This window comes from Butyricimonas sp. RTP31003st1_G1_RTP31003_210430 (assembly GCF_040920905.1).
Lineage (GTDB): Bacteria > Bacteroidota > Bacteroidia > Bacteroidales > Marinifilaceae > Butyricimonas > Butyricimonas paravirosa.
The window spans coordinates 1-115,343 of record NZ_JBCOSQ010000003.1 but is presented as its reverse complement, the minus strand read 5'-3'; the positions used below and the strand labels follow the sequence as shown (position 1 = coordinate 115,343).

91 protein-coding genes, 1 tRNA gene and 1 pseudogene (1 of these 93 running past the window's edge) are annotated in these 115,343 nt (G+C 45.1%); 56 read left to right on the top strand and 37 right to left on the bottom strand.

What is annotated here, in order from left to right; all coding sequences use genetic code 11:
- Positions 1-419 carry the start of a SusC/RagA family TonB-linked outer membrane protein gene (locus tag AB5542_RS01860; RefSeq protein ID WP_279039492.1) on the bottom strand. 3,178 nt of this gene lie to the left of the window's left edge, so 419 of the gene's 3,597 nt are visible here — the first part of the coding sequence; the start codon lies at positions 417-419; its stop codon lies beyond the left edge, outside the window.
- An 82-nt stretch (positions 420-501) separates the two neighbouring features.
- Positions 502-1,728 (bottom strand): FecR family protein, encoded by a 1,227-nt coding sequence (locus AB5542_RS01855; protein ID WP_087422650.1) that lies wholly within the window; start codon positions 1,726-1,728, stop codon positions 502-504.
- 351 nt (positions 1,729-2,079) lie between these two features.
- On the opposite strand from AB5542_RS01855, the gene AB5542_RS01850 reads away from it, so the two are divergent.
- The 4 genes from AB5542_RS01850 (at position 2,080) to AB5542_RS01835 (ending at position 7,183) form a co-directional block, all read left to right on the top strand.
- The gene (locus tag AB5542_RS01850; RefSeq protein WP_118305159.1) at positions 2,080-2,577 is read left to right on the top strand and encodes an RNA polymerase sigma factor; all 498 of its coding nucleotides are present in this window, start codon (positions 2,080-2,082) and stop codon (positions 2,575-2,577) included.
- A 163-nt stretch (positions 2,578-2,740) separates the two neighbouring features.
- Positions 2,741-3,574, top strand: coding sequence for a helix-turn-helix domain-containing protein (locus tag AB5542_RS01845; protein WP_279039490.1), 834 nt, complete (start codon positions 2,741-2,743; stop codon positions 3,572-3,574).
- Positions 3,575-3,589: 15 nt separating this feature from the next.
- Positions 3,590-6,295, top strand: coding sequence for a hybrid sensor histidine kinase/response regulator (locus AB5542_RS01840; protein WP_279039488.1), 2,706 nt, complete (start codon positions 3,590-3,592; stop codon positions 6,293-6,295).
- 474 nt (positions 6,296-6,769) lie between these two features.
- Positions 6,770-7,183, top strand: a complete 414-nt coding sequence (locus AB5542_RS01835; protein WP_279039487.1) for a hypothetical protein — start codon at positions 6,770-6,772, stop codon at positions 7,181-7,183.
- A 78-nt stretch (positions 7,184-7,261) separates the two neighbouring features.
- Here AB5542_RS01835 and AB5542_RS01830 read toward each other — a convergent pair.
- Positions 7,262-7,336: transfer RNA gene (locus AB5542_RS01830), tRNA-Val, on the bottom strand.
- Between the two features lie 569 nt (positions 7,337-7,905).
- Between AB5542_RS01830 and AB5542_RS01825 the strand changes: the two genes are divergently transcribed.
- The 18 genes from AB5542_RS01825 to AB5542_RS01740 all read left to right on the top strand — a co-directional run bounded on the left by AB5542_RS01825 (position 7,906) and on the right by AB5542_RS01740 (position 35,720).
- On the top strand, positions 7,906-8,577 hold the full coding sequence (locus AB5542_RS01825; protein WP_279039486.1) for a hypothetical protein: 672 nt from the start codon (positions 7,906-7,908) through the stop codon (positions 8,575-8,577).
- A gap of 690 nt (positions 8,578-9,267) precedes the next feature.
- Positions 9,268-12,597: a SusC/RagA family TonB-linked outer membrane protein gene (locus tag AB5542_RS01820; protein WP_279039485.1), complete on the top strand. Its 3,330-nt coding sequence runs from the start codon at positions 9,268-9,270 to the stop codon at positions 12,595-12,597.
- An 11-nt stretch (positions 12,598-12,608) separates the two neighbouring features.
- Complete coding sequence (locus AB5542_RS01815) at positions 12,609-14,111, top strand: RagB/SusD family nutrient uptake outer membrane protein (protein WP_279039483.1); 1,503 nt, start codon at positions 12,609-12,611, stop codon at positions 14,109-14,111.
- 20 nt (positions 14,112-14,131) lie between these two features.
- Positions 14,132-14,944: a DUF4843 domain-containing protein gene (locus AB5542_RS01810; protein ID WP_279039482.1), complete on the top strand. Its 813-nt coding sequence runs from the start codon at positions 14,132-14,134 to the stop codon at positions 14,942-14,944.
- 21 nt (positions 14,945-14,965) lie between these two features.
- Entirely contained in the window at positions 14,966-16,489 is a 1,524-nt protein-coding gene (locus tag AB5542_RS01805; protein ID WP_118305383.1) for a PKD-like family lipoprotein, read from the top strand.
- Positions 16,490-17,488: 999 nt separating this feature from the next.
- The gene (locus tag AB5542_RS01800; RefSeq protein WP_118305393.1) at positions 17,489-18,058 is read left to right on the top strand and encodes an RNA polymerase sigma factor; all 570 of its coding nucleotides are present in this window, start codon (positions 17,489-17,491) and stop codon (positions 18,056-18,058) included.
- A gap of 70 nt (positions 18,059-18,128) precedes the next feature.
- Positions 18,129-19,256: a FecR family protein gene (locus AB5542_RS01795; protein ID WP_279039479.1), complete on the top strand. Its 1,128-nt coding sequence runs from the start codon at positions 18,129-18,131 to the stop codon at positions 19,254-19,256.
- A gap of 149 nt (positions 19,257-19,405) precedes the next feature.
- Complete coding sequence (locus AB5542_RS01790) at positions 19,406-22,810, top strand: SusC/RagA family TonB-linked outer membrane protein (protein ID WP_279039477.1); 3,405 nt, start codon at positions 19,406-19,408, stop codon at positions 22,808-22,810.
- 22 nt (positions 22,811-22,832) lie between these two features.
- Entirely contained in the window at positions 22,833-24,410 is a 1,578-nt protein-coding gene (locus AB5542_RS01785; RefSeq protein WP_340279502.1) for a RagB/SusD family nutrient uptake outer membrane protein, read from the top strand.
- 44 nt (positions 24,411-24,454) lie between these two features.
- Entirely contained in the window at positions 24,455-25,120 is a 666-nt protein-coding gene (locus AB5542_RS01780) for a DUF4843 domain-containing protein (RefSeq protein ID WP_270544278.1), read from the top strand.
- A 24-nt stretch (positions 25,121-25,144) separates the two neighbouring features.
- A complete protein-coding gene (locus tag AB5542_RS01775; RefSeq protein ID WP_279039476.1) occupies positions 25,145-26,821 on the top strand; it encodes a PKD-like family lipoprotein in 1,677 nt (558 codons plus the stop codon).
- Between the two features lie 3 nt (positions 26,822-26,824).
- Positions 26,825-27,946: a TlpA family protein disulfide reductase gene (locus tag AB5542_RS01770; protein WP_270544274.1), complete on the top strand. Its 1,122-nt coding sequence runs from the start codon at positions 26,825-26,827 to the stop codon at positions 27,944-27,946.
- A gap of 36 nt (positions 27,947-27,982) precedes the next feature.
- Complete coding sequence (locus tag AB5542_RS01765; protein WP_279039474.1) at positions 27,983-29,839, top strand: FG-GAP-like repeat-containing protein; 1,857 nt, start codon at positions 27,983-27,985, stop codon at positions 29,837-29,839.
- An 11-nt stretch (positions 29,840-29,850) separates the two neighbouring features.
- Complete coding sequence (locus AB5542_RS01760) at positions 29,851-31,650, top strand: FG-GAP-like repeat-containing protein (protein WP_270544271.1); 1,800 nt, start codon at positions 29,851-29,853, stop codon at positions 31,648-31,650.
- Positions 31,651-31,677: 27 nt separating this feature from the next.
- The gene (locus AB5542_RS01755; protein ID WP_279039471.1) at positions 31,678-32,730 is read left to right on the top strand and encodes a TlpA disulfide reductase family protein; all 1,053 of its coding nucleotides are present in this window, start codon (positions 31,678-31,680) and stop codon (positions 32,728-32,730) included.
- A 12-nt stretch (positions 32,731-32,742) separates the two neighbouring features.
- Entirely contained in the window at positions 32,743-33,828 is a 1,086-nt protein-coding gene (locus AB5542_RS01750) for a TlpA family protein disulfide reductase (protein ID WP_279039469.1), read from the top strand.
- Positions 33,829-33,836: 8 nt separating this feature from the next.
- Complete coding sequence (locus tag AB5542_RS01745; RefSeq protein ID WP_279039468.1) at positions 33,837-34,616, top strand: TlpA family protein disulfide reductase; 780 nt, start codon at positions 33,837-33,839, stop codon at positions 34,614-34,616.
- 15 nt (positions 34,617-34,631) lie between these two features.
- A complete protein-coding gene (locus AB5542_RS01740; RefSeq protein WP_195666869.1) occupies positions 34,632-35,720 on the top strand; it encodes a TlpA disulfide reductase family protein in 1,089 nt (362 codons plus the stop codon).
- 292 nt (positions 35,721-36,012) lie between these two features.
- Here AB5542_RS01740 and AB5542_RS01735 read toward each other — a convergent pair whose 3' ends face one another.
- The 3 genes from AB5542_RS01735 to AB5542_RS01725 form a co-directional block, all read right to left on the bottom strand.
- Positions 36,013-36,423, bottom strand: coding sequence for an acyl-CoA thioesterase (locus AB5542_RS01735; protein WP_195666870.1), 411 nt, complete (start codon positions 36,421-36,423; stop codon positions 36,013-36,015).
- Positions 36,424-36,449: 26 nt separating this feature from the next.
- Positions 36,450-37,718 carry an ATP-binding protein gene (locus AB5542_RS01730; protein WP_195666871.1) on the bottom strand — a complete coding sequence of 423 codons (1,269 nt, stop codon included), beginning with the start codon at positions 37,716-37,718 and terminating at the stop codon, positions 36,450-36,452.
- A 164-nt stretch (positions 37,719-37,882) separates the two neighbouring features.
- Positions 37,883-38,545 (bottom strand): lactate utilization protein, encoded by a 663-nt coding sequence (locus AB5542_RS01725; RefSeq protein ID WP_368242968.1) that lies wholly within the window; start codon positions 38,543-38,545, stop codon positions 37,883-37,885.
- Positions 38,546-38,751: 206 nt separating this feature from the next.
- Here AB5542_RS01725 and AB5542_RS01720 point away from each other — a divergent pair, with 206 nt between their 5' ends.
- From AB5542_RS01720 to AB5542_RS01700, 5 genes and pseudogenes are all read left to right on the top strand, one after another.
- Positions 38,752-39,810 (top strand): hypothetical protein, encoded by a 1,059-nt coding sequence (locus tag AB5542_RS01720; protein ID WP_270544262.1) that lies wholly within the window; start codon positions 38,752-38,754, stop codon positions 39,808-39,810.
- Positions 39,811-39,950: 140 nt separating this feature from the next.
- Positions 39,951-40,963 (top strand): annotated as a pseudogene (locus AB5542_RS01715) (virulence RhuM family protein).
- A gap of 82 nt (positions 40,964-41,045) precedes the next feature.
- Entirely contained in the window at positions 41,046-42,179 is a 1,134-nt protein-coding gene (locus AB5542_RS01710; RefSeq protein ID WP_279039465.1) for an OprO/OprP family phosphate-selective porin, read from the top strand.
- Positions 42,180-42,289: 110 nt separating this feature from the next.
- Complete coding sequence (locus AB5542_RS01705) at positions 42,290-44,404, top strand: type IA DNA topoisomerase (protein ID WP_279039463.1); 2,115 nt, start codon at positions 42,290-42,292, stop codon at positions 44,402-44,404.
- A 102-nt stretch (positions 44,405-44,506) separates the two neighbouring features.
- Positions 44,507-45,010, top strand: a complete 504-nt coding sequence (locus tag AB5542_RS01700; RefSeq protein WP_087422635.1) for a TlpA family protein disulfide reductase — start codon at positions 44,507-44,509, stop codon at positions 45,008-45,010.
- A 185-nt stretch (positions 45,011-45,195) separates the two neighbouring features.
- Here AB5542_RS01700 and AB5542_RS01695 read toward each other — a convergent pair whose 3' ends face one another.
- Positions 45,196-45,564 carry a YccF domain-containing protein gene (locus AB5542_RS01695; protein WP_087422634.1) on the bottom strand — a complete coding sequence of 123 codons (369 nt, stop codon included), beginning with the start codon at positions 45,562-45,564 and terminating at the stop codon, positions 45,196-45,198.
- 133 nt (positions 45,565-45,697) lie between these two features.
- Between AB5542_RS01695 and AB5542_RS01690 the strand changes: the two genes are divergently transcribed.
- The 3 genes from AB5542_RS01690 to AB5542_RS01680 all read left to right on the top strand — a co-directional run bounded on the left by AB5542_RS01690 (position 45,698) and on the right by AB5542_RS01680 (position 49,282).
- A complete protein-coding gene (locus AB5542_RS01690; RefSeq protein WP_229128374.1) occupies positions 45,698-46,057 on the top strand; it encodes a thioredoxin family protein in 360 nt (119 codons plus the stop codon).
- Positions 46,058-46,190: 133 nt separating this feature from the next.
- Entirely contained in the window at positions 46,191-47,846 is a 1,656-nt protein-coding gene (locus AB5542_RS01685; protein ID WP_087422632.1) for a SulP family inorganic anion transporter, read from the top strand.
- Between the two features lie 20 nt (positions 47,847-47,866).
- Complete coding sequence (locus AB5542_RS01680) at positions 47,867-49,282, top strand: amidophosphoribosyltransferase (protein ID WP_087422631.1); 1,416 nt, start codon at positions 47,867-47,869, stop codon at positions 49,280-49,282.
- A gap of 130 nt (positions 49,283-49,412) precedes the next feature.
- On the opposite strand, the gene cydB is transcribed toward AB5542_RS01680, so the two are convergent.
- Genes cydB through AB5542_RS01665 form a run of 3 tightly spaced genes read right to left on the bottom strand, consistent with a single transcriptional unit; the run spans position 49,413 to position 52,325 of the window.
- Positions 49,413-50,531 (bottom strand): cytochrome d ubiquinol oxidase subunit II, encoded by a 1,119-nt coding sequence (cydB, locus tag AB5542_RS01675; protein ID WP_118305420.1) that lies wholly within the window; start codon positions 50,529-50,531, stop codon positions 49,413-49,415.
- A 29-nt stretch (positions 50,532-50,560) separates the two neighbouring features.
- Entirely contained in the window at positions 50,561-52,111 is a 1,551-nt protein-coding gene (locus tag AB5542_RS01670; protein ID WP_279039458.1) for a cytochrome ubiquinol oxidase subunit I, read from the bottom strand.
- A 4-nt stretch (positions 52,112-52,115) separates the two neighbouring features.
- On the bottom strand, positions 52,116-52,325 hold the full coding sequence (locus AB5542_RS01665; protein ID WP_027201765.1) for a DUF4492 domain-containing protein: 210 nt from the start codon (positions 52,323-52,325) through the stop codon (positions 52,116-52,118).
- 206 nt (positions 52,326-52,531) lie between these two features.
- Between AB5542_RS01665 and AB5542_RS01660 the strand changes: the two genes are divergently transcribed.
- Entirely contained in the window at positions 52,532-53,653 is a 1,122-nt protein-coding gene (locus tag AB5542_RS01660; RefSeq protein WP_087422628.1) for an AI-2E family transporter, read from the top strand.
- A 41-nt stretch (positions 53,654-53,694) separates the two neighbouring features.
- Here AB5542_RS01660 and ahpF read toward each other — a convergent pair whose 3' ends face one another.
- Both ahpF and ahpC read right to left on the bottom strand, forming a co-directional pair.
- Positions 53,695-55,245, bottom strand: coding sequence for an alkyl hydroperoxide reductase subunit F (ahpF, locus tag AB5542_RS01655; RefSeq protein WP_279039456.1), 1,551 nt, complete (start codon positions 55,243-55,245; stop codon positions 53,695-53,697).
- Between the two features lie 86 nt (positions 55,246-55,331).
- Positions 55,332-55,898: an alkyl hydroperoxide reductase subunit C gene (gene ahpC / locus AB5542_RS01650; RefSeq protein ID WP_087422626.1), complete on the bottom strand. Its 567-nt coding sequence runs from the start codon at positions 55,896-55,898 to the stop codon at positions 55,332-55,334.
- Positions 55,899-56,360: 462 nt separating this feature from the next.
- Here ahpC and AB5542_RS01645 point away from each other — a divergent pair, with 462 nt between their 5' ends.
- On the top strand, positions 56,361-56,822 hold the full coding sequence (locus tag AB5542_RS01645) for a GNAT family N-acetyltransferase (RefSeq protein ID WP_195425928.1): 462 nt from the start codon (positions 56,361-56,363) through the stop codon (positions 56,820-56,822).
- Between the two features lie 43 nt (positions 56,823-56,865).
- Here AB5542_RS01645 and mobV read toward each other — a convergent pair whose 3' ends face one another.
- The 4 genes from mobV to lon form a co-directional block, all read right to left on the bottom strand.
- Complete coding sequence (gene mobV / locus AB5542_RS01640) at positions 56,866-58,233, bottom strand: MobV family relaxase (protein ID WP_288215282.1); 1,368 nt, start codon at positions 58,231-58,233, stop codon at positions 56,866-56,868.
- Positions 58,234-58,790: 557 nt separating this feature from the next.
- The gene (locus tag AB5542_RS01635; RefSeq protein WP_340279510.1) at positions 58,791-59,183 is read right to left on the bottom strand and encodes a hypothetical protein; all 393 of its coding nucleotides are present in this window, start codon (positions 59,181-59,183) and stop codon (positions 58,791-58,793) included.
- Between the two features lie 21 nt (positions 59,184-59,204).
- On the bottom strand, positions 59,205-60,437 hold the full coding sequence (locus tag AB5542_RS01630; RefSeq protein ID WP_340279511.1) for a site-specific integrase: 1,233 nt from the start codon (positions 60,435-60,437) through the stop codon (positions 59,205-59,207).
- A gap of 365 nt (positions 60,438-60,802) precedes the next feature.
- Positions 60,803-63,217, bottom strand: a complete 2,415-nt coding sequence (gene lon / locus AB5542_RS01625) for an endopeptidase La (protein WP_279040486.1) — start codon at positions 63,215-63,217, stop codon at positions 60,803-60,805.
- A 210-nt stretch (positions 63,218-63,427) separates the two neighbouring features.
- On the opposite strand from lon, the gene AB5542_RS01620 reads away from it, so the two are divergent.
- The gene (locus AB5542_RS01620) at positions 63,428-64,603 is read left to right on the top strand and encodes a GlmU family protein (RefSeq protein WP_279040484.1); all 1,176 of its coding nucleotides are present in this window, start codon (positions 63,428-63,430) and stop codon (positions 64,601-64,603) included.
- A 135-nt stretch (positions 64,604-64,738) separates the two neighbouring features.
- Here AB5542_RS01620 and AB5542_RS01615 read toward each other — a convergent pair whose 3' ends face one another.
- On the bottom strand, positions 64,739-65,002 hold the full coding sequence (locus AB5542_RS01615; protein WP_027201758.1) for a type B 50S ribosomal protein L31: 264 nt from the start codon (positions 65,000-65,002) through the stop codon (positions 64,739-64,741).
- Positions 65,003-65,231: 229 nt separating this feature from the next.
- Positions 65,232-65,987, bottom strand: a complete 756-nt coding sequence (locus AB5542_RS01610; RefSeq protein ID WP_279040482.1) for a Fic family protein — start codon at positions 65,985-65,987, stop codon at positions 65,232-65,234.
- 137 nt (positions 65,988-66,124) lie between these two features.
- Here AB5542_RS01610 and pgeF point away from each other — a divergent pair, with 137 nt between their 5' ends.
- The 4 genes from pgeF to AB5542_RS01590 are packed head-to-tail and all read left to right on the top strand — an operon-like array spanning position 66,125 to position 68,544.
- Positions 66,125-66,940, top strand: coding sequence for a peptidoglycan editing factor PgeF (pgeF, locus tag AB5542_RS01605; RefSeq protein WP_279040480.1), 816 nt, complete (start codon positions 66,125-66,127; stop codon positions 66,938-66,940).
- Positions 66,941-66,945: 5 nt separating this feature from the next.
- Positions 66,946-67,302 carry a CidA/LrgA family protein gene (locus AB5542_RS01600; RefSeq protein WP_087422618.1) on the top strand — a complete coding sequence of 119 codons (357 nt, stop codon included), beginning with the start codon at positions 66,946-66,948 and terminating at the stop codon, positions 67,300-67,302.
- 11 nt (positions 67,303-67,313) lie between these two features.
- Positions 67,314-68,012 (top strand): LrgB family protein, encoded by a 699-nt coding sequence (locus tag AB5542_RS01595; RefSeq protein ID WP_087422617.1) that lies wholly within the window; start codon positions 67,314-67,316, stop codon positions 68,010-68,012.
- 1 nt (position 68,013) lies between these two features.
- A complete protein-coding gene (locus tag AB5542_RS01590) occupies positions 68,014-68,544 on the top strand; it encodes a 3'-5' exonuclease (RefSeq protein WP_279040479.1) in 531 nt (176 codons plus the stop codon).
- Positions 68,545-68,552: 8 nt separating this feature from the next.
- On the opposite strand, the gene AB5542_RS01585 is transcribed toward AB5542_RS01590, so the two are convergent.
- From AB5542_RS01585 to sppA, 3 genes are read right to left on the bottom strand one after another with little or no spacing between them, the layout of a single operon-like run.
- The gene (locus tag AB5542_RS01585) at positions 68,553-69,365 is read right to left on the bottom strand and encodes a purine-nucleoside phosphorylase (protein WP_279040478.1); all 813 of its coding nucleotides are present in this window, start codon (positions 69,363-69,365) and stop codon (positions 68,553-68,555) included.
- Positions 69,340-70,392: a tetraacyldisaccharide 4'-kinase gene (lpxK, locus tag AB5542_RS01580; RefSeq protein WP_279040492.1), complete on the bottom strand. Its 1,053-nt coding sequence runs from the start codon at positions 70,390-70,392 to the stop codon at positions 69,340-69,342. Before lpxK ends, AB5542_RS01585 begins: the two co-directional genes overlap by 26 nt.
- 8 nt (positions 70,393-70,400) lie before the next feature.
- Positions 70,401-72,194 carry a signal peptide peptidase SppA gene (sppA, locus tag AB5542_RS01575; RefSeq protein WP_279040476.1) on the bottom strand — a complete coding sequence of 598 codons (1,794 nt, stop codon included), beginning with the start codon at positions 72,192-72,194 and terminating at the stop codon, positions 70,401-70,403.
- A 291-nt stretch (positions 72,195-72,485) separates the two neighbouring features.
- Between sppA and murA the strand changes: the two genes are divergently transcribed.
- Complete coding sequence (murA, locus tag AB5542_RS01570; RefSeq protein ID WP_027201748.1) at positions 72,486-73,793, top strand: UDP-N-acetylglucosamine 1-carboxyvinyltransferase; 1,308 nt, start codon at positions 72,486-72,488, stop codon at positions 73,791-73,793.
- 228 nt (positions 73,794-74,021) lie between these two features.
- Here the strand turns inward: murA and folK are convergent, their stop codons facing one another.
- The 5 genes from folK to AB5542_RS01545 all read right to left on the bottom strand — a co-directional run bounded on the left by folK (position 74,022) and on the right by AB5542_RS01545 (position 80,675).
- Positions 74,022-74,498, bottom strand: coding sequence for a 2-amino-4-hydroxy-6-hydroxymethyldihydropteridine diphosphokinase (gene folK / locus AB5542_RS01565; protein ID WP_279040474.1), 477 nt, complete (start codon positions 74,496-74,498; stop codon positions 74,022-74,024).
- Between the two features lie 82 nt (positions 74,499-74,580).
- Positions 74,581-75,210 (bottom strand): DUF4290 domain-containing protein, encoded by a 630-nt coding sequence (locus AB5542_RS01560; RefSeq protein ID WP_087422611.1) that lies wholly within the window; start codon positions 75,208-75,210, stop codon positions 74,581-74,583.
- A 143-nt stretch (positions 75,211-75,353) separates the two neighbouring features.
- Positions 75,354-77,624, bottom strand: a complete 2,271-nt coding sequence (locus AB5542_RS01555; RefSeq protein ID WP_279040473.1) for an ATP-dependent helicase — start codon at positions 77,622-77,624, stop codon at positions 75,354-75,356.
- A 63-nt stretch (positions 77,625-77,687) separates the two neighbouring features.
- Entirely contained in the window at positions 77,688-78,413 is a 726-nt protein-coding gene (locus AB5542_RS01550; protein ID WP_279040472.1) for a 16S rRNA (uracil(1498)-N(3))-methyltransferase, read from the bottom strand.
- Between the two features lie 105 nt (positions 78,414-78,518).
- Positions 78,519-80,675, bottom strand: coding sequence for an elongation factor G (locus AB5542_RS01545; protein WP_279040471.1), 2,157 nt, complete (start codon positions 80,673-80,675; stop codon positions 78,519-78,521).
- Between the two features lie 217 nt (positions 80,676-80,892).
- Between AB5542_RS01545 and AB5542_RS01540 the strand changes: the two genes are divergently transcribed.
- Positions 80,893-81,582, top strand: a complete 690-nt coding sequence (locus AB5542_RS01540) for a zinc metallopeptidase (protein ID WP_087422001.1) — start codon at positions 80,893-80,895, stop codon at positions 81,580-81,582.
- A 476-nt stretch (positions 81,583-82,058) separates the two neighbouring features.
- Positions 82,059-83,018 carry an Rpn family recombination-promoting nuclease/putative transposase gene (locus tag AB5542_RS01535; RefSeq protein WP_279040490.1) on the top strand — a complete coding sequence of 320 codons (960 nt, stop codon included), beginning with the start codon at positions 82,059-82,061 and terminating at the stop codon, positions 83,016-83,018.
- Positions 83,019-83,134: 116 nt separating this feature from the next.
- Here AB5542_RS01535 and metK read toward each other — a convergent pair whose 3' ends face one another.
- On the bottom strand, positions 83,135-84,421 hold the full coding sequence (gene metK / locus AB5542_RS01530; RefSeq protein ID WP_087422000.1) for a methionine adenosyltransferase: 1,287 nt from the start codon (positions 84,419-84,421) through the stop codon (positions 83,135-83,137).
- Between the two features lie 308 nt (positions 84,422-84,729).
- On the opposite strand from metK, the gene AB5542_RS01525 reads away from it, so the two are divergent.
- Positions 84,730-85,635: a cation diffusion facilitator family transporter gene (locus AB5542_RS01525; protein WP_279040470.1), complete on the top strand. Its 906-nt coding sequence runs from the start codon at positions 84,730-84,732 to the stop codon at positions 85,633-85,635.
- Here AB5542_RS01525 and AB5542_RS01520 read toward each other — a convergent pair.
- Positions 85,614-86,561, bottom strand: coding sequence for an NUDIX domain-containing protein (locus AB5542_RS01520; protein WP_279040469.1), 948 nt, complete (start codon positions 86,559-86,561; stop codon positions 85,614-85,616). The two genes, AB5542_RS01525 and AB5542_RS01520, sit on opposite strands and share 22 nt — an antisense overlap.
- Positions 86,562-86,764: 203 nt before the next feature.
- Between AB5542_RS01520 and AB5542_RS01515 the strand changes: the two genes are divergently transcribed.
- Together AB5542_RS01515 and nagB are read left to right on the top strand one after the other, a co-directional pair.
- Positions 86,765-87,949: an ROK family transcriptional regulator gene (locus AB5542_RS01515; RefSeq protein ID WP_279040468.1), complete on the top strand. Its 1,185-nt coding sequence runs from the start codon at positions 86,765-86,767 to the stop codon at positions 87,947-87,949.
- A gap of 28 nt (positions 87,950-87,977) precedes the next feature.
- Positions 87,978-89,900, top strand: coding sequence for a glucosamine-6-phosphate deaminase (gene nagB / locus AB5542_RS01510; protein WP_410518822.1), 1,923 nt, complete (start codon positions 87,978-87,980; stop codon positions 89,898-89,900).
- 91 nt (positions 89,901-89,991) lie between these two features.
- Here nagB and AB5542_RS01505 read toward each other — a convergent pair whose 3' ends face one another.
- From AB5542_RS01505 to AB5542_RS01480, 6 genes are all read right to left on the bottom strand, one after another.
- Entirely contained in the window at positions 89,992-91,332 is a 1,341-nt protein-coding gene (locus AB5542_RS01505; protein WP_279040466.1) for a permease, read from the bottom strand.
- Positions 91,333-91,345: 13 nt separating this feature from the next.
- Positions 91,346-91,579, bottom strand: a complete 234-nt coding sequence (locus AB5542_RS01500) for a thioredoxin family protein (protein WP_027202052.1) — start codon at positions 91,577-91,579, stop codon at positions 91,346-91,348.
- A gap of 52 nt (positions 91,580-91,631) precedes the next feature.
- Positions 91,632-92,339: an aromatic aminobenezylarsenical efflux permease ArsG family transporter gene (locus tag AB5542_RS01495; protein ID WP_279040465.1), complete on the bottom strand. Its 708-nt coding sequence runs from the start codon at positions 92,337-92,339 to the stop codon at positions 91,632-91,634.
- 6 nt (positions 92,340-92,345) lie between these two features.
- Entirely contained in the window at positions 92,346-92,777 is a 432-nt protein-coding gene (locus tag AB5542_RS01490) for a nitrophenyl compound nitroreductase subunit ArsF family protein (RefSeq protein WP_279040464.1), read from the bottom strand.
- A 93-nt stretch (positions 92,778-92,870) separates the two neighbouring features.
- The gene (locus tag AB5542_RS01485) at positions 92,871-93,194 is read right to left on the bottom strand and encodes an ArsR/SmtB family transcription factor (RefSeq protein ID WP_279040463.1); all 324 of its coding nucleotides are present in this window, start codon (positions 93,192-93,194) and stop codon (positions 92,871-92,873) included.
- Between the two features lie 99 nt (positions 93,195-93,293).
- Positions 93,294-94,931: an ABC-F family ATP-binding cassette domain-containing protein gene (locus AB5542_RS01480; RefSeq protein WP_279040462.1), complete on the bottom strand. Its 1,638-nt coding sequence runs from the start codon at positions 94,929-94,931 to the stop codon at positions 93,294-93,296.
- 375 nt (positions 94,932-95,306) lie between these two features.
- On the opposite strand from AB5542_RS01480, the gene AB5542_RS01475 reads away from it, so the two are divergent.
- The 6 genes from AB5542_RS01475 (at position 95,307) to AB5542_RS01450 (ending at position 101,668) form a co-directional block, all read left to right on the top strand.
- Positions 95,307-96,215 (top strand): PLP-dependent cysteine synthase family protein, encoded by a 909-nt coding sequence (locus AB5542_RS01475; protein ID WP_279040488.1) that lies wholly within the window; start codon positions 95,307-95,309, stop codon positions 96,213-96,215.
- A gap of 141 nt (positions 96,216-96,356) precedes the next feature.
- Positions 96,357-97,832, top strand: a complete 1,476-nt coding sequence (gnd, locus tag AB5542_RS01470) for a decarboxylating NADP(+)-dependent phosphogluconate dehydrogenase (protein WP_279040461.1) — start codon at positions 96,357-96,359, stop codon at positions 97,830-97,832.
- A 2-nt stretch (positions 97,833-97,834) separates the two neighbouring features.
- A complete protein-coding gene (zwf, locus tag AB5542_RS01465) occupies positions 97,835-99,337 on the top strand; it encodes a glucose-6-phosphate dehydrogenase (protein WP_279040460.1) in 1,503 nt (500 codons plus the stop codon).
- Complete coding sequence (locus AB5542_RS01460) at positions 99,334-100,170, top strand: patatin family protein (RefSeq protein WP_410518821.1); 837 nt, start codon at positions 99,334-99,336, stop codon at positions 100,168-100,170. Before zwf ends, AB5542_RS01460 begins: the two co-directional genes overlap by 4 nt.
- 10 nt (positions 100,171-100,180) lie before the next feature.
- Positions 100,181-100,588 (top strand): DUF2721 domain-containing protein, encoded by a 408-nt coding sequence (locus tag AB5542_RS01455; RefSeq protein ID WP_279040456.1) that lies wholly within the window; start codon positions 100,181-100,183, stop codon positions 100,586-100,588.
- Between the two features lie 306 nt (positions 100,589-100,894).
- The gene (locus tag AB5542_RS01450) at positions 100,895-101,668 is read left to right on the top strand and encodes a Cof-type HAD-IIB family hydrolase (RefSeq protein ID WP_279040454.1); all 774 of its coding nucleotides are present in this window, start codon (positions 100,895-100,897) and stop codon (positions 101,666-101,668) included.
- Between the two features lie 109 nt (positions 101,669-101,777).
- Here AB5542_RS01450 and AB5542_RS01445 read toward each other — a convergent pair whose 3' ends face one another.
- From AB5542_RS01445 to AB5542_RS01435, 3 genes are all read right to left on the bottom strand, one after another.
- Complete coding sequence (locus AB5542_RS01445; RefSeq protein WP_279040451.1) at positions 101,778-103,550, bottom strand: 1-deoxy-D-xylulose-5-phosphate synthase; 1,773 nt, start codon at positions 103,548-103,550, stop codon at positions 101,778-101,780.
- 12 nt (positions 103,551-103,562) lie between these two features.
- Complete coding sequence (locus tag AB5542_RS01440) at positions 103,563-104,102, bottom strand: flavodoxin family protein (RefSeq protein WP_279040450.1); 540 nt, start codon at positions 104,100-104,102, stop codon at positions 103,563-103,565.
- A 166-nt stretch (positions 104,103-104,268) separates the two neighbouring features.
- Positions 104,269-104,649, bottom strand: coding sequence for an MmcQ/YjbR family DNA-binding protein (locus AB5542_RS01435; RefSeq protein ID WP_279040448.1), 381 nt, complete (start codon positions 104,647-104,649; stop codon positions 104,269-104,271).
- 225 nt (positions 104,650-104,874) lie between these two features.
- Here AB5542_RS01435 and AB5542_RS01430 point away from each other — a divergent pair, with 225 nt between their 5' ends.
- The 7 genes from AB5542_RS01430 to AB5542_RS01400 form a co-directional block, all read left to right on the top strand.
- On the top strand, positions 104,875-105,438 hold the full coding sequence (locus tag AB5542_RS01430; protein ID WP_279040447.1) for an RNA polymerase sigma-70 factor: 564 nt from the start codon (positions 104,875-104,877) through the stop codon (positions 105,436-105,438).
- Between the two features lie 84 nt (positions 105,439-105,522).
- A complete protein-coding gene (locus AB5542_RS01425) occupies positions 105,523-106,683 on the top strand; it encodes a FecR family protein (RefSeq protein ID WP_279040446.1) in 1,161 nt (386 codons plus the stop codon).
- 163 nt (positions 106,684-106,846) lie between these two features.
- Positions 106,847-110,131, top strand: a complete 3,285-nt coding sequence (locus tag AB5542_RS01420) for a SusC/RagA family TonB-linked outer membrane protein (protein ID WP_279040445.1) — start codon at positions 106,847-106,849, stop codon at positions 110,129-110,131.
- Between the two features lie 12 nt (positions 110,132-110,143).
- Entirely contained in the window at positions 110,144-111,634 is a 1,491-nt protein-coding gene (locus tag AB5542_RS01415; protein WP_270544174.1) for a RagB/SusD family nutrient uptake outer membrane protein, read from the top strand.
- 13 nt (positions 111,635-111,647) lie between these two features.
- Positions 111,648-112,484 carry a DUF4843 domain-containing protein gene (locus tag AB5542_RS01410; protein WP_270544175.1) on the top strand — a complete coding sequence of 279 codons (837 nt, stop codon included), beginning with the start codon at positions 111,648-111,650 and terminating at the stop codon, positions 112,482-112,484.
- A 20-nt stretch (positions 112,485-112,504) separates the two neighbouring features.
- Positions 112,505-114,118: a PKD-like family lipoprotein gene (locus AB5542_RS01405; protein WP_279040442.1), complete on the top strand. Its 1,614-nt coding sequence runs from the start codon at positions 112,505-112,507 to the stop codon at positions 114,116-114,118.
- Positions 114,119-114,975: 857 nt separating this feature from the next.
- On the top strand, positions 114,976-115,343 hold a 368-nt coding region (locus AB5542_RS01400), incomplete at its 3' end, for a transposase (RefSeq protein WP_368242966.1).

The window sequence follows — 115,343 nt, the reverse complement described above, 5'->3', positions numbered from 1 at the left end:
CCAGGAAGTGGCATTTTACCATCTGTCACGAGTCCTGTAATTTTCAAAGTTTTTACCCCCTCAACCGTGATAATAATCTTACCGTTTCTTTCCACGCATCCTAGGGACGTTCCTTTCAAACATTCTTTCACGACCTCTAGCACGGGTTTGTTTTTCATGTCCAGAGTGATTCGGGTCCTCTCCTTCATAATCTCTTCGGAGCGGAACATGACTAAGTTATCACACAAACGATTCACTTCATGTAGTGCCTGCAAAACAGACACATCTGTTACTTTAAGAGAGATTCGTTTCGTCTTTTCCTGTCCGTAAACTTCCATATTCATGAAAGACAACATCCCTACGATACAAACGGTAAAGGATAGTCGCTTAAAACAATAGGAAAAGCCTACAAAACGTTTCTGGTTTCGCATTTTTTTCATAGATTTGTAAATAATTTAATTAAACGATTCACTTGCTTTTTAGCAAGTTGCTTTCCCGAAGCTGCCCCAAACAGCTTCGGTTTTATTTTTTCGTTATATACACGTTCTTACCCACGACGTTAAATATCGGTCCTCCTGCCAATGTCAAATTCTCCAACACGGTCTCCAACTTCTCGTCTTTATTGATCAAACCGTTAAACGTATATTTTTCCATTTGCGTGTCTTTGCAAATGAAATTCACCCCGTACCAGCGGGACAAAGTCCTTAAAACCACCTCTATATCCTCTTCTGTGAAAATGAATTTACCGTCTTTCCAGGCGGCAATATTAGCGACATTTACCGGCTGTACCGAAATGGCCTTACTTCCCTCATGCCACATGGCTTGCATTCCCGGTTCAAGCACAACTCTCGAAGTGGGTACATTTCCATTATCCAGCACTTCCACCGCGACACTTCCCTTAACCAAAGTTGTGAAAACATTTTGCTCGTCTCGGTAAGCTTTCACGTTAAAGGAAGTTCCTAATACTCGTGTCCTCAAACCATTTGCGTCGACAATAAAAGGCTTGTTAACATCTCGTTGCACCTCGAAATAAGCTTCTCCCTGTAATTTCACGACCCGTTCGTTTCCCACGAAACTAACCGGAAATTCCAGTTCCGAGTCTGCATTTAACCATACCCGTGTACCGTCACTTAATGTCAGAAAATAATCACCACCGACGTAAGTAACCACTCGGTTGAAAGTTTCCTCCACGGTTTCATCGTTTAAGAGAGAATCCCGTTTTACTTCATACAAAAGTTTACCATTTTCTCCCCGGATAATCGCTCTCTTTTGTTCCACCACTTCCGGGAGATCATGAACCAAATCAATCTGAGCCCCGTCTGCCAGTATTAACATTGCCCGGGTATTTGTTTCCGGCTTTGCAGCAACGATTATATTTTCTTCTCCCGAGGTTCTTCGGATTTCTTTGTCCGGTTTATTATTCAGTACAAACAACACGGCTCCCACCAGACATGCGGCGGATATACTCCCACTCACCAACCTCAAGAATCTTCTTGTTTGTTGTTTTCTCACCAAACGCCGGATGATACCATCTCGTACAAGTACAAAATTAACCGATTCATTGATTTGATCCTCTTCTTTCAGTCTTTTAGCAATACTCTGCCCGCGTACGATTCGTTTGTATAATTGACGATTATTCTCGCTTTCTTCCAACCAATCAGCTAGAGTGGCTCGTTCTTGAAACGTTACATTCCTTAATCTAATCTTGACGATAATCTCGGCCAACTGTCTTGCTTTTGAATAATCCATGATAATTTTTTTGTTCGTTTATATAAATGACGTCGTGACATGAAAACGGGATGAATAGAATTCCATTTTTATTTTCAAAAAAGAATAGTAGTAGGTTCAAATAATTGATTGATAGGTGATTATTTTGTGATGTTAACAAAGAGATCGGTACGTTTGATGATGGTGATTGTATTTACGTCTTACATTAGTCCTCCACGGCCAGAAAGTTGAATAGATGCGGAGCCATATTGAATAATATATTCTGGAAGAGAGAGAGTTCCATGTTTGTTCGGGGACTGGATATTTGTTACTAGTAAATTTTTTTTAAGGAAATTAATACTATATTTGTAAGTGGAACTCACTTGATAGTGCATGGAAGATTATTCAGCTTTAGAGAAATTTATTCGAAATCATTACGCATCTTTATGTGCGGTGGCAAGGCGTTTTGTTGATAATGACACCGCCCAGGACATCACACAAAATGTACTTTTCAAGTTTTGGGAAAAGCGGGAGAAATACATGAATCTTGATTCTATCGATGATTTCCTTTTCATCATGATCAGAAATGAGGCAATAAGTCATCTTCGTCAAGTGAAACACGAGAAAGAACGCTATGCTAAACTTCCCCAAGATGAAAGCGAGGATCCTGAAATACTAAACATTTTAATTGAAGAGGAATCCAACCAAATACTGGTCAATGGTATTAATCAACTTCCCCCTCAGGCAGCCCTCATTATGCGTCTCGTTCTCTCCGGGTATGATAATAAAGAGATAGCATTATTAATTGATGTTTCAATCAATACGGTCAAGACATTGAAATACGGAGCCATCCGAAAATTACGGGAATATTTTAATAACCACAAATTTTGACGAGCGATTTTGTTGAAGGAATTGCAAAGCACGAATCTTTGGGGGGGAATTGTCGTTTTTGATACTCAAACTTATGGATTGCGTTCATTTTTTATGGGAAAATCCGGAATGAAATAGGAATAATGTACTTTTGTATCGGATAAAGGCTCTAAATAGCAAATAAGTGGAGAATTTTCAGATACATACGGATATTTCATTACTTCCCGCAAATGAACATGAGGCCTACCTTAAAGAAGGTTTTAACGGAATTTGTACGGGAGGCAGTGCCGTTATACAACTTTTTTCAGTTCGCTATCGGATTTCTGAAGGCGAGTTAATCACCATTTTACCACAACAATTGGTTTCTATTAGTGAAATCAGTGATGATTTTTCCATGACCTTTTTTAAGGTAGACAAAGTGATGTTCTTGGATATTATGAGTGGTCTTGGAAAATTGACTCCTGCTTTTTTCTTTTATATGCGGAAGAATTTTTATACCCGTCTCGGAGACAATGATATCAAAAGGTTTCTAGGGTATTGTCGGGCGCTCGATTTTCGTGGAAACAATGACGATCCTGTTTTCCGGAACGAGACCATTCTTCATTTATTGCGGATTTATTATTGGGATCATTACGTGGCCTTCCAAAAAAGAACTTCTTCGGAAAACTATCCCCTTCTCAATTCCCATAAAGAGAGAATTGCTTTCAAATTCGCCATGCTCGTCTCGGAATATTGTGGCACGCACCGGGATGTAGCTTTTTATGCGGATCAATTGTGTATCTCTTCTATATATTTGACACAGGTCATTCAAGAAGTGAATGGTCAGAGGGCACGTGAGATGATTGCAGATTACGTGGTTGTCGAAATTAAATCCTTGTTGCGGAATGCTGACTTGGATATAAAAGATATCGTCCGGCAAATCGGATTTGCCACACAATCTTCTTTAAGTCGCTTTTTCCGGAGGCAGACGGGTATGTCTCCCTCGGAATACCGGCGAACGGTTCACGTTATACGATAAAAACAAAATGTTATCATGAAGGAAACGAAAGAGAATACCTGTGATGCAGGTAAAATATCATTTGAGAAGGATATGTCTACATTGCTAAGCAAACAGATTTTCTTTTCGGAAGGGGTGTTTGCACGTCTTCCAATGGGTGTCGAAATTTATGATTCCCAGGGAATTTTGCGTGGATTGAATAAACGAGCCGAGCAAATTTATGGTGTCGAGCCGGGCACAGTAATAGGTACGGTGAATCTTTTTGACAGTCCGTATGTCGATGAACAACTGGAAATGAAAATAAAAACTGGAGAAGAGATTGTACTGGAATTTGAATACGATTTTGACCGAATGAACCGAGAATACTTTCAGACTCGGAATAAAAAATCGATCATTTATGAAGTGAAAATAGTTCCCATTTGCAATAAAGAAGGAGTAATTGCGGGACATATGTTGTTGACTAATGACGTGACTTCTACCAAAGAGGCAGAATACCGTACTGAAGAGGCCAAGAAAAACCTTGAGATGGCGATGGAGGCTGCAAGTATGTCTTCATGGGTGTACGATATCCATAAGCAAGTGTTCTCCCCTTTGTTTGGGGAACCTATTGTTCGGGAGGGGATGACCTTAAATGAATTACAGGAAATGTTGCATCCTAATGACAGGATACCGTTGATGAAACTCTTTTCCCGGTTGGTTAACCGGGAAATTCAACAGGGGCAAATTACAGTTCGTATGTCTGATGGGGAAGACCTTCGTCATTACGAAAGCCGGATGCGGCTTTCCACGGAACACCGGGGTAAACTACAGATTGTTGGGACTCAATTGGATATAACTGAAAAATTCAGGATGGCGAAACAGGCACAGGATCTGCAAGCTAAACGCGAACTAGCCATGAAAGTCAATGATATCGTTCATTGGGATTTCGATGTGAAGGCACGAAAATTCGAATCCTATAACGATCCCGTCAACGACTATGTTGCCGGTCGACCGGTGTCCATAAATGAGTACTTGGAAGTCATACATCCGGAGGATCGGTCTTTGGTCAATGATGCACTGCAAACGATGCTTTCGGGTGAGAGAAGTAATATTAATTTTACCTGTCGTATGCAGACAAAATACGATGAAATATGGCAATATTGTAATATCACTGGAGTGCCTTTTGAAGAAGAGGAATGCGGTAAAATCTCCCGTTTCACGGGTTTCAGACAGAACATCTCTAAACTTCATCAGTTGAATGAAGAACTTAAAGAACGGAATTACAAGATGGAGCTGACGTTTAAAACGGTAGGGATGTCCTATTGGGATTTTGACGTGAAGACAGGACAATATAGAGCATTTAATGATTCTGTTAATGATTTTCGTTCCGAAAAAAACATTTCTCCGGAGGATTATTTGAATGCGGCACATCCCGATGATACGGAACGGATACGTGAGAATATCGAAACAATGTTGCGAGGTGAAGCCAGGGAGTTTACCTTAGAATATCGTTCTCGGACGAAATGGGATCAGGAATGGCAGTCTCTGATAGTGACCGGGCTACCATCCGAGTGGGACAAAAGGGGAAATATCGTCCGTTATACAGGTATCGCTTTCAACAACACGAAATGGGAAAAGATGGCTCGGGAACTGAAAGAGATGAAAGAGAGGGCAGAACTTTCAGATCGGCTCAAATCTGCTTTTCTAGCCAATATGAGCCACGAGATACGTACGCCACTGAATGCGATTGTTGGATTTTCCGAGCTATTAATCGATAGCGATGATCCGGACGAAAGGGCAGAGTGTGGGCGTATGATTGAGTCAAACAATGAATTGTTGTTACGGCTTATTAATGATATTCTAGACTTATCGAAGATTGAGTCGGGTATACTAGAAAGCAAGCGGGTAAAATTCAGTATCACGCAGTTATGTGATGAACTCTATAGGATGATGTTGCAAAAAATACCGAATATGGATGTTAAATTATTGCAAGACAAATTATTGCAAGATTACTGGGTTTTTCTGGATCGAGATCGCCTTAAGCAGGTGTGGATGAATTTCTTGACTAATGCGATGAAATGTACTCGTTCCGGGTATATCCGGATGGGATTCTCTGTTGAAAACGGGGGATTCCGTTTTTATGTTGAAGATACAGGATGCGGCATACCGAAAAAGTTGCATAGTCAGGTTTTCGGACGTTTCCAGAAGCTCAACGAATTTACACAAGGGACCGGCTTGGGACTTGCGATTTCCAAAGCCATCATCGAGGCCGCAGGAGGTGAAATCGGGTTTACATCTGAACCGGGTGTCGGTTCGACCTTTTGGGGATGGGTTCCGTGTGAGATATCCGTGTCCGGAGGTAGCAGTACTCTGGATTTGTCTTCTCTGCCACCGTGTGATAAGTCCGGTGAATTTGAAACTAGAAGAAAAAAGATCTTGGTGGCCGAAGACAATGATAGTAATTATGCATTGTTACTTCATATGCTTAAGGATTATGATCTTATGCGAGCGGAGAATGGTGTGGAGGCTGTTGATGCGGTTCGTAACGGAAATTTCGACTTCGTGTTGATGGATTTGAAAATGCCGATTATGGGCGGTTTGGAAGCTACCCGGAAAATTCGGGAATTCGATACCGAAATCCCGATTATTGCGCTTACGGCCAATGCTTTCGATTCAGACCGAGTGAGTGCCATGGAAGCCGGATGTAACGCATTCTTGACAAAACCCGTGAAGAAGAAACAGTTGCTCGAACTCTTCTTTTGAATAAAATGTTTATGAGATAATTATGGTTGCCAATTTATGACAGCTTTTTGCAAAGAGTATACTTACGAGCATAGGTGGGATATAGAGGTAGGAGTGGGCGGAAGAAAAATCCTCTGATCACTTCTAGAGAGCCTCTTCATTGAAGGATAACGGGGTTATTTTCGTGGCAAATGTTTTGTGTAAAGATAAATCCGTTCGTGATGCCTATTTCGAGGGAACTACAACGGGTATTAAGTTCTACGATGCACAAGCCACAAGAAACGCATCACTAGCACAAGAGTCTTAAAATTACAAACAAAATATCAAGAAAATACCAATCTCATGAACAAACAACAGAATATGCCTAAAACCTCTAAAATGAGGCAATAAGATTAAACTTTACAAGTAGAATAACAAAAACTGAGGGATGATCCTTCAGTCTTTGTTATTCTACTTAAAAGCATTATCTTAGTCTTTAGAAATAAAATTATTCCTATGAAAAATGATAATGGAAATATACCCAAGACAGAAAAAGAACTTGAAGAATGGATGAAAGCAAATTGCGCGAACTTCAATTCTTATTCTATTAACGGAAACGTTATCTATGAAGGATTCGGGATTGAAATAATCGGGGAAACTTTTATCTGGTATTATACTGAAAGAGGACAAAAGGACATAATAAAAACCTTCACATCAGAACAAGATATTATTGAATACGCCTATATACAAATACAATCTGACAAATGGGCTTGGACGCACTGTATCGGTTTTACTAGCGACAAAGCTAAATCGGAGGAATTATGTAGCATTCTTACAGAAATGGATATAGAACATTTTCAAGATGAAATACCTTATTACGGTATAAATCATCCCGTTTACAGGGTGTTTGTTTTGGGATGTGACAGATAGTGTCTCAAAAAGTGTGTATTTTCATGGAGTGGAAAAAGTAACCTCAAACAAAAAAAGAGTCTCATTATGAGACTCTTGTGGGCGCTGAGGGATTCGAACCCCCGACCCTCTGGGTGTAAACCAGATGCTCTGAACCAGCTGAGCTAAGCGCCCGTGTTGCTTGATTGCGGATGCAAATGTAGTGCATTTTTTGAATTCTGCAAAAAATGTATGCCGAATTTTTCAAGAAAAATATAAAATATGGGCGTGTTTTGAGAAAGGTTCTGTTTCTTGGAGTGGATTTGTGTAAAATAAAATCTTCGAAATTATAGCTACAAAGGATTGAAGTGTTTGATTCTGTGAAATAATATCATATATTTGTAGAGATAGAAAGATAAGATGCGGAAGAGTTTGTATGGAAATATAGTGAGTCAGCTCTAATCTTTATCTGAAAATTGCTAAGACATCAGATGCTCGGTAACTAGTGTGGATTGTTATTTATTTGTGTAGAGGTGTTTGGCAATGGCTTTAGGTAAGATAGACATAGACAATCTTCACTTTTTATTGTATAATTTTTGCTTGGAGGATTGGGCAAAATATGAAATAACAATAATTATGGATGAGCCACCATACTGATGTGTAAAGAGAAAAGGAGTGTATTCCGAGCCTAGAAAACGCAGAATACTCACTTCTCCTGTTAATCAATTTTACAAGTTAATCAACAATCAAAGTTTTCAAAAAATATGAGTAAATATCTAGTTATAATATTATTCTTGGTATGTAGTTGCATGGATAAGAATAAAAATAGTCATTCGGATAAAGTTGGTGAAGGTGTGAATCTTCCTCTGACCGAAGACGTGAATCAAATCTTGGATGCGTTAGTAGAGAGATACTCGACAGTTTCTCGTTCGATGTTGCAATATGAACCGGATAAGACGTTAGTGGAACTTAAAAAGTGTAGTGTGGAGGTATGTCCTTATTATGAATTTGATGTTCAGAAGTTTTATGCCGCTCCATCTCCTGCACAAATCTTGGAATGTTTATCACTACCTCAAGATAAAGCGTGTCTATTGGGAAAACGGACGGATGGAACAACTTTTTTACTGATAACAATAAAAGAAGGTGGCGTGTGGAAAATGGAATCCATGATTGAGGATTGGGAGAAAGTGGTTTCTTGGCTTCCGGGGAAATTATTGAACGCGGATACGAAAGATTATAAAATGTTTACGCTTTATGCCATGACTTATTTCCTTTTTTATCGAGACGGGGAACTTATTTATTGTGATTTAACGGGAAAGGAATATACGCCGGATAAAGCTTGCGAAGAGTTGGTGAATGAAGTAAATCGAATGAATTTGTATCAAGAGAAGGTCAAGGAAATGAAATCGAAAACGGATACGGACTTGAAATTGTGAATATTCCAGAGAATTTGGAGTTTCAAGGGAAATTGGATGAGATCCAGGTAGTTGTCTCGGTTGAATAAAAAATAGGTGTAAATATAGCTACGAAGGAATAAAGTGTTTGATTTTATGAAATAATATCATATATTTGCAGGAGTTGAAAAATAAAGTGCGGAAGAGTCTGCATTAAAATATTGTGAATTTGTTCTAATTGCTATCTAGAAATCGCCAATTTAAGGAGCAAGATTAGGCAGTAAATTCACGCTGGCTAGCGTGGATTGTTGTCTATTTGCTCCGAGGCGTTTGGCGATGCCCTAGATAGGATAGAATGTACGATCCTCGCTTTTTTTATTGTATAATTTTTGCTTGGGGGATCGGGCAAAATTGAAATAGCGATAATCTATGGATGAGCCGCCACATTAGTTCGATGAAAAAAAGGAGTGTATCCCGAGCCTAGAAAACACAGAATACTCACTCCTCCTGTTAATCAATTTTACAAATTAATCAACGATCAAAGTTATGAAAAAAACTTATGAGTGGAAAGTTTTACGCCTAAATTGTCGTTCGAGAGGCGGACTGCAAACAAGATTCAAAAGAATATACGTGGATGTAACACGATGAAAACCGGGTGTTGCGCTAACAACTCCCGGTTCGGACTAGATGTTGGAAGCATCTAGTAAATGTTTAATTTTAAAATACAAATTTATGAAAAAAAGCAAGAAGTATTTTGTTTTTGGGGACCATTGTACCCGTGGAAAAACAAAATTGCAATGGAGGCACGTTTGCCTGATGTGCGTGGTTTTGCTGATGTTGCCCTTTGTTGGTCGAGCCCAGCAACAAAAAGTGACTGTTCGGGTGAGTAAAGCGGGGGTACAGGAAGTTTTCCGACAGATTAAAGAACAGGCGGGTTTGAATTTTGTTTACGACAAGGCGCAGGTGGCCACCTTGCCGCCCGTGACGCTGACCATGCAAAGGGTGACGGTGGATGCTGTTTTGAAACGTGTATTTCAGGGGAGTCCATTCGAGTACATTTACGAGAATTCAACTGTCGTGATAAAAAAACGGGCTACCGTTCCTCAGAAACCGGGCGAAGTGGTTATCCGGGGAGTCGTGTCGGATCAAGACGGGAACACGATTCCGGGGGTGTCTGTCGTGTTGAAGGGAACCACGTTGGGTACGGCGTCGGATGCGGACGGGAAGTTCGCGCTTGCCTTACCCTCGCTGGATGGCGTGGTGCTGACATTCACGTGTATCGGGATGAAGACACGGGAAATAGCCGTGAAGGATGCGAGGACGTTGAACGTTACCTTGGAGGAGGATTCCGAGACGATTCAAGAAGTGGTGGTGACCGGAATCTATTCCCGTAATAAAGAAAGTTTCACGGGATCATTCGCTACCTACTCGACGGAAGACTTGAAAATGATCGGGAGCCAGAACGTTATCCAGAGTTTGAAAAGTTTGGATCCTTCCATGCTGGTACTGGAGAGTAAACAATGGGGATCGGATCCGAACCGGATGCCGGACATTGAAATCCGGGGAAAGACGAGTGTGGTTGGTTTAAAGACGGAATTTGATAATGACCCGAATCAGCCATTGTTTATTTTGGACGGTATCGAAACGACGCTGGAGACGATTGTTAATTTGAACATGGACCGGGTGGCTAGCGTGACGATTTTGAAAGATGCTGCCTCCACGGCTATTTACGGGTCAAAAGCGGCCAACGGCGTGATTGTCGTTGAGACGGTTCAACCGGAAGCGGGGAAATTACGTCTTTCTTATAATGGTAATTACGGGATTCAATTTGCGGATCTTTCTGCCTATAATTTGATGAATGCTTCCGAGAAGTTGGAGTTTGAACGCCTAACCGGGCTTTACGGGGATTTGGAGAGTAACACGAATATAAGTAATATTGAAAAATATAATCGGCGGCTAGCCGAGGTGAAGCGGGGTGTTGATACTTATTGGATGAACGAACCGCTCCGTACCGTATTTAATCATAGTCACAACGTTTATATTGACGGGGGTGACGATGCCATGCGTTACGGGTTGGGATTCGGTTACAATAATTCCAATGGCGTGATGCAAGGGTCTGATCGGAATGTCATCAGTGCCAACATTGATTTGACTTATCGTCGGGAAAAGTTGTTGTTTGCCAATAAGTTTAGCATGGATGTTACTCATACGGAGCGGGAACCCGTGGCTTTTTCCGAATTTTCGAAAGCGAACCCGTATTATCGGAAGAGACTGGAAAACGGATATATTCCCATGTGGTTGGAGGATACCGGGACGGAACAAAACAAAGGATCATTAAAGAATCCGTTATACGCGTGGGGAATAAAAAATACGAATATCGGGAATTCGATCGCCTTGCGTGATAATTTCTCGATCGAGTGGAGGATGTATTCTTTTTTGAGGGCGACGGCGAGAGTCGGGCTTACCAAGAACGTGAGCCGGGATGAGCAATTCAAATCCCCCAAACATCCTGATTATCTGGAAACGGATAAGTTGAAACAGGGTTCATTCTCGGCTTCAACTTCGGAGGCATTCTCTTATAACGGGGATTTGAATATTGCTTTCGGTAAGTTGTTCGTGGAAAAACATCAAGTGAACGTGGTGGGAGGATGGTCTTTTAGCGAGAATAAAAATAAGCGGGATGGTTATAGTGTTGTCGGTTTTAACGATGATCTGCATATGAATCCGGCTTTTTCCACGGGTTTTACAGATGGACAGAAGCCTAATTACTCTTTGGAGCGTAGCCGTTCGACCAGCTTTTTTATGAATGTCAACTATTCTTTTATGAATCGCTACCTGATGGATTTCAACGTGCGTTCGGACGGTACGTCTAAATTCGGGGCGAATAAACGTTTCTCGACAACTTGGTCCGTGGGATTGGCTTGGAATCTTCATAACGAGGAGTTTATGAAGTCGTTGGGGCTTTTCACGAATTTCAAGATCAGGGCATCCGTGGGTAACCCCGGAAATCAGAATTTTGACGCTTATCAGGCGATGAAAATTTACAAGTATAACGTGGAACTGCAAAATATGTTCGGTTCAAGTGCGATTATAGACCAGTTTGGTAACAAGGATCTGGATTGGCAACGTACGTTGGATAAGAATATCGGGGTGGATATATCCATGTTGCGGAATCGAATCCGGGTGACGCTGGATTATTATTACAAGGATACCGATCCTCTTCTGATCAGTGTGCCGATGCCTCCGTCTGTGGGCGTGGGTTCCATTAATGCGAATGCCGGGCGGCAGCTTTCTTGGGGATGGAACGGGAGTTTTTTCGGGACGGTGATCCAGAAACAGAATATGAGTTGGACGTTGAACGTGAATTTTAGAACGTCCAAGTCCGAGTATCGGGATATTGGTGATAAATTGAACGAATTTAATGAATTGGGAAGCGCGCAGAGCTTGGTTCGTTACTATGAAGGAGCCAGTCCCGATGATATGTGGGCTGTACCCTCGTTGGGAATTGATCCGGCCACCGGGGCGGAAATGTTTAGAAAAAGAGATGGTTCCCAGACCTTTATCTATTCGACGGCCGACGAGGTGGTTGTGGGGTGTTCCCGTCCGGACGTGGAGGGAGTTATCGGTTCTTCCTTCTACTACAAAGGTTTTTCCGCTTCGGTAAATTTCCGGTATCGTTTGGGGGGAGAGGTGATGGCCTCGGCCCTGTACTCGAAAGTGGAGAATATATCGGAAGAGCAAATTTATTATAATCAGGATAAGCGGGCGTTACATGATCGTTGGAAGCAACCGGGAGATAAGGCAAAGTTCAAGTCGATAAAAGATACTTCTCCGACACCGATGTCTTCCCGTTTCGTGCGGACGGAAAACACGTTCTCCGGTGAATCCATTTCCATGGGATACGAATCTTCTGCCGCGTGGATAAAGAAAATCGGGGCGGAAGGAGTTACTTTCAGGGCATATATGAATGATATTTTCCGGCTGTCTTCTTTCAAGGAAGAACGGGGAACGGATTATCCTTTTGCCCGCACTGTTTCATTTTCATTGAGTTTACGATTCTAAAAGACGAAATTATGAAATTTGCGAGTAAATTATTGAACAAGTTGAAATGCCTCACGATGATCGTGTTGGTCTCCACCGTGGTGTCTTGTGACAGTTGGTTGGATTTGGGATCGGAAGACCGGATTATGGAAAACACGCTTTTCTCTTCTCAAGCCGGGTTTATGACCGCTCTGAACGGGGTGTATATTGAATTGCTGAGTTCCAACTTGTATGGAGGTACGTTGTCTTACAAGACGTTTGATATTCTTGCGCAATACTATGATTGTGATAAAGATGAACAAACGTGGCAAAAGTTATCTACTTTTGACCAAACGGCTAAAAAAGGACAGGTGGCCGGGTTATGGTCGAAGGCTTACACGTTGCTTGTCAACGTGAACACGATTATAGAGGCGTGTGACGGGAGAAAGGATGTGCTGAATAATGAATATTATCATGTCCTCAAAGGGGAAGCTTTGGCGTTGCGGGGATTGTTGCATTTTGAAATTTTCAGGGTGTTTGGACCGATTTATTCTGTTGATCCGGAAATGGAGTGTATGCCTTATTCGGAATCTTCTGATTTGAAAGTAAGATCTTTACTGAAAGCATCGGAAGTGGCAAAGTTGATTATGGATGATTTCAGGGCGGCAGAGGAGTTGCTGAAGGATTATGATCCGGTGATTGAAAAAGGAGCGCTTTGGGGAGATGAAGGTCCGGGGTTACCCAATGATATGGTGTATCGCTCCCTGCGTTTGAATTATTATGCGGTAAAGGCCTATATCGCCCGGTTGGCATTGTACACGGGGGATAAGGAAACCGCGTTGGCCTATGCCCGGCAAGTGATCAAGGAAACGCAGGAGGATAATGACTGGTTTCCTTTTGTCACCCGTGCGGCGGCCACGACTCTCTCGAAATGGGACCGGGTGTATAAAACGGAAATCTTGTTCGGGGTGTATAATTTAAAACGGTCGGACGTGTACGAATCTACTTTTGCTAACAAGTTGGGAGAGAAGGTGATTCTACGTCCGACAGATGCTAATATCGAGAATATGTACGAGGAGGACACGAGGATGAATGATTGGCGTTACACGGAACAATGGATGACCTTGAAAGATCCGGACGGGAATGAAAAGAAACATTTCGTGAAGTATATGGCCGTGGATGATACGGAAGGGCCTGAGGATAATAAAGTTAGTCAGGGATACACGTATCTCATGCCTGTCATGCGGATTTCCGAGATGTATCTGATCGTGGCGGAATGTTCCAACGACGAGACGGAAGCGTTTGACCACCTGAATCGATTACGGGCGGCACGGGGTGTTGCCAAGGCAAACCAAGCACTCGGGTTGATGAATCTGGTAGAGGCGGAATTTCGGAGGGAGTTTATTGGAGAGGGACAATTGTTCTGGTTTTACAAACGACAGAATAGGACGCAAATACCTTCAAGTAAAGATCTGAATAACATGATCACGATGGAAAAGAGTTTTTATTTGTTTGATTTGCCTCAAGACGAGAAAGATAAACGAGGTGTGGAATAACGAATTAAACGGATGAGATTATGAAACGAAGATATATAGCAATATTGATCATTGGGCTGGCAACGTGGTTGTGCGCTTGCGAGACAGAGATGATGGGATACGAGGGGGAGAGCGGTATTTATTTTATGATGCAGAAACCTCCGGCCTCCGGGTATGGTGACCCGGAACAGTATGAATACGTGGATACCACGTTGATCCCTTTCGCAATGTTCACGGCCAAGGATACCGTGTTACCGATCCGGGTGAGGATTACCGGGGACGTGGTTGATCACGACCGTTATTTCATGATTCGGGTGGTAGATACTCTCACGACGGCAAAGGCGGGGGAAGATTACGAGCCGTTTGAGAGTAGCCAGGTGGTAAAAGCCGGGGAGAGACAGGCGGAAGTCCCTTGTCGGATCGTGTGGACGGAAAAATTAATGCAAAATCCTGACACGGTGATTTACTTGACCGTGCGGCTGGAGGAGAGCGCGGATTTTAAATTGCCGTTGAAAAGGTGGATTCCTTTCGGAAGCATATATGGTTCAACGGATAAAGTAATTAACCCGCTCGTTCACGTGATCGGGATAAATGATCAAGTGGTTGTGCCCAAGCAATGGACCGCGAATTATTGGGGTGCTTTTTCTCCCACGAAATTTAAACTGGTATGCGTGGTACTTGGTTTAACGATGCAGGATTTTGAAGATTACAAGACCATGAACCAGAACAGGTCGAAAGCGTTGGCCCAGAATTTTGATCGCTATCTGAAAGAGGAAAAAGCGGCAGGACGTACGGTGATGGATAAAGATGCCGCGGGTAACGAGTTCGAGATGACGATGGGGCCTCTGATATGATTTATTTTTAAATGAAATGTTATGAGAATGATGTATAAGATTTTTCTGATCGAATTATTGGGAATTTTCTTGTTTGAAAGTTGCTATGATGACAAGGGAAATTATTCCTATCGCGCAATTAACGAGATTACCGTGAAACATGACTTTTTTGGAGACACGATGTTACGTATGTATTCTTTCGTGGATACGTTGCGAGTCTTTCCTGAAATTTCAACGACAGTTAACCATGATCCCGATAATTACGAGTATGAATGGGTGGCCGTGGGTGGCGATCCGACTATTGGGGGACAATATACGCTGGGAAAAGAGAAGGATTTGGTTTATCCGATTACTTTGCCTTCCCAGAGCTATGTTGTTCATTTTAAAATTCAGGATAAGTCCACGGGATTAACCACGATTTCAAGTTTAAGTTTGCAATTGTCAACCTTGTTTTCGCGGGGATGGCTTGTGTTGGGGGAAGGAGATGACGGGCGAACCCAGCTTGATATGGTATCAACGGGAGGAGAGGACACGACTTTGTTGAAGAATATTTTACAAGAGGTTGATTTGCAGGAATGGGGTAAGCCGACTTGCATTTTTGTTCCTCCCTATCGTCCTGCCGCTGCATTGAATTATATTCATGTCGGAACGGATAAGGGTACTTACAGGCTTAGTACTTCAACCCTGTTGCCTATCGAGGGGGCCCATTTGAAATGGTCTTTTTATGATGTATCGGCTGCCGGAGAGTGCGTGATGACCGAGGCTGTACAGATTATGGGATATTATCGGGCTGCCCTTGTGGATGGTAATTTGTATTATACGGAGTTATCCGGACAACAGGCTTGTTTCTTTGGATCCCCAAGTAATCATTACAAGGGTGATTATGATCTCTTCCCGGTGGGGGATAAAATCGGGTATAGCGTGAAAGAACGGGGATATGCTACTGTGTTGTATAATAAGCGGGATGGGCGTTTCGTGTATCAACAAAGTGGTTATGGAACTCCTCTTGGCTACTGTGCGGATATGTCTGATCGGGTGGGGGATCCTTTCTCTTGGAAACCGGAATACGAGTATGTGACAACACTGAATTGTCATAAAGGTTCGGGTTCGACTTACACGATATTAAGGGATGGAGGTGATTTTTATCTGTATAGTTACCGGATTTCCTATAGTTTCGGTATAATAAAACAGTTAATGGTAAAAATGGATAACGTGATCGACTTGGATAAGGCGGAGTTTTTCGGGGCAAGTAATATGTTGTCCGTGATTTACTATACCGTGGGGAATAAATTGTATGGTTACGATTTCGCGAGGAAGAAGTGTGAACTGTTGAAAACGTTTGATGGTTACGAGATTACCTTGTTTTTATCGGATATCTTGGTAGAGACTTCGAGTGATTATTTTTATATAGCTCTTTATGACCCGTCGAAACCGGCATCAACGGGTGGTGAGATCAGGAAATATGCGATCGTTGATGACGTGGATGATATTGTGATCAAGGAGGAGAAAGGCTCGAAGTGGGAGGGGCTGTGCAAGGTGAAGAGTATTGCGTATAAAACCAGATAATGGAACGTGTGGGTGTTTAGTAGGCGGATTCTGCTGAAACAGGTGTTGTGTCCCCTTCTTTTTCGGGAGGGGACCTTTTTATTTGTGACAATGACTTGAAACGGCTACCGTTCTGCCCGGGTAATGTAACCGTATTTTCTAGGTAATAATCTCCCATACTGTTTGCAAACCTCTTGCCCGGGCCTTGTTTGTCTATTGAGAAAGGGCGATGAAAGGGCGATGAAAGGGTAGTGAAAGGGTAGTGAAAGGAACGGAGGAGATTATTACCTTAGTTAAAGGGTGTGATAACTAGGGCTGATGTGTGTGAATGGATTTTGTGATTTTTGGGTATCAGGGAGAACCAAAAGAGAAGTAAGGGAAATGGGAAGGTAATAATCCCACTCTTTCGATGATTCCTCGAAACTTATTCAGAGCTGCTGCATGGCGTGTTGTGTGAGCCACGAGTAAGCTCTGAATAAGCTCTGGGGAAGGGGGATTATTTGGGTTAGATTACTTCTTTATTTGGGTTTATTCTCTACTTCATTGAGAATATCGCTCTGGGTATGATATCCTTCCCCTCTATTTACGCTATCTTTTGTGATTACAGCATAATAAGTTACGTGTCTTTTAATTCATACGATTCTATAAGTCGGATATATGCAGGGGGCAGTTATTACCATGTTTATCGAAGGTGAATGCTCTATGAATGCTTCGTGGTCTAAATGAACTATAAATAAAATGATCAACAAGTTAGAATCGGGGATAGGGTTTAGATAAGGAAATGCCAGCCTTCTCCTAGGGTTATGATACCTCTCGGACGTTTCAAGTCGCTGACAAAAACGTTATCCCGTCGCCATGTGGCGACGGGTATGGCGGGGGAGAAACGGGAGGGGAGCGATCGAGAGGTAGGTAAACCCTAGTATAACAATAGGATTGGGATAGAAATACTTGCCTCTAGTTGATTTTTGTTTTTTAATCCTTATTTTTGCGAGAAATATATGTGATTTTATCCATCTGACTATGGCTGTTGATTATGATATGAATTCGTCTGTGCTTATCGATGATTTTAATCGACGGGATAATCATGCTTTTGAATATATTTTTCTGCATCTATATGATGCTTTGTATCGATTCAGTTCAAAATTGTACGTGGGTACGGAAGTGGTTCCCGATGATGTCGTGCAGGATGTTTTTATGAACGTTTTAAAGTCTCGTATTTCTTTTGAATCGCTGGAGCATTTGAAGGCCTATCTTTATTTGAGTGTGAAAAATTCGTACAGACGTTATTGGTCTCATCAGCGACACGTGGAGAATTATGTGCAGCATATCAAGCACTTGAGCGAGGAAGAGATGGAGTCGGAGGTTGTGACCTCTGAGGTTATCGCCTATCTGAGTCAGGCTGTTGAGGTCTTGCCGGAAGAATATGCTGCGGTATTGCGGATGTACATAGAGGGTTATTCGCCCGCGGAGATTTCGGAACGGTTGGGAATAGCCCTTAGTACGGTCTATAAGCGCAAGGATAAGGCGGTGGAGGATTTGAAAAAAAGGCTTTCTTCAAATATGCTGGATTTGTTTTTGTCTTTTTTATAGAATTTTTACACGTTCTCGGTAGAAAATCGGGTTGTTCAAGTATATATAGTACAGAAACAATCGGAAAGATATGAAGAATACGAGTACTGAAGAACGGGAATTACATACCGCACAAAATATAATAAATGCAGGGACGGGCCAGTCGGCAGACGTGGAGCAAATGTGTGAATGGTTCGAAAAACATCCGAAAGCGAGGAATCTATTAACGGATGCCGAACTGTTGGCAGGAGAGATTGCAGCGATAGATCCGGAACGGAAGGAGCGTAATCTTGTCCGCCTCAGAACTCGGGTACGTGGTTACAAGCGGGTGAGGATGGTTCGATGGACGACGATTTCCGTGGCGACATCTGCCGCGATGGTTTTGTTGTGTTTCGGAATTTTTAAATATGCAGGCGTGGTTCAGCCTGAATCGGAATTGCTGGTAGCAAGCGTACCTGTTGTGAAAGATAGTGTGCCGACGTTGATATTTGCCTCCGGAGAGAAGATGGACATGACGGAATATGCGGTGAATAAAAAAGTGATTGATGTGGTTCACGTGGCAGCACGGGCAACGGATGAGACTTCTTCCGTTCTTAACGTGTATAAGGTGCCGAGAATGTTCACGAGCCGTTTGGCTTTACCGGATAGCACGATCGTGTACTTGAATTCGGATTCGGAATTGTCGTTTCCTTCCCGGTTCTCGGATTCCGTTCGGGCGGTGTCCGTTCGGGGAGAGGCTTATTTTGAGGTCCGGCATGGTGAGGTCCCGTTTGTTGTTCGGGCGAATGATGCAGAAATAAAGGTGTACGGGACAAAATTTAACGTCAGGGCTTACACGGAAAAACGGGTTGCGGCAGTATTGGTGGAAGGAAGTATCGGGGTTGAATACCGGGGGTGTAACGTGATGATGCGTCCTAACGAGTTGTGCCGAGTGGATAATATAAATGGAGACATAAGTACCGAACGGGTAGATGTGAGTAAGTATATCGCGTGGACGGAAGGTATGTTTATGTTTGAACGTGACTGTCTGCAAGACATCGTGTCGGAGCTTTCCCGCTGGTACGGGATCGAGATTGTCGTGGAGGGCCAAACGTTACAGAACAGTACAATTACGGCATTTTTTGAGAGAAGTGTCTCGATTGATGAAATTATGACAACTATCGAGCAAACTATAAATGTAAAAATCACTAAAGAAGAAGGGAGGTACGTGATCCGGTAGAGAGGCTGTAAATAAAAGGGGGATCTTCGTTTTGTAGCAATCCGAAATCCCCGCTGGTTCAAAATTTATCCATCATTACACGAGGTCAGAGGTGTGTTATGAGGGAGTAATTCAATAAAAATACTAGACACAAATTTATGGGAAATTTTATGAAAAAACTAACACGGACGCATAAATCTTTGTTTTTGCGTATGCTGTCGATACTATTGACGTGTATCGCGGTGATTTCAGTAAGCCCGTCAGGGGCTTTCGGTCAGGCGGTGGAGAAGAGAATCACGATCGATTTAAAAAACACTTCCGTCCGGCAAATTATTTACGAGTTGCGTAAGCAAAGCGGTATGAATTTCATGTTCGAGGATTCTCAGATTGATAAGATGGCGCCTAGGACATTGCAGTTGAAAAACGTTTCTATTGAAAAGGCGTTGGACGAGTTGCTGAAGGACACGGAGTACACGTACAAGATCACGGGAAATAGTGTGGCGATTGTGCGTAAGGTGGAGAACAAGCAAGTGGCGGGACATACCGTGTCGGGTGTGGTTACGGACAAGAATGGTGATCCTCTGGTTGGGGTAACTATTGTTATCAAAGGGACTTACCGGGGAACGACGACGAATATAGATGGGAAATATTCTTTGGCGGGAATCCCGGCTGATGCCACGTTGATTTTTACTTTTATCGGGATGGATAGCCGGGAAGTCGCAATTGAGGGACGCACGGTGGTTGATGTACAGATGAAGGAGACAGCCACGGAGATTGAGGGGGTGGTGGTTACGGGTATGTTCACCCGCCGGGCGGAGAGCTTCACCGGGTCGTCCACGACGTTCAAGCAGGAGGAGTTAAAAGCGGTGGGCAACCAAAACCTGCTGAAAAGTCTTAGTGTATTGGATCCTTCTTTTCAGATTGCCGAAAACCTGGAAATGGGTTCCAACCCGAACTCCCTGCCCAACATTCAATTGCGCGGAGAGACCTCGTTCAACGTTCAGGGGGATTACGAAGGAAACGCCAATCAGCCGCTGTTCATTCTTGACGGATTCGAAACGACGCTGGAAAAGGTGTTCGATCTCGACATGAACCGCGTGGAGAGCATCACCTTGCTGAAAGATGCGGCCGCCAAAGCCATCTACGGTTCCAAAGCCGGTAACGGCGTCGTGGTTATCCAGACCATCCGGCCAAAAAGCGGAGAGGTGCGCATTACCTATAACGGCGACGTGAATATTCAGGCTCCCGACCTGAAGGACTACAACCTGATGAATGCGCAGGAGAAATTCGACTGGGAAATCGCCCATCACAAATATGACAACTGGCAGGCGATGAACAGTGTGCAAGGGGCGGACAATCTTTACAAATCGGTGTACGACGCCATTGCCAGCGGGGTGGATACCTATTGGCTTGCCAAGCCCTTGCGGGTTGGCGTGGGACAGAAACATTCGCTCTCGTTAGAAGGCGGCGACGAACGCATTCGTTACATCCTCAGTGCTTCGTACAACGACGTGAAGGGCGTCATGAAAGGCTCGGACCGCAGCACCTTCAACATCAACAACACGCTTTCCTATACTTACAAGAACATAATATTCCGGAACCAAATGGACTATTCGCGCAACGTTGCCAACGAATCGCCCTACGGGTTGTTCAGCGAATACATCGGATTGGAGCCCTATTTCGCTCCGTACGACAGCGACGGCAAGTTGAAAAAACTGTTGGGGCAGGAGTGTGCCAACGACTATTATCCGGTGTATAACCCTCTGTACAACGCTTCGCTCAACACCAAAAACCGGTCGGCATACACCGCTTTTACGGAGAATTTCGAAATGGACTGGCACATCAACGGACAGTTCCGCCTGACGGCACAATTTTCGTACAGTCGTACCGAAGAGAGCAGCGACGTGTTCTATCCTTCTGGGCATACGATGTTTATCGACTACGATGCCAACGGGATCGGCGACCGGAAAGGGCGCTATACCAAAACAGACGGTTACTCCAACAAGCTTTCCGCCCAGGCGGGGTTGAACTACAACCAGTCTTTCGGCAGGCACTTCCTTTTTTTCAATGGCACGTGGAACCTGCAAACCGTCGAAAGCGGTTCGACCACTACGGTAGCGGAAGGTTTCGGTAACGACAGCATGGACGACATTTCCATGGCAACCTCTTATTTCCACGACAGCCGTCCCGGTGGAAGTGACAGCAAGACACGGGAAATTGGTATTATCGGTGCATTCAACTACTCGTTTGACGACCGCTACCTATTCGACGCCTCTTTCCGCGCTTCGGGTTCTTCCGTCTACGGTTCGGACAACCACTGGGGAAATTTCTGGTCGCTTGGTGCCGGCTGGAACATCCACAAAGAGCATTTTATCCCCAAAAACTGGAAAATATCAATGTTGAAACTGCGCTATTCGTTGGGATACACCGGTACCCAGAATTTCAATCCCTATCAGGCACGCGCCAAATACCAATACGGCAACCAGTACTACGACGGTCGTTTGGGTACCACGATTTTAGGTATCCCGAACACCAAGCTGAAATGGCAGAAAATCTACGACAACAACTTCGGAATCGACATTGCCTGGAACAACGTTATCAGCGCACGTGCGGAATACTACATCCAGAACACAGATAACATGCTGACGGACATCACGCTGCCCGCCTCTACGGGTTTCAACACCTATAAGGAGAATATGGGTAAAATCGAAAACAAGGGGTACGAAATCTCCCTGAGCATCACCCCTTGGCGCAACAACAAAGACCGGGCTTGGTTGACCCTGACGGCTTCCGCTTACCACAATAAGAATACCATCAAGAAAATCTACGACATCTTCAAGAAGAGCAACGACGATGCCGACGACAAACTGAATGCCGGCAAGCCGAATTCAGGCAATTTGACCGCCGAAGAGATTGCCGCCTGGAAGACCCAGACCACCCGGCCGGCGACGAAATACTACGAAGGCTGTTCCATGACCGCTATCTGGGGCGTTCGTTCTCTGGGTATCGACCCGATGAGCGGGAAGGAAATGTTCCTAGACAAAGACGGCAACCTGACCTATACCTGGAGTTCCGACGACCAGGTAGTCATCGGCGACAGCAATCCCAAATTGCGTGGTACGGTGGGACTGAGTGCCGGTTGGAAAGGCTTCACGCTGAGCATGACAGCTTCCTACAAATTAGGCGGCGACCTCTACAACTCCACCTTGATTGAACGCGTGGAGAACGTCACCGGTTTCGGCAACCTCGACAAGCGCGTGGCGCAAACCTGGACGAAGCCCGGCGACCATGCTCCTTACAAACTGATCGAGATGCGGCAGAATCCGAACGATTCAGGCGAGACAACGCGGCCGACTTCCCGTTTCGTACAGAAAAACAATGAACTGTACTTCTCCTCGGTGAACTTCGGTTATGATTTCTACCGGATGAAGTTCGTGAAGAAAATCGGCCTGGAACGGTTGAAACTCACCTTCTACGCCGACGAAATTGCCCGTCTCTCCACAGTGAAAATCGAACGCGGGACAAGCTACCCGTTTGCCCGGACTTTTTCCCTCTCGCTGAATGCTACATTCTGATGAACGATTAAATAAAAGAATTATGAACAAATATATGATAAAACTGATATTGGCGGTGTTGGGCGGCAGCCTGTTCTGTTGTTCGTGCAACGACTGGCTGGACGTGGAGCCGAACACCGAAATGGACCGCAACGACCTCTTCAAGGACGAGGCGGGATTTGCCGATGCCATGAGCGGCGTGTATGGCAACATGACCGACAATAACCTGTACGGCAAAAACTTGACCTGGTACATGCTCGAACTGATGGGTGGGGGAGCCACGTACACTTTTGGAAATAACGGTAACTTTGCAGGATATTATTTTCACAAAAATAGTTCGTATTACATGGAATCGCTGAAATTGAGCGACGTGGATCCCATTTGGAACAAAATCTACAACACCATAGCCAACCTCAACTCGCTGCTGGCGTGCATCGACGACAAGCAGAACGTGTTCGGCGGTGACGACTACGCCGTCTTCAAGGGGGAGGCATTGGGGTTGCGGGCGTTCCTGCACTTCGACCTCCTGCGCCTTTTTGGCGAAGCGGGTGCGGTGAACCCCGACCACGAGTGCATCCCGTACGTCGGCAAACTGACTTCCGAAGTACACCCACTCCTGACGGTGAAACAGTGCAGCGAATGCATCCTCGCCGACCTGAAAGAAGCCAGGAAATTGCTGGAAGCCGACCCGATGTACACCGATGCGACTCCCTCTTCTTTCGTATGTAGTGCGGTAACAGGCAACAGTTCCTACCGTACCCGGTACGGCATCCGGGACTGGCATAATCGGCGCTTCCATTTCAACTATTATGCGGCGGTAGCCACCATGGCGCGCGTCTATCTCTGGATGGGCAATAAAGAGGAGGCCTTGGCTTGTGCCAAAGAGGTTATTGCCGTGCAGGAAACCGTTTTCCCTTGGGTCAACTCCACATTGGTGCAAAGTGCGAACATTGAAAATACCGATAAATATGGATGCAAAGACCCGACGTTTTGCACCGAACAGATTTTTGCCCTGAACATCACCGACCTGCACGACCGCATGGACGGCTACATGCTCGAGGGAGAATATGCTTTTCAGGGTCAATATGGCAATCTTCTCGCCATCAATACCGCCGATGCTTTCGAGCCGGCTACTCAGGCGTTGGATCCCCGCTATGCCTACCTGAAAAAAGCATATTCCATGTACGGAAATGAATTTATGCTTTCCACTAAATATTACAAACGCGAAAGCGAATCGCCTTGGGCTGCCGACCGTCTGCCGCTGATGCGCGTGTCGGAAATGTATTACATCGCCGCCGAGTGCGAGTCCGACTGGCAGGAGGGTGTCAAGCATTTGGAAACCGTACGCAGCCACCGCGGACTTTCTTCCGCTCCGTTGAGGTGCGGCAGCAAGGACGACCTGCAAAACGAAATCGAAAAGGAATACCGCAAGGAGTTCATAGCAGAGGGCCAGTTGTTCTACTACTTCAAACGGCTGAACAAGTCCGTCACGATCAAAAGCCCGATGAGCGGCTCGAAGACCATCGAACCGAATTGCTTCACCTTAGACCGTCCGGATGATGAAAACACCTACGGCGGACGCAACAAAGACAATGAACAAACTAAAAAAGACAAGAAATGAAAAATTGGATTTATACGGCAATGCTCTGCCTGACAACAGTAGCATTGGGCGCTTGCTCCGAAGAAGAAGCCGAACTTTGGACGGAGAAAGGATTTGTTTGGTTTTCGGCTGAAAATACTGATTTCTCTTTCAAACAGTTGCCCGACGTTGGTTACGGACAGACGGCCTTGGCGGCCCTCCCCTTCACTGTAGCCACCACGATGGAAAATTGCGACCGGACAGTCAACGTGGAAGTGATCCGCCAACCGAAAGACAGCCGCACCAAATACGAGATTCAAACCCCGGTGGTGCTTCGTGCTAATCGCACATCGGATACCCTGTGGGTGCGCATTACCAATAGCGAACACCTGGAAACCACGCCCGACACGGTGGGTTTTCGCTTTGTTGCCTCGGAGGATTTCAATCCGGGCTTGAAAGACAATGTCGCTACCAACCTTTGTTTGTACAACGGTTATGTACGTCCGGATTGGTGGGATGAAGACGGTTGGAGCAAAATGGGTTATTTCACCCAACTCAAAATGGAGGTGTTTGTCAAAGTGACCGGAGGAACGGAAGATCCGAGGGGAGAGGAAGGATCATGGAACGGCATTGCCGTCACCTACCTGCTGGTTCAACTTAACGATTACATCGAGGCCAACGACATCCGTTATCCGGCCGATGACCAGAACGCCCCGAATCAACGTCCCGTTTTTGACAGGGTAAAGTATTAAAATTCAATCATTAAAAGAATTGTTATGATAAAAAGAAAATATATACTGACAGCCGTTGCCGCCTGCTTGATGCTGGCGGGGTGCTATGACGACCGGAACGGCCACGACTACGATACGGTCATGCCCGATGTGGAAATGACCATTCCCGAAACGGCATATAGTGCGGGCATCGGTTCAGTCATCTCCATTACGCCGGACGTGAAGACCTCCATTCCCGAAACGGACCTGCAATACAAGTGGGAAGTGAGGGGGGAGATGTTCAATGAACATGGAAGGGAAGCCTTTCTGCCTTTGGTGTCCGCTGAAGAGCAAGGCAAGGAACTGAGATACACCTGCCACCTCGACACCAACATCACTGCGCTCAACAAAAGCTACACCTGCCGTCTCCATGCCAAACAATTGAGCACCGGCCGCAACTTCTATTCCACGAACACCTTCACCATCACCATCGCCGGCATCACGGGCCTGCTGGTGCTGCACGGTGATGACGCCTCGAGCGATATCGGCATTTTGGAAGCGGAAGAGTTTACCCCCTCCGCCAACTCCCTGCCGGCTTCTCCCTCCGCCGTCACCGACATGTATTCGAAAACCAACGGTGGACGCAAATTGCAGGGAAAAGGCGAAACCGTCGTGCAGAGCATTTCGAGCAATCTGTATAATGACGAAACTAAAAAACGTTGCCGCATTTATGCCAAAACGGTGCGGGAAGTCGCTCTGCTCAACAAGGACGATTTCTCTTACTACGGCGACTGGAACAGCCTGTTTTACCTCAGCGGAGACCGACAAGAACACAAAGGACAGCCGGAAGGTTATATCATCGCGGAGCAGGACGTGTTTGCCTTCGACGGAGGCATCGTCTTTTGGATGCAACAATCCAACCAATATCCTTTCCTTTTCCCGACCCTCGGTGAAAATGACGCGTGTGCGGACGGCAATTGCTTTACCTATGCACCCCAATTTGAAGAGGTGGCAACGAGCGGCATCCAAAAGTTGATGTATGCCACCACCGTGAACGGACAGACTCGAAAAGGCTTTCTCGGGATCACCCAGACTTATAGTTTCAATCCTAAGTACGTGAAATTATTGGATACCAAAGCAGACAACGTTAAATTCAATCCCGGCGATATGAAAGCCGATTTGGTCGTGATGCGCACCGATAACAGGGAGCATGTTAGGGCTGTACTGAAAGGCGAGGCCGATCATCCTACCGCTGCCGGACAATTCTTTGCCGTTGATCTGTGGCCCAATGCTCCCGCTAAAGGAGAGAGCGCTTATGTTGATGTACCGCAATACTTTTACGCCCTAGAAAACACTTTGACCGGCTTTAGCGACGCTATCGCCTTTGAATTCGGAGAATCGAAAAACATGTGCTATTATGCCACCCGGGATGCCGTTTACCATTACGGCCTCGACGGCAGCGAGGTCTCCCCGTTCGGTCAATTGGGCAAGACGGACGGGGCGGTGCTGGACTTCGGCAGCGAGATCACCCTGATGAAACTGCTTGCCTCGCCGAACGTCACAACACGCAACGATAAACCGGTCTTGCTCGTTGCCACCTGGGCTTCCGGCAAATCTGCTCTTTGGGCTTTGCACTTAGACATCATGACAGGCAAAGTGTTAAAAGCGGTGAAATACGACGAAACCAATGTAGACGGCTGGGCGTTCGGACGCATTGCCGATGTTAACATCAAAGGATTATAGGGTATGAAAAAATTTTCTTCATTTTTTTTCTTCATGATAGCAGCATGGACGGTTTCTTCCGTCCATGCCCAAAACTACGAAGCACTGAACCACTACATGGCGAAATACGGGCAAGGCTGGAGTACCAGCTACAACGAACAAACTGGAAATGGCGAGTGGACAAAAGAGGAACAGGTGGGCCATATTTTGCCGGAATTCCGGTTGAACAAACAACTCAACAGTCGGTCGTTGCGGGGTAGATTCGTTGTGCTGAACTTTTGGGCGACGTGGTGTGGCGGTTGCCGTCTTTTGTCGTGTGATATCGATTCGCTGATGAAACTCCGTCCCACAGCCTGGGAAGGAGTGCAGGTCATTGGGGTCGATGCGCACGAAACCTTAGTCGACAAAGGCTATAAAGCGGAAGAATGGTGGAAGAGTAAAGGCATTGGCTTCCCGACTGTGGGAGGTAAACTCGCCGACGCTTGCGCTGATGTCTCTCACGGACACCATCCGACGGTGCTGGTGGTTGACGGGCACGGCATTGTCCGCGGCAGGTGGGACGGCTGGAATCCGACCACTGCGCTGAACATCGAGCTGGCGCTTTGGGCGCTGAAAACCGTCCCCGAACAGAACATCCGTGCCGATCGGCCGACCGTCGAGACGTTGATGCAACAAAAGGAATATCGCAAAGCACTCTATCTGATGGAGATGATTCCCGACGCACCGGACAACTCTGCTCTCCGCTACGAGTGCATGTTGCGGAGCGGTGAAGAACGGTACGCCGCAGAATATTTCGAAACCTTGCGGGCAAAATATGCCGATCGGCAAGACGACTGGCGTCCCGCCAAAGCATACGTCGAAATCATGCAACCCATTGCGGAATGCGTGTATGCAAGCGGCACGACGAACTTGGACATCCTGAAAAACGGGATTGACGCATTCCGTACGCTGTCGTCTGCGGGCCTGGGCCACGTTGCGCTATACGAGAAAGCGGCCGAACTGCGGATGAAATACGCCGAAGCTTATAAAAAAACGGCCGTCAGCATGTTGAAAACCGCGTTGCAATACGTCGACCGCATCGAAAACGAACAGCAAAAAGCAGCCGAAACGGCGCGTCTGAAAAAACTGATTGAACAATATCGATAACACATGAAATCCATACGAACATTAATTCTAAGCTCCATGCTGGCGGCGTGGGGCACGCTCTCGGCATCCGCCCAAACGGATCGGTTGCCAGACATTCGGTTACCTTTCCCACCGGACAGCACACAATTGGAGGTGCGGACGACAAACCTCCCGGACATCAAGGAACTGCACTACCCGACAATCGATGGCGCCCCCGTTTTGAAACAGCCGGTGCGTATCGATGGTTCTCGACGTGAAATCCGTACGGAGGAACACGGCCTGGCCTACCCGACGCTCTTCGACTGGAACCGAGACGGCAAGCCCGACCTTCTGGTGGGCGAATTCCTCACGGGACAGTCGCGTATCAAAGTATACCTGAACACCGGCTCCGCCAAGAAACCCAAATTCACGGGCGAATGGTTTTACGCCACAGACGTCAACGGCGATGTCATCTCCAACTACCAATGGTGTTGCATCGGCATCCACCCGCAAATCGTTGACGTCAATGGCGACGGATACCCGGACATTTTTTCGGGCCAATACTACCCTGGTGTTGTCACTTGGTGGAAAGGCGGGGAAAAGGGTTTCGAGCCGGGACGGCAGATTCCGCAATTGGGCTATCAGGACGGCAAGGAATTTACGGTTGGCAGCGATGAACCGGAATGGTCGCCCGACTCTTGGTACTACTGGAACTATTCGTCGGCACGCTTGGCAGACTTCAACGGCGACGGGCTACCCGACCTCTTCGTGGGCGGCTGCGGCGGCTATCGCGTGGCGCTGAACATCGGCACAAAAGGCGAACCGCGTTTTGGACGCCGGGAGTTTCTCTTCCACGTGGATGGTACTATCCTCCACACCCGCCGTAAAGCGGGCATGCACATCGCCAACGGCTTGGACTTCCACATCACGGACGCTTGCTCGCAGACGGCGCATTGCTATCTGAACCCCGTCGACTGGGACGGAGACGGCGTATTGGACATCATTGCCACCGACGAGTACACCCGGCCCGGCGAGTATGGCGTTTACTTCTTTCGCGGTGTACGTACCGACGATGGCCTCCGTTTCGAACAGGCGCGGCCGCTTTTCCTGGCTACGGACGGGACGAAGGCCTTACCGGGTTGTACGCCCCATATCCAGGTGGTGGACTGGAATGGCGACGGTGTGCAGGACATCCTCATGGGGCTCTCCATCCCCACGATTAACGGTTTTGAAGGAGCTACCGATATCTACTGGCAATGGATTCATGACCTGGGCTTACAGTCTCCGGGCAAGGACGCCGGCGAGGCTCTCCAGTACTACGGCACTACCGAAGAGTTTCACGCCAAATTGAAAGAACAGGAGTTTTTGAAACGGTACCTCATCGGCAAATTAGACGACTGGAAATATGCCACCCTGCGTCACCGTGGCTTCGTTTTTCTCTTCGAAGGGCAAGCGAACAAACAAAGGGCCGTGGCCATCCCGATGAAGGCGGAACCCTGCGAGTTTGAATACGACAAGCCCGCTGCCAAAGAAATGAAATTGCCGAAAATCGAGCGGAAACCGGTATCATGCCATGCCTATATTCGCCATGATGACGGACAATGGAACGTGTGTATAAAAATGAATACCACTGGAAACTACCACCTCTATACCGACAATCGGATGAACGAAGACAAAGAGCCGGTCATTGTTGAAATCACACTGCCCGAAGGCATCCGGAAAGAAGGCGAGCTGAAACGTCCGCCGATTGTCCTGTACGGTGCCAACGAGGTGTACGACGGAAAACAACTGACTTTCATCCAAAAGCTTGAGGTCGAGCCCGGTCTGACCGGCACCTGCGAGGTGAAAGTGAAAGTGAGCTGGCAAACCTGCAGCGACGAGACCTGCCTGCCACCGGAGACATACGAAGAGACTTGCGAAATCGAACTACCCTAAAAACCGATACCATGATTAAACTGAAAACAAGAATATTGACCCTCATTTTTTTGTCAGGAGGCATGGCTTTCGGACAAAAGACCAATTCTGCGGAAGACCCCATCCGCACCGTCGGGATGCCCGTTATGAAAGAGATTGTCAACACACCGATTCCCGGTGCGCCGCTGCTTTCGAAACCGCAACTGATTACAGGGACGAAACAGGATATACGCACCGAAAAACACGGACTGGTCTATCCCGCCCTATTCGACTGGAACCGTGACGGTAAACCCGATCTACTGTTAGGCGATTTCGCCACCGGAGAAACCGGCTCGTTCGTGAAAGTCTACCTTAACGAGGGCAGCGCCAAACGTCCCCGCTTTTCCGGGAAATATTTCTGGGCGACGGACACGCAAGGCGACACCGTTTCCAATTACCAGTGGTGCTGTATCGGGCTCCATCCGCGGATATTCGACCTCGATGGCGACGGATGGCCCGACATGCTCTCTGGACAGTATAACCCCGGTAAAATCTCTTGGTGGAGAGGCTCTGCAGAGGGCTTTCTGCCACGGCAATTCGTACCGCAAGAGGGCGAACCCGAAGGGAGGGGCTCCGCTGTGGATCCGGACAATCCGAATTGCGAACAGTATTGGGTATACACCACCGTACAGTTTGCCGATTTCAATGAAGACGGGCTACCCGACCTTTTCGTGGGCGGCTGCGGCGGCCTGCGTGTGGCCCTAAATACTGGCACACGCCAACACCCCCGCTTCGGGCTGCGCGAACACCTTCGCTACACGGACGGTTCCAACCTCTCCGTTGACGAGGACAATGCCCAACGGGGACGTTTCAAGACCTACATCACCCCGACAGACTGGAACGGCGACGGCGTGACGGATCTGCTCGTAACCCACGAATACAACAGTAAAGGTGATTCGCCCGTGCTGTTTTATGAGGGTGTGAACACCGATAAGGGACTGCGTTTCCGCAAACCGAAACCCCTCTTCACTGCTGCCGACGGCGGTAAAGTATTTCCCGGCTGCCAGCCTATGATATGCGTGGCGGACTATAACGGCGACGGCGTGAACGACCTGCTGGTGGGTATGTCGATACCGACAGTCAACGGCTACGAGGTGGACGACTCCATCGCCTGGGGATGGATACAAGACTTCGCTATCAACATGCCGGGCAAAGACGCCGGCGAGGTTACCGAAATCAAAGGTATCGAAGGCATGAAGCAAGTGCTGGAGCAACCTGGGATGCGGAGTTATTACCTGGGACGATTGAAAGAATACAAATACCTCACGCTCCGCCACCGCGGTTACGTCTACGTGATGTACGGCAAAAAGAATCCGGTCAGGGCCGCTGTTTCGGTAATGGAAAAGGCAAGCGACCCAGTCTCGGTGACCCGATCGTTCGAAGGTAGCCGGGCAGATAATGCCGTCACCTACCGGCTGGAACATCCCGACACCATCCATACAGGAGGCATGTACAGCATGAACGTGATTCTCTCCTTCAAGAAAGGATGGCACGGTTATACGGACAGTAAAGCCAACGAGGCCCTCGGCATGGTCCCGACCAAAGTGGATATCCGCTTCCCCGAAGATATTCAGGCAACCAACCTGGAACTTCCCGCTAAAACCTATACGGGTGCGACGCTCTATACGGGCGAAAACAAGTTCAGCCGAAGTTTCATGTTTTTTGAACCCGGGCGGACGGAAATTCCGGTAGAGATCGTCATCAGCTATCAGGTGTGCGACGACCAGATGTGCCTGCCTCCCGAGGAGCACGTCATCAAGGTCAATATCCCCGTTACTTTCAAAAAACGATAATCATCTTTATAACACCATAAAACCAATATGAAAAGAACAATATTCATCCTATTCCTTGCCCTGACGGCCATGAACCTGAGGGCACAAACAAACATGTCGCTGAGCGGCGAAGGCGTCACACTGAAAGAAGGCGAAAAACTCTACCTCTATGCCGGCGAACGCACGCCGAGCGATTCGGCTTTCGTGAAAGGCGGCAAATTCCGCTTTGCCCTGAAAGGCATAAAACCCCGCGAATGCAGCCTTATGCGGGCGGATGATCCACAATATGCCAATATGCTGCTCTACCTGGACAATTGCCCCTCCTACGTGAAAATCGGTGCAGGCACTTATAAAAGTTTCAATAACACCTTTATGGAAGCTGAAGTGGCGGGCAACCCCACTCACCTCGAGGTTCAGGAGGTGAACGACATGATTTTCAAAAACACCGACAATAGCAAAAATCCCATGGATTCGCCCGAATTTATTGCCAAGCTGAAAGAGGCCTGCGGGCGTGCGGATATGGCGGCGGCATACGTGCTCTCCAAATATGCCTCCGTCGCTTCCCATGCCGGTATCATTTCCGAGGTGAAAGCCTGCTACGATCGTATGCCCGAAGCGGTGAAAGCTTCCATCCCCGGCAAAGACCTGGGTGAACAGATACAGAAATACCTGAACGTTTCCGTGGGCTACGAGGCGAAGGACTTCACCCTCAGTATGCCAGAAGGTAAGGTGGTCAGCCTGAAAGAATACGTCAAAGGCAAAAAAATCGTACTTCTTGACTTCTGGGCATCGTGGTGCGCCCCCTGCCGGAAGGAAGGCGAGAATGTGAAAGCCATCTACGCCGACTTCAAGGACAAGGGGTTCGACGTGTTGGGCATCTCTCTAGACACCGATAAGGCCAAATGGCAGAAAGCCATCGAGGAGGAAGGCTACGAATGGGTGCAGGTCAGCGATCTGCTGGGCTTCAAATCGCCGATATACAAACAGTATGACATCAACGGCATTCCCGCTCTTTTCCTGCTGGATGGTAATGGCAAAATCATCGCCACCGGTCTGCGGGGCGACGACATGCGGAAGAAAGTGGCGGAATACTGCAAATGAAACGATAGACTGATGAAAAGATTATTATTACTTGTCCTCATCGGGTGGTTCGGAGGGACCGAATTGTATGCCCAGGACTACGAACGTCTCTATAAATTTCTTGACCAATACGGTTCCAACTGGAACCATGGCTACCGTAAAGAAGCAGCTGATGGTCGGTCGGAATTGGTGAACCAACTGGGTACGCCCGCACCTCGCTATACCTTTAGCAAAGAGCTGAACAGCAAAACGATGAAAGGCAAATTTGTCATCATGAATTTCTGGTCCACCTGGTGCGGCGGCTGCCGAGCCTTGTGCATGGCTCTGGATTCTCTGATGGTGAAACACAGCAACGACTATCGGGACGTGCAAATCATTGGCGTGAACTACAAAGAGACCCTGGCAGACAAAGGCTATAAAGCCAAAGAATGGTGGAAACAGAAAGCTTTCGGCTATCCCACCACCGATGACAACAAAGGCGTGGACGAATTCAGCACCACCGTGCAGGCCGGTCACCCCACGATGATGCTTATCGACGATAAAGGCATCATCCGTGGACGCTGGGATGCTTGGTCGCCCGGCACGGCAGACAATGCCGCGTTGGCGGTGTGGGTGTTGAAAATCGTACCGGAACAGGGGTTGACCCTCGACTTCGGCATGGCACGTCGCTGTATGGAGGAAAAGCAATACCTGCGGGCCCTCTACGTGCTCTGCGGGTTGGACGAAACGGCGGAAATCCGCCTGATGAAACTGGAGGCGCTGCTGCATATCTCTTCCTATCAAGGCGGAACTTTACTCGCCCAAATGGTGGAGGAAGCCAAAGAATCGAAAGATTATGACACCTTGCTGGAGATCGCCGAAATCGTGGAACGCAATGAAGAGCTTTATTCCGCCTACTGCAAAATCGGCCTGGATGCCGCAACCGTCTATAACAATTACAGCCGGAAAGGAAACGACGAAACACTCCTGCTCGGTTGCAAATTGAAGTATCGTTACGGCAAACAGATGCAGGAGGAAGTCCTTCGCACGTGCGACCAAAATATTCGCATCCATGAAATGAACGGGAAAGAGGAGGATAAAGTGGAATTTTGGAAAAAAGCAAAGGCAAATTTACAATAAAAACGGATATGAAAAAATTGATATTCATGATACTATTGGGCTGTTCCGTGGGCCTCTCTGCGCAGAACGTGGCGGACAAAGCACGGCAGGATAAAGCGGTACAGTCACTTGAAGCCCGTTATGCCGCAAGCACTCCGAGTGCCTTGCGCAATGACAAGACATTCGTGGCCGATATGCGGGCGGTCATCGCCCGGGCAGACGCTAGTGCACTCTACGTGGTGGACAAATACGCCACGTTCGCTTACGTGGTGGGATTGAAAGACTGCATCGAAAAGGCGTTGGCAGCCATGTCCGCTGCCTTGAAAAAAACGGAGGAAGGTCTTCGGGTGCAAAGTCTCTGTTATAGCATACGCGAAATGAACGTCGGCGACCGGGTACCCGATTTTACTCTCCCCACGCCTAACGGCAAGGAGGTGAACTTCTATAGTTTCCTGAAAGGCAAAAAATGCGTCATCCTCGACTTTTGGGCATCGTGGTGCGTCTGGTGCCGTAAGGAAAGCCCCAACGTCCGGAAAGTGTTCGATACCTACAAGGCGAAAGGCGTGGACGTCATCAGCGTATCGTTCGACACCAACCGTGACCAATGGGTGAAAGCCATCGCCGAGGATGATACTCCCTGGACGCAGGTGTCCGATTTGAAAAGCACCGACGAAGGGTACCTGTATAAATGGTACGGCCTGCAAGGCATCCCCGCCATCTTCCTCATTGACGCACAAGGGCGTATCATCGCAAAAGGTATGCGTGGCGCTGCCATCGAAGAGAACGTGAAGAAATTCCTCAACAAATAACAAAGGCATTCAGATATGAAGAAAAAATTACTTATTGCCTGCGGGGCGGCCTGTCTGCTCACCTCCTGCGCAACGACACCCGAAAAACAATTTACCCTCACCGGCGACGTGGAAGGTCTGGGCAATACCCGCATCTACATCGAGCACGGCAGGACGGCAGACAGCGTAGAAACCATCAACGGGCATTTCGAATACTGGGGCGGTACTCTTGACGAGCCGAATTACATCAAGGTCAGGAGTGCCGACAATCAATGGGGTTGCATGTTCTGGGCGGAAAACTCCCCCATCCGCATCTCCTGCGATCAAAACGGGAAAGGAGAAGTTACCGGCTCCCAGACCGAAGATGAATACCAGACCTACCGGGCACACATGGCTTCGGTGTGGATGGAACAGCAAGCCGTGTTGAAAAAATCCACGGAAGCAGATATAAATGGCAAAACAGAAGAAGCCGAACGACTGGAGCAAGAACTCGAACAATTGAAGTGGAAGGCTGATACCGTGTTCATGGCATTTGCTCGGAAATACCCCCGGAGCCACGTGAGCTTCAACCACGTGTATAACAAACGAATCATGGACAAATACCGCTTCGACCGTCTCAACGGTTTGCTGGCATGCCTGGACACCACCGCTTTCCGGGGCTCATACTGGAAAAACTTCAAGGAAGTATATGCCAAAGACCAACGCATGCAGCCGGACCAGCCGTTCCCGTCGTTCTCCTTCCCGGACATATTCGACACCCCTGTATCACTTGATGACTATAAAGGAAAATACCTGATCCTGACCATCGGCAGTTGCGGACTGGCAGACTACAGGAGCTACCTTCCCACAAAGAAGGAATTGTACGGGAAGTACCGTGAGAAAGGCTTGGAAATCGTAGACATCCTGCTCGAAAAAAACAAGGACTACATGCTGAAAACCATCGCCAACAACGGCATCGAATGGAACCTGATTTCCGACTACAAATATTGGAGCAGCCCCATCGTCCGCGATTGGGCCATCGACCACATCTGCCAGCATTTCCTGATTGATCGGCAAGGGACCATCATCGCCCGCGACTTCTCGCCGGAGGAATTGCAAAGCCAGGTAAACCAATTGTTTGAATAAAAAGTCCTTTTGTATATAATAGTGAAAGCGAAACGTACAATTTTCACTGTTTTTTCACCCCATCAAAGCAAAGGCATTTAATTACTGTTCAAGCGGTAATTAAATGCCTTTTGACCATCTGCAAAAGCGCAGAAAAAGAGGTGTGGTTGAAAGGTATTCAAGAGGAAGGGTATAAATGGGTGCGGGCGAGTGATTTGCTGGGGTTCAAATCTCCCGTGTGTAAGGCGTACGATGTTAACGGTATTCCTACATTGTTTTTGCTGGACGGAGAGGGGAATTCGTGTTCTTATTTTTATTTCTTTTCAACTTTGTTGATGAAGATGGTTTCGAATAGTTCTCCACGGGTAAGTTTACCGTTTTGCAGGCAAATGGCCTCGATTCTTCCTTTGGCGCATAGAATGTTTTCGGGGAGCTTGTAGATGTCCTCGAAGAACACTAGCTTGATGCCTTCTCTCTGGTAAGCGACTTGGACGACAAAGCGGTCGCTGCCGCGAAGGGAGTGTTTGTAGGAAATGTCGATGCGGGAGACCATCACGTCGATGCCTTGGTCGTGCAGGGCGGAAAAGCTGGTTCCGGTGGTTTCCAGGAATTCGTGACGGGCGTGTTCCATGTAGTGTTGATAGTTGGAATTATTGACCACACCTTGCAGGTCACATTCGTAGTCCCGTACTTTCATCTCTATTTCAAATGCGTAATCTTTCATGGTAATAGATTTATACGTTTTTCAGGTTATTTTTCTAGCGCCCATTCCCAGAGTGGCATGACACGAATATCATCTACTTGTTCTTTCTGATTATAAGTGATGAGAGTCTTTGTTCTTACTGGTATTTGTGGCACGGAAAATCCCCTAAATTCACGTGTCTTATTATTGTCGGTTAATTCATAGCAGACTTGGAAAGCATGGATATCCCCATCCTTTTGTGCCAAGAAATCACATTCTCCTTTTCCGTTGTCAAATGAAATATTTTGATACCCTTTATTTACCAATTCATTATAAACGAGATTCTCGAAGAATTTACCACTATCCGGAGAAAAACGGGACGTGTTGGCTTGCATCAGTCCATTGTCGATACAATAACACTTGTGGTCAGAACGTTTTGTTTCTTTTAACGAAAACGAGAAATTTCTTATGTCAGAACATATATAACTGTTACATAAATAATTAATATAGCTGCCCATTGTATTTTCGTTGCTACCAAGCGATTTGCCTAGTTGCTGGAGAGAAAACCGATTACCAACGTTTTGCAAAAGATAATTTACACTTTTGTAAAACAGATAGGGTTCACGTATAGAATTATAAATGATACAGTCTTTCTGCACGATAGATTCGAAATAGCTACGTAACAATTCTGCTTTTGTATGATCTTCCATCTTACGTAAAATGATTTCAGGAAATGTACCGTTTTTTATCATGGCACTGGTAAGGCGTAAAACTTGAGGAATTGCTTGATAGCCATCGAAAGACGAGTTTACCCCAATTGTTGCGAGGCATTCGGTAACGCTAAATGGACGGATCTCATTTGCGAAATATCTTCCCGATAGCATGGAAGAAAAACGATTTTGTAAAAGGTTCGAGTTCGATCCCGTGATGTAAATTTTGTTGAATGTCTGGGTGTCATAAATTGTCTTTACAAATACTTCCCAGTTTTTTACTTGCTGGATTTCATCCAAAAAGAGGTATTGAACTTTGGTTCCCGTTAATTGTTCTGCGGTTTCTATTACTCGGCGTAGTCGCTGTACATCATCCCAAAGAGGAATGAAGACCGGGGCATCTAAGTTGATATTCAAAATTGATTTGGCGTTAACGCCAGAGGCGAGTAGGTCATTCATCAGTAGTTTGAAGAGGCTGGATTTGCCACATCTGCGCACACCGGTAAGTATCTGAATGTGCGGTAATGTTTGTTTGTCGAGCAAATTTTTCATCATTGTTCTATCCGCAAGTTCTTTAAAGGATTTTCCTGTCCATTGCGGATTTTGTTGCATTAATGTTTTTTCCATACTCCTTGGCGTTGGGTCAAATTTCTATGCGTAAAGGTAAGATGTTTTTTTGATTTTACGAAATATAATTAGGTAAAAACGAGATTTAGTCGAATTATGATTCGTGATTTTATTGTTCTTTACTAATTATGATTCGTGATTTGGGAATTTGTTTTTTTCAGCATTTATAAGCCTAATGATTCGTTGATAAGGATAATTTTGATCCGTTTTTGGGGGAGTGATTTTTCCGTGATGGTCCACGTGTTGCACAAGCGGTCGGAACTTTGACAATTCATGCAGGTCCTTGTCGTTTGGCAAGGGGTATGCAAGTGAGGGTGGCGGATGGCGTTGAGTGGGGCGGCTGTTGTGCGAATGCGCTCCATGGCTTGCTCGATGTTGTCCGTGATCTTGTTGGTGCCGATGAACAGGACGACATGTTCCGGCCCGAAGGTGATGCCCGCAACTCGGTTGCCAACCATGTCCACGTTGACGAGTTGCCCTTGGCGGGTGAGGGCGTTGGTCCCTGTGACGAATAAATCGGCGAGGAGGGCTTGGCGGCGCCAGTATGTTTTCTGGGCCCGGCTGTAACCGTCTTGAAAAGTCCGGATGAGAATACATTCCGGTCGTTGCTCGATCTCGGAAAGGATTCCTGTGGCTTTCATCGTTTCGGAGTCTCCCCATGAAATAGTGGTTGGTTTTATCTTGTCAAAAATTTCTTGGAAGAAAATATCTCTAGCCTCTTGCCGGTTGTTGGCGAAGTAAACTTCGAAATGGTTTCTTTCTAGAGCTTTTATGGTTTGATCGATAATTGCTTGTTCCATATTCCATAGTTTCTGTTCGAGGGGCAAAGATACAGATAAAAAATGAGAGAACGAGCCGGGTGGTTCAGAAAGCTACAAGTAAATGGCGGCTGTTGATGTATAAATAAATTGTTGTAAATATATCTATTGTTCTATGTTTTAGATTAATTTTGTGTGTAGGCGGGATGATTGTCCGGGGATACAGCTGTCCGAGATTTACCATCCGTGTGTGTACAATTCTAAAACGATATATTATGAGGAATAGATTACGATACACTATTTATGGTTTTATCTTGGCGTTTGTTTTATCGGCATGTGGAGGGCCGTTGGATAAATCGGTGACGGAGTCGTTGACTCCGGAAGAATCGGAAGAAGTTGGACAAAAGTTCCCCGATTTTGTTGGGGTTTACGAGCGATTTATTTTTCCCGAAGTTCGTAAATGGGATGATCATTCGCTTTACAAACAAAAGTTGAAAAAGCTTACTTACGGGGATTTCATGGAGTTTTATAATTTGGTGTATCACCATGATTGGAAGGAGCAATTAAGTCGTGAATGGGAAGAGAGATTTGACTTAGAGCGGATTACCCGTCAACTTGACGGGATGGTTGATTCTCTTATTACGTATTGGGATAATTACATAGCGGAAAACGCTCCTTCAACCTACGTGTCTGTCGAGTTGTTGGAGATAAAAAAGACGGTTTGGGATGATCCGGAGTGGAATATAAGAAAGTTGGATGCTACGGCCCAGCTAAAGGTGGTGCCATTGCGGGGAACGATTGATAAAATGTCCGGGGAGTTTACTTTGTACCGGACGGATAAAACTGATGCTGATACTTACACGTTGGCAGAACATCTCGGTTCCGGTAAGATCGAGATTGAAACTCCTTTTGATGTTCCGATTGTGGTTGAATGCAAACTCTCGGTTTCCAGTAGTTGGTTTGCTCCTTGGTATGATTATGTCTGTGATACTCCTGCCGATGTCCTGACAAGGAAATGTAAGCTCCACACGGGGCATCCGGAGTTGATGGTTAAAGGGAAGAAAGTTAATATATTGGATTTGTGGGATGCGAAACCTTTTTATCTGGAAAGATATAAGGATGCTAGGAGCAAGGGAGATACTTTTTCTTCGGACTACCAATTGTACCGGGAACAATTTATTAAGGAACATATAGACAAGGAGTATATGGATCGGTTGCCGTATATCGAGAAACGTGAACTTCAGATGTTGTACGAGCATAACCCGCTGGCATTCTCTCTCTTTTACTCGGATGCAACCACGCAAGAGCTTTTGATGGAATGGGGGTGGAAATAGTTGACGAGATCATTGAAAAGAGATTATTTTGTCGATGATCGTGTGGCTTTTAGGAATAATCAATATCTTTACATGAAGTATCAAGTTCGTGCCGTTGGCATGAAACTTTTAAAAGGGCTTAGAACCATGATAAAGTGCTTATGGAACCAAAGAATGAAATTATTATATACCAGTCACAGGATGGCTCGATAAAAGTCGACGTGTTATTCTCGGAAGAAACAGTTTGGCTGACACAGATGCAGATCGGGTCTCTGTTTGGAAAGGCTAAATCTACTATTAGCGAACATATTAAAAATATTTTTGAAGAAGGCGAATTGAATGAAAATATGGTTGTTCGGAAATTCCGAACAACCACTCAGCATGGTGCGATTGAAGATAAAACGCAGAGCCATGAGGTCAATTATTACAATCTGGATGTTATCATTTCGGTCGGTTACAGGGTGAAGTCTTTACAAGGTACGCAGTTTCGTATTTGGGCAACACAGCGTTTACGGGATTATATCATTAAGGGGTTTGCTTTAAACGATGAGCGCTTCAAGAGTGGGTCGTCCATGAATTATTTCCGGGAATTACTGGATCGGATTCGAGAGATCCGTTTATCGGAACGTTTATTTTATCAACAGATTAAAGATATTTATGCCACGAGTGTCGATTATGACCCGTCAGATGAAATGACCCTTGCCTTTTACAAGGAGGTACAAAATAAACTTCTTTGGGCAGTTAGCGGGAAGACTGCGGCGGAACTCGTTTACTACCGGGCAAATGCGTCTTTACCGCAAATGGGGTTGACGTCAACCTCCTTGCCGAACAAGGTTAGTAAAACAGATGTGGAAATTGGCAAAACTATTTGACGGAAGAAGAAATCGGGTTATTAAAATTAATCGTGGAGCAATTCCTTGCATACGCCGAGACGCAGGCCATGCAACACAAAGTGATGTATATGCGGGACTGGATTGAAAAGTTAAAACAGGTGCTGACCATGAATGATAAAAATATATTGGAACATGCCGGGTCGATTTCTCATAAACTCGCAATGCAAAAAGTTGCTGACGAATATGATAAATACAAGGTGGCACAAAAGCAGTTGGAGCATTTGGAGAGTATCAAAGAGCTGGAGCAGGATGTTCAGAAACTGCGTGAGGCTAAAAAATGAAGATAGTGAATTGTTGATTTTTTTGTATTTTTGCAGGGTATTCTAATTCTATACAATTAAATTAATCTTTAAACTATTGATGATGAGGCATACGCTATTGATTTTGATGCTATTGATTTGTGGAATGAGTGCTTCGGCGCAGTTGACGTTGAAGTCGGAGAAGGGAGATTTCGAGGCTCGTTTGATTGGTCGGGCGTTATTTGACGGGGGGGTATTTTTTAGTGATAAAACGTCTTTGGGAAATGCGGTTGAGGTATATGATGTCCGTATGGGGACGGTGATTCGTTTCTTGGAAAGGTGGACCGGGAAGATCGAGATGGGGTTTGCCAAGAGTAAGGTGTCGATGAAAGATATTTATATCGAGTATAATGACGGGAAGAATCTGTTCCGGGTGGGACATTATTTCGAACCGTTCAGTTTGGAGTACCGGATCGGGACGTCGGATATGAAGTTTAACGGGGCAGCAGTGACCGGGATTGCTTTCGGGGATCGGCGACGACTGGGAATCAGTTACACGTATAATTGCGACGTGCTGAACGTGTCGGGAGGAGTGTTCAGCGATAAAGATATTGACAACACGGAGAAAGGGGATGAGGGGTATGCGTTTTCGGGGAGAGTGTTGTTCCGTCCTTATTCAAAGGAGAAAAACGTGATTCATGTCGGAGTTTCTTCTCGGTTTGGCGTGCAGGGAGAGGCAGAAGAGAACACATTGACTTATTCGGCCGGGGCTCCCTCGAATTTGATTTCCGAGAAGTTTTTGAAGGCAGAGGTGACCGAGGCAATTAATGAATGGAAGTTCGGGGCCGAGGTGGTGATGGTGCTTGACAGGTGGTATTTCCAAAGTGAATACCTGATGGCTCACGTGAATCGTAAAGCGTCGGTCGAGAACTATACCGGAGACGGTTGGTATGCACAAGTGGGGTATGCCTTACTGAATGGTCGTTATGGTTATAATAAAACGAGTGGTATGGCCACGGCTCCGGGGGAGAAGAGCTTGGAAATCCTGTGTCGCTATAATATCACCAACATGAACGATAAAGATGCCAGAATTATGGGAGGGAAACAAAATGATTTCTCGATCGGGGGTATCTATTATTTCAACAAGTATGTGGCAGCGAAAATGAGTTATAGCTTGGTAAGTTTGGATAAACATACACCGATAGATGGGAAACAGACGTTTAGCATGATACAGGGGAGGATTCAGTTGAGCTTTTAAATAATTGAAAACAAATGGATGATGTGATTGTCGATTCAATGATTCGGTGATTAATAATCACTTAATTGGAAATCATTAAATCTCAGAATTTTTAAATCTAAAATTAATCGATGCGTGTTTGTATAGCGGAAAAGCCGAGTGTGGCGAAGGAGATAGCAGAGGTTCTGGGAGCCAAAGTACGTCGGAATGGTTATTTCGAGGGGAATGACTATTGTGTGACGTGGACATTCGGGCATCTTTGTTCGTTACAGGAACCGCACGAGTACACGGAAAAGTGGAGGCAGTGGAATTTAAGTATGTTGCCGATGATTCCGTCCTCGTTCCGGATCAAGTTGATTGATGATGAGGGGATCAAACGGCAGTTTGCCATTATAGAAGAGTTGTTCAACCGGGCGGAGATGGTGATTAATTGCGGTGATGCGGGGCAGGAAGGGGAGTTGATCCAGCGCTGGGTGCTTACGAAGGCAAAGTGCAAGGCTCCGGTGATGCGGTTATGGATTTCTTCGTTGACGGAAGAGGCGATCCGGGACGGGTTTGCCAAGTTGATGTCGTCGAAGGATTTTGACACGCTATACGCTGCCGGGTCAGCCCGGGCGATCGGGGACTGGCTGTTGGGGATGAATGCCACGAGAGCTTACACGTTGCGCTACGGGAACGGGAAGAACGTGTTGTCGATCGGGCGGGTACAGACCCCGACGTTGGCTCTGATTGTCGATCGGCAGAAAGCGATAGAACAGTTCAAACCGGAAACTTATTGGGAGGTACGGACGGATTACCGGGGAGGTTGGTTCTCTTACACGAAAGGACGTTTCACGGTAAAGGAAGAGGCAGAGGCTTTCATGCAGGAGATTCTACCTTTGGAGTTGGAAATCAAGAGTGTGGAGCGCAAAAAGGCCATGGAACACCCTCCGAAATTGTTCGATTTGACGTTGTTGCAGGTGGAGTGTAACCGGAAGTTTGCTTTCTCGGCGGATACGACTTTGAAAATCATCCAGTCGTTGTACGAGAAAAAGTTGACAACTTATCCCCGTGTAGATACGAATTTCTTACCGAATGATATATATCCCAAAGTCCCCGGGATTTTGAAGGGGCTGAAACCATACGTCACGTTGATCGACCCGATTATTAACGGGAGTAAAATACGCAAGTCTCCGAAGGTGTTCAACGACAAAAAAATCACGGATCACCATGCTATTATCCCGACAGGAGTTTTCAGCTATGATATGACCCCGGATGAAAAGCGGGTGTATGATTTGGTGGCCCGACGGTTTATTGCGGTGTTCTATCCGGATTGCGAGATCGCGAACACGACGGTTATGGCACAGGTCGGGGTGAACGAGTTCAAGGCGACCGGAAAACAGATTATTGACCCGGCTTGGCGGGTAGTATTTCCTGCGGCATCGAACAAACAGAGTGATGAGAACGTGTTGCCCGTGTATGAAGTCGGGGAGAAGGGACCGCACACGCCCGAATTGCAGGAGAAGGAAACGCAGCCACCGAAGTATTACACGGAGGCGGATTTGTTGCGGGCGATGGAGACTGCCGGAAAACAGGTGGAAGACGAGGAACTCAGGGATCTGATGAAGGAGAATGGGATCGGACGTCCGTCTACCCGGGCGGGGATTATCGAGACGTTATTGAAAAGAGGGTATATTCGGAAGGATAAAAAGCGGTTGGTGGCAACAGCCACGGGTGTTGAACTGATTGATACGATTCAGAATGACCTGTTGAAGTCGGCCGAGTTGACCGGGCAATGGGAGAAGAAATTGCGGATGATCGAGGAGGGGACTTATAACGTGTCGGATTTTATGGAGGAGTTGAAGGTGATGGTGAACGAACTGGTACACGTGGTGAAGTGTTCGCCCCGGAAAGCGATCACCGTAGAGGTGGCAGAAGAGGCGAAAAAAGAAACGGCCACGAAAGAGAAAGCCCCGAAAAAGGAAAAAGCTCCCGCGGACCCCGTCGTGTTGAAATGTCCGAAATGCGGAAACGGTGAGATTATCAAGGGACGGGCGGCCTGGGGGTGTAGCCTGTATAGGAAATCGTGTGACTTTATTATTCCTATGGAATTTTTTGGGAAAAAATTAACACAGAAGCAAGTCGAGGCTTTGGTGTTGAAAGGTAAAACAGGGTCGCTGAATGGCTTTAAAAATGAGGACGGTAGTACGTTTAGCGGAGTCCTGCGTCTGGACGATAACTTCCGGGTGATCGTGGATAAAAAATAGGGGGTTGTATTAAATCTATCTTAAAACCTTTTTTACGTGATATAGGTCTGAGTTTTAATCCTTAGCTTTGTGTTACAATAAAAAAATAAACAAAGAAAAGCTATGAGATTAAAGCATTATTTATCCTGTATGTTGATCTTGTTGTCATTTGTTACGGTGAATGCACAAGAGAAAAAAGAGTTAAAAGAAGGAGATCAAGCTCCTACGTTTAAGTATTTGGATATTAACGGTAAGGAAGTATCCTTGAGTGATTTGAAGGGTAAGTATGTTTACATTGATATATGGGCTACGTGGTGCGGACCTTGCACGGGAGAACTTCCTCATTTGAAGGAGTTGGAGAAGAAAATGCACGGTAAGAAGATCGTGTTCGTGAGTATCTCTTGCGACAAGGATAAAGCTGCATGGGAGAAAATGGTGAAAGAGAAAGGATTAGAAGGAGTTCAGTTGCATAATGGCGGAGACCGGGCATTCATGGACGCTTTCGGGGTGAAGTATATTCCTCGTTTTATTCTTTTGGACAAAGAGGGTAAGGTGGTGAACGCGAACATGACTCGTCCTTCAAATGCAGAAACCGAGAAAACGCTGAAGGCGTTGAAGGGAATTTAGGAATTTTAGATTTATGATTGACGATTTATAATTAAAAGATCAGCTTTGTGCGGTTGGAATCTAAAATCATAAATCGTAAATCGAGAATCAATTAATGGGAGATCACTGAATTTTTAGTTTGGCTTTGGACAATTGTTTAGAGCTTTTTATCAGACGAGCGGGCCTTAGGGATGGGGCCCGCTTTTTTATAGAACGTCGTGACCGAAGGGGGTGATGGCTAAGCGGGCTAGTTTGAAATGTTGCATACCGAAGGGGATACCGATGATGGTGATGCAGAAGATTACCCCGAAAAGGAGATGGGACAGGAATATCCATACTCCCCCTATGAAGAACCAGATGACATTCATGAGGAAGGAAAGACAACCGCTACTTTGCGGGATGTCTACCACTTGGCTGCCGAAAGGCCAGAGGGCCAGCACTCCGAGTTTTAGGGTTTGTATTCCGAAAGGTATTCCGATGATCGTGATAAACAAGCCGATACTGGATACAAAGTATTCTAGTGCGATGAAGAAACCGCCGAACAGGACCCAGATGATATTTCCAAGAATTTTCATGTGTTATCGTGTTTTATAATGATTTTCCAAAGATACGATAAAGAATGCAATTGGGGAACAGGGTTGGGAAAGAACTTGTAACTTGTTGTGGGAATAGTGCGTATGATTCATGTACTTATTAATTTGTAACAATATGACTATGATCGAGCATTTGACAAAGGATAGTTTTAAGCGGAAAGTGTTTGACTATCAGAATGAGAGGATGTACAGATTTGAGGGGGAGCGTCCGGTTGTGATAGATTTCTACACGAACTGGTGTGTCCCATGTAAGACCATAGCCCCGATCCTGGAAGAGTTGCAGCGGGAGTACGAGGGGAAAGTTGATATTTACAAGGTGGATAGCGATATGGAGAAGGAGTTGGTAAAGGCCTTCAACGTGCGGAGCATCCCGACCTTGATGTTTGTTCCGGTGGAAGGCCAGCCGCAAGTGGGATGCGGGGCTGTGTCCAAAGGGGAATTGAAACATTTCTTTAGCCAGGTATTTCATATTTGACATGGAGATAATTTCGTGATTTACAGGAAATAATCTTGTGAATGGCGGGATTATTAATTTCTATTAATTTCGGAGCCTTGAATTTGAAATTAATATATACCTTTGTGCGTTTTAAAATTAAGGGTATAATAGTATGGAAAAGGTGTTTAGTCCGAAATTATTCGGATTAATTAAAGACGGTTCGGTAAAGAAGAATTTATCGAAAGATATTCTTGCCGGAATCGTGGTAGGTATCGTGGCCTTACCGTTGGCAATCGCTTTTGCCGTGGCCTCGGGTGTTTCTCCTGAAAAGGGAATTATAACGGCTATCGTGGCCGGATTTCTCATTTCATTCTTTGGTGGTAGCCGGGTACAGATCGGTGGCCCCACGGGAGCTTTTATCGTTATTGTCTACGGGATTGTAAATGATTATGGTCTGGACGGGATGATTATTTCAACGATATTTGCCGGGGTGATCATGATCGGGTTCGGTATGCTGCGGTTGGGGACGTTACTGAAGTTTATTCCTCACCCGTTGATTGTCGGTTTTACTTCCGGTATCGCCTTGACGATTTTCTCCACGCAAATATCGAATGCACTGGGACTGACACTGACGGACGTGCCGGGGAGTTTTATTGGTAAATGGGGTGCTTATTTCGGGGGAATAGATACCGTGAACTGGTATGCCGTGGGAATCACGATCGTGACCGTGTTGATTGCGGTGTATATGCCGAAGATTACAAGTAAGGTGCCGGGTTCGTTCGTGGCTATATTGGTGGTGACGCCTATCGTGGTATTCCTTTTGCCGGAAGGTGCGGTGACGACGATCGGTTCCGAGTTCGGGGAGATTAAATGTAATTTGACCCCGGTGTTCCCGTCAATCGAGTGGGGACAGTTGTCTCATTACTTGCAGCCTGCTATGACGATTGCCATTTTGGGAGCTATTGAGTCCTTGCTGTCGGCGGTAGTTGCCGATGGTATGATCAGCGGGCATCATCGTTCGAATACAGAGTTGATAGCCCAGGGGATTGCTAATATTGCCTCACCTTTGTTTGGTGGTATTCCTGCCACGGGAGCCATTGCCCGTACGGCAACCAACGTGAAGAACGGGGGACGTACTCCGATTGCCGGTATCACGCATGCCGTGGTGCTATTGCTGATCATGTTGTTCTTCGGGAAATGGGCGTCCTTGATTCCGATGTCATGTCTGGCGGGAATCCTGATTGTGGTGTCTTATAACATGAGTGAATGGCGGTCATTCCGTTCTATCCTGCGGGCATCGATGTCCGATGTGGTGATTTTGCTGGTGACGTTCTTCCTGACCGTGCTAGTCGATCTGACCGTGGCGATTGAAATCGGGGTTGTGTTGGCTGCCCTGTTATTTATGAAACGTATGGCGGATAACGCCCCGAAAGAGATTATCGGAGCCACAAATATGGATAGTGATGTGCTTGAAAATTACAAGAATCTGCCGAAAGGTTTGGGTATATACGAGGTTAGCGGGCCATTTTTCTTCGGGTCGGCAAAGACATATTGTGAAACAATTCGTAACTTGGGCGTGAATTACGAAGTCTTGATTATTCGTATGCGTCATGTGCCTTTCGTGGATTCTACCGGGTTGAAGAACCTAAAAGAGACGATTCTTCAATTAAAGAACGAGGGTACGTATATCGTTTTGTCAGGGGTGAGTGAACCGGTGAAAAAGGATTTGTTAAAGGGGGGAATCGGTGAGCTTGTCGGGGTTGAGAATATTTATCCGAAATTCGATTTGGCTTTACAGGCCGCGAAAGAGAAGATTGAAGAGAAATAATTACAAAAAGATATTGAAGTATGAGCGGATTTTTTGGCTGTGTATCTCGTAAAGATTGTGTTGCTGACGTGTTTTATGGCACGGATTACCATTCTCATCTGGGGACGAAACGTGCGGGATTGGCTTTTTATAACGGGGCGGATTTTAATCGCTCCATCCATAGCTTGGAGAGTGCCTATTTTCGGAATAAGTTTGAACCGGAACTGGATCGTTTCGCCGGGTCTAACTTGGGAATCGGGGTGATCAGTGATATGGAATCCCAGCCCATCACGGTGACCTCGCATTTAGGACGGTTCGCTGTCGTGGTGGTCGGACGTTTGGCTAACTTGGACGAGATTGTAGATGAGTTTCTGAAGGAACGAAAGCATTTTGCCGAATTGTCGAGTTCGACGGTGAACCCGACAGAGGCGGTGGCCATGTTGATTAATGCCGGGAATACGTTTAAGGAGGGAATCGAGAACGTGTATAACAAGGTCAAGGGGTCTTGCTCCTTTTTGATCCTGACGGAGACGGGGATTTATGCGGCTCGGGATAAATATGGTCGTACGCCGATTATTCTGGGAAAAAATGAGCATGGTTATGTAGTGGCCAGCGAAAGTTCTTCGTTCACGAATCTGGGATACACGATTGTGCGGGATATTCAGCCGCGGGAGGCTTTGCAGATTACCCGGGATGGGATCACGCAAGTGACGACCCCGGGATGCAAGAAACAGATTTGTTCTTTTTTGTGGGTATATTACGGTTACCCTTCTTCATATTACGAGGGGATTAACGTGGAAGATGCTCGTTATCGTTGTGGAGCGGCTATTGCCGAACGGGATGACGTGAAGGTGGATTACGTGGCGGGAATACCCGATTCGGGAGTCGGCCATGCGATTGGTTACTCGAATGCCCGTTGCTTGCCGTACAAGCGTCCGTTCGTGAAGTACACTCCGACATGGCCCCGTAGTTTTATGCCGCAAAATCAGGCGATGCGGGATCTGGTGGCCAAGATGAAATTGTTGCCTAACGAGGCATTTACGCGGGATGCCCGGATTCTGTTCCTGGATGATTCAATCGTGCGGGGAACCCAGTTGAAGGATAACGTGGTGAAATTGAAAGAATGTGGGGTAAAAGAGGTGCATATGCGGATTGCTTGTCCGCCTCTGGTTTATCCTTGTGCGTTCTTGAATTTCTCCTCTTCCCGTTCTAATTTTGACTTGTTTACCCGTCGGGTGATCCGGGATTTGGAAGGTACCTCCGATTTGACGGAAGAGATATTGAAACCATATACCGATCCCGATTCGGAGAAGTACAAGAAGATGCTGGACGTGATGGCTCAACATTTACAGTTGGATTCATTAAAGTTCCAACGTCTGGAAGATATTGTGAAGGCAATTGGATTGCCGAAAGAGGAGCTTTGTACTCATTGTTGGGACAATTCTTCTTATATGTAAAAAAGGGCTGGAAACAGCCCTTTTTTACATATAAGAAGAAAGATAAAAGTTAAAAAATAAAAGGTAAAAGTGGAAAATGTTTCCCGGCTTTCATCTTTTATTTTTTAACTTTTATCTTTTAGTTTTTATCTTAATACGCGTGGTGGTCGTCTTTCACATCCTGTATGTCAATTTGTTTTTTGTTGAGAGCCCGCCAAGCGTAGAATATATAGGCCAGCACGATCGGTGAGGCCAGTGACACGTATGCCATGGTTTTCAACGTGTAGAGGGAGGACGAGGCATTGTAAATGGTCAATGACGAATTGAGATCCGTGTATGACGGGTAGAATGCCGTGTTATTGAATCCTGCCACGATAAACAAGGCGATTACAGCCAAGACGATTCCGATTCCGGAAAACCAAATCCCTTTTCTCCAGTGGGGTTTCAAGATGGATTGGATGATTCCGAATAAAACTCCGACAACACCGATCAATAAAATAAGCGTGTTCAAAGGCATTTCCAGCAGGTTGTGAAAATATTTGTACGGGACGAGCTGGATGCTCTTGTCTTCCATGATTGCGTAACCTTTGCCTAATAATATGATGGCTAGGAAGGCGAGTAGGAATACCACGAACGGAATGGAGTTGTATAATACTTGTTTTTTACTTCTCTCATAGATCACGTCGTGTTTGATGTTATTCATAAAATAGAGAGAGGCTAATGTACGGGCCAAGAAGAAAATGGCTAGACCCAGACAGAGGTTTGCGACATTGAACAACACCTCGATTCCTCTCCAGGGACTCATCCAGGTAACATCATTCATTTCCCCCAGTTTAAACGGGTTGCCCGTGAAGAAAGAGCCGACAACGGCACCGATACAGATGGTGCCGATGACCCCGTTAATGATCAGGAATATGTTGTATGTTTTTTCCCCGAGCAGGTTCCCGGCTTTCCGGCGATACTCGTAGGAAACGGCCTGCATCACGAAACAGAACAATACAACCATCCAAGCGAGGTAAGCTCCCCCGAAACTGGTTGAATAGAATAGCGGGAAACTGGCAAAAAATGCACCCCCGAACACGACTAATGTTGTGAACGTGAATTCCCACTTACGTCCTAAACTGTTGACCAACAGATTGCGTTCATCGTCAGTCTTGGCAATGGTATATAATAGTGTTTGTCCTCCTTGTACGAACAACAGGAATACGAGCAATCCGCCAAGTAATGATATTAAAATCCACCAATAATGTTGAAGAAATTCCATATTCATTTGCGATTTATGATTTATGATTTTAGATTTTAATGATTTTCCGGTCCTTTTTTTATCTGGTGGAACATAATTTTCAGTTCTGCAATTAGCAGGACGGTGAAAAGTATGGCAAACATCCAGAATGTGGTCATTACCCAGTCGGACGCTATTTTGGTAACGGCGACATTCGTGGGCATCAGATCCTGTACGACCCAAGGTTGGCGACCAACTTCAGCCACGATCCAACCGCATTGGGAGGCGATGTAAGCCAAGGGAACGCAGACAAGAGCCAAGTAGGGAATGAGTTTGAATTTCTCGAATTTTCTCTTCTTTGCATACCACAGGGAAAGAATGAATAGAAGTGTGAATAACATACCCAGACCGACCATGATTCGAAAACTGAAGAATATGAGCGGCACGTGAGGTATGGCGTCATACGGGGATGACAAGTAGCCGTACCCGAAGTCGGAATAGTTGGCTTTAAAGACTTGCAACGTGCTGTCGGCAAGGGGATGGTTTTCGTCCTTGACGGCTTGCTTATATGTTTTCAAGGCATCGATGGCGGTGCGGCCGTTAGCCATACGTTGTTCCAAAGAGGGATAGGTGATACCTTCTTGTGAGGTGTAACCATCTAAAATATTTTGAATACCGGGAATATAGGCGTTGAAATCATGATACCCCAAGAAGGAAAGCATTTTAGGAACATGTATTGCGTATTCCATTTTTTTCATCTTGGGAGTCGGTAATGACGGATCGTTTGTCGGAATACCGATTACGGTGAATTCTACCCCATTACCACCCTCGTTCAGGCCCTCCATGGCGGCGAATTTCATGGGTTGTGTCTTGGTTACATCCTGCGCGCTGGAGTCTCCCGTGTACATGGTGAGCAGAATACTGATTAACCCGAACACGGAGGCAAGCATGATACTCTTACGAGCGAATTCAAGATTCCTTTTCTTCAGGATAAACCATGAACTCACTCCTACCACGAAACAGGCCGAGAGCGTGTAGGCCGAAGTTACCGTGTGGGTAAATTTACTGATTGCGGTGGGAGAGAAGAGAATTGCCCAAAAATCATCCATTTCATTTCTGGCCGTCAGCGGGTTGAATTCCATGCCGACGGGATTCTGCATCCAAGCATTGGCAACCAGAATCCATAGTGCAGAAATGTTTGCCCCGACAAATACCATCCAGGTTGAAACCAGATGGAAGCGTTTGCTTACTTTATTCCAGCCAAAAAACATGACAGCCACGAAGGTGGATTCTAAGAAGAATGCTATAATTCCTTCAATGGCCAGCGGGGCGCCGAAAATATCTCCCACGAACCAAGAGTAGTTTGACCAGTTTGTTCCGAACTGGAATTCCAGAATTAACCCGGTAGCCACGCCGATGGCAAAGTTAATACCGAACAGTTTCATCCAGAATTTAGTGGCATTCAGCCAACTTTGATCACCCGTTTTTACCCACATAGTTTCCATGATGGCGAGCATCAGGGCCAATCCCAAGGTCAGGGGTACAAACATGTAATGGTAGATTGCTGTCATGGCAAATTGCCATCGTGACCACTCCACCAGAGTGGTTGTTGTCAGATCAAGAAGCATAATATTAAGGTTTTGTTGTTAATTCTTCAAAAACATGATTACTTTTCTCCTCGGCACTATCGTAGTGGGAGTTCAAGTAATTGGGCATTAACCAAAGTTTAAAGACTAAAAACATGATACATAGCTTAATAATGATAATAAGCCAAAGAGTTCTTCCCCACCGGGGCATATTCCTGAATCCGTCGTAATATAGATCCCAAGCTTTTCTTAGCATACACGACTTTATTTTGTTATTTATCCATTAAAGAACGTAATCAAAGATAAAAATGTTTTCTTGATTTCCATGTTTTTTTCGCATAAATAATACCTATGTACTTATAGAGTAAATTTATTTATCTATTTTTGGGCTAGGAAATGTGTAACGTCAAGTTGCTTTTGTCGTAAACGGAGAGTTGTTTGTTACATTGTAAAGATTGAATTATGAATAATATAGGAAAATATTGTCTGGGAGGGTTCGCTTTGGCGGTTGTGGGATTTTTGTGTTGGTATTTTTCTTCCATAATAGCTTATATCTTGATTGCCGTGATCATCTCTTTTTTGGGACGACCGGTGATGAATTGTTTGGAGCGCTTGGAAATTAAGGGGTATCATATACCGGGAGGTTTGCGAGCCGCGATAGCTTTGATTTGTATTTGGGTTGTATTTATCCTTTTCTTTTACACGGTGATCCCGTTAGTGAGCCAAGAATTTCAGTCGTTGAGTGATATTAGTATCACGAATATCGTGAACAAGCTGGAAGATCCTTTGGCCGATTTGGAGCAGGGATTGAAACGGTTTGGAATTCTTGAATCGGATCAGGACGTGAAGGAATATATCGTGACGAACTTGAAGTCGGTGGTGGATGTCACGCAGATTCAAAATATATTCGGTTCTTTGGCGGGTACGATCAGTAGTATTTTTATAGCCTTGTTTTCCGTGACGTTTATGGCATTCTTTTTCTTGAAGGATAGCAAGTTATTTTACCGGATGTTGTTGACCATCGTGCCGACACGTTACGGGGAAGGCGTGGGGAATGCGCTGGATTCGATTCAAAAATTACTGATGCGTTATTTTATCGGGATTACCTTCGAGGTGCTGATCGTGATGGGTTTGAATATACTGGGATTGACGATCGTGGGTCTACCGTTTAATAATGCGGTGTTGATTGGTTTGATCACGGGGATTACGAATGTAATTCCTTACATCGGGCCTCTGATCGGGGCGGCTTTCGGATTGTCTGTTGGGATCGCGACGAATGTGGATGTCGATTTCTACACGGTGGTATTTCCCTTGTTGATATACATGAGTATCGTTTTCATTATTACCCAGTTGATTGATAACGTGGTGTTACAGCCTCTGATTTACGGGAATAGTGTTCACGCTCACCCGATGGAGATCTTTTTGGTGATACTGATTGCGGGAAATCTGGCGGGTATACCGGGAATGATCTTGGCGATACCGGGGTATACGGTTTTGCGGGTAATATTGAGAGAATTCTTTAATAAGTATAAACTGGTAAAGTCATTGACCAAAGGCCTGGAAGATGAAAATAAAAAAAACTAGAAGTGTGGTTAACTTCTAGTTTTTAACTTTTATCTTTTAGTTCAAATCACCCCTCGCATCCGATCCTCAAAAGCAGAAAGTGCGGCTTTTGCTCCTTCTCCCATGGCGATGATGATTTGTTTGTAGGGTACGGTGGAGACATCTCCTGCGGCATAGATTCCCGGAATATTTGTGCGGCAATGCGTGTCGATGGCGATTTCTCCCATTCGATTCGTGTCAACTACATCCCGGAAAACGCCGCTATTAGGCATTAAACCGATCTGAACGAAAATTCCGTCCAATTCAATGGTACGAACCTCTTCGGTAGTCCGGTCTTTTACCTGGATGCCTGTTACCTTATCCCCGTTGCCGATAACTTCAAGTGTTTGCGAATTGACAAAGACTTCCACGTTGGGTAAGCTTTTTAGTTTTTCCTGTAACACTTGATCGGCCTTTAAATTGTCCAAAAATTCCAATACGGTAACTTTTGAACATATTCCTGCCAAATCAATGGCAGCTTCTATCCCTGAATTGCCCCCTCCTACAACTGCAACGTGTTTGCCTTTGTAGAATGGCCCGTCACAATGCGGGCAGAACGCGACGCCTCTACCGATATACTCGGCCTCACCTGATACGTTCAGTTTTCTCCAACTGGCTCCGGTAGCTACGATAACAGCCGGTGCGGAGAATTTCTCCCCGGTAGCCGTGGAAAGTATTTTTTGTTTGTCCTCTAATGCTATTTTTTCAATCTGCCGATGTTCCAGCAGGTCAATCGGGTAACATTGTAAATGTGTCCGTAAATTGTCTGCCAATTGATTACCTGTTGTTTCCGGTACGGAAATCAGGTTTTCAATTCCCACGGTCTCTTTGACTTGTCCCCCGATACGTTCCGCTATGATGGCCACGTTCAAACCCTTACGTGCGGAGTAAATGGCGGCTGCCGATCCTGCCGGTCCTCCTCCTAGAACGATGACATCATAACTTTTTTCTTTTACCTCTAACGTGTTTTCTTCTATTCCGTATTGAGCCTCAAGTTTGTTTAATAATTCACCGAATTCCCCTCTTCCGACATGGATGAGTTTTCCATCCGCAAACACGGAAGGTACTCCTTGTATCTTTAATTTTTCTACTTCATCTTGGTAGATTGCCCCGTCGACCATTTCGTGATGGATTTGCGGGTTTAAAGTTGCCATGGCATTCAGTGCTTGTATGACATCCGGACAGTTGGTACAAGTTAAAGATACGTAGGTTGTCAGGTGTATAGGACCTTTCAATGCTTTCACCCGGTTGCAGATGGTCTCATCCGGAAAATTCTTCCCTTTCCCGTCTGCATTCATGATGGCAAGCAGGAGGGAGGTGAACTCGTGTCCGTTGGGGACTCCCCGGAATTTGATGCCTGTGGGTTCTCCGTTTTTCAGTAAAGAGAACTCCAGTTCTTTTCCCTCTTTAATCTGGCAAGATATTTTATCTGAACATTCTGCCACGTCAGCCAACATTTCCGTTAATTCCTGCCGACTTTCGTGGTGAGGAGCCACGGCGATGTCCAACGTGTATTGAGCCTCTAAAACGGCGAAAATATTTTTAAGTTGATCTTTCAAAGAGGTATCTAGCATATAAATGAAGTTTAGAGGTTAAAGGGTAAAAATTAGAGTTTAGAATGGTTTTCACTTTAAATTCTAAACTCTAAACTTTGAACTATTTAAATTTTACCAACCAAATCAATGCTCGGTTTCAGTGTGTTTGCACCTTTTTTCCATTTTGCAGGGCAAACTTCGTTCGGGTGTTCTGCCACGAATTGAGCAGCTTCAACTTTCCGAAGTAATTCGTCAGCGTTACGTCCGATGTTGTTGTCGTGGATTTCTGCAATTTTAATCTTTCCTTCCGGGTTTACCACGAATGTTCCGCGATAAGCCATCCCGTCTTCCTCGATCATCACGCCGAAGGCACGGCTCAATACTCCGGTCGGGTCAGCCAACATCGGGTATTTGATTTTACGGATACTTTCAGAAGCATCATGCCATGCTTTGTGTACGAAATGAGAATCCGTGCTTACAGAGTAAACTTCTACTCCCATTGCTTTGAATTGTTCGTATTTCTCTGCCACGTCAACTAATTCGGTCGGGCAAACAAAAGTAAAGTCTGCGGGATAGAAAAAGAAAATTGCCCACTTGCCTTTTACGTCTTCGCTACTTACTGTTTTGAACTCTCCGTTGTGAAATGCCTGAACTTTGAATTCAGGAAGTTGTGAATTGATAATTGGTTCCATTGTTTTTTATTTTTATAATTGATTCTTGTTTTTATTTTCTCGATACAAAAATATATCATTTATTTTTATTAAAACAAGAAATTTGATTGAATTATTCTATGTATGGATAGGCAAAACTAATAAGTAAAAGTAATTGCTTGATTATTAGAATGAATCGCTTTTTACTTTTCTCATAGCTCCGAATATGATTGGGAGGGTTATTGATTGAATATTTTAGACTATCTATTTTAGATTTTTATAGGTTCGACTTAACCGATTGAAAGATAAACTTTTAGCGAATTATTTGAGGAATAGAGGTAACGATTTAGCAACCGTGCGAATTTCAGCGTTTTGCGTTGCTATGCTGTCAAATAACTCTTTCTAAATGCAAAGGTAATACTATTTTTTCAATAAGCAATATTTTGATTTCTTATTAGCCTCTAAATTTGCTATCTTTGCTTTCCGAAATCAAATGAAAGTCCTATGATACAAGATAATTCAATTGTTGTTAGAGAATATTTGATGACAGATAAAGAAGCTGTCATGAATTTAATCAAATTAAATACACCCGATTTCTTTGCAGAAGAGGAAACCAATGATTTGAGCAATTATTTGGATAAAGAAATAGAGCTTTATTATGTCTTGCTCGTTGATGGGAAAGTGGTCGGATGCGGTGGGATAAATTTTGCAGAAAAAAGAACCATTGGAAAAATAAGTTGGGATATTATACATCCAGACTATCAAGGCAAATCATTGGGTAGAAAACTTTTAATGTATAGAATTGAAGTTTTAAAAGCTATTCCCGGTATCAAAAAAATAATAGTCCGAACCTCGCAATTAGCATATAAGTTTTATGAAAAGCAAGGATTTACACTGAATGAAATCAAACGAAATTATTGGGCTGACGGTTTTGATATGTATAGTATGCAATATAACGAATTATAACTGTAAGATATTAGGGATAAGGGCAAACCCATCCCTAATATTTCTACAACTTCATCCCTCTGCCTTTTCTTTGCGGCTGTATAGGGCGGTGTATGCTCTGCCTTAGCTTGTCGAACTGCTCCTTGAACCACTCGGCAATGGGCTTTCGGTCGATGGCAAGAACCAATTTCGTCCCGTCCGTGGGGTCTTTCATCACTTGAACCCCAGCCTTTTCGGTCTTGAATTTCCGTCCGTGTTCCTCCGAGTAAAGTTCCCCTGCATACTCCAACGGCTTCCCCTTGACGAGCGTTGCCGTCTGCCCGTCGCTGAACCCGACAAGGCGGCAGAGGTTTTCGATACGGAGCATTTCACGGAAATAAGGAAACCATGCCGCCGCCCTTGCGATTACCGTTTTCAGAAACGATATTTCCTGCTTGTGCCTCGCTTCCTTGTCCGCTATCTCCCTGCGGTGTTTCTGCTGTATCTCAGCTATTTGTCGGCTGTGGTCGGTCTGCATGGTCTGTATTCGGGCTTGCAGGGCTTCGATGGCTTCCCCGTGCGTGGCTACCTCCCTGTGCAGGGCGGCGTTCTCCCTCTCCAGCGTCTTGACCTTGTTACTGCCGAAAAGAGAACCGACGCTCTCGGCGATGTTGGCGGCTGCGGTCGTGGCTGCCCCTTTCAGCTTCTCGGTCTGTATCTCTTTTTTCGCCCGTTTGAGTTCCTCCCGTGCCGTTTCTTTTTGACGCTGCAAATCCACCACCTCCGCTTTGAGGCTGTCGGCGAGTTTCTTCGTTTCATTGTAATACTGCTGCGTGGACTTGTGCCGTGCCTTTGAACCGTCTATGCCCCTTTGCAGCCCGTATTTCGCCATCGCCTCGGCGTAGGTGTCTTGGTAGGACTTTAATTTCAATCGTGTCATAATATCGTCGGCACACAGCCTCACGGTGTCGGTCGGCTTCTTGCGGTATCGCTTCTTCGCCTGCTCCTCCCTTTTCCTGCGCTTGCGCTCTCCCTTGACGATGGGGACGAGCGTAACGTGTATGTGCGGCGTTTCCTCGTCCCGATGCAGGTGCGCCGCCACGATGTTCTCCTTTCCGAACGTGTCGGCGAGGTATTTCATATTGTCGGCGCACCACTCGTCCAAACGCCCTTCCCTTTCGATGCGTTCCATGTCCTCGTGCGTTCCCGACACGTTGATTCGGATTGCCCGTACTTGGTTGTTTCCGATTTTGCGTGTCAGCCCCGCTTCTTCCAGTCTTCTCCGGATAGCCGCCGAACGGTCTTTTATCCCGTCGGGGTAGGCAACGAGTTTTCGGTTCAGGTGCGTCCGTGTGGGGTCTGCGTTCTTCGGGATGATGAAACGCTCTATGTGGGCGGTCGTTCCGCTGTCGGAACCGTGCGCCTTTTCCATGTGCAATACTACGAATCCCATATATATTCCTTTCTTTTTTAGCTTGTGAAACAATAAACTTGACTATCTTTGAGGGCGGCAAAATGCCGTCCTCAACGGGGTGTGCAGAGGGGCTTGCCCCTTGCCTTATTGGGGAATTTTCAGCGATACGGAGTATTGCGGCTCGGAAAATTCCCTAATAAGCTACGGTATTTTCTCCGTAAATACCCTGCGGCGTGTCGGCGGTCTTTCTGTGGTGGCTCTCCCTGCCGCCTGCTTACCCGTATAACCCCACCTTATTATTTCCCCTTTCGGTCGGTGGTGGGCGGCGGGGCGGTCGTTTCCGTTTTCAAAGGCTTCTTTGCTCGGGGCGGTCGGATGCAAGGTTTAGGGGAAAAATACTACCCGAAGCATGAGGGTGGAGATTGTTCCCCTAACGGCGTAGCCGCCCGACCTTGCAGCCGACGGAAAGCCCCGTGCTTGCTTCGCCTTTGTAAACGGGAATGACTGCTCCGCTTTCCTGCGGTCGGGAAACAGCCCCTTTCCGTCCGTGCGACGGTATGACCGTATTACGAACTGATACCCCGACCGACAGACCGTTACGCCATCCATCGGCGGCTCGGCTCGGTGTCGGCAACGACAGACACGATAACCGTCGTTTTCTCTTTTAGCCGGTGCGTTATCCGCTCCAACAACACTTTGCGTACTTTCGCCGCCCCGAACGATTCGATACGGAAAGCAAGGGCGGCTATCGTTTCGAGGTCGTAAACCTCTATGCTGCTTCTGTCCGATAGGTGGACAAGGCGTTCGATGCCGTACTCTTTCAATACCCCGCTCTTGCAGAGTGCCTTTATCCCTGCCCGAACCGTCGGGGCGATAACCCCGAACAATTCGCAGATTTCCCACTCGGTCATGGCGGTTGCGCCTATGTCGGTCGGCAGGGAGATATTGCCGTATTCATCTATCGTGATGATGTTCCTTTCTTCTTTCATCGGTATGCAGTTTTAAGGTGACTAAATGGCTCGGCAGATGTTCTTCTCCATCTCCTCTAACTTGTGCGACAAGGTTTCCATGTCTTGGCTTATCTTCTGGGCGGTGATTTTGGCGTATATCTGCGTGGTCTTGATGTTCGTGTGCCCCAATAGGCGGCTCACCGTTTCGATGGGTACGCCGTGCGACAGAAGTACGGTCGTGGCGTTCGTGTGGCGGGCTACATGATAGGTTAGCCGCACCTTGAAGCCGCATTGTCTGCCTATATCTTTGAGTATCTTGTTGCAACTGCCGTTGCTCGGAACGGGAAAAACATGACCGTCCCTTGCAAGTCCCTTGTATTTCTCGATGATACGTTTGGGAACGTCCAAAAGGCGAATATTCGATTCTGTATTGGTTTTCTTCCGTCGGGTGATTATCCATAGGTTGCCGTCGAAGAATGTTTGCAGGCGGTCGGCGGTGAGGTTCTTCACGTCCGAATACGCCAAACCCGTGAACACGGAAAAGACGAACAAGTCCCGTATAAGTTCATGGTAGGTATTCTTCATCGGTGCGTCCATGAGCGTCTGTATCTCCTTTTGGGTAAGGTAGCCCCTATCCACGCTTTCGGGAGAGTTGATGTACCCTGCAAAGGGGTTGAACGGCAGACGCCCGTCGTTCCTCGCTATGGAAACGATGTGTTTCAACACAATCATGTAGCCCCACACGGTATTGGTGCGGCATTTCTTCTCCGTGCGCAGGAAATACTCGAAGTCGTTGATGAACGTGAGGTTGAGTTCCTTTAGCGGAATGTCCTCACGCTTGTAGGTATGGGGCAGAAACTCTCGAATGTGGTTGCAGACCGTCCGATAACGGGTGAATGTCCCCTGCGCCCTGCTGTGCCCGACCTTTTTGGCGAACTCGGCGTTGTGCTGCTCGAACAGCTTCAGCAAGGTTTCCTGCTTGACGCCGATACCGAGATAGGCGTCTTTGAGCTTGGCGGCGGTAACATACCCGTCCGTCTGCATCAGTTCTTGGTAGCGGCGGTTTACCTCCACACGGATTTTATCCACCGCGAGGTTGATTCTCTGCGCTTCGACACTCTTGCCCGAAGCACGGTTGTTTTTCACATCCCACAACCGCAGGGGAACGTCCATCTTGCAACTGAACTGTTTAATCTCTCCGTCCACCGTAAGGCGGCACATCAGTGGCAGGTTGCTGTTGGGCTTTTCGCTGCCTTTCTTCACGTAAAATAAGACCTTGAATGTACTTCGCATAACTCACTCCTTTTTTTGGTTACAAAATTAGTTTATAGTGAGTTACCGACAGCTATGCAAATCGCCGCAAAACGCAGTAAAAGAACCTTTTAGCAAGAAATCTACACCCGTTACGGGGGTAATGAGGTGGTAACTGAACTTCTGCACCGTTTGGCTTAGAGGTGGCATTCCGTTGGCTCTGCCCAATAGAAAAACGAAGCGTAACGAACGCTCTTTCAGCTAATTCGCTACGCTTTGCTCAAATTTACAATTCCGCTATGTGTTTATTTTAGATAGTGTCATCATGTGAGGGGGGAAAAAAACGAAGTGCATCTTAAAAACGAAATTTGATTTTTAAGATGCACTTCAAAATGGGTAGATTCCTTTTAGATCAAGGCAATGTCCAATACTTCCCGAATGTGGTCAACGAAATGGAATTTAATGCCTTTGACGTATTCTTTTTTAATCTCGTCAATGTCTTTTTTGTTTTCCCGGCAAAGGATGATTTCTTTGATTCCGGCACGTTTGGCAGCTAGGATTTTCTCCCGGATGCCACCCACGGGGAGAACTTTACCTCTCAACGTGATTTCTCCGGTCATGGCGAGGGCTTTCTTTACCTTTCTTCCGGTTAGCGATGAGGCTAACGAGGTGACCATGGTGATACCAGCCGAGGGACCATCCTTCGGTACGGCACCTGCCGGCACGTGAATGTGGATGTTGTGTTCTTCCACGGCTGAGGGCTGGATGCCTAGTTCTTCGGCATGCGATTTAATGTATTCTAATGCCAAGGTGGCAGACTCTTTCATCACATCACCGAGGCTCCCTGTCATGGTTAGGACGCCTTTGCCCTTGCTGATACTTGATTCCACGTAAAGAATTTCACCGCCCACGGCTGTCCATGCCAAACCGGTAACCACTCCGGGTAATTCGTTACCTTGGTATTCTTCCCGGGTAAAGATAGGGGTACCTAGGTATTCTTCCACGGTTGTTTTTGTCGGTTTAATCGTGAAAGACGAGTCCAGAGCCACGTTCTTTGCCACTTGACGCATGATCTTTGCCAAAGTCTTATCCAATCCCCGTACTCCCGATTCTCGGGTGTATTTGTCAATGATGAAATTTAATATATCATCCGTGAACTCGATTTGTTCTGCTTTTAACCCGTGATTCACCAGTTGTTTGGGGATCAGGTGCCGTTTGGCAATCTCTATTTTTTCTTCCATGAGATAACCACTTACTTCGATCATTTCCATACGATCCCTTAGTGGGGCGGCGATTGTTGAAATGTCGTTTGCCGTGGCGATAAACATGACTTTCGATAAATCATAGTCAATATCCAGGTAGTTATCGTGGAAGGTCGTGTTCTGTTCCGGATCAAGAACCTCCAACAGGGCAGACTGTGGGTCACCCCGGAAATCCTGACCGACTTTATCGATTTCATCGAGTATAAATACCGGGTTTGACGTGCCGGCTTTCTTGATACTTTGAATGATTCGTCCGGGCATGGCTCCAATATAGGTACGACGGTGTCCCCGGATCTCGGATTCATCGTGTAAACCACCCAATGACATACGTACAAACTCCCGGTTAAGTGCCCGTGCAACAGATTTTCCTAAAGAGGTTTTGCCGACTCCCGGGGGGCCGTACAGGCACAGGATCGGGGATTTCATATCTCCTTTCAGTTTCAGTACGGCGAGGTATTCGAGAATTCTCTCTTTCACCTTATCCAGTCCGTAATGATCGGCATCCAGTATCTCAGAGGCTTTCTTCAAGTCGAAATTGTCCTCGGAATAGTGTTCCCAGGGTAGCTCGGTCAATTCTTTCACGTAATTGAATTGCACGGAATAGTCCGGGGTGGAGGGATTTTGGCGTTTTAGTTTTTGAAGTTCTTTTTCAAAAATTTCCTGTACGTTCTTTCCCCACTTCTTCTTTTGGGCTGCCTCTTCCAGTTCTTGAAGATCTTCATCCACCGGGTTAGCTCCCAGTTCGTTCTGAATAGTCTTCATCTGCTGGTGGAGTAGGTATTCCCGTTGCTGTTTATCCAAATCGACTTTCACTTTCTTCTGGATATCCTCTTTGAGTTCCAGTATTTTGACCTGTTTGCCCAAAAGTTCCAGTAATTTAGTTGCCCGTTCTTTCAAGATGTCAATTTCCAGTAATTCCTGTTTATTCCGGTAGTCAATATCCGTGTTCGAAGAAATGAAATTGATCAGGAATAACATGCTCTCGATGTTTTTCAAGGCGAATCCTGCCTCGTTCGGGATGTTGCTGGAGTATTTTACAATCTTCAAGGCCATGTCTTTTAAAGCCTCTCCGATAGCATTATACTCTTGGTCTTCTTCCGTGATCGTGTCCTCTTGTTTAACAATGATTTTTCCCACGTGATAGGGTTCATCGTACAGGATATCATCAAGTTCAAATCTCTTTTTCCCTTGTATGATAGCCGTCGTTGTTCCATCCGGCATTTCCAATATCTTCAAGACGGTGGCAACTGTGCCTATCGTGTATAGGTCTTCCAGTTTGGGATTTTCCGTGTTGGTGTCTCTCTGGGCTATAACACCGAAGGGTACGCTGCTTTTATACACGTACCGGATGAGTTTCAGTGACTTTTCCCTACCAATATTTATAGGAATTATGACGCCGGGAAACAGAACCGTGTTCCGTAGCGGTAAAATTGGCAGAGTGTCAGGAATATCCGTGTGGTCGTTGAGCATCTCCTTCTCGTCTCCTAGGATGGATAAATAATCTTGATTATCGTCCGCCAAGTTTTCTTGTAAAATATCTTTTAAATCTATTTTATTCATTATGATCTCCTTATCTCTATTGTTTTAAACTTTTCCACATTTGGTTTATTTCCGGTTTTCCCGTGGTTAGCCTTGTTTCAAAAAACTGACATTTTGACAAAAAGGCGCTGAAAAATAAACCACTACATAATAGGACAATTCCTATGCCAAAGATTTTTTTTGTGAAATATGATGCATTTGTTACTTTTGTGTGCAAATATAAAACACACAATGAAAATAATTTTGTTTGATGATAAAAGTTGGGGTACTTTAAGGCCCTTGACTTTTACTCGTCCGATTTCTGAATTGAGGGTTGGAATTCTCACGATCCGGGAAAAGTGGGAAAAGCGGTTTGGGGATAAGGTTGCATATCTGACCAAAGATTACCTTCAGGAAAAGTTCCCGTTGTCTGTGGAAGACGATAATTTGCTTATCAATAGTTCGGTATGTCCGAATGAAGAATTGATGCAGGAAATCAAGTCTTTGCAGGCTGGAGAGATGTTATTACAGGGTGATTGTCTGATCGCCGTGCGAATGGGTAAACAGGACGTTGCAGCCTTTGATCCGGTGACGATACCCGATTTTACACGTAAAGAATACACGGGAGTGTTTACCCGTGTTGTTTATCCTTATCATTTGTTTTCTCTGAATGCCCGAGAGCTGGAGGTCGATTTTCGATTGATCACGGAAGGGCGTGAGAGTGTCCCGTTGAATAGTTGCGTGCAGGTGTATGGAGTGCATCCCGTTTTCGTCGAAGAGGGGGCTGTTGTACGTTGTGCGGTAATTAACACGGAGGGTGGTCCGGTGTATATCGGTAAAGATGCCGAGATTATGGAAGGTGTTTTGGTGCGGGGACCATTGGCCATGTGTGAGCATTCGGTGCTGACGATGGGAGCCAAGGTGTACGGGGCAACGACTCTCGGGCCGTATTGCAAATGTGGGGGAGAGGTCAATAACGTCGTGATGATTGGCTATTCGAATAAGGCGCATGATGGTTTTCTCGGGAATTCCGTGCTGGGCGAATGGTGTAACATTGGTGCCGGGACGAATAATTCTAATCTGAAGAACACTTACGTGGAGGTGAAGTTGTGGGATTACGAGACTAAGCATTTCCGTCGGACCGGACTTCAATTTTGTGGTCTGATCATGGGTGACCATGCAAAACTGGGTATTTCCACCATGATTAACACCGGAACGGTGATCGGTGTGGGAACCAATATTTTCGGTTCGGATTTTCCTCGGAATTTTGTTCCTTCTTTCTCATGGGGTGGAGCCAGTGGGTTTACGGAGCATAAAATGAATCAGTTCGTTTCCACGGCTGAGGCTGTCATGAAACGCCGGAACAAGACGTTTGATGATGTTGATCGCCGGATTATTGAGCATGTTTTTGCCGATCCGGAACGATAAAAATAGGTAAGTTATAGGTTAAGGATTACATTTTTAACCTGTAACTTGCAGAACCGAAGGTTCAACCTGCAACTTGTAACCATACAAAAAGAGGAGATTCTTAGAATCTCCTCTTTTTGTATTATATCAGAAAAATTATTTCTTTCTGTTTTCCATGTGGTTCTTGTAACGGTTCATGAACTTGTCAACACGTCCTGCAGTGTCGATCAGTTTAATTTTACCGGTATAGAACGGGTGTGAAGAGTTGGAGATTTCCATCTTTACTAATGGATATTCAACTCCGTCGATCTCGATAGTCTCCTTCGTTGCGGCAGTAGACTTGGTGATTGTAGTCGTTCCATTAGACATATCTTTAAACGCTACTAATCTGTAATTTTCAGGATGTATGCCCTTTTTCATTTCGTATATAATTTTAAAATTGTTCCTTGGTTTAACGGGCAGCAAAGATAGTTGATTCATTATAAATCACAAAGAATTTCAGAGACTTTTTTAATTGAGGGCGAGAAAAGTCTGGCGAAAAGGGTTGAAATTCACGAGTTATAGTAGGGAGGGAGGTTTCTGGATTAAAAAGTGATGCCGGAGTTTATGCTTGTTAGAACATACTTCCGGCATTGGGAAATGGATAATATTATTTCTGCGGGGAGACTTCTTTGCGAAGCTGAGAAAGTAATTTCTCACCCACGAAGCGTTCGAATGTTTTGGGTGTTGGGGTGTCCTTTTGCATTTTTATGGCAGCGAGGTATTTTGCCTTGTCTTCTCCCGGGATGATGATGAGCGGTTCCCTGAACATCATCTGGATATAGTTCATCATCAGGAGGCCGACGGTAATATTCCCGGCCCCGAAAGGTTTTATGTGCATGAAGCGATAGTGAAAGTCTGCGGCAAGTTTCACGGTCAGTATGTCGTGAACGTTCCCCAGCTTTTCATTTGTCTCTTTACACAATTGTTCCAGCATATCCGGGATCTGGGCATAGTTGGCGAGGATACCCTCTTCATAGTACTCTTCTCCCAGCCGGAAATCGCCCAGCGAGGTATCGTAACCGCCGATCGTCGTGTACACCTCTTTGCCCGTGTGTTGCATTACTTTTGCGCTGACTTCCCGTACGAAGTCGAGCGAGAACCTTTTGCGTTGTTGCGCACATTTAACCAGGTAAAGGAATGCGTTGCTCAGGTCTTTTATCCGGTGCGTGTCTTCTCGTGTTACTTTGGGTGAGATCTCAATGTCGTTCAAGATATTGAAAAAGTCCTGTTTTTTGATGTCCATGCCGTCTAGGCGGGCAATCTCGTAGAGTAACGTTTCCGACCGTCGGGGCGAATAGCCTTTCGTGTCCAGTTTCGCTCTTTCGAGGTATTCTTCGCGGGTTTTACATAGTTCTTGCCACATAATCGTTCTTTTTTATCGATGATACGTGTAAACAAAACGGGGGGTTGTTTTTTTATGGTTATTTGTGACAAGGCGATTTATGTTGACAATTTTGTTTGGAATGTTGTATCTTTGTGCGCTCAAAAGAACGAATAAATATGATTAGGGTTGAGAGAGATAAAGTTACGTTCTACCAGTTCTTGGGATTACGGGATTTTCCGGGATTAATTCATTTCGTGTCAGGAAGGGAAGGTGGCGTTAGTGTTGGTGGGCAAGCTGCGTTGAATCTGGGATTCATGGATGAGGACCGGGATGAACGGGTGTTGACTAACCGGATGTTACTGGCGGAGGCTGTTGGTTGTGGTGTGGATGATTTTATTTTGGGAGAACAAAAACATACCACTCACGTAGAAGTCGTGACCCGGGCGCAACGTGGCCGGGGAGGACGGGAGAAAGCGACTCGCTTATCTTCGACAGATGCTTTGATTACGAGAGAAACGGGAGTTTGTCTGATGGTGCTTGCTGCCGATTGTGTTCCTGTTTTGATGTACGATCCCCGGGTACGGGTTATTGCTGCTGTTCATGCGGGATGGCGAGGTACGGTGGGAAGAATTACAGCGAAGACCGTAGAGCGGATGCGGGAGGAATTTGGATGTGACCCCCGGGATGTGATTGTCGGGATAGGGCCTTCTATCGGCCCTTGTTGTTTTGAGGTCGGGGAAGAAGTCGTGGAGGCGGCACGTGAGGGGTTGGGAGACTTGACGGGATTGATCGAACCGGGGAAACAGGCCGGGAAGTATCTGTTGAATTTATGGGAGGCTAATCGTCGTCAATTACGGCAAGTGGGGGTGGAAGATATTCGTATTGAAGTGGCGGGAATTTGTACCGTCTGTCATCATGATCGATTTTTTTCCTATCGAGGGGACCGGGGAAACACGGGACGATTCGGGGCGGGAATCATGTTAAATATATAGATGGAATGTTAGGAGGAATTTTTATTATTATGGCTTTTTATTTACTGGGTGAATGTTGTGCCTGGTTGATGAACGGTTTTGTGCCGGGGAGCGTGTTGGGGATGATGTTTTTGTTTTTGGCGTTATCCATGCATTGGGTCCGACCGGAGAGAGTGCGTCCGGTGGCTCGTTTCCTTTGTGATAACATGGCGTTTTTCTTTCTCCCGGCGGGAGTGGGGATTATCACGTCCATGGATGTGTTGTCCCGCTACTGGGACATCGTGTTGGTGGTGGGGACGGTGACGACGTTGTTGGTTTTGATCGTGGTGGCGGTTTTGCAACAATGGCAAGAGGATCATCGGGCGCATGGTAAAACGAATTAATTTGTAGGAAGATGCAGTCTATTATTTCGTCAGAGATATTTGTAATAACGTTGGTAGCCGGGGTATACTTGGCTGCGCTTTGGCTATACCGGAAAACGAAGTTGGCGCTGTTACATCCTTTGTTAGTTTCTATTCCGGCGTTAGTGGCGGTGATGAGTGTGATAGGGATTCCGTATGAATCTTTCCAGCAAGGGAGCCGGATGATTAATTTCCTGCTGGGACCTTCTGTCGTGGCCTTGGGCTACGTGTTGTGGGAACAGGTGGAATACATGAAGAGTAATGCGGTGTCGATCATGACTTCTATTTTTGTCGGGAGTTTGGTGGGAATCGTGAGTGTGATTTGTATTGCTCGCTGGATGGGGGCGGACCACGTGTTGATAGCGACATTGGAGCCGAAGTCCGTGACGACCCCGATAGCGATGGGAGTGGCCGAGAAAGCGGGTGGTATTCCTGCCATTGCGGCGGTAATTGTTATCGTGGTGGGGATATTCGGGGGAATCGTGGGGCCTTTCGTGTTGAACAAGTTGAACATTGATAGTAAGATTGCCCGAGGATTATCTCTTGGTGCCGCGGCTCACGGGTTGGGTACTGCCAGAGCGATGGAGTTGGGCGCATTGGAAGGAGCTATTAGTGGTTTGGCAATTGGTTTAATGGGAGTGATGACGGCGATACTGGTGCCTGTCGTCGAGTGGGTAATGTCATTATTTTAGTATGTTACGGGATTTCACGGCCATAGATTTCGAGACGGCTAACCGTTACCCGACAAGCGCTTGTTCTATCGGGATTGTTGTCGTGCAGGACGGAGAGATCACGGAAGAGTTTTCGCATTTGATTAAGCCGGAACCTTACTATTTTAACAAGAAGTTTATTGATATACATGGGATTACTCCCGTGATGGTGAAGGATGCACCTTCGTTTTATGATTTGTGGGGCGTGATCGGGCGTTACTTTGATACGGAGGCTTTGGTTGCCCACAACGCAGGGTTTGATATGAGCGTGCTGAAAGCTTGTTTGGAACGGGCGGATCTGTATGCCCGTTTACCTGAATCTTTTTGTACTTGCCGGTTGTCCCGGAAGTTGGTGAAAGGCTTGCCGAATTATAAATTGAATACTTTGTGTGATCATTTCGGGATTGCGTTAAATCACCACGAGGCGTTAAGTGATGCCCGGGGGGCGGCAAAAATCATGGTTGAATTGTCGAAGTTGAGTCTTTTTCATGATTTTTTCCCTCACTGTCAGTGAGGGAAAAATCATAATTTGCTGATGATCTCTTTGAATATAGCTCCCATGCGAGGTTGAGCGTGGTTGCCCACGTCCTGTACTTCTGCGTGGTTCGTTTTGATAAGTTCCTCGCTGGCCGTGCTGTTCGTGATAACCGACATCCCGAAACATTCCATGTTCATGTGACGGGCAACAATGACTTCCGGCACGGTGGACATTCCCACGGCGTCTCCTCCGATAACCCGAATCCAGTTATACTCTGCCGGAGTTTCGAAGGATGGCCCTTGCAGTCCGGTGTACACGCCTTTTTGCAATGGAATGTTTAATTTATTCCCGGCCTCTTCTGCCAGTTGAATCAAGCGTTTGCTATATGCCTCGGCCATCCCGGGAAAACGGGGACCGAGTTCATCGATATTTTTACCCCGTAGCGGGTGTTCCGGGAATAGGTTGATATGATCCCGAATGATCATCAGGTCACCAACCAGGTAATTCGTGTTCACACCCCCGGCTGCGTTGGAAACGAAAAGAGTCTTTACCCCGAGAGCGTGCATCACTCTCACGGGAAAGGTCACTTCTTTCATGGAATAACCCTCGTAATAGTGGAAACGTCCCTGCATGGCAATGACTTTTTTGCCCCCAAAGGACCCGATAAGCAATTCTCCCCGGTGTCCCTGTACCGTGGAAACGGGGAAGTTTGGAATTGCCATATATGGGATGGCGTGTTCTATCTCTATTGATTTTCCCAATTCTCCCAGTCCTGTTCCCAGGATAATACCGATTGTATGCTCTCCTTTCACGAAGGGGGCTAGGTATTTGCTACTTTCTCGTATCTTGTCTAACATAGTCGTATATATTTTTTATGAGTTGATCTCTTGGAGTTAGGAATTCCGGTTCGATCGGGATATAGAAAATTTGTTGTCTGATCTCTTCCGGTATGTCGCATAACGTGAGGCGGACAGCATCTTTTTCCGTGGTGAAGATACATTTGTCCGTGGAGCTGATTTTATCGTACTCTTGGAGAATACGTTTTATGTCCGTGTCACTGTAATTGTGATGGTCCGGGAATGTGATGTGATCAATCTGGTCTGTCATCTGTTTTAAGTGTTCTACGTAGGGAGCCGGTTGGGCAATCCCGGTGACACAGAGTATGGCCGTTTTCGGGGTTACCGCGTGATGACTGTCCCCGTCCAGCGAACGAGGTTTCCCGTATCTCATGGACGTGAACAAAAGCTGTTGATAGGCTTTTAAATTCAAGTGTTTCAGGATGATCCGTTTCTCTATGGGAGAGATGTTAGCGGGACATTTGGTCACGATGACATAGTTTGCCCTGTCCTTGGCATGGATACTTTCCCGGAGACGTCCAAGGGGAAGTAAATGGTCCTCGTAGATAGGACGGTTATAGTCGATCAGCATGATGTTTATGTCCGCTTTCACGTAGCGGTGTTGAAAACCGTCATCCAAGATGATTACTTCCGGTTTTTCCGGGAGTTGCATGAGTTTCTTGATGCCACGCACTCGATCTGCGTCCACGGCTACCGTGATTTCCGGGAATTTATTCTTTATTTGCATGGGTTCGTCCCCGATGTCGTTTGCCGTGGAGTTTTCCGTTGCCAGCACGAAACCGGACGTCTTTCGTTTATACCCCCGACTGAGGCAGGCTACACGGTAAGCATTTTTCAACTCGTTGATCAGGGATTCCGTGTGAGGGGTTTTTCCCGTTCCGCCCACGGTGATATTTCCCACGCAAATAATGGGAACGTCAAACTCCCGTATCTTTAATATGCCCAAGTTGAACAAGCGGTTACGAATACTGACCCCGATGCCGTACAGTACGCTTAAAGGCCATAAAATGAGATTTTTTAACACAATATTTCGCTTTAATTAAACGTGAGATCGTAAGGTATTCTGGCTACCATGCCTTTTATTTTTAATAATTCTTTCTGTTCCCGGTAAGTATCATAGAAATCGCCCAGTTCTGATTTTAATATGCTGGTTCTGATGCTTTGTGAGAAATTTATCAGAATATCTTCGAAAGGACTGCGTTCAACCGGTAGTTCGGTGATCTGGTAGTTGTTCAGACCTGCTTTGTTTGCAGCGATGGCAATGGCATCTTCCAGTCCGCCTAACACGTCAACCAATCCGAGTTTCAGCGCATCCTCTCCTGTCCATACCCGTCCCTGTGCGATTTCGTTTACCGCCTCTTTGGTCATGTGGCGTCCTTGGCTTACCCGATCGAGGAAGGTGTCATATCCCCGGTTGATGTAGGTCTGCATCACGTTGCGCTCGTAGTCTGTTAAGGGACGATCACTGATAGGGATGGGTAGCGGGTAGCCGCCACCGAAATCACTGTGTTCGTTGGTCTTCACCACGTCGGAAGAAATTCCTAGTTTATCTTTGATCAGTTTCTCTCCGCTGAATAGTAAACCGAATATACCGATGGAACCTGTGAGGGTTGTCGGGTCTGCCACGATAGTGTCTGCCGCACAGGATATGTAGTATCCTCCGGATGCGGCCACGTTACCCATGGAGGCGATGAACGGTTTAGTCTGGGCGGCTAGTTGTACCTCTTTCCAGATAATATCGGAAGTCAGCGCGCTACCTCCCGGGGAGTTTACACGTAACACGATAGCTTTGATGTTTTTATCTTCACGTGCTTTCCGGATGGTCGTGGCTAGTTCCGGTCCTATACTTTCCGGTCCCTGTTGGAATTCGATATTCCCTTGTGCGTAGATCACTGCGATCTTGTCAGCGGCAAAGTTCACGCTTGGGAAAGTGGCTTTCGTGTAATCTTCGAAACTTGTCAGGGATAGTTTTTCATCATCTGTTAATCCACATGCTTCTCGCAGTTTGTCGAGCATGGCGTTTTCGTAAAGGGTTCCATCAAAAAATCCTTCTTTCACGAATTCTTCTGTCGGGTAGATTTTGAAATCATCGGTGATTTGATTGATCTTTTCTACCGGGATATTTCTGCTAGCGGAAATTCCTTTCACGATGTTACCCCAAAGAGAACCTAAATAGGTCTGTACCTGTTCCCGGTTGGCATCACTCATGTGTGTTTCGATGTAAGGTTCCACGGCTGATTTGAATTTACCGACACGAATAACTTCCGGTTGTACCCCGATTTTTTTCAACAGGTCTTTGTAGAATGATATGTTCGCGCTCATTCCGGTTAATAGTAGCGGAGTTTCGGGATTAACGAAAACACTATCGGCAACTGTCGCCAAGTAGTAGCTCTTCTGGGAATATCCCAAGTTAGTATAGCTGTAAATGAATTTACCGCTTTTTTTGAATCTCAACAGGGCATTCCGGATCTCGTCGATCGTGGCGAGTGCCCCGAAGTTAGAGTTGATCTCGGTCAGGTCCAGGTAAATCCCCTTGATGCGGGAATCCTTGCTGGCGTTGTCAATGTATTCAAGTATTTTATTTAGCCCGATTTGTTTCTCTGGGCTCATGGTCATCAAGTTAAAGTTCTGAAATGGATTCTCCGATGCCCTGTCCGGGATCGCTGTCTTCAGTGATAGTTTTAGTATCGTGTTGTCCTTGATCTCGATCGTGGGACTGGAGAAACTGGCTATGGCCCCGACGAGCCCGATAAACACGAAAAACAGGATAACGTGTACGATAATAATACCGACAATGGTCGCTAACAAGTATTTCAGAAAGCTTTTCATTATGTGTTGTTTTAAATTATTAATAATCTCGGGTAAAATTTAGAGATACAAAATATGGCTTATATTGTAAATCTTGTTTACAAATGTATGGATATAATTCCGGTCATACAAAATTTTAATTGATTTTGTCGATTCACTATTTTACAAACTTTGTAAACTTATTTTGTTGACATTTGTTTTTTTGATAGTTTTACGTGCAGAATTCGGTTGCGTTTCGGGAGATAGATATTACCCTTACGATGCGTGGCTAAAATGTTTGTAGCGAAAACTGTAACTCTTTAATTATACGACATGAGCAAATTTGAAGTTATTGGTGGGAGACGATTGAAAGGTGAGTTGGTTCCCCAGGGAGCAAAGAATGAGGCATTACAGGTGATCTGTGCTTGTTTGTTGACTAGGGAAGAAGTGGTTATCAGTAATATCCCGGAGATATTGGATGTGATAAAATTGATTGATCTACTTCGGGGTATGGGAGTGAAGGTAGAGAGACTTCAAAAAGGTGAGTTTTCTTTCCGGGCGAACGAGATAAATTTCGATTACCTGGAAACAGAAGATTTTTATAGTAAAGCGGCTAGTTTACGCGGGTCGATCATGATTTTGGGCCCGCTGTTAGCCATGCATGGTTGCGGTTTGGTTCCCAAGCCGGGAGGGGATAAAATCGGGCGTCGTCGGTTAGATACCCATTTTCTTGGTTTCGAGAAATTGGGAGCCACGTTCGAGTATGATGCGATTTCGGGGTGTTACAAGGCCTCTGCCCAGAAATTACGGGGAACTTATATGTTACTTGATGAGGCATCGGTGACCGGAACGGCGAATATTATCATGGCTGCCGTGTTGGCGGAAGGGGTGACCACGATCTATAACGCTGCTTGTGAGCCTTACGTGCAACAGTTATGCAGGATGTTAAATGCTATGGGAGCCCGGATTTCGGGGATTGCTTCCAATTTGTTGACGATTGAAGGGGTTGAAAGTCTTGGGGGGTGTCAGCATCGTTGTTTACCCGACATGATCGAGGTGGGTAGTTACATAGGACTTGCAGCATTGACCCGTTCGGAGATCACGATTAAGAATGTCGCTATTCCCCAGTTAGGTATTATTCCGGATGCGTTCCGTAAGTTGGGAATCCGGGTAGAGGAACGTGGGGATGATTTATATATTCCTCGTCAGGAACATTACATGATAGAAGATTTCATTGATGGTTCAATTTTGACAATTGCCGATGCTCCTTGGCCGGGGTTGACGCCCGACTTGTTGAGTGTATTCCTTGTTGTTGCTACTCAGGCAAAAGGAAGTGTGCTGATTCATCAGAAGATGTTCGAGAGCCGCTTGTTCTTCGTGGACAAATTAATCGACATGGGGGCGAAGATTATTCTTTGTGATCCGCATCGGGCCACGGTTATCGGGCAAAATCATGAATCTCAGCTACGGGCCACCAAGATGACGTCGCCGGATATACGTGCGGGAATTGCCTTGTTGATCGCGGCGTTGTCTGCGCAAGGGACAAGTGTCATTGATAACATCGATCAGATTGACCGCGGTTACGAGCATATTGATGAAAAGTTGAATGCGATTGGTGCGGAGATCAGACGGGTTGACTGAGGAAGAACGTAATAATTTTAGATTTAGGGATTTTAGATTTTAGATTGAACTCCCCTCCTTCGGGTAGGAGCTGTCCAAAAAGTCATTTCTCAAACTCCCTCCCCCCTTCGGGGTACTCCCTCTATAAACAGAGGGAGAGTTGAAATACTCCCTGTCTTCAGGAAGAGCCACCAGCTCCTCCTCTGTTTATAGAGGAGGTGGCACGAAGTGACGGAGGAGTTTATTTTTTCAAATTATCTCCGCTTTTAGCGTGTCCGTGCATTCTGAGAGAAGAGTGGCAATGGTTTTGTGACTGACCGGATGAATGAAGGCCGGCATGATTTCGTTCAGGGGGGCAAGTACGAAATTACGTTGTGTTAGTCTGGGATGAGGAACTGTCAGGCGAGGTGTGTTGATGATTTGGGAATCACAGAAAAGAATGTCTATATCCATGGTTCGGGAACAGAACTGAGTACCGGAGCGAACTCGTCCGAGTTTTTGTTCCGTGGCTTGACATTTATCCAAAACTTCTTCCGGGAGTAGATTTGTTTCGTAAGTAACGATTTGATTATAAAAAGAATCAGATGATTCGAATCCCCACGGGGCGGTTTCGTAAAGGGAAGAACAGCGTTCGATCTTCCCTATGCTTGACATTTCCGTTATGGCCTCGTCGATCAAGGCTTTCCGGTCCCCTTGATTTCCCCCGAAGATTAGAGTAACTAACATCCCAAGTAATTTTAGATTTGATGATTTTAGATTTTAGATTGAAAGAACATTCAATTTAAAATTTGCAATCTAAAATCTACTATTAGTTGTGTTTTTTGTAAAATTGTTTCTTGTTGTTTTTCTGTTGCTTGTTGTTATTCGTGGGTTTGGTATTTTTCTTCTGCAACAAGTCTTTCGAGTGAGAAAGGATCATTCCTTCCGGCATTTCGATATTGCCACCGTATAATGTATTGATGTCGTTGTAGATTTGATCGTCTTCCACGGAGTCTTTATTCCACGTAAGGAATGATTTTTTCATGTGGTTGGCGGTTAACACCGTGAGTACTCTTTTGATTTCGGGGTCTTCTGTTTCTTTGATTTTCTCGATTAGTTTCTCGGTGAGAAGACCGTAGTGTTTGTATTTGATCCGGTGATTATTATACGGTAACTTTTCCGGTTTTTCTTCCAGAATATCTTTTTCCGGGAGTGGGTAGGGAGAATCAATGTCCAACGTGAAGTTTGACATGATCATCAGGTGATCCCACAATTTATGACGGAAATCCGGAACGTCCCGAAGGTGTGGGTAAAGATTTCCCATCACGCTGATTACTGTTTTGGCTGCACGGGTACGCTCGTCTCTGTCTGTTATTGTTGCCAGGTGGTCAACCATCATTTGAATATTCCTTCCATATTCGGGAAGAATAAGTTTTTTTCTTTGGCTATTATAGTCCATTACAGGATAATTTTGATCTTAAAAATTTTTTATTTTATGGGAAAACGCCGGAAAATCACATTAAAATACCGGAATAATCAATCCCTCGCATCTATTAGAAATTAGAATATGTTGCAAATATAATATTTTTTGTTTATAAGTCATTAATTTGTATGCCCTTGCACGTAAAGTTTTGCAAACTTTAACAATAAAACCTTTTGACCGTGCTTTGGGAACATCACTTTTGCCTTTTTATTTACTCCCAAACCATCTATGGAAATTACCTTTCCCGGGCCAAAATTGGGGTGAAAGATTACCATGTCGGGAATAATCTGTTCCCCGTTGATGGGTACCAGTTTCGAGGTGTCAATGTCCGGCACTTCAACCTTGGGTTGAAGGGTAATGTTAGGACGTACCACTTTTTCCTGTATTCCGGGACCGTGTAACGAGCGTCCCATGGAGGGACGGGCCGGGGTGAAAAATCCATCCAAGTAGTGCGGGTCGATTTCCGCGATAAACCGGGAGGGTTGCGGATAGACCACGTTACCATTTTTGTACCGGGAAGTGGAATAGGTCATGATCACTCTTTTCTCTGCACGGGTCAGTGCCACGTAAAACAACCTTCTCTCTTCTTCCAAAGCGGAAGGGGAATAGGCACTTTGCTGGGCGGGGAAAAGTTCTTCTTCCATGCCCACGATAAAGACGTTTTCAAACTCCAGTCCCTTGGCGGAGTGGATGGTCATTAGAGTCACCTTATTATTGTCTTCCGGTTTCTCGCTATCCTGATCGGTTAACAGGGCAACCCCTTCCAGAAATGCAGGGAGTTTGTCATCCCGCCCTTCCTTGTAAGCGGTTTCACAGAAATCTTTGACAGCATTCAGTAACTCCTGTATGTTTTCTCGGCGGGACACCCCTTCCGGCGTGTCATCGGAAGAAAGGTCTTCTATGATACCGGATGCTTTGGCCACTCGATAAGTTGTTTCGTATGCATTCTCTTCTTTGGCAATCTCGGTGAATCCCTCGATTAGTTGCCTAAAATGAGTTAGTTTGGCTGCAGTCATGGCAGAAACCATACCCGGAACTTTGTTCAAGTTGCAAAGTAGCGTCCAGATGCTCACGTTGTATTTTTGTGCCACTTCTTTCAGCTTGTCGATCGTGGTGTCCCCGATGCCTCGCCGCGGATAGTTGATGATTCGTTTTAAGGCTTCCTCGTCATTCTGGTTGATTGTCAGTCGCAGGTAGGCTATCAGGTCTTTGATCTCCTTGCGTTGGTAGAATGAAAGTCCACCGTATATTTTATAAGGTATATTTCTTTTTCGTAAGGCCTCTTCCATGATACGGGACTGGGCGTTTGTCCGGTACAGAATAGCGAAATTGTTGAACTCCGCTTGTTCGTTCTGAGAGATACGGAATATCTCCTGTGCCACTTGGAAACCTTCTTCCTTGTCGGATAAGGCTTTCATCACCCGGATTTTATCTCCTTCCTCGTTCTGGGAGAATGTTTTTTTCGGAATTTGTTCCTTGTTCCGGCTGATGATGCTATTTGCCGCGTCAACGATGGTGGTCGTGGAACGGTAATTTTGTTCCAACTTGCACAACTTGTAGCCCGGGTAATCATTTCGGAAATTCAAGATGTTTTCGATACGGGCTCCCCGGAATGAATAAATACTTTGTGCGTCATCACCTACCACGCAGATGTTTTTATGCTGTTCTGCCAGTTTCTTGATAATAAGATACTGCGAATAGTTCGTGTCCTGGTACTCGTCCACGAGTATGTAATCGAACTTCTTCTGGTATTTTTCCAGTATCTCCGGAAAATCCCGGAAGAGAATATTCGTTTGCAATAGGAGGTCATCGAAATCCATGACGTCGCTTTGCTTGCAACGGGCTTGATAATACTTGTATATTTCCGAGATCATGGGTTTCTTGGCCGCTTGGTCGGCAGAAGTGATCTTTGCCGATTGGGCGTATGCCTGTGCCACGACGAGGTTGTTCTTGGCCATGGAGATGCGTCCCAGCACGTCATTGGGCTTGTACACCTTGTCATCCAGTTTTAGGTCCTTGACAATAGACTTGATCAGGTTTTTCGAATCCTGTGAATCATATATCGTGAAATTGGACGTGTACCCGAGATGCTCGGCTTCAACCCGTAGAATTTTGGAGAAAATGGAGTGGAAGGTTCCCATCCATAAGTTGGCAGCGTTACCTTGTCCCACGAGGGTGGCAATACGTTTCTGCATCTCCCGTGCGGCTTTGTTGGTAAACGTCAGTGCGAGAATACGGTAAGCGGGTACTCCCTTGCTCAACAGGTTCGCGATACGATATGTCAATACCCTTGTTTTACCCGATCCTGCTCCGGCAATCACGAGCGTGGGCCCATCCGTGTTCACGACGGCCTCTCGTTGGTTCTCGTTCAATTCGTTAATAAAATCCACGATAAATAAATTCAGAAAAACATTTAACCTTGTGTCTGCAAAAATACAAATAATATGGCAGAACTACTTCATTTGGGATTTATGTTTTATTTCATTCATAAAATTGATACTATGGCAAGCAACAATTCCGGCAGTCTCCGTTCGCAGGCGACTTTCCCCAAGGGTTACGGGTATGAAGTTGTTTTCTAAGGCCAGCGTGATTTCATTTCCCGAAAAGTCTCCCTCCGGGCCGATGAGGATCGTGATGTCTTGGCCGGGTTGATAGATTTCTTGAAGTGATTTTTTATACCCCTCGTCACAATGAGCGATACATTTCAACGTGGATGGATTGTTTTTCACAAAATGGGAAAATTCAGTCAAGGGGTTGAGTTTCGGTAAATAGGCTTTCAAGGATTGTTTCATGGCGGAAATAATCACTTTCTCCAGTCTATCTTCCTTGATCACCTTGCGTTCCGAGTGATCGCAGAGTAGGGGAGTAATTTCGTCAATCCCGATCTCCGTGCATTTTTCCAGAAACCATTCGATTCGTTCAATATTTTTGGTCGGGGCAATGGCAATATGAATGCGGAAAGCCCGTTGCCCGTACTCCTCTGTTTTTTCCACACAGCGAACTTCACAGCGTTTCGGTTGTGCCTGGATAATCTCGCAGCGGTAGAAACCGCCTTTCCCGTCGATGAGGAAAATTTCGTCTCCTACCTCTAGGCGGAGTACTTTGACACAATGTTTGGATTCCTCTTCCGGGAGCGTGTACTCGTTTGTCGTGATGTCCGGCGTGTAAAACAGGTGCATAAATTGAGTGTTTTGATTTCGGTGCAAAAATAAGAAAATGTCCTTGAATTGCGGTTGTTCTTTAAGAAAGAAAGCCGATCATTGATCGGCTCTCTGCTTTTCTGTCTATTCGTCTTCTTCTTGCTCTTGGTAAGCTTTCAACAATTCGTCTTGAACCTCAGCCGGTACTTTTTCATATCCGGAGAAATTCATGGTGAAAGAGGCTCGTCCTCCCGTGATGGAACTCAATGCCGTGGAGTAGCGTTGCATCTCTTTCAACGGTACTTTAGCCATCAATTTTTGGAATCCGGAATCGGCTTCCATACCCATGATGATTGCTCTACGGGTTTGCAGGTCGCCCATGACGTCCCCCATGTATTCATCCGGAACGAGAACTTCCACGTCATAGATCGGTTCCAAAATCTTTGGGGATGCTTGTTTGAACGCCGTACTGAAAGCATGACGTCCGGCAAGTTTGAACGAGATTTCGTTTGAATCCACGGGGTGCATTTTTCCGTCGTATACGCTGACACGTATATCCCGCGCGTATGATCCGGTAAGCGGTCCTTCTTCCATCTTTTCCATGATCCCTTTCAGGATAGCGGGCATGAAACGAGCGTCGATCACGCCTCCCACGATACAGTTGTAGAATACCAGTTTACCGCCCCACGGAAGTTCAACGACTTCGGTGTCTTTCACGGAAATTTTACTATCCACGCCATTGATCTTGTACATGGTCGGGGCGGGCATTCCTTCCGTGTAGGGTTCGATCACGAGATGAACCTCGCCGAATTGTCCGGCACCACCCGATTGTTTCTTGTGGCGATAGTCCGCGTAAGCGTATTTCGTGATGGTTTCACGGTACGGGATACGTGGCGGGTAGAATTCGATTTCCAGTTTGTCGTTATGTTCTATACGCCATTTCATCGTGTTCAAGTGGAATTCTCCCTGACCGGAAATAATCATTTGTTTCAATTCTTTGGAATATTCCACGAGGAAGGTCGGGTCTTCTTGGTGAATCCGTTGCAGGACTTCCGCCAGTTTTTCTTCGTCGCTCGTGTTCACGGCCTTGACGGCTGTTCTGAAACGAGGATTCGGGTATTGTATCTTGCCGAACTTGTAATGAACGTCTTTCTCGTTCAAGGTATCGCCGTTATTCGTGTTTTTCAATTTCACGGTAGCCCCGATGTCTCCGGCCATCATTTCGGTCACTTTTGTCCGGTTCTTTCCGGCCACGGCATATAGTGTTGAGATACGTTCTTTCGCATCATTGGTGGCATTGTACAGGTCGTCCCCCTCGTGGACAGTCCCGGATGCCACTTTGAAGTAGATCACTTCACCCAAGTGAGGTTCAACTGTCGTGTTGAACATATATAAAGAAGTCGGGCCTTTCTCGTCGTACGGAACTTCGTCCCCGTCTTCCGTAATGGAAGGTGGCATGGAGCCGGCACTGGGAGCCACGTTGATCACGAACTCCATGAAACGGCGCACGCACATATCTTTTTCTGCCGACACGCAGAAAACGGGGAACATATCCCGTGCGATAAGTCCTTTGCGAATTCCGGCACGCATTTCATCTTCCGTGAGACTACCCTTGTCAAAGAACAATTCCATCAATCCCTCGTCGTTTTCAGCGGCCGCTTCGATTAGCGCGTTATGTAATTCGTTCGCTTTTTCTTCTTCTTCCTTGGGAATGGGGAGTACGTCGGGTTTACCACCTTCCGGTTTCCATTGATACATCTCCATTTTCAAGACGTCGATGACGCGGTTAAAGCCGATTCCCGGGTTCACCGGGTATTGAACTAGCACGACTTTCGAGCCGAAAGCTGCCTTGGCCTGTTCCACCGCATGATCAAAGTTTGCTTTCTCGTGATCAACCTGATTTATAACGAAAATGAGCGGTTTGTTTAGTCTTTTGGCATGGCGGCTGATGATTTCGGTACCGACTTCAATACCTCTGACGGCGTTAATAACCATTACTCCGGTATCAACAACGTTCAGCGCAGAGATAACTCCTCCGACGAAATCGTCTGCTCCCGGCGTGTCAATGAAATTGAGCTTGTGCTCCTTCCATTCTGTATACAATACAGCCGGGAATACTGATGATCCGTATTCCTGTTCTACCGGACGGTAGTCGGATGAAGTGTTTTTTGCACTAATGCTACCTCTGCGCGGGATGACCCCGCCCTCATACATCATAGCTTCCGCTAACGTGGTTTTGCCGGACCCGGCACTACCCACGAGCGCGATGTTTTTAATTTCGTTAGGTTTATAGGTTTTCATTATAATACGGTTTAGATTAATATTGTAAACGTATATAACTCTTCGAATAATTCGAGGGTTACAAATTAGTGAAGATTTTCTAAAAAAACAATAGAGAATGTCATTCTTGACGAAAATAAATGCAGAAAGCCCGTGTTAGTATTTTTTATATATCGAACCCTAGGGCGATGGCGTACTTTTTGTATATCTTTGAGAAGAATTTTAATTATAATATTTTATGGCAGGATTACCTTTAATTTGGATTATATTTATCGGGTTTACTTTGTTGAGCTGGCTGGTGAGCCATCAATTACAAAGTCGTTTTAAAAAATACTCTAAGATACCCACCGCTAACGGGATGACAGGGCGTGACGTGGTGGAGAAAATGTTGCGGGATAACGGGGTGCAGGGCGTGAAAATCGGTAGCGTGGAAGGACAATTAACGGATCACTACAACCCCACGAACAAGACTATTAATTTAAGTCACGAAGTATATTATGGTGCCAACGTGGCCGCCGCCGCTGTCGCTGCCCATGAATGTGGACACGCTTTACAGCATGCACAAGCGTATAGTATGTTACAATTACGTTCGGCTCTGGTTCCGGTGGTGAGTTTCGCGTCACATTGGGTGCAATGGATTTTGTTGGCGGGGATTCTGTTATTACAGCAATTTCCACAATTGATGTTGATCGGGATTTGTTTGTTTGCTTTGATGACTTTGTTCAGTATTGTCACCCTGCCTGTGGAGATTGATGCCAGTCACCGGGCTTTGGCTTGGTTGCGTAACTCCGGTATCACGACTTACGAATCACAGGAGAGTGCTAAGGATGCTTTGAAATGGGCCGCTTATACTTACGTGATTGCCGCTCTTTCTTCTTTGGCTACCTTATTATACTATATCATGATTTATTTGGGAAGAAGAGATTAAGTTTCCGACGTGTTTTAGAAGAAGATTTTTAGGAATAATTCATTGAAAAGGAGTGGGAACACTCCTTTTTTCGTCGTGTGCGGGATGATGTTGCGTTTTGTTGGGAGGGGGAGAGGGTTTTACTTGGGCTTTAAAGGGGTATATCAAGGGTTGGGTATGGGAATGGTTTGGCTGTTGAGTGATTATTGGGTGACTGTTAGGCGCCATCGCCCGATTGTCGCCCGATTATCGCCCGATCATCGCCGCCATTTTAACAGGATATAAGGAAAAATAACATACACCGGATTCCGGTTTGGTAAAGCAATCGTGAAGTAACAGGGAGGTAATCAAGATCCTTGCCTCTAGTTCAACCCGGTTGGATGGGAGACTTTAGGGATATTTGTCGGATCGAGGTGATCGCTTTGAATATATTTTATTGTTAGGACGTGTAAGTCGAAGTTTTTGTGTACATTTGTAGATGTATAACAATAAGTTGCATCATGGGAAAATCTAATTTAGTTCGTTTTGATTGGGCTGCAAAGCGTTTATTGCGTAACAAGTCTAATTTCGTGGTATTAGAGGGGTTTTTGTCCGTGCTTTTAGAGGATGAGATTCACATTGAACGGATATTGGAGAGTGAAGGCAACCAACAGAAGTTTGATGATAAATTTAACCGGGTTGACATGCTTGCTGAAAATTCGAAAGGCGAGTTGGTTATTATAGAGGTCCAAAATAACCGGGAACTGGATTATTTCCACCGGATGTTGTACGGGACTTCCAAGGCGATCACGGAATATATGAATCAAGGGGATCCTTATGCTAAGGTGAAAAAGGTGTATTCTGTTAATATTGTTTATTTTGATTTGGGGCAGGGAGATGATTACGTGTATCACGGGTACACGGAGTTCCGGGGAATTCATACAAAAGATGTATTGCGATTATCCGTTCAGCAACAAGAACAGTTTGTTTGTCATGATGCCGGGGAGTTATTCCCGGAGTATTACGTGTTACGTGTGGACGAGTTTGATAAGTTAGCCAAAACTCCTTTGGATGAATGGATCTTGTTTTTGAAGACGGGTGAGATTGCGGAGAATGTTACCGCTAGTGGTTTGCGGGAGGCAAGGGAACGTTTGCGGGTAGATAAGTTGAGTGATGCGGAACAGAAAGAATACGAGCGTCACATGGAAGCATTACGTTATCAGCGTAGTGTTATTCAAACAGGATGGATTGAGGGAAAAGCTGAAGGAAAAGCCGAAGGGATAAAAGAGGGAAAGGCCGAAGGAAAGGCCGAGGGGATAAAAGAAGGAAAAATAGAAGGTATGAAGGAAGGTATGAAGGAAGGGGAGAGGAAAGGTAAATTAGAGGTTGCCCGTTCTTTGAAACAGATGGGATTATCTGTTGAGAGTATTGCTGTTGCCACCGGATTGTCTATTGATGATATTGAATATCTGGAATAGCAAAAGATACTGGAATAGATTTTATTCTATAATATTTAAAGAGGAAAGGTTTACCTGCAGATGGTTTGTTTTGCGAGTAAGCCTTTCCTCTTTTTATGTTTCTATAACATTGAGGTTTATTTAAACGCCTCTTTGATTTTCTCGATATAGTCCAGCTTTTCCCACGTGAAGAGTTCTACTTCTTTTTCGATGGTTGGCCAGTAATTCGAGGAGAACACTTTTTTCACGATTCTGGGAGTACGTCCCATGTGGCCGTAGCTTGCCGTTTCCTGATAAATCGGGTTACGGAGTTTCAGGCGTTCCTCGATGGCTTTCGGACGCAAGTCAAAGATTGAAGTGATTTTTTCGGCAATGGCGGCATCACTCAAGTTCACCTTGGCTGTTCCGTAAGTATTCACGAAAACTCCGACGGGGCGGGCAATACCGATGGCGTATGAAATTTGTATCAGTATTTCATCGGCAATTCCTGCAGCTACCATGTTTTTTGCGATGTGCCGTGCGGCGTAAGCGGCAGAACGGTCTACTTTAGACGGATCTTTCCCGGAGAAAGCACCTCCCCCGTGGGCTCCCTTGCCCCCGTAGGTGTCAACGATAATTTTTCTTCCGGTTAATCCCGTGTCCCCGTGAGGACCACCGATCACGAATTTTCCGGTAGGGTTCACGTGAAGAATCAAATCTTCATCGAAAAGGGCCTGTACCCGTTCCGGCAATTGGCGTTTCACTCTCGGTAACAAAATATTAATGATGTCCCAGCGTATTTGATCCACCATTTGTGCATCGGCCTCCAGCTGAGCTTCCGGGGTGGGAGCCGTGGCCTTGACAAATTCGTCGTGTTGGGTGGAGATCACGATGGTATGAATCCGGGCGGGTTTATTGTCGTCCCCGTATTCGATGGTTACCTGTGATTTGGAGTCCGGACGCAGATAGGTCATTTCCTGGCCTTCTTTGCGGATTTGTGCCAGTTCGTACAATAATAAATGTGATAGCTCGAGAGATAACGGCATGTAATTGTCCGTTTCGTTACAAGCGTAACCGAACATCATGCCTTGATCTCCGGCTCCTTGTTCCATGGGGTCTTCCCGAACAACGCCACGGTTGATGTCGGGGGATTGTTCGTGAATGGCACTCAGTACACCACAACTGTTCCCGTCGAACATGTATTCGCTTTTCGTGTAACCGATACGGTTGATCACTTCCCGGGCGATACGTTGTACGTCTACATATGCTTCGGTTTTGATTTCCCCGGCAACAATGGTTTGCCCGGTAGTTACCAATGTCTCGCAAGCTACTTTGGCATCCGGGTCAAAGGCGATGATTTTGTCAAGTACAGCATCGGAAATCTGGTCTGCCACTTTGTCGGGGTGGCCTTCCGATACAGATTCAGATGTAAATAAATATCCCATAATTCATTTTAGATTTAGTGATTCAGTGATTTGGTGATTTAATGATTTGATGATTTAATGATGTTGTAACAAACGAATCACTTAATCGAAAATCATTTAATCTCTCAATCTCTTTATCGTAAATTAAACTATAGGAAAGTACATGGATGGTTGAATTCAGAATTAAATATGCATTTTAGCGCTTTTTTTCCGTGGTTGCAATCAGCCAAATCTTTCCACTTTTTCGAGGGGCAAAGATAGATTTTTATTAGATAGGAATGAAACTTTCTTTCGTAAAATGAGTATTTTTGTTATTAAAGAATGTAATTATGGGACACGATCATTCACATACCGGGCATCAACACGCTCATGGAGAGAGTACGAAGAATTTGGGTATCGCTTTTTTCCTGAATCTGGGATTTGCCGTTATCGAGATTGTTGGGGGAATATGGACCAATTCGGTGGCTATTATTTCCGATGCGGTACATGATTTCGGGGATGCTTTTTCTATCGGGGTTTCTTATTTTCTGGAACGTTATTCGAGAAAGAAGAGGACCGTGACATTTACTTACGGGTATAAACGATTTTCGACGCTGGGGGCGTTAATCAATTCGATCGTGTTGCTGGTAGGGTCGATCTTCGTGTTCATGGAGACGATTCCCCGTCTATTTCATCCCGCGGAGGTGAATTACTCCGGGATGATGTGGTTGGCGGTGGCGGGACTTGTCGTGAACGGGTTCGCTGCCTTGCGGTTGATGAAAGGAAATTCGATCAGCCAGCGGGCCGTGATGTTGCATTTGCTGGAGGACGTGCTGGGATGGGTGGCCGTGTTGATCGGTAGCGTGATTATTCGTTACACGGGATGGTATTTTATCGATCCGCTACTTTCGGTTGGTATCGGGGTGTTTATTCTGACGAACGTGTGCCGGAATTTGTACGCAATTTTCAGAATCCTTTTGCAAGCTGCGCCGGAACATATGCCGGAGGATAAGATAAAGGCCATTTTGCTAGAGGTGCCGAACGTGAAGGACGTGCATGACCTGCACGTGTGGACGCTGGACGGGGAAAGGAATATCGCTTCGGCTCACCTGATTGTGGCTGATGATATTTCCCGGGCGGATGCCATCCGGGTGAAACATGATGCCGTGGATCGGTTGAAGGAGGCGGGCATAGATCACCTGACCGTGGAAATCGAGTTCGAAGGGGAGGGATGTTATAGTTGTCCCGTGGAATGACGGGAGGCATCAATCTGTTCCGTGAACTCGGAGATTTCGGGAAGGAAGTTTTCGTCGAGACGGGCGAATTCCTTGGCAAAGTTTAGGCCTTTTTCAAGTGCTTGTAATTTCTGAGAATGACGATTTGTTTTTTCGTAGACGGTAGCCAAGTTCCAGCAAGCGGCCAGAATGGATGGCGGCGTCTCGTACTCGTCGTCGTACGTGTCCTCGTAAGCGGAAACAGAGCGACGGAACATCTGTTCCGCGGATTCCCAGTTGCCCCGGTCGTAATGGAGTTGACCTAATCGAAACAAGTAGCTGGCTAGGGGTGTTACGAGGTAATCGTTATGGCGAACCTGTTTAACGGATTGTTCGTAACTTTCCAGTCCTTCCAGTAAAATAGAATCGAGTGTTTCGGGAGTTGTCATGATCTCTTGCAGGTAGGGATCGTCAATAGAAAGCCATTTGTAATCTAGGCTTTCGTTCAAGTCTATGTGTATACGTTTATTCCCGGTATATGCGAATACGAAACGAAAATCGTGATGATAGTGCTGATCTTCGTTTTTCTTCTCATTACGTGGGATCGGGTGGGAATTGATCTCAACGCAATAGGGTTTGTTTTTAATGAGGTTGATGGGAATCAGTTGTTCGGCTGTCAGTCCGGTTTCTTCTTCCACTTCCCGTAATGCAGCTTCGAAGAGAGAATCATCGTCGAGGTCCACGTGGCCACCGGGAATATGCCATTTATCAAGGGTCTTGTGATGTAGTAACAGGACTTCACGGGAGGGAATGTGGATGATCGTTCCGCTTGCCGTGATGTGTCCGGTGAAATTTTTACGGTCACACAAATCTTCTTCGTCGAAGTTGTTGAATAGTTCGATGAACTTTTTACTTGCCCCGTTTTTCAGGTATTTCAAGTGTTTTTGTATTTCCAATTTCGTTACCATAGTCGCTAAATCCCCTTTTAATGGTTAATTTGTAAAAATACACTTTTTTATTTTCAAGTACTCGTTTGGGGAATGTAATTTTATAAAATAGAGTTTGTAATGAAAATATTTTTCATTTTTAGCTTGACTTACGTAAATATTTTAGAAAGTATTCGTATATTTGTGATGGAATAAACACGATTCTTTTTGAAAAACGGAGAGCGATGAATGACTCGAATACCATAAATAAAGGTTCACTACCGGGATTGAAAGAGAAACGGTACTTGCAGAAGAAAGCAATTATCGGTTTTCTTTACCGGATGGGAGAGTTGTCCAAGCCTGAGATTTGTCGCCTGACAAACGTGACCACACCGACGGTTAGTCGCATGATCGAAGAGTTGATCGAAGAGGGATGGGTGATTGACCGGGGATGCGGAAATTCGATCGGGGGTAAACGTCCTCACGTGTTTTCATTAAATCCGGATGCCGCGTATATATTAGGAGTGGATATTGGTCGGGAGTACCTGCGGGTGGCTATCTTCAATTTGAAGAATGAGCCGATTGAGGGTATTCTGGAATATCCCTCGATTTTGGAAGAGCAGGATGATGAGGCGACTCTCCGTTACGTGCGGGAGAAGATTGACGAGACGATTGGGCGTTTGAATGTAGATCGGGCAAAGATCAAGATGGCAGGTTTCGCTCTTCCGGGGTTGATCGATCGGGAGGGAACTTCGTATACTTATTTGACGTATGAACAACCGGGGATAAAGAGTATTTTGGAGGAAATGCTGAAAATCCCGGTATTTATTGATAACGATTCTAACGTGATGGCCATGGCGGAACACACGTTCGGGGTAGCCAAAGACGTGAATAACGTTTTGTGTATTAGCGTGAACGAGTGTATCGGTTTGGGGATGATCCTGAACTCGAAATTATATCGCGGGGGAATTGGCATGGCGGGAGAGTTCGGGCATATCCGTATTTCTGGGTTGGAGGCTCCATGTCATTGCGGAAAGATCGGTTGCTTGGAAACCGTGTCTTCGGGACGGGCTATCGAGAAGGTGGCCGGTAAGCCGTTACAGGATATTATCGAGGCGGCCCGGAAAGATGATATTTCGGCTATCGACCTATTGCATCGTGCGGGAGAGAAGTTGGGAGAGGGAATAGCCACGATGGTACATTTGTTTAACCCGGACATGGTAGTCATCGGTGGGGAGATCGTGCAAGCGGGCGATTTGATGCTGGTTCCGGTTCAACAGGCGATAAATAAGTACGCTTTGGCTCGTATGCGAGGACATTGCGAGTTGAAGATGAGTAATCTGGGTGTTTATTCGGCGATATTGGGTACGTTGATGATGGTCATGGAACATTTGTATGATGACACGGAATGCGGGTACTCGCTTTATTGACAAGGAAAAAATTAAAGATAAAGATATGATGATTACTAAAAACTACATCGCTAAGGGCGAGGGAGCCAACAGGTTCGAGAAGATTCCTGTTCAGATTTATGAAACAGCGGACGAGGCTGTGAAGGCCGTTGCCCGTGAGATTGTGGATTTGGTACAAACGAAAGCGGTTAGCAGTGAAAAGTGCGTTTTAGGTTTGGCGACCGGGGTTTCCCCGATCAAGTTGTATCAAGAGCTGGTGAGGATGCACCGGGAAGAAGGCGTTTCTTTCCGTAATGTGGTTACGTTCAATTTGGACGAGTATCTGCCGATGCCGAAAGAGTCGGAGCAGAGCTACCATTATTTCATGCACCACCATTTGTTTGATCATATAGATATAGACCCGAAGAATATTCATATCCCGGACGGAACGCTGGAAGGGGATGAAATAGATAAATTCTGTCGGGATTACGAGAAGGCGATCGATGCTGCCGGGGGAATTGACCTCCAGATATTGGGTATCGGACGTACGGGACATATCGGTTTTAACGAGCCGGGGTCTTTTATCACGTCCCAGACCCGGAAGGTGTTCTTGAACGACTTGACGATAAAAGACGCGATAAAGGATTTCGGAAGTAGGAATCTGGTACCCACGAAAGCGATCACGATGGGAGTCGGGACGATCATGCAGGCCCGGAGAGTGATCTTGATGGCGTGGGGAGAGAAAAAGGCCCCGATTATCAAGGCTACCGTGGAAGGACGGGTGTCAGATTCGGTTCCGGCAACTTTCTTGCAGATGCATTCTAACGTGCAATTTATTATTGATGAGAGTGCGGCTAGCGAATTGACCCGGGCGGATTACCCGTGGTTGGTGAGCAAGGTGGATTGGGATGATAAGCTGATTCGTAAAGCGGTGATTCGGTTGTGCCAGAAGTTGAAAAAGCCCATTTTGAAAGTCGAAGATAAAGATTATCAAGATAACGGTTTGAGCGATCTGATCGAGAAGTTCGGTTCTGCAAACAAGGTGAATATTGCCGTGTTTAATGATATGCAGCACACCATTTCCGGGTGGCCGGGAGGGAAACCTAACGCGGATGATTCAACCCGTCCGGAAAGAGCGAATCCTTACCCGAAACGGGTGTTGATTTTCAGTCCGCATCCGGATGATGACGTGATCTCGATGGGAGGAACGGAGGCCCGTTTGGTGGAACAGGGGCATGAAGTTCATGCGGTTTACCAAACGTCCGGGAATATCGCCGTGTTTGACGATTACCTGTACGAGATGATGGATATTGCCGATTTGTTCGCCCAAAATATGGGAGTGTCCGGCGAGGGGTACAAGCAGGTGAAGGAGACGATTCGGAATCTGAAACCGGAGGGAAGTGAACCTAAAGAGGTGCTGAAGTTCAAGACGGCCTTGCGGGCGGCAGAGGCTTTGGCAGCTTGTCGGTTTATGGGTATCCCCTCGGAGAGAGTACATTTTTTGAATTTGCCTTTCTATGAAACGGGTTCCGTGAAAAAGAACCCGTTGGGAAAAGAAGATATTGATATTATCGTGAATCTGTTGCGGGAGGTGAAACCTCACCAGATTTATGCTGCCGGAGACTTGGCCGATCCGCACGGAACGCATAGTGTTTGTCTGGATGCGATCATGCAGGCTTTTGACGTCGTGTGTGAGGATGACTGGTTCAAGGATTGTTACGTGTGGTTGTACCGCGGGGCTTGGTTGGAATGGGAGATCGAGAAGGTGGATATGGCGGTGCCGGTAAGCCCGTCGGAGTTATCCATCAAACGACAAGCGATTTACCGACACGGTTCACAGAATAACGGACCGGCTTACCCGGGAGATGATCCTCGCGAGTTCTGGCAGCGAGCCGAAGACCGTAACCGTAACACGGCCGACTTGTATAACAAGTTGGGAATGGCGGAGTACGAGGCGATGGAGGTCTTCGTGCGCTACAAGCATAGGAAATAAATGTTGTGTTTTATATTTTTTTTGCTGGAGCGGGGTCTGTTTTTAGACCCCGTTTCTTTTTTCGCCTGTGGCGAGTTGCGAGTTTCAAGTTTTAAAAGAACGAGCCAAAGATGTAACCTGATACGGTTGCCATGATGATAACGAGAGCAACATACACGATTGTCTTTTGGGTTCCCATAACTCCACGAATAACCAGCATGTTCGGTAAGGATAAGGATGGCCCGGCCAGTAATAATGCCAGAGCGGGACCTTTACCCATGCCGGAGGCAAGCAATCCTTGGATAATCGGCACCTCGGTCAGGGTGGCAAAATACATGAATGCACCCGTGAAACTGGCGAAAAAGTTCGAAAGCAGTGAATTTCCGCCTACAGCCCACTCGATCCAATGATTGGGAATGATCCCGGCGATAACCGTGTCATCATGTGTTGAACCTAATAAGAATCCGGCGAAAACAACTCCGATTGCCAATAGTGGTAGGATTTGTTTTGCAAATCCCCAGGAGGAAAAGGCCCATTCCCGGTTTTCATCATCCCGTTTGTCAAAAAGTAGAATCACGGACAATGACGTGATTCCTATAATCATCGGGAGCAAAGGGACCAGCTTGGCATTAGTGATAAACGTGTTGGCGAGAAAGGCGGAAAGTGCCGTCGCAATCGCACCAAGCAATACCCATGTGATAGGTAACTTCAGAATCCGGATGAGTGACCAGCAGAAGAACAGGGCGAGGATTCCCGTGATGTACCACTTATAGGTAAATACATAAAACCATAATCCTTTGTCGGATGCGGCAGGGGCTCCCCAATTGGCGAAGACAAGGATGAGTACCATCGTGAAAAAATGAAATGAAGTTTGCCACATCGGACGTTTCTCCGGTGGTGGGGTGATGTTCATTTGTTCCTCTTTTTTGGCTTTTTCTTCCTTGCGGAAAATGAATGACATGAGAAGACCTATGACAATGGAAAATGTGATAGCTCCAATTATACGGGCAATACCCATCTCCACGCCCAAGATGCGAGCCGTTAGGATAATTGATAAAATACTGATCGCCGGACCGGAATAGAGGAAAGCAATGGCAGGGCCTAGTCCGGCTCCACGCTTGTATATGCTTGTAAATAACGGTAGGATTGTACAAGAGCAAACAGCCAGAATTCCACCGGAGATGGCGGCTATCGTGTAGGATAACCATTTCTTGGCGTTTGCCCCGAAATATTTGAGTACCGCTCCTTGGCTGACGAATACGGCAATGACTCCCGCGATGAAGAATGCGGGGAGCAGGCATAGCACCACGTGTTCTTGCGCGTACCATTTGGCAAGGTCGAGCGTGGCATCAATGGCGGTCATGAACCGCTCGTTGCCGAGCGGCATGAAGAAGACCACTGCGAAAATAGCAATCATCCAAAACAGGATGGTCAATTCTTTCTTGTTGTTCATGACGAAGAGGTTATTAAATACCGAGAATCTTTTTGATTTCACTCTCCGTGGGGACATGACCTTTGAGTTTGACTTCTCCATCGACGACGATGGCAGGGGTTGTCATGATGCCATAATTCAGCAATTCAACGATGTCTTCCACTTTGGAAAGTGTTGCATCGAGCTGATTCTCTTTCACGATTTTTTCGATCATTTCATAGGTTGTCTTGCATTTGGCGCAACCGGATCCCAAAACTTTTATTTCCATGATTTAATTTATTTAATTCGTTATATTACGAACATTGTTCGTGTGAAAAAACTTAGAGATTTATAACCAGACAATAGTATAACCCGATGGCGGTGAATAACCCGCCTACAATCCAATTCAACCATTTTTGTATGGTTTTTATCTTCCCGTAAAAATTGCCGATATGCTGTACGCTGAAAGCCAGAATCCAGGCTGTGGCCAGTACGGGTAACGCAGTTGCTATGGCAAAGAGAACGGGAAGTAGGTAACTGCCTGCCGATGTCGTGGACATCGGGATCAACATACCGAAATAGAAAACGCCGCTCGTGGGGCAGAACGCCATGGCGAATAATATCCCGAGTAGTAAAGCTCCCCATCCGCCCCGACGGGCTAATCCCTCTCCATTACCTTTGAAACCGAATGACGGCAGGTTGAATTTGTGACCGAACAGCATGAATAACCCGATGAATAATAGTGCAGGGCCGAGTAGCATTTCTCCGTATTTGCCGATAAATTTTTGGATACCAAACAGGCTTGAACCTTCTTCCAAAATTAAGATGAGGATAATGCCTAGGAGCGTGTAGGCCATGATGCGTCCCAGCGTGTAGAGCAATCCGTTTCGAAATATCCTGTGGCGGTTCTCGATGTCTTTTCCAATAAAGCCGATGGCGGCAATATTGGTCGCCAGAGGACAAGGGGAAATGGCCGTCAGTAGTCCTAGCAAGAAGGCGGTCAAAGCCGGGGTGGTGCTACTATCCAATAAAGATTGTAACCATTCCATAGATGTTTATTTTAGTAGTTGCCGAATCTTTTGTGTCACGTTTGCCTTGAATGTATCTGGAGCGGAAAGAGCCTTTGCAAAAGCATATTCGGTTAGGTTTTCCGTGGAATCCTTGCCATTTTTCCATTTCGTGATAAAGAGTGAAGACCACGTGACCTCGTATTTGTTGATGATCTCTTCATTTTCAGATTGAGAGATGTCAATGGATTTGAATACTAGGCTGCCGTCTTTCAGTTCGTCGGCAAATAGGGTTTCCACCGTTTCTTTGGTGTTTTTTTCGATTGCCGCACAGGTTATACAGCGTTGCTTGCCATGAAAATAGAGAACTTCGACATGATCTTTTTGTGGTTGTTGTTCTTGGGTTTTGCTGCCTTTTGTGTTTTTGTTGCCACATGCGAAAAGGCTTAGACACATTGTTAACAGTAGGATTACTTTCATAACGTTTTAATTTAATTGATTGTTATTGATATTAATTTATTATGTTTGTATTTCGTCAAACTACGAACAGTATAGTTAATAAAATAGTTGTTACTAACAACAACTACTTTTTTTCGTGTTGCCATGATCAAACAAGCGTACGAATAAATTCTTGGCGATGGCCCAGTTCTCTCGATTAATGCAGTATCGAACTTTGGGAGGCTCGATGGAACCTTGAATTAGTCCAGAATCTTTTAACTCTTTCAAATGCTGGGAAACGGTGGCCTTCGATATGGGTAAGACCTCATGGATGTCACCGAAAAAACAACAATTCTGTTGGGCCAGAAAGTTGAGTATGGCGATTCGTGCCGGATGCCCCATCGCTTTTGCGAAACGGGCGAGTTGCTCTTGATCTATGGTGTATTCTTTCGTTTCCATTCTTAGCTTTATTTGTTGTTCGTAAAATTACGAATAATATTAATTCAAGCAAAACGAATGGATGATATTTTTTATTATTGCAATAAAAGAATTTGACTATCAGTTTTTGCGTTCAATCTCCCGGAGGTTTTCCATTTTCTTTTTCCGCAAGAAACCTTGGATGTCTTCGAGGTGTTCCTTGACTTTTTTGTTACCGAATTCGTAAACCTTGTGGACGAGTCCGGTGAGGAAATCACGGTCGTGAGACACGACGATCAAAGTGCCATCAAACTCTTTCAATGCATTTTTCAGGATGTCCTTGGTACGGAGGTCGAGGTGGTTCGTCGGCTCGTCGAGAATCAACAGGTTCACGGGAGAGAGTAATAGCTTGATCATGGCCAATCGGGTACGTTCTCCACCGGACAGGACTTTCACCTTTTTGTCGATGTCGTCTCCGCTGAACATGAAAGCTCCCAGCATATCCTTGATTTTGTGTTTCAGCTCCATGGGAGTTACGTCGTCGATGGTCTGGAAAACGGTAAGGCTTTCGTCCATGAGAGAGGCTTGGTTTTGGGCGAAATAGCCAATCTTCACGTTATAGCCTAATGTCAGTTTTCCGTTATAGGGAATTTCACCCATGATACATTTTACCAGCGTGGACTTTCCTTCCCCGTTACGACCGACGAAAGCGACTTTCTCTCCCTTCTCAATCGTGAAGTGGGCATCTTGGAACACGATGTGTCCGTCATAGTCTTTCGTAAGCTCTTCCGCGATCACCGGGTATTTACCTGAGTTCGGGGCGGGCGGGAATTTCAGTCTCAGTGCGGAAGTGTCTTCCTCGTCAACTTCCAATATTTCCAGTTTCTCCAACATTTTCACGCGGGATTGTACCTGTAAGGTCTTGGAATAGGTCCCCTTAAAACGCTCGATAAATTCTTTCGTCTCGGCAATCATCTTTTGCTGTTCGTCATAGGCCTTTTGTTGCTGAATGCGCCGTTCTTGGCGTAGTATGAGGTATTGGGAGTAATTTACCTTGTAATCGTAAATACGGCCCATCGTGACCTCGATCGTTCGGGTGGTGATGTTGTCAACAAATGTCCGGTCGTGGGAGATCACGACGACAGCTTTTCCGTTATTCACGAGAAAATCCTCCAACCATTGAATCGAATCGATGTCAAGGTGGTTAGTAGGCTCGTCAAGTAGCAACACGTCCGGGTTTTTTAGCAACATTTTAGCCAACTCGATACGCATACGCCAACCTCCACTGAAATCGGCTGTCGGGCGGTTGAAATCTTCCCGTTGGAATCCGAGTCCCAGCAATACCTTTTCAACATCCGCCTCGTAATGCGTGGAGTCGATGCTATAAAACTTCTCGCTGAGTGCGGATACGTCTTCAATGAGTTTGTAATACTCTGGAGAATCGTAGTCCGTTCTTTCGGTGAGTTGTTGGTTCAACCGTTCAATCTCTTTCTCCATCTCGAAAAGGTGGGCGAATGCCTGTGCCGTTTCATCGAAAACGGTTCTTTCGTTATGGGTCATTAAATGTTGCGGTAGGTAAGCAATAACAGTTTCCTTCGGGTAGGAGATATTTCCCCGGGAGGCTTGGCGTTCTCCCGCTAGAATTTTTAATAACGTGGATTTACCTGCCCCATTCTTTCCCATGAGGGCAATCCGGTCTTTGTCGTTAATAACAAATGAAATATCTTTAAAAAGCGCTCTGTCTCCAAATTCTACTGTTAATCCGTCTACTGAAATCATATTTAATTGAAAATTGAAAGTTGAAAATTGAAAATGGATTTACATTTTCAAATAGCGGTGCGAAGATAAGATAATTTGTTTATATTTGCGATATGAACGATTACAAGTCGTTTGATAAATTATAAATCTGAAGTTTATGAAGACAACATTTATTTCTAATCGTCAATTTCAAGTGAGGGGAACGAACTTTGAATCTTTCAAAGGAATGGGCCGTGCTTGTTGTTGCTGTTGTTGTTGTCTTTAATCCTGCCATTTATATTTCTATAAACGTTTTTCGGTAGGCAGTGATTGTCTCTCCGGTAGGTTTGGTGTATTCAGACCGGCGGGAGGGGAGTGTAATCTAAAATCGTAAATCATAAATCAAAAATAATCATGTTGGTAAAGAAGAACATTCTTGAAACCATAGGGCATACACCTATGGTGCGTATTAATCGTCTCGGTCAGAACCCGAATGTGAATATTTTCGCCAAGTTGGAGGGATTTAATCCCACGGGTAGTATTAAAGATCGTATCGCCTTGCAGATGATCGAACAGGCAGAGCGGGAGGGGCGTTTGATACCCGGTAAAACCATTATCGAACCGACTTCCGGGAACACGGGGATCGGTTTGGCCATTATCGGTATCGTGAAAGGGTATCCCGTGGAGATTGTGATGAGTGAGGCGGTGTCCGTGGAGCGGAGAAAGATTATCCGTTCGTACGGGGGCAAGGTCATTCTGACTCCCGCGGCGGAGGGGACGGATGGGGCTATCCGGAAGGCGCATCAACTTGTGGAAGAAAACCCCGGAAAATATTTTATGCCCGACCAGTTCAGTAATGCCGGGAATTATCAGGCACATTACGAGAACACGGCCATCGAGATCTGGCAACAGATGGAGGGGGAGATAGATTACTTGGTGAGTGCCTTGGGAACGTCGAGGACAATCATGGGAATATCCCGTTTCTTGAAAAGATGTAAGCCGGATATAAAAGTCGTGTCTGCGCATCCCGTGAAGGGGCATTACATTCAAGGTCTAAAGAATATGGAAGAGGCGATTGTTCCGGCTATTTACGATCCTTCCCGGATAGATATACAGGTGATGGTGGAGAGCGAGGAGGCTATTGCCATGGCTCGTGAGATTATTGTCCGGGAAGGTATTTTTGCCGGGATGAGTAGCGGGGCTGCCATGGTGGCAGCTCTGAAAACTGCGGAACAGATAGATACGGGCAATATTGTAGTTATTTTCCCCGATAGGGCAGAAAAGTATCTGAGTACTTCGATGTTTGGGAATTTGGTAGATTATTAAGAGTCAGGGATTTTCTGTTTATCGATCAATTTTGGCTCTCTTTTTGTAGGATGTTCTGCGAGTGTAAATTTTGTTATAATATTTAAGAACAAATTAAAAGGAATAGTCGTACAATAGAGTTACGAATAAATTATTGTTATGATGGAAATATCAGATATAGGATTGATCGGATTGGCGGTAATGGGTGAGAATTTGGCTTTGAACTTGGAAAGTAAAGGGTACACGGTCTCTGTCTATAACCGGGTTCACCCGGACCGGGAAAGCGTGGTAACCCGTTTCGTGGAAGGGCGAGGGAAGGGAAAGCGTTTCCACGGGACTTACACGATTGAAGAGTTCGTGGAGTCCATACGCTTGCCGCGGAAGATCATGTTAATGGTGAAGGCCGGAGAACCGGTTGACGAGTTGATCGGGCAGTTACTCCCGTGGCTTTCTCCGGGGGACGTTATTATTGACGGGGGAAATTCGGATTACCACGACACGGAACGTCGGGTGAAAATGCTGGAAGAGAAGGGCCTCTATTTTATTGGAGCCGGGATTTCCGGGGGAGAAGAGGGGGCGTTGAACGGGCCTTCTATCATGCCGGGAGGTTCCGTGACGGCTTGGCCACTAGTGAAAGATATATTACAGTCGATCGCGGCAAAACTGGAAGACGGTTCTCCTTGTTGCGAATGGATTGGTCCCGGCGGGGCAGGGCATTACGTGAAGATGGTACATAACGGGATCGAGTACGGGGACATGGAACTGATCGCAGAGGCGTATTCCATGTTGAAGAAAAGAACCGGGTTAGATAACGACGGCTTGGGAGATATTTTTGAGTTGTGGAACCGGGGAGAACTGAATAGCTTTTTGATCGAGATTACTTCACATATTCTGCATTATAAGGAAGAGAACGGTGACTATTTGCTGGATCATATTCTGGATGTGGCCGGGCAGAAGGGAACGGGAAAGTGGAGTGTGATGGCGGCTTTGGATGAGGGGGACCCGTTGACGCTGGTGTCGGAGGCGGTGTTTGCCCGTTTCATGTCGTCCTTGGTGAACGAAAGAGAGAGAGCGTCCGTGCAGTACCCCTCTGGTAAGGTGGGGGATATGGAGGCTTGCATTACCTTGAACACTTCCGGAATCGAGGCGGTGAGGGATGCCTTGTACGCGGCGAAACTGATCTCTTACGCGCAGGGATTTTCCTTGATGCGCAGGGCCTCCGAGCGAAATGGTTGGAATCTGGATTACGGGACAATCGCTAAAATATGGAGAAAGGGATGTATCATTCGCTCTGTATTCTTGGAGAGGATTACCCAAGCATTCACGAAGAGTCCGGGATTGCAGAACCTGTTATTCGATGCTTTTTTCCACGAGAGAATGGAAAATGCCTTGCCGGCTTTGCGGGGGGTGGTCGTGGATTGCGTGTTTAATGGTATCGCGGCACCTTGTTTCTTCTCGGCATTGAGTTATTTTGACGGGTTACGTAATTTTACTTCCGCGGCGAATCTGATACAGGCGCAACGGGATTATTTCGGGGCGCATACTTACGAACGTACGGATGCCGAAAGGGGTAAGTTTTTCCATACCGACTGGACGGGAAAAGGTGGAAAGACGGTTTCAGGAACTTATAATGTGTAATTATGAATAGACCGGAGGATCAGGTATTAGTCATATTCGGGGCATCGGGTGATTTAACCAAACGAATGTTGATGCCCTCTTTATACGAGTTACACGTGCGGCAGATGTTGCCGGAACGTTTTGTTATTTTGGGAACTTCGAGGAAATCCATGAGTGATGACGAGTTCCGTTTGTCTATTCGTTCGATGTTGCAGGAGTTGAAAGGGGAGAAGGGATTGAACGGGGAAGAGGTGGATCGTTTTTTACAGAAAGTGTACTACCAACCTTTTGATCCCGTGGAAGGAGCCGATGAGTTGGGAGAGCGGGTGATGTTTTTGATGGAGGGAAATGCCATCCCGATGCGGGTGGTGTATTATTTGGCAACCCCTCCGAATTCGCAACAGGCAATCACGAAATATATCGGGAGAAGTTGCTTGTTTGGTGTTAAGGAACGGGGTGGCTGGCACAGGATTGTGGTGGAGAAACCTTTCGGGACGAGTTTGGAGACTGCGAAAGAGTTGGATCAATCCTTGTTGCAGGTATTCTGTGAACAAGAAATTTATCGTATAGACCACTTCTTGGGAAAGGAGACGGTACAGAATATATTGGTTTTGCGTTTCGCAAACGAGATATTCGAGTCCTTGTGGAATCGGAACTACGTGGATTACGTGGAGATATATGCTTTGGAATCGCTTGGAATCGAGAACCGGGGAAAATATTACGAGACAACGGGGGCTTTGCGGGATATGGTGCAGAACCATCTGATGCAGTTGTTGGCTTTCGTGGCGATGGAATCCCCGGCGACGATGGAACCGGAGGTGATTCGGGACGAGACGGTAAAGGTGTTACGTTCACTTCGCCAATGGAAAGGGGAGGATATTCCTCGTAATGTTGTCCGGGCGCAATACGTGGCCGGAGAATCGAAAGGGCAGCCCGTGGTTGGATATTTGCAGGAAAAAGATGTTGCCCCGAATTCCGATATGGAGACTTACGTGGCGTTGAAAGTTTTTATTGACAACTGGCGGTGGAGTCATGTGCCGTTTTATATATACACGGGCAAGCGTTTGAAAGACAAGCGTTCCGGGGTGGTGATTCATTTCAAATCCACGCCACATAAGTTATTTCAGGGACAATGTGAGGGTTCGTCCTGTAATCAGTTGATTATTCGTATGACACCGGATGAGGGGGTGATGTTGAAGTTTGGGTTGAAAATGCCGGGTGGCGGCTTTACGGTGAAACAAGTGGGGATGGATTTCCTGTATGCCTCGCTTTGTAACAATTATCTGCCGGGAGCTTACGAGCGTTTGTTGCTGGATGCCATGCAGGGAGATTCGATGCTTTACACGCGGGATGATGCCTTGGAGGCCAGTTGGAAGTTTATTGATCCGATCGTGAACTATTGGCGGGAACATCCGGGAGAGCATTTGCGAACGTATACCGCCGGAAGTGAAGGGCCGGATTTGAGTGATGTGTGGGACGTGGCTCCACCTGTTTCGAAAGAAGATAAAAATGTTTGTTGGTTATGATATTAGATGCACATACGGGATTAGTACTTGAAGGTGGTGGAATGAGAGGCGTATTTACTGCCGGGGCGTTAGATTTCTTGATGGATAAAAAGGTTTATTTCCCTTACACGATCGGAGTTTCTGCCGGAGCGTGTAACGGGCTTTCCTATGCCTCCCGTCAGCGGGGACGGGCAAAGACGTGTAATATTGATTTGTTGGATAAGTACCATTATATCGGTTTCCGTTATTTTTTCACGAAACGGAGTATCATGGATTTTGACCTTATTTTTGATGAATTCCCGACCCGGATTATCCCGTACGATTATGATACTTACTTTGCCTCCCCGGAGCGTTTCGTGATGGTGACGAGTAATTGTAGGACGGGCGAGGCGAATTATTTCGAGGAAAAGCATGATCCGGTACGTTTGTTGAATATTTGTCGGGCCTCTTGCAGTCTGCCTTTTGTTTGTCCGGTCTCTTACGTGGACGAGGAACCCATGCTGGACGGGGGAATCTGTGATGCCATCCCGATCCGGAAAGCAATAGCTGACGGGTTCGATCGTAACGTGGTGATCCTAACTCGTAATAAAGGTTACCGGAAAGATGAAAAAGAGAAATCATTGCCTTGGTTCATGTATCGTAAATATCCGGCATTACGGGAGAGCTTGAGGATAAAGAATAAACGTTATAACGAGACGCTTGATTTTTTGGAACAGTTGGAACGGGAGAAAAAAGTAATCTTGATTCGTCCGGAGAAACCGTTGGAGGTGGATCGGATCGAACAAGACGTGACGAAATTAACGGACTTGTATAATCAAGGGTACGAATGTGCCCGTAAAGTATTTAGTATTTAATATTGCGGTTATGGAAGAGCTTACATTGACAACACCTTCTATTTTATTCTCGGCTATATCGTTGATCATGCTGGCTTATACGAATCGTTTTTTGGCGTATGCCCAAGTGATCCGGAATTTGAAGGGTGAACATGAGAATCGGCCGAGTGCGATGACCAAATTGCAACTGGATAATTTACGGAAGCGGCTTTACATGGCTCGGTCGATGCAAATTTACGGAGTGATCAGTTTATTGCTTTGCGTGGTTTGTACCTTTTTTATCTATGTCGGTCTGCAAACCTTGGCCGTTTACACGTTCGGTGTGGCTTTGTTGCTGTTGGTGATTTCATTGGGAATTTCCGTGAAAGAGATATTGATTTCGGTGAAGGCGTTGGAATTTAGGTTAGATAACGTGACCCCGGAGGAAGAGAAGAAATAAAAGGAGTAGTCTATTGTTGTATGTATGATGAATTTGTCATGATGTTGCTGTGCCGTGATAATTTAGTTGAAAAAAAGATTCAAATTATTGCAATATTGGAATAAATGATTTAACTTTGTCAAGAAGACAAATTAGAACTTTAGAAAACAGTCGGCTTCCGGCAGAGATCATCACACCAAAACAGAAATACTGCCTTCTTTTCGATACCATATCATTCCCGACTGTTTTCTTCTTCCTGTAAATTTTGATTTAGGTCAATGAGAGTTGTTGTGTAAATCTGTATTTTTGCGTTGAAATTAGGATGATATGATAAAATCTGTATTTTTTGATATTGACGGGACGTTGGTTAGCTTTAAGACACATCGGGTTCCGGATTCTACGAAGAGAGCAATTGCTATTTTGCGTGCCAAAGGTATTCGGGTATTCATTGCGAGTGGGAGGCAATTGCTGGCTATTAATAATTTAGAAGACTTGCAATTTGATGGTTATGTTACTTTAAACGGGGGGTATTGTATCGTGGGGGAGAAAGTGATTTATAAACATAGTATGCCGTCGGAAGATATGGTTTCTTTAGTGCGATACATGGAAGAACAAGAGAGTTTTCCCTGTATTTTTGTGCATGAAAATACATTTTATATCAATTACACGAACGAACGGACGAACGAGATTTTTCGTTTACTGAACTTCCCGCAACCGCCTAGTCTGCCTTTACGGGAGGCTGTCGAAGGAGAGGTTTTCCAGTTGGTGGCATTTTTCACGAAAGAACAGGAGAAAGCGATTATGGCTGCCATGCCTCATTGTGAGGCAACCCGGTGGAATCCATTGTTTTCGGATGTTATTCCGAAAGGAAGTAGTAAGCAAGTGGGGGTAGATAAAATGTTGGATTATTTTGGAATATCGTTGGAGGAATCGATGGCTTTCGGGGATGGAGGGAATGATGTCCTCATGTTGAAACATGTCGGGATCGGGGTGGCTATGGGAAATGCGGAAGATGAAGTAAAGCTGGCTGCGGATTATGTTACCGATTCCGTGGATGAGGATGGAATTGAAAAGGCTTTACGGCATTTCGGGGTGATTTAGCTGTTTAAATAACTACCCCCCCACTAACTCCTCTTTGCGCAGGGGAAGAAATCGCTTGGTAATCAGCTCTCTCCCTGTGTAAGGGGGAGTTGGAGGGGGTAGTATAGATTTAGTTTTGTTTTTTATCTATGATTTCCCGAATCTCATTCGTGATCTGCGTGTCTGTCAGATGATTTTCTTTTAATAGTTCTTCCAGAACAAAGCGATCGGCAAATTCTTTCTTCAGACCGTAGTTCTTGACCTTCATCTCGGAATCCCCGTAATAGCGGGCAATCTTTTCCCCGAAACCTCCATCCAGTACACCGTCTTCCAGCGTGATCACCAGCTGGTGATTAGCCTTTAAATCTTCCAGCATCTGTTTGTCAAGTCCCGTGATATAACGAGGATTTATCAGTGTGGCTTGGACTCCGATTGCCTCTTGCAACTTTCGACGCACGGACTCTCCCAGCGGGTAGAAATTTCCAAGTGCGATGATGGCCACCCGTTCCCCTTGACAGGTAATTTTATAGCGGTTTAATTCGCTGTAATCCGAGTCAAAGGTTTCACCGCTTTCGATGACAACCGGTCCCGGAACACGAATGGCAACAGGGTGCGTTGTTTGTTTGATACCCCATTCCAGCATGGCGAAATATTCCTCTTTGCAAGTCGGGGCCAGATACACGATATTCGGTATATTGCAGATAAGTGGAATATCAAAGAATCCGAGGTGTGTTTCATCATTCATCCCGGCAGAGCCGCCAAGGAACACCGAAATGACTGCCGGGTTCCGGTTGATACACAGATCTTGCGACAATTGGTCATAGCACCGCTGGATAAACGTGCTGTAAACACCGTACACGGGTCTTCCGCCATTAGCAGCGATTCCGGATGCGATAGCCACGGCATGTTCCTCGGCGATCCCCACATCAACGAATTGTTTTCCGGCTTGTTGCCTGCGTTCGGGATTAAAACCGATAACCGCGGGTGTTCCCGAGGAAATGGCCACCACGGTAGGGTCTTTTTGCATTTGTTCCAGTAGGAATTTTCCTGTCAGATTACAATAATCTTCCGTGTTTCCCCCGTCAGATAACGGTTGCCCGGTCTCTAGGTTGAACGGCATACCCCAGTGGTATCTTTCTTTGTAGGTTTCTGCGGGAGTGTATCCCTTCCCTTTTAGCGTGTGGATATGCACGACCACGGGACGAGAAACGTCTTTTACCCGTGTGAAGGCGTGTATCAAAGCGGTAATATCGTTACCGTCTTTCACGTAGATGTAATCAAGCCCGAGAGACTTGAAAAAATTGCAAGGCGCTTGCCCGTCAGAGTCTCTCAAGGCTTTCAAGTTCTGGTACAAACCACCATGATTTTCGGCAATAGACATTTCATTGTCGTTGACCACCACGATTAAATTGGTACCTGTTTCTCCCGCATTACTTAATCCTTCATAGGCCTCTCCACCACTTAGAGAACCGTCACCGATCACGGCGATAATATTTTCACGATCTCCCTTCAGGTCTCTGGCTTTGGCTAACCCGCAGGCAAGACTCACGGAAGTTGACGTGTGACCGATCGTGAAGAAATCGTGCTTGCTTTCCCGTGGGTTGGTATAACCGGTTACCTCGTCGTACTCTTCCGCGTGAAGAAAGGCATCCTTACGTCCGGTTAACATCTTGTGGGCATAACTTTGATGCGATACGTCATACACGATTTTGTCCACTGGCGAGTTGAACACGTAGTGTAGGGCTATCGTGGCCTCAACCATTCCCAGGTTAGGACCGATATGTCCGCCATGAGCGCTTAGTTTGGTTAGTAAAGCGTGGCGAATCTCATCCGCCAGTATATTTAAATTTTCGATGGAAAGACGTTTCACGTCTTCCGGGGAGTTAATGTTTTCTAGATACATAGTTTTATAAATTTATACTCGTTTTCCTGTTTCGTATGCTTCCTGCATGGCCGGGTTCCCTTTGATTTCTCCGACGTGCCATACGCCTAGTCCGAAGACCACCCCTTTGATGGTAGGATTCTCCAGGCAATCAAGAAATCCCTGGAACGTGTCCACGGTGCGCGTCATTTTTTCTTTATCATTTTCTGCCGCCGTAACGATAAAATAGAACTCTTTGTCGTTCATTTCCGTGTAGAGACCACAGCACCGGTCAATCAAGGTTTTCATCTGGGCACTCATCGTGTAGAAATAGACGGGTGTTGCCATGACGATAACATCTGCAGCCACCATCTTGTCAATGATCTCCGCGGCATCATCCTTTTGCGGGCAAGGTTTATGGTGCAGGCTACACGTGCTGCATCCCGTGCAGTAATTAATCTTTTTATCTCGTAAGAAAATCTTTTCAACGTCATTTCCCGCTTCTTTAGCTCCCCGCAGAAATTCATCGCACAAGGTGTCGGAGTTTCCGCCTTTTCGAGGACTGGAAGAAAGGATTAAAATTCTTTTTGCCATAATATGATTTTTTATAATGATTATTCTAGTGTGTTGTGTTCATAATTTTATGCTACAAAATTACATTACCTCTGTCATTTCATTTGTATATAAATTACAGAGATGCATACCAAAATTACAGATTTTGCTATTTGCGGTAGAGAAGAAGGGGAGGAATAGAAAGATTTTATTCCTCAGAATTTGCTAATGCCTCCCGTTCTTTCTTTGTCAGGCTTCTGACTACAATGTCGTAGGATTTTTTGACTAGTTCTTTGATTTCCTTGTCTGGTATGTCTTGGTTAAAATAAACGCTGATCCAGTGTTTTTTATTCATGTGCCATCCGGGTTTTATGCCCGTGTACGTGGCTCGTAATTCTTCCATTTCATCTGGATTGCATTTGATACAGCAAAAATCAAATACTTCGATATTTACAAAGCAGAACCATTTGCTTGCCACGTAAAAACATAGAACGTCCTGGCTGTATTTATCGGGAACATTCGGGAAGGGCATCTTCTCGTGTACCCCTTTCAATGACAAGCAATATTCTCTGAATTCTTCGATATTCATGTTTGCAAGATTATTCTACAAATTTCAATCTATAATTCCCACGATAAAAGATGTGTGTTGTTTTTGATCGGATAAAACAAATTTCATACCATGGTAATATATGGATCATAAAAATTCTTCTAAAAATAGGAATCTAGAAGAATATGAAAAACAAAATTGTACTCTTTTTTGATGGTTATAAAATTTTATATCTATATTTAAAACGTTGAAAAGTACCAAAGAATAATGTTTCAAGCAAAAGAAAATATAATCCAGGATTTTATTGACGGGAAAGAGTCTGCCTTTAAAGAAATCTACGAAAAGTATGTTTCTACTTTACGTTATTTTGGAAATAAATTCTTACCTGAAGAGCGGGTAATTGAGGATATTCTTCAAGATACTTTCGTGTCTCTTTGGGAAAATAGGAAGAAGTTTCGTAATGAACTTGCGATAAAAAGCTTTCTATATACAGGTGTTAAAAATCGTTGTTTGAATAATCTTCGTCATGAAAAAATTAGGCAGAAATATGTAGAAGGATTTGTGGAAGAACCTTCGGAAAGTTTTCTTGAAAATGTAATTAAAGCAGAGCTGTTCGAAATGTTACATCGTATTTTTGATGAATTACCTCCTGCTTGTAAAGAAGTATACCAGCTCAGTTTGGAGGGGAAAAAACACGAAGAAATAGCTAAACAACTTCATATATCTATTAATACGGTGAAAAAATACAAGAATAACGCTAATCATTATATGCGTAACCGAATTAAAGATTTTAACCTTTTCCTTTTGTTCTTGAATTGCAATTATTTATAAGATTATCTCGAAAAAGTGATATTTTTTTTGTATTTGACTATACACCAAATGATGATTCAAGTGTTTTAGTTGTAAAAATAAGGCATGAACTTTCATTTGGAACATCATATTGCAGAACTTTTATACAGGAGTATACGAGGAGAGTTATCTGATTTTGAGCGCCAAGAACTAAATCAATGGCGATCCGATTCTCCAATGCATGAAACTCTTTTTATGCGTCTACAGGATGATGAATATATAGACGAAGAGTTGGGAGTTTTTATTAAAAGTGAAGAAAAAAATTCCGTTTTATGGGGACGCATTCGTGAAAACAGTATTCTTCGGAAGAAGAAAAGATTTATAAGATTTTCCTGTTGGGGGGCGGCAGCTGTTTTGTTATTGGTAATTTGTGTTTCTTTATTTATTAAGGAGGGGGAACAGGAAGTTGTTCCTGTTGCAATTCAAACAATATTACCGGGAAGTCATAAGGCAACACTACTTACGGAAAATGGGGAAGAGATAGAACTTTCAGATTCTGTTCGAATGTCTATTGAACAAGGAGTTATTGCTTCAAATAATCAATTGGAGTATGGTGATTCGATAAAGGAATTAGCATCGGGGTATTATCATGTATTAAAGATTCCGAGAGGGGGAGAATATCGTTTGAAACTTTCAGACGGAACTATTGTGTATTTAAATTCTGATAGTGAACTTCGTTATCCGGTAAGTTTTTGTGCAACTTCTCGTGAAGTAGAGTTAAGAGGAGAGGCTTTTTTTGAAGTGGTGACGGATCCGCAAAGACCATTTGTTGTGAATGCAGAACAAGTGCGAGTAAAGGTGTTGGGAACTTCTTTTAATGTCAATACTTATGACAAAGATTATATAGAAACAGTTCTTGTGAAAGGGCGTGTTGGGCTCCAGATGGAGGGTGATACTCAAGAGTGGGAAGTTAAGCCGAATGAATTGGCTCGTTATGATCGAAAAAATAAAACGATGGAAGTAAAAGAAGTAGATATTTTGCCTTACGTGACTTGGAAAGAGGGACATTTTTTATTCAAGAATCAAAGTTTGGAGAAAATAATGGATATCATGGCTCGTTGGTATGATGTAAGTGTTGAATTTCAAGATGAATCTATAAGAAATCTTCATTTTACTGGAGATATCAAACGGCATGCGAATTTTTCTATTATATTGAAAGCGTTAACTTCGTCAGTGAATGTAAATTACAGATTGGAAGGTCGAGAATTGATATTATATATGAAATAAATAAACGGAAGGTGAGGGAACACCTTCCGCTTTTACACTCTTCATATGCAACGGGAATTGCCAATAGAAGAGAATTTATAAATTAAAGTAATTCAAAGTTATGAAAAAAAAGTGGTATTTACTTCTTTTTCCGAAATATCGGAATAGAAAAATTTTGAGGGTTATGAGATGGAGTATCGTATTAATCCTTGTCTGTGTATTACAAGTGGTTGCCATTGAGGTATCGGCACAAGAAAAGGTCTCCTTGAACTTGAAGGATGTATCTGCAGAACAAGTGTTTCGGGAAATCAAACGTCAAACGAAATATGATTTCGTGTATAATGAAGAACAATGTAGGGATCTGGGAAAAATGAGTGTGAACGTGAAGGATGAACCTGTAGATAAGGTGTTGGATAAGTTGCTTTTGGATAGAGGATTTTCATGGGATTTGCTTGAGGGAGGAATCATTTTGATAAAAGTGCAAAGTAAATCTCCGGATAAGAAGCAGGAATTTAAAATTACGGGGAAAGTGATAGATCAAAGTGGGGAAGTTTTACCGGGAGTTGCTATCTTGATTAAGGGGACGACGATAGGAGTGGCCACGGATGCTAATGGCGAATTTTCGTTAGTACTTCCCAAGGATTCAGTGGTTTTAATATTTTCTTTTATCGGAATGGAAACTCAACATGTCGCAGTTCCTAAGTTTAAAGTTGGTGAATATCATCAAGAGTTAAAAATTACGATGCAAGAAGAGAAAGTGGCGTTAGAAGATGTTGTGGTCACCGGTATCTTTACTCGTAAAAAGGAAAGTTTTACAGGATCGGCTTCTACATATACTGCTGCAGAGTTGAAAACGATGGGTTCCCAAAATATTTTGCAGAGTTTGAAAACGCTTGATCCGGCTTTTGCGATCTTGGAAGATAATCAATTCGGTTCAGATCCTAATCGTTTACCGAACATGGAGATTCGAGGGAAATCAAGTGTGTTAGGTCTGCGTGATGAGTTGGATGCTGACCCTAATCAACCCTTGTTTATTTTAGACGGGTTCGAATCGTCATTAGCTGTAATTAATGATTTGGATATTAATCGTATAGAGTCTATTACGATATTAAAGGATGCGGCTTCAACCGCTATCTATGGGTCGAAAGCTGCTAACGGGGTTGTGGTGGTAGAAACAGTGAAACCTAAATCGGGAGAACTTCAGGTGAGTTATAACGGGAATCTCAATCTTTCTATACCGGATTTGAGTAGTTATAATTTGATGAATGCGAGAGAAAAATTGGAATTCGAGAGATTGGCGGGAGGATATTCTCCTGCAAATTGGAGTGCAGAAAAAGAGATTGAATTGAATGAATTGTATAACGGGAAATTGGAAGCTGTGGAGAGTGGGGTAAACACGTATTGGTTGGCAGAACCATTACGTACGGGGATAAATCAAAAACACTCTTTATACGTGCAAGGTGGTGAAGGGCGTTTCCTTTTTGGTTTGGGTGTAGGGTATAACGGAATTTCAGGGGTGATGAAAGAGTCTTTGCGTGAAATCATCAGTGGCAATATCGATTTGATCTATCGAATGGAAAAGTTTCAATTCTCTAACAAGTTTTCGATTAACGTGACAGATATAGAGAATCCTGTCGTACCTTTTCAAGCTTATGCGGAAGCAAATCCTTATTTCAAGAAACGGAATAAAGACGGGATTGTCGAGAAATGGTTGGAGAAAAATGATTATTTCGAAGCGTTTAACCCGTTGTGGAATGACAACCTGAATAGTCGCAATGAAGGGAAGAACGTTTCATTAAGCAATTATTTCGTGGCAGAATATTTTCCCACACAAGAATGGCGTATACGTGCCCGTCTGGGTATAACCTACGGGAATAATGATGCGGAGGTATTTTATTCACCAGAGGATACGCGTTTCGAAGATACGGAAGCATTGAAGAAAGGTGAATATACTTCAACTAATACCCGGTTGAATCAAACAGAAGGGGAACTTAGTGTAACATGGGCTAAAATATTAGGAGTACATCGGATCAATTTGGTTGCCGGGGGAAATTTCAATGCGAGTAAGTCCTTGGTGCAAGGATATTCGGCACAAGGTTTTCCCAATGGAGATTTTACTTATCCTTCTTTTTCGAACGGGTATCCGGAAAACGGAATTCCCACGTTTTACGAGAGTGTCTCTCGCTCTTTGAATGGTTATTTTAACGTGGGGTATTCGTTTGACGATCGTTATTTGATGGATTTTAGTTTGCGTGGTAGCGGATCTTCCGTGTTTGGATCATCTAAAAAATACAACACAACCTGGTCTGTCGGTTTAGGATGGAATTTGCACAAGGAAAAATTTGTCCAAAATAACTTTAGTTGGATTAATTTGTTGAAATTGAGAGTTTCTATTGGTAATCCTGGAAATCAAAATTACGACTCGGCCCAAACGTTGTTGACTTATGCTTTTCAATATGGTTCAATGAATTATTTCGGTTTAGGAGCTGTTTTGGATCAAGTTGGTAATTCTGATTTGAAGTGGCAAACGACGTTAGATAAAAATATTGGTATTGACATTACTTTGTTGAATAAGCGTTTAAATATTACAGTTGATTATTTTCATAAAGTGACGGACCCACTTTTGATACGAATAGGGATGCCGCTATCTTCTGGAACACCAACCTATATGACAAATGCCGGAGAACAGATCTCGCAAGGAGTGACGGCTACAGCTTCTTATTATATCATTCAGAAGTTTGATAAACGTTTTTCATGGATGGTACGTGCTAACTTGCGTACGCAGAAAAATCGAATTGATAAGATTGGGGACAAATTGTCGTTGTTGAATGCGAGTGGCAAGGGTGCTAACACGGTTCGATATTATGACGGGGCAGATCCGGATGATATTTGGGCTGTAAAATCGGAGGGAATAGATCCGGCTAACGGTAAAGAGTTATACTACGATAAAAATGGGAATTACACGTATGATTTTTCGTATGATAATGAAGTGATTTGTGGTAATACTCGTCCGAAAATAGAAGGAGTTTTGGGGACTTCTTTGAACTGGAAAGGGTTGTCATTTAGTTTGAATTTCCGTTATCAATTGGGTGCAGATGTGTTTAATGAAGCTTTATTCAATAAAGTAGAGAATATCTCTACCAAAGGGTTGAATAAAAATCAAGATAAACGAGCGCTTTACGAGCGTTGGAAAAAACCGGGTGATCTTGTACGTTTTAAGGATATTGCTAATGCGGCATCCACCCCGATGTCTTCTCGATTTGTACAAGAAGAGAACGTGTTGACGTTGGAGTCTGTCTATCTTGGTTACGAGTTTTATGATGGTTGGATTCAGAAGTTAGGTTTGAGTAATCTGAAAGTGCAGGTTTCTATGCGTGATGTATTTAGAGCATCTTCTATTAAATCGGAGAGAGGTATTTCCTATCCTTTTGCTCGGAGTTTAGAAGCGGGATTATCGTTTAATTTTTAAAAAACAAGTGGTATGAAATTACATATTATCATATATTTGAGCCTATTGTTGTTTCTAGGGAGCGGGTGTTCTGACTTTTTAGACGTGCAGCCCAAGGATAAACAATCAGAGGAGCAACTTTTTGCCACACGTGGTGGTTTCTACACAGCCGTGAACGGGATTTATAATAAATTAGCCTCTTCATCGCTTTATGGCAAGAATCTTACTTACGAGATGATAGATATTCTCGCTTTTCGTTATACGCCGTTATCCGTGAATAAATATTATACAGCTTTGGTGAAGCCGGATTACACGGATGAGACTGTTGAGGCTAATTTATCGAATATTTGGTCGTCGGCTTATTCCACAATCTTAAATTGTAATGTATTGCTTAAAAACTTGAAGATTAGCACCGGTGTGTTAAACGAACAGGAGAAAAAAGTACTAACAGGGGAAGCTTTGGCCTTGCGTGCTTTCTTGCATTTGGATATGCTACGTTTGTTTGGACCTGTGTATGTGAAAGACCCATCAGCAGAAGCAATTCCATACAATGAATCGGATAAAGTCTCGGCGTTGCCAATATTATCAGCCGATACGGTCATGGGACGAGTGTTGCGGGATGTTCATGCTGCGGAACAACTACTTGAAGGAAATGATCCCGTGATAGAACAAGGAGCTATGGCTTCTTTAGAAGATGATCAGGAGGTATATTTGCGTTATCGTCAATTGCGTTTTAATTATTATGCTGTTTTGGCATTAAAGGCTCGGGCATATTTATATGCTGGGGATAAAGTGAATGCATTAAAGGCTGCTCGCCAGTTGTTGACAGATGAGAATGTGGCGAAACATTTTCCTGCGGTGGATCCGAATAAATTGTTGGCTAACCAGAGAACTCCGGATCGGGTTTTCTCTACTGAGGTCTTGATGGGATTCTATGATAAAGCTCGGGCTGATATTTACACGTATTATTTTGATGACGAAACTGCCGGAAACAATTTCTTGCAACCTAAAGCCAATTTCGTCTTGAGTAGTCTTTTTGGTAATGAAAGTCAGGATTATCGTTATCAAACACATTGGAGGGCAGCGACTAGTGTGGGAGTACAAGGAGATATCTTTATAAAGTATAAAAAGATTGATAAGCCTAAGGATGAGAAAAATCCTGATAAACCGGACGAGAATTTAGAATATTTTCACGCCGTGTTGATGCCATTGATTCGTTTGAGCGAGGTGTATTACATTGCGGCGGAATGTGAGCCGGAATTGGCAGATGGATATAAATGGTTAAGCGAAATACGAGCTAAACGCGGTTTACCTTCTTTGACTGTGAACAGTGAAAGAGATTTGAGAATAAAATTGAATAACGAGTATGCTCGTGAATTCTGGGGAGAAGGACAAACCTTTTTTTTACACAAGAGGTTAAACACGGATTATTTGTGGATTGATGAAGCGGGATATAATTATAATGGAGCAAATTATCTTGAATATACAATTCCGTTGCCAACGGGAGAGATTGAAAATCGTTAAAAGAGAAAGAGTTATGAAATTGAAAATTTTATTATTTGCGGTAATGTCATTTCCCTTTTTGTGGAGTTGTGATAAAGAAGAGATTCCAGTATTTGCGAGTAATGATGCGGGAATTTATTTTCAGAGATTGACGAGTACCGTTTATGGTAGTACAACGGAATATTATAGTGATTCAACCGATTTTTCTTTTGCCGGGATGTATGCTTATTACACGAGCCATGTACTAAATGCTCCTGTTTTGACCATGGGGAAAGTGGTAGATTATGATCGGCCGTTTAAGGTTGTCGTTGATATGGAAGAATCAACAGCTATTGAAGGGATAGATTTCGAGATAGAATTGGACTCGCTGGTTATTAAGGCTGGAACCAGTAATGCGGTGGTCCCGGTTCGTCTCCTACGTACGGAGACTCTATTGGAGAAATCGTTGAAAATCGTGCTTCGTTTGCAAGAGAATGAACATTTTAAATGTTATCTGGAAACCTATAAAAACACGAATCTTTACACGGTAAAAGGAGAACAAATCAGTGGTGTTCGTTATGTTTTCACGTTTAATGAAATGTATACTCAACCCAATTTCTGGAAAAATTATGCGGAACAAGATTATTTTGGAGAATGGACACCCAAAAAGTATCAGGTAGTGAATCAAGTGTGTGGATTAACCCCAAGGGATTGGCAATATGCTAATATGTACGGGTATAAAGTGCAGACAGCACGACTTCCTTTCTTTGCTCGAACCGTGCGAATTTATTTGCAGGAGCAGGCTGATGCGGGGAATCCTGTAAAAAATTCGGATGGAAAGTATATGCAATTAGCTCCGAATTATGAGGTAGATTATTCTGATTATCAATAATTGTTTAAAGAATTGTCAATATGAAAATGAAAAATATAATATTATTCTCGTTCATATTCTTTTTGATGTCATGTTATGATGATAAGGGGAATTATGATTATCGTGAGATGGCAGAAATTAGAATTGAGAATTTGCCCGAGACGCTTGAAATTCTTGGCGGTATAGAGCATATTGTTGCCCAGCCTAAGGTGACTTCTTCATTGGAAGGAGAGATTAAGGATGGAAATCCTAATTTTGAGTTTTCTTATAGGTTGGAGAAAAAGGGAGGAAGTCAATTGTATGATGAGGCATGGGTAGATTTAAATCCATCTAAATCGTTGAAGTTGGATACATTAATTTCAATCCCGTCAGGGAATTATGTTGTGTGGTTTGCGGTAAAAGATAAGCGTTCTTCTATTGAGTATTCTACAACTTTTGATGTGAAAGTGACTTCCTCTACGTATGAAGGTTGGTTGGTATTGTGTAACGAGGGTGAAGAAAAGCGTGTGCGGATGGATATGATTTCGGTGATTTCGGCAGATCGGATTGAGCCCGCTTATGATTTGTTATCTTTGTTGGGACTTCCTGATTTGAAGAATGCAACAAAGATTGGATTCTATCCGGCCCCTGTTCAAACAGGGGATGTTATTTATCTAATGTCGGAAGAAGGTACTTACAAACTTAACCAAAATACTTTCGAGACGAGTGATATGTATAACATTTACACGACAGATTTTATCGTGGCACCAAGCGATCCGGATGAAAATATTATAGAATATATGCCATTGGCACACATGGGTCCTCCTACGGCACGTGCTATTTTTGCCGTTTCAAATAAAGGGAATGTTTATGCTTTGGTAACGGCTACGGGTGCGGCTTTTGAGATGCCAATCAATACTTCTGTTCGTGGAAAGTCCCCGGAATATCGTGTAGCCCCGTATGTTGGTATAAGTATGGTTCGCTACCCGGGAAACAGTACTGCGGCCCTGTTCTATGATATAGATAATAAACGTTTTGTGGGTTGGAGTTTCAAGAGTCCCACAACCAATGATGTAAACCAGATATTGACACCTGTTCCTAACCCGGAAGTCGGAAAATTGTTTGATTTTAAAACCGGAATGGATTTAATTTATATGGAGGGGACTAGCTACTCGAATGGTTTGGTATATGCCATATTGCAAAACACTTCCGGGAAACGGGTTATATATGGGATTAACATGAGCGGAGCGGGGTTCGTGCAAGAGAGTATATACGAAAATTTGAATGCACCCGATTTTGATAAAGCGACCGTGTTTGCCTTCCATTCACAGTTCCCTTATATGTTCTATGGTGTGGAAAACAAGGTGTACTTGCATAATTTGGGTACTAATATAACTTATGAAATGACAAATATCGGATTGAGTGCCAACGAGGAAGTGACCATGTTGAAGTTTAATTTGTATCATAATAACTATTGGTGGCCTGAACCCACAGAAGAATTTATGGCTCGTCAGTACGAGTTGATGGTGGGTACTTATGATAATAGTGTTAGCGGTGTGAATGGTGGAAAGTTAGGGTTCTATAAAGTAGATGGAACGAATAATTCGATAACAAAACGAGTGGAATATTCCGGTTTTGCTCGGATAAAAGACGTCCGGTACAGAGAAAGACGTTAAATTATACTTGTGGAAAGTACAAATTAGGGTGTGTTAGTTTATGGCGATTTTTGAGAGCGGAAGGAACGCAATTCCTTCCGCTCAATTGTTTATATCACGATTACCGTGACACAACGATCGTCCTTCATTAGATACTCGAATACAGATTTTGTAGCGACCGGGAGGTACGGTGTGGTTCCACAGTAACTCGATGATCCCTTTTCGCACCATTTGGATATATAGACTCAACTTGGGAGAGATTGTAATGGAAATGAGTATCCCGTATGTATAAAATGGATATTAATACGTTATGAATGAATAAAGTGAATGAATTTCTAATATTCACGAGGAAGTTGAATCTATTCATTTAATCAGTTACAATAATTATTACCTTACTGATCGTTCTAATGAGAACTCGAAGAAAAAAGGTGGAGATATAGTGGAAAAACTACCTTTTTCTCGTGGATCATTCAGAGCTTAAACAGAGCTTAGACATCCCCGTTATGGATGAGCAACGTTTGAGTTTCGAATGAGCATAAAGTAACGGGTATTATTTGGAACTTATCTGTTCTTTATTTGGAATATATTTGCGTATAAATCCTGAGCTAAATATTCATTTATTTTACTATTTAATTTCGTTTGTTTATTTGCTATCTTTAATGTTGGAGTTTCTGCAATCACAAGCACTTGAATAACATATATAACGAAGAATATCTTATTTTGGGATAAAACATAGGATAGTGTATACAAGAGGTTTGAGACACTATCGACACTATACTACTCATGGGAACTGTAGCGCGAAATGCGATAGTGTTTCAAAAAGTGTGTAAATTCCGAATTGATTATTTTTGTAATGCAATTTTCAAAAATGAATTATTATGGAATTTACACATGAACAAATCTCGGAAATAATTTCCGAAATCACAAACGGTGAACTAGGTTTACAAGGCTTGGTTAAACAAGGTTTAGAGAGTTTAATGTTATCGGAACGTGATCTTCATAACGAGACACGTGGTGACGTGAGTAACGGTTTTCGTGGTCGTCGAGTATGTCATGGAGGTAAGGTCTTCGAACTTCGGGTCCCGCGTAGTCGTAACAACCATTTTTACCCGATGTTACTAGGGGTGCTAAAAGACCAGGAAGAAGAGGCTCAAAAGCTAGTGAGTAGTCTTTATTGCAGCGGTTTAACCACGGAACAGGTGGGTAAAATTTACGAGCAATTTTACGGTAAACATTACAGTAAAAG

Coding starts and splice junctions, on each gene's coding strand:
- sppA (WP_279040476.1), bottom strand. CDS start 72,194: ATGAAAAGCTTTCTGAAATACTTGTTAGCGACCATTGTCGGTATTATT.
- AB5542_RS01525 (WP_279040470.1), top strand. CDS start 84,730: ATGGGACACGATCATTCACATACCGGGCATCAACACGCTCATGGAGAG.
- AB5542_RS01480 (WP_279040462.1), bottom strand. CDS start 94,931: ATGATTTCAGTAGACGGATTAACAGTAGAATTTGGAGACAGAGCGCTT.
- AB5542_RS01610 (WP_279040482.1), bottom strand. CDS start 65,987: ATGTGGCAAGAACTATGTAAAACCCGCGAAGAATACCTCGAAAGAGCG.
- AB5542_RS01635 (WP_340279510.1), bottom strand. CDS start 59,183: ATGAAAGAAGAAAGGAACATCATCACGATAGATGAATACGGCAATATC.
- AB5542_RS01410 (WP_270544175.1), top strand. CDS start 111,648: ATGAAATTGAAAATTTTATTATTTGCGGTAATGTCATTTCCCTTTTTG.
- AB5542_RS01460 (WP_410518821.1), top strand. CDS start 99,334: ATGATATTAGATGCACATACGGGATTAGTACTTGAAGGTGGTGGAATG.
- AB5542_RS01620 (WP_279040484.1), top strand. CDS start 63,428: ATGAAAATAATTTTGTTTGATGATAAAAGTTGGGGTACTTTAAGGCCC.
- folK (WP_279040474.1), bottom strand. CDS start 74,498: ATGTTAGTTACTCTAATCTTCGGGGGAAATCAAGGGGACCGGAAAGCC.
- AB5542_RS01615 (WP_027201758.1), bottom strand. CDS start 65,002: ATGAAAAAGGGCATACATCCTGAAAATTACAGATTAGTAGCGTTTAAA.
- ahpC (WP_087422626.1), bottom strand. CDS start 55,898: ATGGAACCAATTATCAATTCACAACTTCCTGAATTCAAAGTTCAGGCA.
- AB5542_RS01590 (WP_279040479.1), top strand. CDS start 68,014: ATGTTACGGGATTTCACGGCCATAGATTTCGAGACGGCTAACCGTTAC.
- AB5542_RS01495 (WP_279040465.1), bottom strand. CDS start 92,339: ATGGAATGGTTACAATCTTTATTGGATAGTAGCACCACCCCGGCTTTG.
- AB5542_RS01750 (WP_279039469.1), top strand. CDS start 32,743: ATGAAAAGATTATTATTACTTGTCCTCATCGGGTGGTTCGGAGGGACC.
- pgeF (WP_279040480.1), top strand. CDS start 66,125: ATGATTAGGGTTGAGAGAGATAAAGTTACGTTCTACCAGTTCTTGGGA.
- AB5542_RS01545 (WP_279040471.1), bottom strand. CDS start 80,675: ATGAAAACCTATAAACCTAACGAAATTAAAAACATCGCGCTCGTGGGT.
- AB5542_RS01795 (WP_279039479.1), top strand. CDS start 18,129: ATGAAGAATACGAGTACTGAAGAACGGGAATTACATACCGCACAAAAT.
- AB5542_RS01685 (WP_087422632.1), top strand. CDS start 46,191: ATGGAAAAGGTGTTTAGTCCGAAATTATTCGGATTAATTAAAGACGGT.
- AB5542_RS01415 (WP_270544174.1), top strand. CDS start 110,144: ATGAAATTACATATTATCATATATTTGAGCCTATTGTTGTTTCTAGGG.
- AB5542_RS01820 (WP_279039485.1), top strand. CDS start 9,268: ATGAAAAAAAGCAAGAAGTATTTTGTTTTTGGGGACCATTGTACCCGT.
- AB5542_RS01500 (WP_027202052.1), bottom strand. CDS start 91,579: ATGGAAATAAAAGTTTTGGGATCCGGTTGCGCCAAATGCAAGACAACC.
- murA (WP_027201748.1), top strand. CDS start 72,486: ATGAGCAAATTTGAAGTTATTGGTGGGAGACGATTGAAAGGTGAGTTG.
- mobV (WP_288215282.1), bottom strand. CDS start 58,233: ATGGGATTCGTAGTATTGCACATGGAAAAGGCGCACGGTTCCGACAGC.
- AB5542_RS01550 (WP_279040472.1), bottom strand. CDS start 78,413: ATGCACCTGTTTTACACGCCGGACATCACGACAAACGAGTACACGCTC.
- AB5542_RS01430 (WP_279040447.1), top strand. CDS start 104,875: ATGTTTCAAGCAAAAGAAAATATAATCCAGGATTTTATTGACGGGAAA.
- AB5542_RS01670 (WP_279039458.1), bottom strand. CDS start 52,111: ATGCTTCTTGATCTGACAACAACCACTCTGGTGGAGTGGTCACGATGG.
- gnd (WP_279040461.1), top strand. CDS start 96,357: ATGGAAATATCAGATATAGGATTGATCGGATTGGCGGTAATGGGTGAG.
- AB5542_RS01485 (WP_279040463.1), bottom strand. CDS start 93,194: ATGGAAACGAAAGAATACACCATAGATCAAGAGCAACTCGCCCGTTTC.
- AB5542_RS01440 (WP_279040450.1), bottom strand. CDS start 104,102: ATGGCAAAAAGAATTTTAATCCTTTCTTCCAGTCCTCGAAAAGGCGGA.
- AB5542_RS01695 (WP_087422634.1), bottom strand. CDS start 45,564: ATGAAAATTCTTGGAAATATCATCTGGGTCCTGTTCGGCGGTTTCTTC.
- AB5542_RS01595 (WP_087422617.1), top strand. CDS start 67,314: ATGCAGTCTATTATTTCGTCAGAGATATTTGTAATAACGTTGGTAGCC.
- AB5542_RS01505 (WP_279040466.1), bottom strand. CDS start 91,332: ATGAACAACAAGAAAGAATTGACCATCCTGTTTTGGATGATTGCTATT.
- AB5542_RS01745 (WP_279039468.1), top strand. CDS start 33,837: ATGAAAAAATTGATATTCATGATACTATTGGGCTGTTCCGTGGGCCTC.
- AB5542_RS01690 (WP_229128374.1), top strand. CDS start 45,698: ATGACTATGATCGAGCATTTGACAAAGGATAGTTTTAAGCGGAAAGTG.
- AB5542_RS01815 (WP_279039483.1), top strand. CDS start 12,609: ATGAAATTTGCGAGTAAATTATTGAACAAGTTGAAATGCCTCACGATG.
- AB5542_RS01835 (WP_279039487.1), top strand. CDS start 6,770: ATGAAAAATGATAATGGAAATATACCCAAGACAGAAAAAGAACTTGAA.
- nagB (WP_410518822.1), top strand. CDS start 87,978: ATGATTACTAAAAACTACATCGCTAAGGGCGAGGGAGCCAACAGGTTC.
- AB5542_RS01680 (WP_087422631.1), top strand. CDS start 47,867: ATGAGCGGATTTTTTGGCTGTGTATCTCGTAAAGATTGTGTTGCTGAC.
- AB5542_RS01445 (WP_279040451.1), bottom strand. CDS start 103,550: ATGTATCTAGAAAACATTAACTCCCCGGAAGACGTGAAACGTCTTTCC.
- zwf (WP_279040460.1), top strand. CDS start 97,835: ATGAATAGACCGGAGGATCAGGTATTAGTCATATTCGGGGCATCGGGT.
- AB5542_RS01765 (WP_279039474.1), top strand. CDS start 27,983: ATGCTGGCGGCGTGGGGCACGCTCTCGGCATCCGCCCAAACGGATCGG.
- AB5542_RS01455 (WP_279040456.1), top strand. CDS start 100,181: ATGGAAGAGCTTACATTGACAACACCTTCTATTTTATTCTCGGCTATA.
- AB5542_RS01435 (WP_279040448.1), bottom strand. CDS start 104,649: ATGAATATCGAAGAATTCAGAGAATATTGCTTGTCATTGAAAGGGGTA.
- AB5542_RS01775 (WP_279039476.1), top strand. CDS start 25,145: ATGATAAAAAGAAAATATATACTGACAGCCGTTGCCGCCTGCTTGATG.
- AB5542_RS01840 (WP_279039488.1), top strand. CDS start 3,590: ATGAAGGAAACGAAAGAGAATACCTGTGATGCAGGTAAAATATCATTT.
- AB5542_RS01660 (WP_087422628.1), top strand. CDS start 52,532: ATGAATAATATAGGAAAATATTGTCTGGGAGGGTTCGCTTTGGCGGTT.
- metK (WP_087422000.1), bottom strand. CDS start 84,421: ATGGGATATTTATTTACATCTGAATCTGTATCGGAAGGCCACCCCGAC.
- AB5542_RS01770 (WP_270544274.1), top strand. CDS start 26,825: ATGAAAAAATTTTCTTCATTTTTTTTCTTCATGATAGCAGCATGGACG.
- AB5542_RS01540 (WP_087422001.1), top strand. CDS start 80,893: ATGGCAGGATTACCTTTAATTTGGATTATATTTATCGGGTTTACTTTG.
- AB5542_RS01800 (WP_118305393.1), top strand. CDS start 17,489: ATGGCTGTTGATTATGATATGAATTCGTCTGTGCTTATCGATGATTTT.
- AB5542_RS01810 (WP_279039482.1), top strand. CDS start 14,132: ATGAAACGAAGATATATAGCAATATTGATCATTGGGCTGGCAACGTGG.
- AB5542_RS01850 (WP_118305159.1), top strand. CDS start 2,080: ATGGAAGATTATTCAGCTTTAGAGAAATTTATTCGAAATCATTACGCA.
- AB5542_RS01785 (WP_340279502.1), top strand. CDS start 22,833: ATGAACAAATATATGATAAAACTGATATTGGCGGTGTTGGGCGGCAGC.
- AB5542_RS01585 (WP_279040478.1), bottom strand. CDS start 69,365: ATGTTAGACAAGATACGAGAAAGTAGCAAATACCTAGCCCCCTTCGTG.
- AB5542_RS01760 (WP_270544271.1), top strand. CDS start 29,851: ATGATTAAACTGAAAACAAGAATATTGACCCTCATTTTTTTGTCAGGA.
- lon (WP_279040486.1), bottom strand. CDS start 63,217: ATGAATAAAATAGATTTAAAAGATATTTTACAAGAAAACTTGGCGGAC.
- AB5542_RS01405 (WP_279040442.1), top strand. CDS start 112,505: ATGAAAATGAAAAATATAATATTATTCTCGTTCATATTCTTTTTGATG.
- AB5542_RS01705 (WP_279039463.1), top strand. CDS start 42,290: ATGCGTGTTTGTATAGCGGAAAAGCCGAGTGTGGCGAAGGAGATAGCA.
- AB5542_RS01720 (WP_270544262.1), top strand. CDS start 38,752: ATGAGGAATAGATTACGATACACTATTTATGGTTTTATCTTGGCGTTT.
- AB5542_RS01420 (WP_279040445.1), top strand. CDS start 106,847: ATGAGATGGAGTATCGTATTAATCCTTGTCTGTGTATTACAAGTGGTT.
- AB5542_RS01740 (WP_195666869.1), top strand. CDS start 34,632: ATGAAGAAAAAATTACTTATTGCCTGCGGGGCGGCCTGTCTGCTCACC.
- AB5542_RS01700 (WP_087422635.1), top strand. CDS start 44,507: ATGAGATTAAAGCATTATTTATCCTGTATGTTGATCTTGTTGTCATTT.
- cydB (WP_118305420.1), bottom strand. CDS start 50,531: ATGAATATGGAATTTCTTCAACATTATTGGTGGATTTTAATATCATTA.
- AB5542_RS01645 (WP_195425928.1), top strand. CDS start 56,361: ATGATACAAGATAATTCAATTGTTGTTAGAGAATATTTGATGACAGAT.
- AB5542_RS01560 (WP_087422611.1), bottom strand. CDS start 75,210: ATGGACTATAATAGCCAAAGAAAAAAACTTATTCTTCCCGAATATGGA.
- AB5542_RS01755 (WP_279039471.1), top strand. CDS start 31,678: ATGAAAAGAACAATATTCATCCTATTCCTTGCCCTGACGGCCATGAAC.
- AB5542_RS01515 (WP_279040468.1), top strand. CDS start 86,765: ATGAATGACTCGAATACCATAAATAAAGGTTCACTACCGGGATTGAAA.
- AB5542_RS01730 (WP_195666871.1), bottom strand. CDS start 37,718: ATGGAAAAAACATTAATGCAACAAAATCCGCAATGGACAGGAAAATCC.
- AB5542_RS01450 (WP_279040454.1), top strand. CDS start 100,895: ATGATAAAATCTGTATTTTTTGATATTGACGGGACGTTGGTTAGCTTT.
- AB5542_RS01710 (WP_279039465.1), top strand. CDS start 41,046: ATGAGGCATACGCTATTGATTTTGATGCTATTGATTTGTGGAATGAGT.
- AB5542_RS01735 (WP_195666870.1), bottom strand. CDS start 36,423: ATGAAAGATTACGCATTTGAAATAGAGATGAAAGTACGGGACTACGAA.
- ahpF (WP_279039456.1), bottom strand. CDS start 55,245: ATGCTAGATACCTCTTTGAAAGATCAACTTAAAAATATTTTCGCCGTT.
- AB5542_RS01805 (WP_118305383.1), top strand. CDS start 14,966: ATGAGAATGATGTATAAGATTTTTCTGATCGAATTATTGGGAATTTTC.
- AB5542_RS01855 (WP_087422650.1), bottom strand. CDS start 1,728: ATGGATTATTCAAAAGCAAGACAGTTGGCCGAGATTATCGTCAAGATT.
- AB5542_RS01520 (WP_279040469.1), bottom strand. CDS start 86,561: ATGGTAACGAAATTGGAAATACAAAAACACTTGAAATACCTGAAAAAC.
- AB5542_RS01600 (WP_087422618.1), top strand. CDS start 66,946: ATGTTAGGAGGAATTTTTATTATTATGGCTTTTTATTTACTGGGTGAA.
- AB5542_RS01630 (WP_340279511.1), bottom strand. CDS start 60,437: ATGCGAAGTACATTCAAGGTCTTATTTTACGTGAAGAAAGGCAGCGAA.
- AB5542_RS01665 (WP_027201765.1), bottom strand. CDS start 52,325: ATGCTAAGAAAAGCTTGGGATCTATATTACGACGGATTCAGGAATATG.
- AB5542_RS01825 (WP_279039486.1), top strand. CDS start 7,906: ATGAGTAAATATCTAGTTATAATATTATTCTTGGTATGTAGTTGCATG.
- AB5542_RS01425 (WP_279040446.1), top strand. CDS start 105,523: ATGAACTTTCATTTGGAACATCATATTGCAGAACTTTTATACAGGAGT.
- AB5542_RS01790 (WP_279039477.1), top strand. CDS start 19,406: ATGAAAAAACTAACACGGACGCATAAATCTTTGTTTTTGCGTATGCTG.
- AB5542_RS01490 (WP_279040464.1), bottom strand. CDS start 92,777: ATGAAAGTAATCCTACTGTTAACAATGTGTCTAAGCCTTTTCGCATGT.